At 75.0% G+C, this 111,598-nt stretch carries 115 protein-coding genes and 1 tRNA gene (2 of these 116 only partly in view); 46 read left to right on the top strand and 70 right to left on the bottom strand.

Going from position 1 to position 111,598, the window contains the following annotated elements:
• Positions 1 to 846: the 5' portion of an N-acetyl-1-D-myo-inositol-2-amino-2-deoxy-alpha-D-glucopyranoside deacetylase gene (mshB, locus tag PH191_RS07030; RefSeq protein WP_337994045.1), read on the bottom strand. Its footprint begins 18 nt before the window's first position; only the first 846 of its 864 coding nucleotides appear in the window; it begins with the start codon at positions 844 to 846; the stop codon falls past the left edge of the window.
• A gap of 61 nt (positions 847 to 907) precedes the next feature.
• Here mshB and PH191_RS07035 point away from each other — a divergent pair, with 61 nt between their 5' ends.
• Positions 908 to 1,465 carry a GNAT family N-acetyltransferase gene (locus PH191_RS07035; protein WP_274193905.1) on the top strand — a complete coding sequence of 186 codons (558 nt, stop codon included), beginning with the start codon at positions 908 to 910 and terminating at the stop codon, positions 1,463 to 1,465.
• 79 nt (positions 1,466 to 1,544) lie between these two features.
• Here PH191_RS07035 and PH191_RS07040 read toward each other — a convergent pair whose 3' ends face one another.
• From PH191_RS07040 to PH191_RS07065, 6 genes are all read right to left on the bottom strand, one after another.
• Positions 1,545 to 2,567: an ABC transporter ATP-binding protein gene (locus PH191_RS07040; protein WP_274193906.1), complete on the bottom strand. Its 1,023-nt coding sequence runs from the start codon at positions 2,565 to 2,567 to the stop codon at positions 1,545 to 1,547.
• Positions 2,564 to 3,595 carry an ABC transporter ATP-binding protein gene (locus PH191_RS07045; RefSeq protein WP_274193907.1) on the bottom strand — a complete coding sequence of 344 codons (1,032 nt, stop codon included), beginning with the start codon at positions 3,593 to 3,595 and terminating at the stop codon, positions 2,564 to 2,566. Before PH191_RS07045 ends, PH191_RS07040 begins: the two co-directional genes overlap by 4 nt.
• A 3-nt stretch (positions 3,596 to 3,598) precedes the next feature.
• Positions 3,599 to 4,525, bottom strand: a complete 927-nt coding sequence (locus PH191_RS07050) for an ABC transporter permease (protein ID WP_274193908.1) — start codon at positions 4,523 to 4,525, stop codon at positions 3,599 to 3,601.
• Entirely contained in the window at positions 4,518 to 5,444 is a 927-nt protein-coding gene (locus tag PH191_RS07055; RefSeq protein WP_274193909.1) for an ABC transporter permease, read from the bottom strand. The genes PH191_RS07050 and PH191_RS07055 overlap by 8 nt, the downstream gene beginning before the upstream one ends.
• A 90-nt stretch (positions 5,445 to 5,534) precedes the next feature.
• On the bottom strand, positions 5,535 to 7,133 hold the full coding sequence (locus PH191_RS07060) for a peptide ABC transporter substrate-binding protein (RefSeq protein WP_274193910.1): 1,599 nt from the start codon (positions 7,131 to 7,133) through the stop codon (positions 5,535 to 5,537).
• A gap of 153 nt (positions 7,134 to 7,286) precedes the next feature.
• Positions 7,287 to 9,425 (bottom strand): ABC transporter substrate-binding protein, encoded by a 2,139-nt coding sequence (locus PH191_RS07065; protein WP_274193911.1) that lies wholly within the window; start codon positions 9,423 to 9,425, stop codon positions 7,287 to 7,289.
• A gap of 163 nt (positions 9,426 to 9,588) precedes the next feature.
• Between PH191_RS07065 and PH191_RS07070 the strand changes: the two genes are divergently transcribed.
• The gene (locus tag PH191_RS07070; protein ID WP_274193912.1) at positions 9,589 to 9,906 is read left to right on the top strand and encodes a hypothetical protein; all 318 of its coding nucleotides are present in this window, start codon (positions 9,589 to 9,591) and stop codon (positions 9,904 to 9,906) included.
• On the opposite strand, the gene PH191_RS07075 is transcribed toward PH191_RS07070, so the two are convergent.
• Positions 9,903 to 10,289 (bottom strand): NUDIX domain-containing protein, encoded by a 387-nt coding sequence (locus PH191_RS07075; protein ID WP_274194683.1) that lies wholly within the window; start codon positions 10,287 to 10,289, stop codon positions 9,903 to 9,905. The two genes, PH191_RS07070 and PH191_RS07075, sit on opposite strands and share 4 nt — an antisense overlap.
• A gap of 47 nt (positions 10,290 to 10,336) precedes the next feature.
• On the opposite strand from PH191_RS07075, the gene PH191_RS07080 reads away from it, so the two are divergent.
• The 3 genes from PH191_RS07080 (at position 10,337) to PH191_RS07090 (ending at position 12,674) form a co-directional block, all read left to right on the top strand.
• A complete protein-coding gene (locus tag PH191_RS07080) occupies positions 10,337 to 10,639 on the top strand; it encodes a 4a-hydroxytetrahydrobiopterin dehydratase (RefSeq protein ID WP_274193913.1) in 303 nt (100 codons plus the stop codon).
• A 7-nt stretch (positions 10,640 to 10,646) separates the two neighbouring features.
• On the top strand, positions 10,647 to 11,852 hold the full coding sequence (locus PH191_RS07085) for an MFS transporter (RefSeq protein ID WP_274194684.1): 1,206 nt from the start codon (positions 10,647 to 10,649) through the stop codon (positions 11,850 to 11,852).
• Between the two features lie 207 nt (positions 11,853 to 12,059).
• Positions 12,060 to 12,674: a hypothetical protein gene (locus PH191_RS07090; RefSeq protein WP_274193914.1), complete on the top strand. Its 615-nt coding sequence runs from the start codon at positions 12,060 to 12,062 to the stop codon at positions 12,672 to 12,674.
• Positions 12,675 to 12,697: 23 nt separating this feature from the next.
• Here the strand turns inward: PH191_RS07090 and PH191_RS07095 are convergent, their stop codons facing one another.
• Together PH191_RS07095 and PH191_RS07100 are read right to left on the bottom strand one after the other, a co-directional pair.
• Positions 12,698 to 13,306, bottom strand: a complete 609-nt coding sequence (locus tag PH191_RS07095) for a hypothetical protein (RefSeq protein WP_274193915.1) — start codon at positions 13,304 to 13,306, stop codon at positions 12,698 to 12,700.
• Positions 13,307 to 13,434: 128 nt separating this feature from the next.
• Positions 13,435 to 14,142: a GPP34 family phosphoprotein gene (locus PH191_RS07100; RefSeq protein ID WP_274193916.1), complete on the bottom strand. Its 708-nt coding sequence runs from the start codon at positions 14,140 to 14,142 to the stop codon at positions 13,435 to 13,437.
• A gap of 195 nt (positions 14,143 to 14,337) precedes the next feature.
• Here PH191_RS07100 and PH191_RS07105 point away from each other — a divergent pair, with 195 nt between their 5' ends.
• Positions 14,338 to 15,474 carry a sigma-70 family RNA polymerase sigma factor gene (locus PH191_RS07105; RefSeq protein WP_274193917.1) on the top strand — a complete coding sequence of 379 codons (1,137 nt, stop codon included), beginning with the start codon at positions 14,338 to 14,340 and terminating at the stop codon, positions 15,472 to 15,474.
• Here the strand turns inward: PH191_RS07105 and PH191_RS07110 are convergent.
• Positions 15,461 to 15,598 (bottom strand): hypothetical protein, encoded by a 138-nt coding sequence (locus PH191_RS07110; protein WP_274193918.1) that lies wholly within the window; start codon positions 15,596 to 15,598, stop codon positions 15,461 to 15,463. The genes PH191_RS07105 and PH191_RS07110 overlap by 14 nt on opposite strands.
• Positions 15,599 to 15,642: 44 nt before the next feature.
• Here PH191_RS07110 and PH191_RS07115 point away from each other — a divergent pair, with 44 nt between their 5' ends.
• Entirely contained in the window at positions 15,643 to 16,314 is a 672-nt protein-coding gene (locus PH191_RS07115; protein WP_274193919.1) for a cytochrome P450 family protein, read from the top strand.
• A gap of 31 nt (positions 16,315 to 16,345) precedes the next feature.
• Here PH191_RS07115 and PH191_RS07120 read toward each other — a convergent pair whose 3' ends face one another.
• Entirely contained in the window at positions 16,346 to 17,236 is an 891-nt protein-coding gene (locus tag PH191_RS07120) for an SMP-30/gluconolactonase/LRE family protein (protein WP_274193920.1), read from the bottom strand.
• Positions 17,237 to 17,370: 134 nt separating this feature from the next.
• Between PH191_RS07120 and PH191_RS07125 the strand changes: the two genes are divergently transcribed.
• The 4 genes from PH191_RS07125 (at position 17,371) to PH191_RS07140 (ending at position 22,356) form a co-directional block, all read left to right on the top strand.
• Positions 17,371 to 18,087 carry a response regulator transcription factor gene (locus PH191_RS07125; protein WP_274193921.1) on the top strand — a complete coding sequence of 239 codons (717 nt, stop codon included), beginning with the start codon at positions 17,371 to 17,373 and terminating at the stop codon, positions 18,085 to 18,087.
• Complete coding sequence (locus tag PH191_RS07130) at positions 18,084 to 20,669, top strand: DUF4153 domain-containing protein (RefSeq protein ID WP_274193922.1); 2,586 nt, start codon at positions 18,084 to 18,086, stop codon at positions 20,667 to 20,669. Before PH191_RS07125 ends, PH191_RS07130 begins: the two co-directional genes overlap by 4 nt.
• Before the next feature lie 135 nt (positions 20,670 to 20,804).
• On the top strand, positions 20,805 to 21,248 hold the full coding sequence (locus PH191_RS07135) for a VOC family protein (protein ID WP_274193923.1): 444 nt from the start codon (positions 20,805 to 20,807) through the stop codon (positions 21,246 to 21,248).
• Positions 21,249 to 21,336: 88 nt separating this feature from the next.
• Positions 21,337 to 22,356 (top strand): LLM class flavin-dependent oxidoreductase, encoded by a 1,020-nt coding sequence (locus PH191_RS07140; protein ID WP_274193924.1) that lies wholly within the window; start codon positions 21,337 to 21,339, stop codon positions 22,354 to 22,356.
• 4 nt (positions 22,357 to 22,360) lie between these two features.
• On the opposite strand, the gene PH191_RS07145 is transcribed toward PH191_RS07140, so the two are convergent.
• Both PH191_RS07145 and PH191_RS07150 read right to left on the bottom strand, forming a co-directional pair.
• Positions 22,361 to 22,675 (bottom strand): muconolactone Delta-isomerase, encoded by a 315-nt coding sequence (locus PH191_RS07145; protein WP_274193925.1) that lies wholly within the window; start codon positions 22,673 to 22,675, stop codon positions 22,361 to 22,363.
• Positions 22,676 to 22,711: 36 nt separating this feature from the next.
• Positions 22,712 to 22,990: a hypothetical protein gene (locus PH191_RS07150; RefSeq protein WP_274193926.1), complete on the bottom strand. Its 279-nt coding sequence runs from the start codon at positions 22,988 to 22,990 to the stop codon at positions 22,712 to 22,714.
• 135 nt (positions 22,991 to 23,125) lie between these two features.
• Between PH191_RS07150 and PH191_RS07155 the strand changes: the two genes are divergently transcribed.
• Positions 23,126 to 23,587, top strand: coding sequence for a BLUF domain-containing protein (locus PH191_RS07155; protein ID WP_274193927.1), 462 nt, complete (start codon positions 23,126 to 23,128; stop codon positions 23,585 to 23,587).
• A gap of 62 nt (positions 23,588 to 23,649) precedes the next feature.
• On the opposite strand, the gene PH191_RS07160 is transcribed toward PH191_RS07155, so the two are convergent.
• A complete protein-coding gene (locus tag PH191_RS07160) occupies positions 23,650 to 24,411 on the bottom strand; it encodes a hypothetical protein (protein ID WP_274193928.1) in 762 nt (253 codons plus the stop codon).
• A gap of 73 nt (positions 24,412 to 24,484) precedes the next feature.
• On the opposite strand from PH191_RS07160, the gene PH191_RS07165 reads away from it, so the two are divergent.
• Entirely contained in the window at positions 24,485 to 24,970 is a 486-nt protein-coding gene (locus PH191_RS07165) for a MarR family winged helix-turn-helix transcriptional regulator (RefSeq protein ID WP_274193929.1), read from the top strand.
• Positions 24,971 to 25,049: 79 nt separating this feature from the next.
• Here PH191_RS07165 and PH191_RS07170 read toward each other — a convergent pair whose 3' ends face one another.
• On the bottom strand, positions 25,050 to 25,505 hold the full coding sequence (locus tag PH191_RS07170) for a DUF1772 domain-containing protein (RefSeq protein WP_274193930.1): 456 nt from the start codon (positions 25,503 to 25,505) through the stop codon (positions 25,050 to 25,052).
• An 88-nt stretch (positions 25,506 to 25,593) separates the two neighbouring features.
• Between PH191_RS07170 and PH191_RS07175 the strand changes: the two genes are divergently transcribed.
• Positions 25,594 to 26,163 carry a TetR/AcrR family transcriptional regulator gene (locus PH191_RS07175; RefSeq protein WP_274193931.1) on the top strand — a complete coding sequence of 190 codons (570 nt, stop codon included), beginning with the start codon at positions 25,594 to 25,596 and terminating at the stop codon, positions 26,161 to 26,163.
• A 66-nt stretch (positions 26,164 to 26,229) separates the two neighbouring features.
• On the opposite strand, the gene PH191_RS07180 is transcribed toward PH191_RS07175, so the two are convergent.
• Together PH191_RS07180 and ychF are read right to left on the bottom strand one after the other, a co-directional pair.
• Positions 26,230 to 27,069, bottom strand: coding sequence for an aldo/keto reductase (locus PH191_RS07180; RefSeq protein WP_274193932.1), 840 nt, complete (start codon positions 27,067 to 27,069; stop codon positions 26,230 to 26,232).
• A gap of 48 nt (positions 27,070 to 27,117) precedes the next feature.
• Positions 27,118 to 28,191, bottom strand: a complete 1,074-nt coding sequence (gene ychF, locus PH191_RS07185) for a redox-regulated ATPase YchF (protein ID WP_274193933.1) — start codon at positions 28,189 to 28,191, stop codon at positions 27,118 to 27,120.
• 91 nt (positions 28,192 to 28,282) lie between these two features.
• Here ychF and PH191_RS07190 point away from each other — a divergent pair, with 91 nt between their 5' ends.
• The 3 genes from PH191_RS07190 (at position 28,283) to PH191_RS07200 (ending at position 30,961) form a co-directional block, all read left to right on the top strand.
• Positions 28,283 to 28,810 carry a methylated-DNA--[protein]-cysteine S-methyltransferase gene (locus PH191_RS07190; protein WP_274193934.1) on the top strand — a complete coding sequence of 176 codons (528 nt, stop codon included), beginning with the start codon at positions 28,283 to 28,285 and terminating at the stop codon, positions 28,808 to 28,810.
• 29 nt (positions 28,811 to 28,839) lie between these two features.
• Positions 28,840 to 30,024: a DNA recombination protein RmuC gene (locus PH191_RS07195; protein WP_274193935.1), complete on the top strand. Its 1,185-nt coding sequence runs from the start codon at positions 28,840 to 28,842 to the stop codon at positions 30,022 to 30,024.
• A gap of 88 nt (positions 30,025 to 30,112) precedes the next feature.
• Positions 30,113 to 30,961 (top strand): DUF6542 domain-containing protein, encoded by an 849-nt coding sequence (locus PH191_RS07200; RefSeq protein ID WP_274193936.1) that lies wholly within the window; start codon positions 30,113 to 30,115, stop codon positions 30,959 to 30,961.
• Positions 30,962 to 31,124: 163 nt separating this feature from the next.
• On the opposite strand, the gene PH191_RS07205 is transcribed toward PH191_RS07200, so the two are convergent.
• From PH191_RS07205 to PH191_RS07220, 4 genes are all read right to left on the bottom strand, one after another.
• Positions 31,125 to 31,541 carry a hypothetical protein gene (locus PH191_RS07205; protein WP_274193937.1) on the bottom strand — a complete coding sequence of 139 codons (417 nt, stop codon included), beginning with the start codon at positions 31,539 to 31,541 and terminating at the stop codon, positions 31,125 to 31,127.
• Between the two features lie 100 nt (positions 31,542 to 31,641).
• Entirely contained in the window at positions 31,642 to 32,316 is a 675-nt protein-coding gene (locus PH191_RS07210; RefSeq protein ID WP_274193938.1) for a response regulator, read from the bottom strand.
• The gene (locus PH191_RS07215; RefSeq protein ID WP_274193939.1) at positions 32,313 to 33,383 is read right to left on the bottom strand and encodes a sensor histidine kinase; all 1,071 of its coding nucleotides are present in this window, start codon (positions 33,381 to 33,383) and stop codon (positions 32,313 to 32,315) included. The genes PH191_RS07210 and PH191_RS07215 overlap by 4 nt, the downstream gene beginning before the upstream one ends.
• Before the next feature lie 42 nt (positions 33,384 to 33,425).
• A complete protein-coding gene (locus tag PH191_RS07220) occupies positions 33,426 to 34,418 on the bottom strand; it encodes a 4-hydroxy-3-methylbut-2-enyl diphosphate reductase (RefSeq protein WP_274193940.1) in 993 nt (330 codons plus the stop codon).
• 108 nt (positions 34,419 to 34,526) lie between these two features.
• On the opposite strand from PH191_RS07220, the gene PH191_RS07225 reads away from it, so the two are divergent.
• The 8 genes from PH191_RS07225 (at position 34,527) to PH191_RS07260 (ending at position 42,544) form a co-directional block, all read left to right on the top strand.
• The gene (locus PH191_RS07225; RefSeq protein ID WP_274193941.1) at positions 34,527 to 35,090 is read left to right on the top strand and encodes a lipid droplet-associated protein; all 564 of its coding nucleotides are present in this window, start codon (positions 34,527 to 34,529) and stop codon (positions 35,088 to 35,090) included.
• A 7-nt stretch (positions 35,091 to 35,097) separates the two neighbouring features.
• Positions 35,098 to 36,330 carry an exodeoxyribonuclease VII large subunit gene (gene xseA, locus PH191_RS07230; protein ID WP_274193942.1) on the top strand — a complete coding sequence of 411 codons (1,233 nt, stop codon included), beginning with the start codon at positions 35,098 to 35,100 and terminating at the stop codon, positions 36,328 to 36,330.
• Between the two features lie 102 nt (positions 36,331 to 36,432).
• The gene (locus tag PH191_RS07235; protein ID WP_274193943.1) at positions 36,433 to 36,654 is read left to right on the top strand and encodes an exodeoxyribonuclease VII small subunit; all 222 of its coding nucleotides are present in this window, start codon (positions 36,433 to 36,435) and stop codon (positions 36,652 to 36,654) included.
• A 58-nt stretch (positions 36,655 to 36,712) separates the two neighbouring features.
• A complete protein-coding gene (locus tag PH191_RS07240; protein WP_274193944.1) occupies positions 36,713 to 37,729 on the top strand; it encodes a hypothetical protein in 1,017 nt (338 codons plus the stop codon).
• A gap of 100 nt (positions 37,730 to 37,829) precedes the next feature.
• A complete protein-coding gene (gene glpX / locus PH191_RS07245; protein ID WP_274193945.1) occupies positions 37,830 to 38,897 on the top strand; it encodes a class II fructose-bisphosphatase in 1,068 nt (355 codons plus the stop codon).
• Positions 38,898 to 39,013: 116 nt separating this feature from the next.
• Positions 39,014 to 39,547: a L,D-transpeptidase gene (locus PH191_RS07250; RefSeq protein ID WP_274193946.1), complete on the top strand. Its 534-nt coding sequence runs from the start codon at positions 39,014 to 39,016 to the stop codon at positions 39,545 to 39,547.
• Positions 39,548 to 39,569: 22 nt separating this feature from the next.
• The gene (locus PH191_RS07255; protein ID WP_274193947.1) at positions 39,570 to 40,994 is read left to right on the top strand and encodes a class II fumarate hydratase; all 1,425 of its coding nucleotides are present in this window, start codon (positions 39,570 to 39,572) and stop codon (positions 40,992 to 40,994) included.
• Positions 40,991 to 42,544 (top strand): ATP-dependent DNA ligase, encoded by a 1,554-nt coding sequence (locus tag PH191_RS07260; protein ID WP_274193948.1) that lies wholly within the window; start codon positions 40,991 to 40,993, stop codon positions 42,542 to 42,544. The genes PH191_RS07255 and PH191_RS07260 overlap by 4 nt, the downstream gene beginning before the upstream one ends.
• A 65-nt stretch (positions 42,545 to 42,609) precedes the next feature.
• Here PH191_RS07260 and PH191_RS07265 read toward each other — a convergent pair whose 3' ends face one another.
• Both PH191_RS07265 and PH191_RS07270 read right to left on the bottom strand, forming a co-directional pair.
• The gene (locus PH191_RS07265) at positions 42,610 to 42,933 is read right to left on the bottom strand and encodes a DUF3817 domain-containing protein (RefSeq protein ID WP_274193949.1); all 324 of its coding nucleotides are present in this window, start codon (positions 42,931 to 42,933) and stop codon (positions 42,610 to 42,612) included.
• Between the two features lie 23 nt (positions 42,934 to 42,956).
• Positions 42,957 to 44,051: a winged helix DNA-binding domain-containing protein gene (locus tag PH191_RS07270; protein WP_274193950.1), complete on the bottom strand. Its 1,095-nt coding sequence runs from the start codon at positions 44,049 to 44,051 to the stop codon at positions 42,957 to 42,959.
• A 46-nt stretch (positions 44,052 to 44,097) separates the two neighbouring features.
• Here PH191_RS07270 and PH191_RS07275 point away from each other — a divergent pair, with 46 nt between their 5' ends.
• Positions 44,098 to 45,540, top strand: coding sequence for a GuaB1 family IMP dehydrogenase-related protein (locus tag PH191_RS07275; RefSeq protein ID WP_274193951.1), 1,443 nt, complete (start codon positions 44,098 to 44,100; stop codon positions 45,538 to 45,540).
• Here PH191_RS07275 and PH191_RS07280 read toward each other — a convergent pair.
• A complete protein-coding gene (locus PH191_RS07280) occupies positions 45,527 to 46,537 on the bottom strand; it encodes a GlxA family transcriptional regulator (RefSeq protein ID WP_274193952.1) in 1,011 nt (336 codons plus the stop codon). The genes PH191_RS07275 and PH191_RS07280 overlap by 14 nt on opposite strands.
• A 99-nt stretch (positions 46,538 to 46,636) precedes the next feature.
• Between PH191_RS07280 and PH191_RS07285 the strand changes: the two genes are divergently transcribed.
• Positions 46,637 to 47,185, top strand: coding sequence for a hypothetical protein (locus tag PH191_RS07285; protein ID WP_274193953.1), 549 nt, complete (start codon positions 46,637 to 46,639; stop codon positions 47,183 to 47,185).
• 64 nt (positions 47,186 to 47,249) lie between these two features.
• Here the strand turns inward: PH191_RS07285 and PH191_RS07290 are convergent, their stop codons facing one another.
• A complete protein-coding gene (locus PH191_RS07290) occupies positions 47,250 to 48,644 on the bottom strand; it encodes a PhoH family protein (protein ID WP_274193954.1) in 1,395 nt (464 codons plus the stop codon).
• A 363-nt stretch (positions 48,645 to 49,007) separates the two neighbouring features.
• The gene (locus PH191_RS07295; protein WP_274193955.1) at positions 49,008 to 50,339 is read right to left on the bottom strand and encodes a DUF885 domain-containing protein; all 1,332 of its coding nucleotides are present in this window, start codon (positions 50,337 to 50,339) and stop codon (positions 49,008 to 49,010) included.
• A gap of 332 nt (positions 50,340 to 50,671) precedes the next feature.
• On the opposite strand from PH191_RS07295, the gene PH191_RS07300 reads away from it, so the two are divergent.
• Positions 50,672 to 51,175 carry a hypothetical protein gene (locus PH191_RS07300; RefSeq protein ID WP_274193956.1) on the top strand — a complete coding sequence of 168 codons (504 nt, stop codon included), beginning with the start codon at positions 50,672 to 50,674 and terminating at the stop codon, positions 51,173 to 51,175.
• Positions 51,176 to 51,298: 123 nt separating this feature from the next.
• Here the strand turns inward: PH191_RS07300 and PH191_RS07305 are convergent, their stop codons facing one another.
• On the bottom strand, positions 51,299 to 52,078 hold the full coding sequence (locus tag PH191_RS07305; RefSeq protein WP_274193957.1) for an isoprenyl transferase: 780 nt from the start codon (positions 52,076 to 52,078) through the stop codon (positions 51,299 to 51,301).
• Positions 52,079 to 52,199: 121 nt separating this feature from the next.
• On the opposite strand from PH191_RS07305, the gene trhA reads away from it, so the two are divergent.
• On the top strand, positions 52,200 to 52,886 hold the full coding sequence (gene trhA / locus PH191_RS07310; RefSeq protein WP_420791788.1) for a PAQR family membrane homeostasis protein TrhA: 687 nt from the start codon (positions 52,200 to 52,202) through the stop codon (positions 52,884 to 52,886).
• 15 nt (positions 52,887 to 52,901) lie between these two features.
• Here trhA and PH191_RS07315 read toward each other — a convergent pair whose 3' ends face one another.
• The 4 genes from PH191_RS07315 to mca all read right to left on the bottom strand — a co-directional run bounded on the left by PH191_RS07315 (position 52,902) and on the right by mca (position 57,040).
• Entirely contained in the window at positions 52,902 to 53,588 is a 687-nt protein-coding gene (locus tag PH191_RS07315; RefSeq protein WP_274194685.1) for a hypothetical protein, read from the bottom strand.
• A 175-nt stretch (positions 53,589 to 53,763) separates the two neighbouring features.
• On the bottom strand, positions 53,764 to 55,788 hold the full coding sequence (locus PH191_RS07320; protein WP_274193959.1) for a thioredoxin domain-containing protein: 2,025 nt from the start codon (positions 55,786 to 55,788) through the stop codon (positions 53,764 to 53,766).
• A 26-nt stretch (positions 55,789 to 55,814) separates the two neighbouring features.
• A complete protein-coding gene (locus PH191_RS07325; RefSeq protein ID WP_274193960.1) occupies positions 55,815 to 56,135 on the bottom strand; it encodes a hypothetical protein in 321 nt (106 codons plus the stop codon).
• A complete protein-coding gene (mca, locus tag PH191_RS07330; RefSeq protein WP_274193961.1) occupies positions 56,132 to 57,040 on the bottom strand; it encodes a mycothiol conjugate amidase Mca in 909 nt (302 codons plus the stop codon). Before mca ends, PH191_RS07325 begins: the two co-directional genes overlap by 4 nt.
• Positions 57,041 to 57,420: 380 nt before the next feature.
• Between mca and greA the strand changes: the two genes are divergently transcribed.
• Positions 57,421 to 57,915 carry a transcription elongation factor GreA gene (gene greA / locus PH191_RS07335; RefSeq protein WP_274193962.1) on the top strand — a complete coding sequence of 165 codons (495 nt, stop codon included), beginning with the start codon at positions 57,421 to 57,423 and terminating at the stop codon, positions 57,913 to 57,915.
• A 19-nt stretch (positions 57,916 to 57,934) separates the two neighbouring features.
• On the opposite strand, the gene PH191_RS07340 is transcribed toward greA, so the two are convergent.
• Complete coding sequence (locus PH191_RS07340) at positions 57,935 to 59,134, bottom strand: threonine ammonia-lyase (RefSeq protein ID WP_274193963.1); 1,200 nt, start codon at positions 59,132 to 59,134, stop codon at positions 57,935 to 57,937.
• 247 nt (positions 59,135 to 59,381) lie between these two features.
• Here PH191_RS07340 and PH191_RS07345 point away from each other — a divergent pair, with 247 nt between their 5' ends.
• Positions 59,382 to 59,744: a hypothetical protein gene (locus tag PH191_RS07345; RefSeq protein WP_274193964.1), complete on the top strand. Its 363-nt coding sequence runs from the start codon at positions 59,382 to 59,384 to the stop codon at positions 59,742 to 59,744.
• Between the two features lie 55 nt (positions 59,745 to 59,799).
• The gene (locus PH191_RS07350; RefSeq protein WP_274193965.1) at positions 59,800 to 60,243 is read left to right on the top strand and encodes a PPOX class F420-dependent oxidoreductase; all 444 of its coding nucleotides are present in this window, start codon (positions 59,800 to 59,802) and stop codon (positions 60,241 to 60,243) included.
• Positions 60,244 to 60,258: 15 nt separating this feature from the next.
• Here the strand turns inward: PH191_RS07350 and PH191_RS07355 are convergent, their stop codons facing one another.
• Both PH191_RS07355 and PH191_RS07360 read right to left on the bottom strand, forming a co-directional pair.
• Positions 60,259 to 61,404, bottom strand: coding sequence for a cystathionine gamma-synthase (locus PH191_RS07355; protein WP_420791765.1), 1,146 nt, complete (start codon positions 61,402 to 61,404; stop codon positions 60,259 to 60,261).
• A 25-nt stretch (positions 61,405 to 61,429) separates the two neighbouring features.
• Complete coding sequence (locus PH191_RS07360; protein WP_274193967.1) at positions 61,430 to 62,833, bottom strand: cystathionine beta-synthase; 1,404 nt, start codon at positions 62,831 to 62,833, stop codon at positions 61,430 to 61,432.
• A 121-nt stretch (positions 62,834 to 62,954) separates the two neighbouring features.
• Here PH191_RS07360 and PH191_RS07365 point away from each other — a divergent pair, with 121 nt between their 5' ends.
• Positions 62,955 to 64,199, top strand: coding sequence for an acetyl-CoA C-acetyltransferase (locus PH191_RS07365; RefSeq protein ID WP_274193968.1), 1,245 nt, complete (start codon positions 62,955 to 62,957; stop codon positions 64,197 to 64,199).
• A gap of 260 nt (positions 64,200 to 64,459) precedes the next feature.
• Entirely contained in the window at positions 64,460 to 65,422 is a 963-nt protein-coding gene (locus PH191_RS07370) for a hypothetical protein (RefSeq protein WP_274193969.1), read from the top strand.
• Positions 65,423 to 65,675: 253 nt separating this feature from the next.
• On the opposite strand, the gene PH191_RS07375 is transcribed toward PH191_RS07370, so the two are convergent.
• Entirely contained in the window at positions 65,676 to 66,491 is an 816-nt protein-coding gene (locus tag PH191_RS07375; protein WP_274193970.1) for a Bax inhibitor-1/YccA family protein, read from the bottom strand.
• A gap of 297 nt (positions 66,492 to 66,788) precedes the next feature.
• On the opposite strand from PH191_RS07375, the gene PH191_RS07380 reads away from it, so the two are divergent.
• Positions 66,789 to 67,031, top strand: coding sequence for an antitoxin (locus tag PH191_RS07380; RefSeq protein ID WP_274193971.1), 243 nt, complete (start codon positions 66,789 to 66,791; stop codon positions 67,029 to 67,031).
• A 108-nt stretch (positions 67,032 to 67,139) separates the two neighbouring features.
• Here PH191_RS07380 and PH191_RS07385 read toward each other — a convergent pair whose 3' ends face one another.
• The 9 genes from PH191_RS07385 to eno all read right to left on the bottom strand — a co-directional run bounded on the left by PH191_RS07385 (position 67,140) and on the right by eno (position 76,193).
• Positions 67,140 to 69,407, bottom strand: a complete 2,268-nt coding sequence (locus PH191_RS07385; protein ID WP_274193972.1) for a SpoIIE family protein phosphatase — start codon at positions 69,405 to 69,407, stop codon at positions 67,140 to 67,142.
• Positions 69,408 to 69,555: 148 nt separating this feature from the next.
• Positions 69,556 to 70,437, bottom strand: coding sequence for a PIG-L deacetylase family protein (locus tag PH191_RS07390; RefSeq protein WP_274193973.1), 882 nt, complete (start codon positions 70,435 to 70,437; stop codon positions 69,556 to 69,558).
• Positions 70,438 to 70,690: 253 nt separating this feature from the next.
• A tRNA-Leu gene (locus tag PH191_RS07395) sits at positions 70,691 to 70,767 on the bottom strand.
• Between the two features lie 23 nt (positions 70,768 to 70,790).
• Positions 70,791 to 71,576 carry a uracil-DNA glycosylase gene (locus PH191_RS07400; protein WP_274193974.1) on the bottom strand — a complete coding sequence of 262 codons (786 nt, stop codon included), beginning with the start codon at positions 71,574 to 71,576 and terminating at the stop codon, positions 70,791 to 70,793.
• The gene (locus tag PH191_RS07405; protein WP_274193975.1) at positions 71,560 to 72,216 is read right to left on the bottom strand and encodes a hypothetical protein; all 657 of its coding nucleotides are present in this window, start codon (positions 72,214 to 72,216) and stop codon (positions 71,560 to 71,562) included. Before PH191_RS07405 ends, PH191_RS07400 begins: the two co-directional genes overlap by 17 nt.
• Positions 72,213 to 73,187, bottom strand: coding sequence for a Ppx/GppA phosphatase family protein (locus PH191_RS07410; RefSeq protein ID WP_274193976.1), 975 nt, complete (start codon positions 73,185 to 73,187; stop codon positions 72,213 to 72,215). The genes PH191_RS07405 and PH191_RS07410 overlap by 4 nt, the downstream gene beginning before the upstream one ends.
• 467 nt (positions 73,188 to 73,654) lie before the next feature.
• Entirely contained in the window at positions 73,655 to 74,164 is a 510-nt protein-coding gene (locus PH191_RS07415; RefSeq protein ID WP_274193977.1) for a DUF501 domain-containing protein, read from the bottom strand.
• Positions 74,161 to 74,901, bottom strand: a complete 741-nt coding sequence (locus PH191_RS07420) for an FtsB family cell division protein (RefSeq protein WP_274193978.1) — start codon at positions 74,899 to 74,901, stop codon at positions 74,161 to 74,163. The genes PH191_RS07415 and PH191_RS07420 overlap by 4 nt, the downstream gene beginning before the upstream one ends.
• A gap of 5 nt (positions 74,902 to 74,906) precedes the next feature.
• Positions 74,907 to 76,193: a phosphopyruvate hydratase gene (eno, locus tag PH191_RS07425; protein ID WP_274193979.1), complete on the bottom strand. Its 1,287-nt coding sequence runs from the start codon at positions 76,191 to 76,193 to the stop codon at positions 74,907 to 74,909.
• Between the two features lie 165 nt (positions 76,194 to 76,358).
• Here eno and PH191_RS07430 point away from each other — a divergent pair, with 165 nt between their 5' ends.
• Positions 76,359 to 76,811 (top strand): tetratricopeptide repeat protein, encoded by a 453-nt coding sequence (locus tag PH191_RS07430; protein ID WP_274193980.1) that lies wholly within the window; start codon positions 76,359 to 76,361, stop codon positions 76,809 to 76,811.
• A gap of 7 nt (positions 76,812 to 76,818) precedes the next feature.
• Here the strand turns inward: PH191_RS07430 and PH191_RS07435 are convergent, their stop codons facing one another.
• The 7 genes from PH191_RS07435 to mfd form a co-directional block, all read right to left on the bottom strand.
• On the bottom strand, positions 76,819 to 77,742 hold the full coding sequence (locus PH191_RS07435) for a lytic transglycosylase domain-containing protein (protein WP_274193981.1): 924 nt from the start codon (positions 77,740 to 77,742) through the stop codon (positions 76,819 to 76,821).
• 50 nt (positions 77,743 to 77,792) lie between these two features.
• Positions 77,793 to 79,037 carry an iron uptake transporter deferrochelatase/peroxidase subunit gene (gene efeB, locus PH191_RS07440; protein WP_274193982.1) on the bottom strand — a complete coding sequence of 415 codons (1,245 nt, stop codon included), beginning with the start codon at positions 79,035 to 79,037 and terminating at the stop codon, positions 77,793 to 77,795.
• 87 nt (positions 79,038 to 79,124) lie between these two features.
• On the bottom strand, positions 79,125 to 80,264 hold the full coding sequence (efeO, locus tag PH191_RS07445; protein WP_274193983.1) for an iron uptake system protein EfeO: 1,140 nt from the start codon (positions 80,262 to 80,264) through the stop codon (positions 79,125 to 79,127).
• A 66-nt stretch (positions 80,265 to 80,330) separates the two neighbouring features.
• Positions 80,331 to 81,188, bottom strand: a complete 858-nt coding sequence (gene efeU / locus PH191_RS07450) for an iron uptake transporter permease EfeU (RefSeq protein ID WP_274193984.1) — start codon at positions 81,186 to 81,188, stop codon at positions 80,331 to 80,333.
• Positions 81,189 to 81,335: 147 nt separating this feature from the next.
• Positions 81,336 to 82,247 (bottom strand): nucleoside triphosphate pyrophosphohydrolase, encoded by a 912-nt coding sequence (locus PH191_RS07455; protein ID WP_274193985.1) that lies wholly within the window; start codon positions 82,245 to 82,247, stop codon positions 81,336 to 81,338.
• Positions 82,244 to 83,257: a SurA N-terminal domain-containing protein gene (locus PH191_RS07460; protein WP_274193986.1), complete on the bottom strand. Its 1,014-nt coding sequence runs from the start codon at positions 83,255 to 83,257 to the stop codon at positions 82,244 to 82,246. The genes PH191_RS07455 and PH191_RS07460 overlap by 4 nt, the downstream gene beginning before the upstream one ends.
• A gap of 308 nt (positions 83,258 to 83,565) precedes the next feature.
• A complete protein-coding gene (mfd, locus tag PH191_RS07465; protein WP_420791766.1) occupies positions 83,566 to 87,327 on the bottom strand; it encodes a transcription-repair coupling factor in 3,762 nt (1,253 codons plus the stop codon).
• Positions 87,328 to 87,746: 419 nt separating this feature from the next.
• Between mfd and PH191_RS07470 the strand changes: the two genes are divergently transcribed.
• On the top strand, positions 87,747 to 89,009 hold the full coding sequence (locus tag PH191_RS07470; protein ID WP_274193987.1) for a PQQ-dependent sugar dehydrogenase: 1,263 nt from the start codon (positions 87,747 to 87,749) through the stop codon (positions 89,007 to 89,009).
• Between the two features lie 170 nt (positions 89,010 to 89,179).
• Positions 89,180 to 90,265 (top strand): endonuclease/exonuclease/phosphatase family protein, encoded by a 1,086-nt coding sequence (locus PH191_RS07475; RefSeq protein ID WP_274193988.1) that lies wholly within the window; start codon positions 89,180 to 89,182, stop codon positions 90,263 to 90,265.
• A 16-nt stretch (positions 90,266 to 90,281) separates the two neighbouring features.
• Here the strand turns inward: PH191_RS07475 and PH191_RS07480 are convergent, their stop codons facing one another.
• Both PH191_RS07480 and PH191_RS07485 read right to left on the bottom strand, forming a co-directional pair.
• Positions 90,282 to 90,800 (bottom strand): hypothetical protein, encoded by a 519-nt coding sequence (locus PH191_RS07480; RefSeq protein WP_274193989.1) that lies wholly within the window; start codon positions 90,798 to 90,800, stop codon positions 90,282 to 90,284.
• Positions 90,801 to 91,134: 334 nt separating this feature from the next.
• Positions 91,135 to 92,118 (bottom strand): RDD family protein, encoded by a 984-nt coding sequence (locus PH191_RS07485; RefSeq protein ID WP_274193990.1) that lies wholly within the window; start codon positions 92,116 to 92,118, stop codon positions 91,135 to 91,137.
• A gap of 370 nt (positions 92,119 to 92,488) precedes the next feature.
• On the opposite strand from PH191_RS07485, the gene PH191_RS07490 reads away from it, so the two are divergent.
• Positions 92,489 to 93,010 carry a hypothetical protein gene (locus tag PH191_RS07490; protein WP_274193991.1) on the top strand — a complete coding sequence of 174 codons (522 nt, stop codon included), beginning with the start codon at positions 92,489 to 92,491 and terminating at the stop codon, positions 93,008 to 93,010.
• Between the two features lie 22 nt (positions 93,011 to 93,032).
• On the opposite strand, the gene PH191_RS07495 is transcribed toward PH191_RS07490, so the two are convergent.
• The 5 genes from PH191_RS07495 to atpF all read right to left on the bottom strand — a co-directional run bounded on the left by PH191_RS07495 (position 93,033) and on the right by atpF (position 97,301).
• Positions 93,033 to 94,370, bottom strand: a complete 1,338-nt coding sequence (locus tag PH191_RS07495) for an arsenate reductase/protein-tyrosine-phosphatase family protein (RefSeq protein WP_274193992.1) — start codon at positions 94,368 to 94,370, stop codon at positions 93,033 to 93,035.
• A 44-nt stretch (positions 94,371 to 94,414) separates the two neighbouring features.
• The gene (locus tag PH191_RS07500) at positions 94,415 to 95,332 is read right to left on the bottom strand and encodes a 2-dehydropantoate 2-reductase (protein ID WP_274193993.1); all 918 of its coding nucleotides are present in this window, start codon (positions 95,330 to 95,332) and stop codon (positions 94,415 to 94,417) included.
• A gap of 33 nt (positions 95,333 to 95,365) precedes the next feature.
• Positions 95,366 to 95,953 (bottom strand): RAD23 family protein, encoded by a 588-nt coding sequence (locus tag PH191_RS07505; RefSeq protein WP_274193994.1) that lies wholly within the window; start codon positions 95,951 to 95,953, stop codon positions 95,366 to 95,368.
• Between the two features lie 234 nt (positions 95,954 to 96,187).
• Positions 96,188 to 96,610: a hypothetical protein gene (locus PH191_RS07510; protein ID WP_274193995.1), complete on the bottom strand. Its 423-nt coding sequence runs from the start codon at positions 96,608 to 96,610 to the stop codon at positions 96,188 to 96,190.
• A gap of 187 nt (positions 96,611 to 96,797) precedes the next feature.
• Positions 96,798 to 97,301: a F0F1 ATP synthase subunit B gene (atpF, locus tag PH191_RS07515; RefSeq protein ID WP_274193996.1), complete on the bottom strand. Its 504-nt coding sequence runs from the start codon at positions 97,299 to 97,301 to the stop codon at positions 96,798 to 96,800.
• Positions 97,302 to 97,471: 170 nt separating this feature from the next.
• Here atpF and PH191_RS07520 point away from each other — a divergent pair, with 170 nt between their 5' ends.
• Positions 97,472 to 97,930 (top strand): universal stress protein, encoded by a 459-nt coding sequence (locus tag PH191_RS07520; RefSeq protein ID WP_274193997.1) that lies wholly within the window; start codon positions 97,472 to 97,474, stop codon positions 97,928 to 97,930.
• Here the strand turns inward: PH191_RS07520 and PH191_RS07525 are convergent.
• The 6 genes from PH191_RS07525 to PH191_RS07550 form a co-directional block, all read right to left on the bottom strand.
• Positions 97,927 to 98,820 carry a hypothetical protein gene (locus PH191_RS07525; RefSeq protein WP_274193998.1) on the bottom strand — a complete coding sequence of 298 codons (894 nt, stop codon included), beginning with the start codon at positions 98,818 to 98,820 and terminating at the stop codon, positions 97,927 to 97,929. The genes PH191_RS07520 and PH191_RS07525 overlap by 4 nt on opposite strands.
• 112 nt (positions 98,821 to 98,932) lie before the next feature.
• Complete coding sequence (locus PH191_RS07530) at positions 98,933 to 99,340, bottom strand: SRPBCC family protein (protein WP_274193999.1); 408 nt, start codon at positions 99,338 to 99,340, stop codon at positions 98,933 to 98,935.
• A gap of 60 nt (positions 99,341 to 99,400) precedes the next feature.
• Entirely contained in the window at positions 99,401 to 100,678 is a 1,278-nt protein-coding gene (locus tag PH191_RS07535; RefSeq protein WP_274194000.1) for a hypothetical protein, read from the bottom strand.
• A 54-nt stretch (positions 100,679 to 100,732) separates the two neighbouring features.
• On the bottom strand, positions 100,733 to 100,960 hold the full coding sequence (locus tag PH191_RS07540) for a hypothetical protein (protein WP_274194001.1): 228 nt from the start codon (positions 100,958 to 100,960) through the stop codon (positions 100,733 to 100,735).
• A 190-nt stretch (positions 100,961 to 101,150) separates the two neighbouring features.
• Positions 101,151 to 102,611: a mycofactocin dehydrogenase MftG gene (gene mftG / locus PH191_RS07545; RefSeq protein WP_274194002.1), complete on the bottom strand. Its 1,461-nt coding sequence runs from the start codon at positions 102,609 to 102,611 to the stop codon at positions 101,151 to 101,153.
• Positions 102,612 to 102,714: 103 nt separating this feature from the next.
• The gene (locus PH191_RS07550) at positions 102,715 to 103,785 is read right to left on the bottom strand and encodes an LCP family protein (protein ID WP_274194003.1); all 1,071 of its coding nucleotides are present in this window, start codon (positions 103,783 to 103,785) and stop codon (positions 102,715 to 102,717) included.
• A gap of 239 nt (positions 103,786 to 104,024) precedes the next feature.
• Between PH191_RS07550 and PH191_RS07555 the strand changes: the two genes are divergently transcribed.
• From PH191_RS07555 to PH191_RS07565, 3 genes are all read left to right on the top strand, one after another.
• Positions 104,025 to 104,234, top strand: coding sequence for a hypothetical protein (locus PH191_RS07555; protein ID WP_274194004.1), 210 nt, complete (start codon positions 104,025 to 104,027; stop codon positions 104,232 to 104,234).
• Between the two features lie 59 nt (positions 104,235 to 104,293).
• Positions 104,294 to 104,878 (top strand): DUF7002 family protein, encoded by a 585-nt coding sequence (locus tag PH191_RS07560; protein ID WP_420791789.1) that lies wholly within the window; start codon positions 104,294 to 104,296, stop codon positions 104,876 to 104,878.
• A gap of 212 nt (positions 104,879 to 105,090) precedes the next feature.
• Positions 105,091 to 105,441, top strand: coding sequence for a hypothetical protein (locus tag PH191_RS07565; RefSeq protein ID WP_274194006.1), 351 nt, complete (start codon positions 105,091 to 105,093; stop codon positions 105,439 to 105,441).
• Here the strand turns inward: PH191_RS07565 and PH191_RS07570 are convergent, their stop codons facing one another.
• Both PH191_RS07570 and PH191_RS07575 read right to left on the bottom strand, forming a co-directional pair.
• Positions 105,442 to 106,434, bottom strand: coding sequence for a potassium channel family protein (locus tag PH191_RS07570; protein ID WP_274194687.1), 993 nt, complete (start codon positions 106,432 to 106,434; stop codon positions 105,442 to 105,444).
• A gap of 147 nt (positions 106,435 to 106,581) precedes the next feature.
• Positions 106,582 to 108,180, bottom strand: coding sequence for an aldehyde dehydrogenase family protein (locus PH191_RS07575; RefSeq protein ID WP_274194007.1), 1,599 nt, complete (start codon positions 108,178 to 108,180; stop codon positions 106,582 to 106,584).
• A gap of 477 nt (positions 108,181 to 108,657) precedes the next feature.
• Here PH191_RS07575 and PH191_RS07580 point away from each other — a divergent pair, with 477 nt between their 5' ends.
• A complete protein-coding gene (locus PH191_RS07580; RefSeq protein ID WP_274194008.1) occupies positions 108,658 to 109,047 on the top strand; it encodes a hypothetical protein in 390 nt (129 codons plus the stop codon).
• 32 nt (positions 109,048 to 109,079) lie between these two features.
• Here the strand turns inward: PH191_RS07580 and PH191_RS07585 are convergent, their stop codons facing one another.
• Both PH191_RS07585 and PH191_RS07590 read right to left on the bottom strand, forming a co-directional pair.
• Positions 109,080 to 109,892: an N-acetylmuramoyl-L-alanine amidase gene (locus PH191_RS07585; protein WP_274194009.1), complete on the bottom strand. Its 813-nt coding sequence runs from the start codon at positions 109,890 to 109,892 to the stop codon at positions 109,080 to 109,082.
• Positions 109,889 to 110,023 carry a hypothetical protein gene (locus PH191_RS07590; RefSeq protein ID WP_274194010.1) on the bottom strand — a complete coding sequence of 45 codons (135 nt, stop codon included), beginning with the start codon at positions 110,021 to 110,023 and terminating at the stop codon, positions 109,889 to 109,891. The genes PH191_RS07585 and PH191_RS07590 overlap by 4 nt, the downstream gene beginning before the upstream one ends.
• Positions 110,024 to 110,187: 164 nt before the next feature.
• Here PH191_RS07590 and PH191_RS07595 point away from each other — a divergent pair, with 164 nt between their 5' ends.
• Entirely contained in the window at positions 110,188 to 110,451 is a 264-nt protein-coding gene (locus PH191_RS07595; protein WP_274194011.1) for a hypothetical protein, read from the top strand.
• Positions 110,452 to 110,505: 54 nt separating this feature from the next.
• On the opposite strand, the gene PH191_RS07600 is transcribed toward PH191_RS07595, so the two are convergent.
• Positions 110,506 to 110,967 carry a hypothetical protein gene (locus PH191_RS07600; RefSeq protein WP_274194012.1) on the bottom strand — a complete coding sequence of 154 codons (462 nt, stop codon included), beginning with the start codon at positions 110,965 to 110,967 and terminating at the stop codon, positions 110,506 to 110,508.
• A gap of 151 nt (positions 110,968 to 111,118) precedes the next feature.
• On the opposite strand from PH191_RS07600, the gene PH191_RS07605 reads away from it, so the two are divergent.
• A protein-coding gene (locus tag PH191_RS07605; protein ID WP_274194013.1) for a DUF4185 domain-containing protein crosses the window boundary here: on the top strand, positions 111,119 to 111,598 show its beginning. 546 nt of this gene lie beyond the right edge of the window; the window shows 480 of its 1,026 coding nt (coding positions 1-480); its start codon is at positions 111,119 to 111,121; its stop codon lies beyond the right edge, outside the window.

Consider the following 111,598-nt stretch of genomic DNA (forward strand, 5'->3'; position numbering starts at 1 on the left):
GGCGTCGAGGCCGCCCGCCGGACCCCGGAGGTGCACGAAGCACTCGGTGGGCAGCACGGGCTGGGCGAGGTCGTTGGACAGCGCGTAGGCCGGCGGCTCGCGGCCGTCGTCGTGGACCGCGATCTGGGTGGCGTGGGCGCGCAGGGCGGCGAGCTTGGCCACGCGCGCGCCGCCCAGCGCGATCCGCGAGGTGATCGTCGCGTCCGGCACCGTCGGCAGGTCCCCCACCGGCGGCACGGGCAGCGGCAGCCACGCCCGCCGGCGCAGGGCGGCGAGGCCGGCGTCGACCTCGTCGTGCGCCGCCGCGGTCGCCTCCACCGAGATCCGCGCGGCCTCCGGGTCGACCGCCGCGACCGCCGCCGTCGTCACCTCGTGGGCGCGGACGTGGTCGGGGTGGCCGTAGCCGCCGCCCTCGTCGTAGGTGATCACCACGGTGGGGTCGACCTCGCGCAGGACCGCGACCAGCGCCTCGACCTGCGCCCCGAACGCCCCGGGGGCGGCGAAGGCGCCGTCGCCGATCGTGGCCGGCGCGGCGGCGCGGATGCCCGCGCCGGCGAGCACCATGCCCGAGTCGTGCCACGGTCCGACCCCGGTCCCGTCGCCGCCGAGCCAGCGGTGGTCGGTGACGCCCAGCGCCGCGCAGGCCCGGGCGAGCTCGCCCTCGCGGTACTCGCCGAGCGCGTCGCCCGTGAGGTGGCGGAGTCCGGGCGGGATCACCTCACCGAGCTCGCCGCGGTTGCAGGTCACGAGGGTCACCTGCACCCCGGCGGCGGTCGCCAGCGCCATCAGCCCGCCGCAGGTGATCGTCTCGTCGTCCGGGTGGGCATGGACGAGCAGCAGGCTCACGCCCGGCACGCTAGGCCGTCCGGGCGTGCGCGTCCGCGCCGGGTGGGACGAGACTGGTGCCGTGACGGACCTGACCTGGTCGGTGTCGTGGGAGACCGAGCTGGACGACGCGGCGCACGGGGCGCTGGCCGCGCTCCTGGGACGCGCCTACGCCGCCCAGTCCGTCCGGTTCGACGACGGCCGGAGCTGGGCGGGCGCCCGCCCCGAGCTGCGGGTGGTCGTGCGCGCCGGTGAGACCCCCGTGGCCCACGCGGGGATCATCCGGCGGTTCCTGCGGGCCCTCCCCGACGGGCCCGACGTCCTCGTCGGCGACGTGGGCCTCGTCGCGGTGGACCCCGACCGGCACGGCAGCGGTCTCGGTCGCGCCCTGATGGCGCAGGTGGCGGCGACCCTCGTCGACCTCGACGTCCCCTTCGGCTTCGTGTCGTGCGGTCACGCCGTCGAGGGCTTCTACCGCGCCGCGGGCTGGACGCGGCTGCCCGACGTGAGCGTGCACCTCATCGACACCCACCACCGCACCCGCGTCGACCCCGGCCCGGCGATGATCCACGCCGCGGGCCGGCCGCTGTCGGCGTGGCCGGCCGCGCGGGTGTTCGCCCGCGACGGGCAGCTCGTCTGACCGGACGAGCGCGCGGGTGATCGACGGAGCGATACGGACACCGGGTGTCTGCGACGGCACTCCGCTGACATGAACCGGGCTACTCCGTCCGGACCAGGTGCGGGGGTTCGGCGAAGTGGCACGCCGCGGGGTGGTCGGTGGACGCCCGGACCTCGAGCGCCGGGGGCTCCTCGGCGCACACGGGCTGGGCCTTCGGGCAGCGCGTGCGGAACCGGCAGCCCGAGGGCGGGTCCGCCGGGCTGCGGCCAGAGGGAAGGGGAGCATCGCCCGTGAGCCGGATCGCCTCGCGGCGCCCGCGCAGCGAGGGGTCGGGCACCGGCACCGAGGACAGCAGCGCCTGCGTGTACGGGTGGCTCGCGCGCCGGTAGATCTCCTCGGCGCTCCCGGTCTCCACGATCGAGCCCAGGTACATCACCGCGACGCGGTCGCAGAGGTGGCGCACGACGCCGAGGTCGTGGGCGATGAACAGGTACGCCAGCCCGAACTCGCGCTGCAGGTCACCGAGCAGGTTGAGCACCTGGGCCTGGATCGACACGTCGAGCGCCGACACGGGCTCGTCGCACACGATCACCTTGGGCCGCAGGGCCAGCGCCCGCGCGATCCCGATGCGCTGGCGCTGCCCGCCCGAGAACTGGTGCGGGTAGCGCCGGATGTGCTCGGGGTTGAGCCCGACCACCTCGAGCAGCTCCTGCACCCGTCGCCGGCGGTCGCCCTTCGGCGCCACCTCGGGGTGGATGTCGAAGGGTTCGCCGAGGATGTCGCCGACGGTCTTGCGCGGGTTCAGCGACGTGTACGGGTCCTGCAGGACGATCTGCATGTCGCGCCGCCAGGCCGTCAGCGCCGCGCCCTTCTTGGCGAAGAGGTCCTCGCCCTCGAAGGTCGCGGTGCCTCCCGTCGGCGGGATCAGGCGCATCAGGACCTGGGCGAGCGTCGACTTCCCGCAGCCGGACTCGCCCACCACCCCGAGCGTCTCGCCGGGATGGAGGTCCAGCGAGACCCCGTCGACGGCTCGGACGTGCCCGATCGTCCGACGGAACAGCACGCCGCGAGTGATCGGGAAGTGCTTGACCAGGTCGCGCACCGACAGGATGGGCTCGCTCACCCCGACACCACCTCGTGCGTCGTCGGACGGTCGGTCCCCTCGGCGACGAAGCGCTCGGCGAAGTGGCACGCCGCCTGGTGCCCGTCACCCAGCTCCCGCAACGGGGGGACGTCGTCGACGCACACGTCCTGCGCGTACGCGCAGCGCGGGTGGAACGGGCATCCGTTCGGGATCGCCGCGAGGCTCGGCGGCAGGCCGGGGATCGGTCGCAGCGGGGCGCCGGCTGCGTGGCCCGGGTCGTCGACCCGCGGCACCGAGTCCATCAGCCCGCGCGTGTACGGGTGCCCGGGCCGGGCGTAGAGCGTCTCCGCGTCGGTGTGCTCGACGATCCGCCCGGCGTACATCACCGCGATCCGGTCGGCGACCTCCGCCACCACCCCGAGGTCGTGGGTGATGAGGACGAGCCCCATGCCCCGCTCGCGGCGCAGCTCGTCGAGCAGGTCCATGATCTGCGCCTGCACCGTGACGTCGAGCGCGGTGGTGGGCTCGTCGGCGATGAGCAGCTCGGGGTCCAGCGCCAGCGACATCGCGATCATCGCGCGCTGGCGCATCCCGCCGGAGAACTGGTGCGGGTACTCCTTCACGCGCTGCTTCGCGTTGGGGATGCGGACCTGGTCGAGCATCTCCACCGCCCGCGCCGTCGCGTCCTTGCGCGACATCCCCCGGCGGAAGCGGAACTGCTCGGCGATCTGGAAGCCCACGGTGTAGACCGGGTTCAGGGCCGACAGCGCGTCCTGGAAGATCATCGCCATCGACTCGCCGCGCAGCAGCCGCCGGCGTTCCGGGTCGGCGCCGAGCAGCTCCTCGCCGCGGAAGCGCACCGATCCGCCGATGATCCGGCCGGGCGGGGCGTCGAGGATGCCCATGACCGTCTGCGCGGTCACGCTCTTGCCCGACCCCGACTCGCCCAGCACGGCCAGGGTCTCGCCCTCGTCGACGTGGTAGCCCACGCCGTTGAGCACCGACGCCGTCTCCGGCCCGCGGCCGAACTCGACCCTCAGGTCCTCGACCTCCAGCAGAGCAGCCATGCCTCATCGTCCCCGGGGGTCGAGGGCGTCGCGCACGGCGTCGCCCATCATCACGAAGGCCAGGACCGTGACGACGAGGAAGCCGGCCGGGAAGAACAGCGCCCACGGGATGTCCTGCACCCGGTCCTTCGCCTCGGCGATCATCACGCCCCAGGAGACGACGGGGTCGCGCAGGCCGATGCCGAGGAACGACAGCGTCGCCTCGGCGCCGATGAAGACGCCGAACTGGATCGCGCCGTAGACGAGCACCGGCGCGAGGGTGTTGGGCAGGATGTGCCGCAGCACGATCCGGAACGGGCCCGCGCCGAGGGCCCGGGCCGCCTTGACGTAGTCCTGCTGGGCGGTCTCGATGGCGGCCGCCCGCATGATCCGCATGGCCACCGGCCAGGTCAGCACCACGATCGTCAGCACCACCTGGAACACCAGCTCCTGGGCGCCCACGATCTCCCCCGGCTCGTTGAGCGAGGTGAGGATGACGATGCCGCCGAGGACGAACGGCAGGCCGGCGAAGACCTCCCCGATCCGCGAGAGCAGCGAGTCCGCCCAGCCCTGCGAATAACCGGCGAGCAGCCCGGCCAGCGACCCGATGACCATCGTGCCGAGGGTGGCGAGGAAGCCGACGGCGAGCGAGGGCGCCGCCCCGTAGATGGTCCGCGCGTAGACGTCGCGGCCCTGCAGGTCGTAGCCGAAGATCGCGCCGTCGCCGGGCGGCTGCCGCGAGCGGGAGAGCTCGCCGACCGTCGGGTCCACCGAGGTGAACAGCGACGGCGCCAGCGCCATCAGCAGCAGCACGAGGATGAGCGCGGCCGCGATCCAGAACCGGGGCCGGCGCCGGAGGTCGGCCCACCCGTCGACCCAGAGCCCGCGGGTCTGCTCGACGGCCGGGCTCTCGTCCCTCGCCGTGTCCGGCGGCGTCGCGAGCTCACTCATAGCGGATCCTCGGGTCGAGCACGGCGTAGAGCAGGTCCACGACGAGGTTGGCGACGAGGTAGACGATCACGAGCAGGGCGACGACGCCGACCACCGTGGCGATGTCCTGCTGCTGCAGGCCCCGGTAGATCAGCCCGCCGATCCCGCGGATGTTGAACACGCCCTCGGTGACGATCGCGCCGCCCATGAGGGCGCCGATGTCGGTCCCGAGGAACGTGACGACGGGGATGAGCGAGTTGCGCAGCATGTGCACGCCGACGACGCGGCGCCGCGGCAGGCCCTTCGCCACGGCGGTGCGCACGAAGTCGGCGCGGGTGTTCTCGATGAGGCTGGTGCGCGTCAGCCGCGCGACGTAGGCCATCGACAGGCTCGCGAGCACGAAGCCCGGGACGATCAGCTCCGCGAACGAGGGGTTCGCCGGGACCGACGTGCGGATGATCCCGAGGTCCACACCGAGCACCTGGCGCAGCACCAGGCCGGTGACGAACACCGGCAGGGCGATGAGGAAGAGCGTCGAGACCAGGACGAGCGTGTCGGCGAACCCGCGTCCCCGCAGGCCGGCCACGACGCCGGCGATGATCCCGATGACCGCCTCGATCACGAGCGCGACGATCGCGAGCTTGATCGTGATCGGGTACGCGTCGGCGATCAGCGTCGAGACCTCGGTGCCGGAGAACGTCTGGCCGAAGTCGCCGGTGAGCACGGCGCCGAGGTACTTGAGGTACTGGACGATCAGCGGGTCGTCGAGGTTGTAGCGCTCGGTCAGCGCGGCCCGGAAGGCGGGCGAGCACTCGCGCTGCCCGCACTTGCCCGCGAACGGGTCCTCACGCAGGCCCCAGACGAGCCAGTAGACGAGGAACGTGGTCCCCAGGAAGACGGGGATCAGCTGCAGCAGCCGCCGCAGCGTGTAGCGGCCCACGGTGGGTCTCCTCCGGTCGGTCCGACCCGCCGCGCGGGACCCGGGTGGACCCGGATCCCGCGCGGGCGGTGGTGGTGGTCGGTGACGGGATCAGCCCTGGGGGTTGAGCCGGAACGACGTCGTGACGAGCCGGTCGAGCGGGTTGCGGTCGCCCGAGGCCAGCCGCGCCGAGTCCCCGTAGATGATCTGCCGGGTGAACAGCGGGATCGACGGCATGTCCGCGAGGATCAGCCGCTCGGCCTCCTGGTAGCCCGCCTCGGCGGCCTGCTCGGTGGGGGCCTGGTCGGCCCGGTCGAGCGCCGCGTCCACCGCCGGGTTGGAGTACTTGTAGTCGTTCGACGACGCGTCGGTGCGGTAGAGCTGCGTCAGGAACGTCTCCAGGTTCGGGTAGTCGCCGATCCACGCCGCCCGGAACAGCCCGGTGAACTGGAACGCGTTGGCCTGCTGGCGGACCTCGGAGAACGACGGCAGCGGCGTGTACTGGGCGTCGACCCCGAGGTTCTGGCGCAGCTGGTTCGTGACCGCCTGCATCCAGTCGGCGTGGCCGCCGTCCGCGTTCGCCGTGAGCGTCAGCGGCCCCGCGAAGCCGCCGGCCCGGGCGAGCAGCTCACGGGCCCGCTGCGGGTCGAACTGACAGTTCGCGCCGCACTGGTTGGGCAGGTAGCCCTGCGCGGCCGACGTCGCGAGCCCGTCGGCCGGCTTGTAGGTGCCGCCGAAGATCTGGTCGACGATGGCCTGGCGGTCGATCGCCATCGACATGGCCTGGCGCACCAGCGGGTTCTGGAACCGCGGGTCGTAGAGCGGGAAGCCCAGCGCCGTGGTCTGCAGGCCGTCCTTGGCGTGCGCACCCGCCCCGAGCTCCTGGCGCCAGCGGCCACCCGTGAGCGCCGCGGGCGGGATCGCCTTGACGTGGTCGAGGTTGCCGGACACGACGTCGTCGTAGGCGGTCTGGATGTCGGCGTACACGCGGAACTCCAGGCGCGGGACCTGGGGCTTGTCGGTACCGGCGTACTGGTCGTTGCGCACCAGGGTGAGGCTCTGGTTCGGCGTCCGGGACTCGAACCTGAACTCGCCGTTGCCCACCGGCGCGGCCTCGAAGCCCGCGCGGTCGGTGAAGAACTTCTGCGGCAGCGGGTAGTAGGCCGAGTAGCCCAGCGTCGTCGGGAAGATGACGAACGGCGCCTTGAGCGTGACCTCGAAGGTCTGCGGGTCGACCACCCGCAGCCCGCGCATGGTGGGCGCGGTCGGCTGCTCGGTCGAGACCTCGTCGTACCCGTCGATCTTCTCCATGAACGACTGGGCCTGGGCGGCGTTGGGGCCCGCGGCGACCCAGTTCCACGCGTCGACGTAGTTCTGCGCGGTCACCGGGGTGCCGTCGTGGAAGGTCCAGCCCGGCTTGAGGCGGATGGTCCACACCCGGTTGTCCGCCGACGTGATCGACTCCGCGGCCTCCATCGAGGGCGCGGCGGTGTCGACGTCGTACTTCACGAGGCCGGCGAACAGCGCGTCGAGGGCGTCGCCGCCGTTCTGCTCGGTGTTGTTGCCGGGGATCAGGGCGTTCTCAGGCTCACCCCAGTCGAGGGTGACGGTCTGGGCGGACTGGTCGTCCCCTCCCCCGCCGCACGCCGTCGCGACCAGGGCCACGGCGAGAGCAGCGGCCACGGCAGTGGCCAGGCGGCGCAACGGCAACGTCTACCTCCTCGAGTATCCCGACTCCGGTTCCCTGCCGTTCCTTGCGCGGCGCGACCGAGCAATCACCGCGCGTGACACGACTGCGGGGAACCTAGGGAATTCCGTTGAGAGCGGCAAGACAGGCACGTCACGTGGTCGTGAGGTGGCCGGTCAGTTGATGCCGTCGTCCCCGCGCTGGGTCGGCGGCGGCGGCGTCCAGCGGTCGGCCCCGGCGAAGGGGCTCTCCGGCAGCGGACCGATCACGACGTCGGTGCGCTCGGTCGGGCCCACGAGCACAGAGGCGGCCTGGAAGAGCGGGATCGCCGGCAGGGCCGTCCACAGCGTCGGCTCGGCGAGCGCGAGCGCGGTGTCCTCGGAGACGGCGCCGGCCGACGCGGCGTCGAGCAGCGACTGCAGCGCCGGGTCGCAGTAGCCGGTGGGCGTGAGCGCCTCCGAGGCCTGCGGCTCGGAGAGCTCCTCGATCGCGTCCGGATCGGCCTCCGCACTCTCCGTCGGTGCGGCCGGGGCGTCCGTGGACGTCGGCGCCGCGCCCGTCGCCGACGCCGGCGGGGCGACGCTCGTGGGCGCGGACGTGCTCGTCGGCGCGGCGGGCGTGCTCGGGGCGGCGGCGGTCGCGCCCGGGAGCCTCGGCGCGTCCTCGTTGGCGGCGAGGTCGACGGCCGGGTCGGTGACGGTGCGGCCTGAGGTCACCGGCGCCCGTCCGCCCGGGCAGCCGATCACCGACGCCAGGTCGGTGATGGGGTCCGTGCCCACCGGGAGCGCGACGACGGCGATGTCGGCGACCGCGAGGTCCGACGGCGAGTCGGGGGTCGGCGGGACGGTCGTGGTGGTGGAGCTGGTGGCGCCGGCCGTCGGGCCCTGGACGGGCGTCTGGGCGGGCGTCTGCCGGGGCGGGCCCGCGGTCGTCGGGGTCGGCGCGGGGGTCGGCACCACGGCCGTCGTCGTCGACGCCGGACCCCGGCCGGGCTGGAAGGGCGTCGAGCCGCCGTCGGCCACGACCACCGACGCGATGCCCGCGGCGCGCAGCTGGGTCCCGAGGGTCGAGACCAGACGGCCGAACGGCGCCACCTGGGGCGGCGCGGCGAGGCGCAGGACCAGCGGCTGCCCGGCCCGGCTCCACCGGCCGTCCTCGCCGCGGGTGTAGCCGGCCTCGGTCAGCAGGCGCGCCGACGCGCCGAGGTCCCGCTGCGCGGCGGGCGAGTCGGCGGGCAGCGTCGACCGGTAGCCGGCCTGCGAGGGCGCGCGGGCGAAGGCGTCGGCGGGCAGGTCCTCCGACGGCCCGCCGTCGGCGCCGACCTCGCGCAGCGCCGACCGGTCGATCGCCGACGCCACCGCCTGCCGGACCCGGAGGTCGGCGAGGGGGCCGTCGTCGCTGCGCAGGGCGAGCTGGACGACGGCGGGCTCGGGCAGGGCGCGCACCGTCAGCCCGGGGCCGGCCGTGGCGAGCGCGGCGAGGTCGTCGCCGGTGGCGCGGAACTGCGTGGCCTGGACGTCGCCGGAGCGCACCCGGTCGATGAGCGACGTCGCCTCGGCGGCCTGGAAGACGATCTCGTCGGGCACCGAGGGCGTGCCCCAGTAGCGGTCGTTGCGGGCGAGCGTGACCTGGCCGCGGACGCGGTCGACGACGCGCACCGTGAACGGCCCGGCGGACACCGGGATGCTGTCGGTCAGCCCGCCGCCCCACGAGCCGGGCGCGTCCTTGAGCAGGTGCGCCGGCAGCAGGTGGTCGAACAGGGTCTGCCAGGCCGGGAAGGGGCGGTCGAACACGACGTCGACGGCCTTGCCGCCCGCGCGCGACCGGACGTCGCTGATCGCCCGGTAGCCGGCCGCGCCGACCACGCCGGGCTGGCTGCGCATCTGCTGCCACAGGTAGACGAAGTCCTCGGCGGCCACCGGGGCGTTGTCCGACCAGGTCGCCGCCGCGGCGATCTCGTAGGACACGGTGTAGGGCTCGGTGTCGGTGACGCGCGCCGACGTCACCACCGTGGTGTCGAGACGCGGCTCGCCGTCGGGGCCGGGACGGAACGCCGAGGGCAGCACCAACGGGGCCAGCGCGCGGGCGATGGGCGTGTCGTCGGCGACGCGGTGCGGGTTGAAACCGATGCCGAGGTCGTCGACACCGATGCGCAGCTCCGTCGGGTCGGGCTCGAGCTGCGGGGTCGGCGCGGGGGCCGGGACGGGTACCTGGCCGACGACCGGCGGCGGCGCACCCGAACAGGCGGCCACCAGCAGGGCGAGAGCGAGCACGAGAGCGGGGAGGACTCCGACGGCACGTCGGGGACCGCTCACGCCTTCGTCCGGCCCTTCGTCCTCGGGGAGATCGCCTGGTCGTTCGCCGGTCAGCCTGACCTCGCGGGACCAGTCGTACCGGGATCGCCATCGTGACACGGTGGCCGTCGGCCCAGGTCGACGGGTCTGGCCCGGGGCCGGGACCAGAGGTTAGCCTTCCCTCATGGGCAAGGGCGCGAAGAAGGGCCGACACCGGGCGGAGTGCCCCACCTGCGGGTCCGCCCTGGCGGGCCGCGACGCCGCCACGGCGGACGAGGCCCCCGCAGCGAAGGAGAAGGGCCCGAAGGTCCCGCTCCACCTCGCCGCCTACGCCCACGCCGCCCCGCTCACCGGGGCGAAGAAGATCAAGAAGCAGTGCTGCCGGTCGTCGCCCCGCTGCAAGGGCTGCCCGGTACTGCTGATGCGCGCGGCGCGGCTCCAGGAGTCCGGCGTGACGGGCAAGGACCTCAAGAAGGCGCTGAAGAAGGCGCGCGCGGCCTAGCGCGCGCCCCCGTCGAGGAACGCCGCGAGCGCGGGCAGCACGGCCCGGTCGGCGTCCAGCCAGTCGAGGTCGTCGAGGTCGTCCGGCCCCACCCAGCGCAGGGCGTCGTGCTCGAGCGCCGTCGGCTCCCCGTCGGCGCGGCACGCCCGGATGCGCAGCACCCGGCCCTCGGAGAGCGTCACCTCGGGACCGACGCGGTCCCCCACCGCGACGTCGGCGAGGGCGAGCTCCTCGCGCAGCTCGCGGGCGAGCGCGGCCGCCTCGTCCTCGCCGGACTCCACGGCTCCCCCGGGCAGCTCCCACCGTCCGGCCGCGGAGGCGGGCCGGGTGCGACGGGCCGCCAGCACCCGGCCGTCGCGGACGAGGGCGGCTCCGACGACGATGCGCACGACGGTCAGTCTCCCCGCCCCGTCTCTGGGAGGATGCGCGCATGGCTGAACTCCTGAGTGAGGACGCGATCGCCCGGGCCCTGGAGGAACTGCCGGGCTGGCAGCGCGAGGACGACGCCACCATCGCGCGCTTCGCCAAGCTGCCGAGCTTCCCCGATGCCATCGCGGCCATCGACGCCGTCGCCGAGCTGGCCGAGTCGGCGAACCACCACCCGGACATGGACATCCGCTACAACAGCCTGAAGTTCAAGCTGTCGACGCACTCCGAGGGCGGCCTGACGGCCAAGGACACCGACCTCGCCGCGAAGATCTCCGCAGAGCTCTCCTCCCGCGGCGCGGAGTGATCCCCGCCTGAGCGCCGACACCCCGGCGGGCCTCCGGTCCGCCCCCTTCGTCGCGCTCCTCGCCGCGACCGTCCTCGCCTTCGGCGGCTACGCGCTGCTGCTCCCCGTGGTGCCGGTGCACGCGGCCGCGGGTGGCGCGACGCCCGGTGCCGCCGGCGCCACCACCGGCGTGTTCATGGCGGCCACCGTCGCCGCCCAGCTCACCGTCCCGGCCGTCCTGCGTCGTGTGGGCCCGCGCGCGGCGATGATCGCGGGGGTGCTCGCGATGGGCGCGCCTGCGGTCCTGCTCGCCGCCACCGCGTCGCTGACCGTGCTGTTCGCGGTGGCCGTGGTGCGTGGGCTCGGGTTCGGGCTCGTCACCGTCACCGGTGCCGCCCTCGTGGCCGACCTCGCCCCGCCCGCCCGGCGGGGACGGGCGATGGGCCTCTACGGGGTCGCCCTCGGCCTGCCCCAGCTCGTCCTGCTCAGCGGCGGTGTGTGGGCCTACGAGGTGCTCGGCGGGGCGGCGGTGCTGCTCGCAGGGGCGGCCCTGCCGCTCCTGGCCTCCCTCGCCTGCGGACGCCTGCCGACCCGCGTCGTCGCCTCCCCCGGCGACGTCGCGGGCGGGCGGACGTTCCCGGTCACGGCCGCGCTGGGCCCCTGGACGGCGATGGTGGTGTCCGCCGCTGCGGCCGGTGGCGTGATCACCCTGCTACCCCTGTGGACCCCCGGGACGGGGTCGGCGGCCGGCCTCGCCGGGGGCACGACCACCGCCGCGATCGCCCTCGCCGTCCTCACGACGGGCCAGCTCGCGGGCCGCGGGCTCGCCGGCGAGCTCGCCGACCGGCGCACCCGAGCGCCGGCGGTCGCCGTCGGGCTGGTCACCGGCGCGGGCCTCGTGACCGTCGCCGCCGGGGCCGGCGTGATCGCCCTGGGCGGGGAGGGTTCCGGTCTCGTGGTGCTCCTCGGCGCCGCACTCGTGGGCCTCGGGTTCGGCGCGGTCCAGAGCGACACCCTGCTCGCGCTCTTCGCCCGCGCCGGCCCGTCCCGCTCGGGTGCCGCCAGCACGTGGTGGAACACCGGCTACGACGCGGGCACCGGCCTCGGGGCCGCGGCGCTGGCCGCGGTGCTCGGTGCCGCGGGCGCGCCCACCGCGTTCGTCGTCGCCGCGGTCGCCTGCGTCCTCGTGCTCCCGGTCCCGCTCGCCGCGGTGCTCGGGCGTCGGTCGGGCTGACGGCCGGCCGACCGCTCATCAGCTTCTCGGGACGCTTCGATTTCCGAAGTATCAGCGGTGGGACGACACCAGGTCCACGTCGCCCGTCCGGACGCCGACGACGTCGCTCGGTCCACGGTCGGGGGCTGTGCGGGTGACGTGCTGGCGCGATCGGGGGAGAACCTGTCATCGGCTGTCACGAGGCGGGCACCGCCCGCGATGTCCGCCGTGTCCGGCACGGGTCGGGCGCGGGTGACGGAGGCCGACGTGGTGAAGAAGGTGCTGTTCGCGGCCCTGCTCGGTGCGGTCGTGATGATGGGGTCGGCGCAGGCCGGCTACCTCACCTCCGCCACCCTGCCGGACCGCGTGGCGCCGGGCGCCGCGCGCGCGCCGGAGCTGTCGGGCGCCGTCACGCCCGTGCCGCCGCCCGGTGCCGCTCCCGGGTCTCCGCTGCCCGTGGCGCCCGCAGGGCCCGCAGGGCCCGCCGGGCCCGCGGGTCCGATCGGGGCGGGCGGGCCCGGTGCGGTCGGTCCCGTCGGCGCGACGGGCGGCGGCGCCGGGGAGGCGGCGACGCCACCCCGGACGGGCCGCTCGGCGGCGGCCGACAGCAGCCCGGAGTCCGGTGCGTCCGCCCGATCCGGCTCCTCGGGCGGCTTCGGGTCGTCGGACGAGCGCGGAGCCCCGGCCGGCGGGTCCGGCTCGTCGAACGGCTCGCCCGGCGGGTCGTCCGGGGGCCCGTCGAACGGCTCGTCCGGCGGGCAGGGGAGGGACCCGGGCGGCGTCCGCGTCCAGGTGTGCCTCGAGCGCGTGCTCGGGAAGTGCGTCCGCGTCGGCCTCGGCTGACCCCCGGTCGAGGCGACTCGACCTCAGCCCGCGGCGACCTTCTCGGGCGCCCCGCCGGTCACGGCCGCGCGCTCGGCCTGGGCCACCGCGGCGATGGTGTCGTCGAGCAGCGCCACGAGCAGGCGGTCACGGGCGGCGGCGTCGAGATCGGCCACGCGGGCCGCGACGAGCAGGTGGGCGCAGGCGTGGTTGACCGGCCCCACGTGCAGCAACGTCGCCAGACGTCCGCCGTGCCCGCTCTCGCCCCGGCCCGGGCGTCCCGGCCCGGCCGCCGCGCGCCGCTCGAGGCGACGCTGCAGACGGGGGAAGAACCGGTTGGCGGGGTCGATCGCGAGGCCGGCGCGCGCGATCGTCGCGAGCACGATCGGGCGGACCTCGACGCCGGAGTCGCGCCCGAGACCGATGAGCGTCACGGCCCGGGTCGCGAGCTGCTGACGGGCGTCGGAGGAGACGGCGTCGTTGACCTGCCACGCGACGGCGGCGAGCGCCGGGTGCGTACAACGTGGCCGGTCGGTGAAGCGTTCACCGGCGAGGACGGAGACGTACTCCATCAGACAACTGCCGGCCTCCGCGTCGCGGTGAGCACCGGCATCGAGGACAGGCATGCCCTCCGGAGGGCGTGTGGACGTCATGGGAAGCTCCCTTCCCCGGCCCCGGGCCCTCGCGCCCGGTCGGATGCTCCACCGTAGACCGAATCCGGGCCCAGGACAGGGGGTCCGGACGAGGGAATCGAGATCGGGTCACCCGCGCGGGCGGTGACTCAGCGCTCGGAGCCGATGACCGTGGTCGCCGTGAGCGCCGCCAGCACCGCACCGACGGTGGGCGAGATCAGCCGGCGGATGTCCTGGGCGACGCCGAGCGTGACGTGCCGGCCGTCGGAGATCGCCCGGGCGCGACGGGCGGCGAGGGTCAGGTCGGCGGGGCTGAGCTCCCGGACGCGGCGTCCGTGGTGGAGCAGCACGATGAGCATCGCGACCGCCTCGTCGGGCTCCTCGCCCTCCAGCGCGGCGCGGACGGCGGCGCGGTCGTGGTGCAGCGCCTCGACCTCGTGGACCCGCAGCGCGGAGCCGAACACCGGCATCGCGAGGTAGCCGAACACCCGGCGCGGCTCGCGGGCGGCCAGCCCGCGCTCGACGAGACGGTCCATGGTGCGGCGGATCATCTGGGCGCCGCGGTTGCCGGTGACCGCGTGCTGCAGGTCGGTCTTGGCGCCCCCGTGGGCGAGGAGGCTCTCGGCGACCCAGCCGAGCAGCGGATCGGTGACCTCCACCGGTCCGCGCCGGTAGGCCGTGCCCGCGTCGAGCAGGGAGGCGTCGAGCAGCAGCTCGACCATCGCGGCCGCGACGAGCAGGCCCGCGGGCTCGGTGAGGGTGGACATCGGGCGTCCTTCGTCGTCGCCGAGGATCCACGCCACCCGCTCCGGCAGCGTCAGGTCCGCGGTCCGTGACGACCACCGCTCCGAACGCACGCAGACAGCGTAGGCACCTCTGTCCCCCACCCGAGCGAGGAGTCCTCGGGCGGTGGCACACGGCGTCGAACGGTGCGGCCGCTCGGGGCATCGGGTGTCGGCCGATCGCCCGGGCGCCGGTCGCCGACGGTGAGGGCGTGATCGCCGCGCAGGATGCGGACCCCGCGTGTCGGACCCCCGGGGCACACTGCTCGCATGACCGACCCGGGCACCGCGACGCCCGTCGCCCCGCTGACGCCCGACGACTCCCCGGCGCCCGACGACTCCCCGGCGCCCGACGACTCCCCGACGCCCGACGACTCCCCGACGCCCGAGGGCGCGGGGGACGACCTCGAGCGCGCCCGCCACGGCGACGACGACGCGTTCGCCCGGCTGGTCGCGCCGCTGCGCCGGGAGCTGCACGCGCACTGCTACCGGATGCTCGGCTCGACCCACGACGCCGACGACGTCCTGCAGGACGCGCTCCTGCGGGCCTGGCGGGCGATCGGGCGCTTCGAGGGCCGCCCGGATCGGCCGAACGCCCTGCGCTCGTGGCTCTACACGGTGGCCACCAACGCCGGGCTCGACGCCGTCGCCCGGCGCGGACGCCGCGCCCTGCCGATGGACCTCGGTCCGTCGAGCGAGGCCCCGGGCGACGATCCGCCGCGCACCGAGGTGGCGTGGCTCGGCCCCTACCCCGACCACCCCGACGCCACCGTCGAGGAGCGCGAGGCCGTCGAGCTCGCGTTCGTCGCGGCGCTGCAGCACCTCCCGGGCAACCAGCGGGCCGCGCTGCTGCTCATGGAGGTCCTCGGGTTCTCGGCCGCCGAGGTCGCCACGATGATGGTGACGACGACGGCGTCGGTGAACAGCGCGGTGCAGCGGGCGCGGGCGACGCTCGCCGCCAAGGTCACCGGCCCCAGCCAGCAGCGCACCCTGCGCGCGCTCCCGGACGCCGCGCTCGCGGCCACGGTCGCCCGCTACACGTCGGCGCTGGAGGCCGGCGACGCCGACGCCCTCGTCGGCCTGCTCACCGCCGACGTCACGTGGTCGATGCCCCCGAGCGCCGCCTGGTACCGCGGCCTCGACGCGGTGTCGGCGTTCCTGCACCAGGGGCCGCTGGGCGTCGCCTGGCGCCACGTCCCGGCGTCCGCCAACGGCCAGCTCGCCGTGGGCTGCTACCTGTGGGACGCCGACGAGTCGCTGTGGCGCGGCGGGGTGCTCGACGTGCTCACGCTCGCCGAGGACGGCCGGATCGCCGAGGTCACCGCGTTCATCGGGGCCGAGCACATCGCCGCCGCCGGCCTCCCCGCCACACTGCCCGGGGACACCCCGCCCACTACAGCTCCCTGATCATGTCCTCGGTGCGCTGCTCGGCGGCGGCGAGGAAGGTCGCCATCCGCCCCAGCACTGCGTCGTCGACACCCGCGAGCTCGGCGGCGAGGCGTGTGTTGAGGGGGTCGTAGACTAGAGGCACTGCAGCTCGGTGGTCCCGACGCCGATCCGGGCGGCGACCACGCCGTGCTGGACGACGCGGTGGAGGCCTGCCGGCGGATGTTCGGCGATGACGCCGACGTCGCCGCGGCGATGGGCGGGTTCGCGCGACTGGCCGCGACGGCGATGCAGCACGAGGGTCTCGCCCGCGAGCTCCGCGAGCGCCTGCCCGCCGACGTCACCGACGAGCAGGTGCATTACCTGCTGTCCACGCTGCTCTTCGTCGGCCAGCTGACCACCGGCCCGGCGCTGGGGTTCGTGCTGGCGCGGGTGCTCGCCGGCAGCGAGGAGCGGGACGTGGACACCACCGCCCTCGTCGACGACGTCCTGCGCCGCGACCCGCCCGCGCCGTTCACGCTCTGGCGGTTCACCGCGCAGGAGGTCGAGCTCGCGGGCGTCGTCCTCCCGCCGCGGACCCCGGTGCTCGTCGACCTCGCGGGGACGGCCGACGATCCCGACGCGGGCCCCGGTCCCGGCCTCGCGTTCGGGGCGGGCCCGCACCTGTGCGCGGCCGTCCACCTCGCCCGCGCCGAGCTCGCCGCGGCCGTCGACGTCCTCGTCACCGACTTCCCCGACGCCCGCCTGGCGGTACCCGCGGCCGACCTGCGCCGCATCGACCCGGGCGGCATCGCGGGCAGCCGGCTCGCCGCCCTCCCCGTGCATGGCCTGCGGCCCCGTGAGCGATCCGGGTCGTCCTGACGACCCGGATCGCTCACGTGCGCGCAGCGCCTCAGGGGACCCCGGCGTGCGGCACGTCGACGCGGGCCGCCAGCAGCTGGGCCTCGCGCACCGGGCGGCGCTCGTGCTCGGCGAACGAGGGCGCCGCGCAGGCGTAGAGCGTGCGCCCGTCCTCGCCGCCGAGCATGCAGGCGTAGACGCCGGTGCCCGTCGGGAGCTCCTCGAGGATCTCCCCGCCCTCGGCCACGCGCAGCAGCCGCCCGTGGAGGGCGTCGGCGACCCAGATCGCGCCGTCGGCGTCGGCGCAGATGCCGTCGGGGGCCACGGGCAGCGCCCCGACCGCCTCGCCGACGTCCGTGGTGGCCGGCGGCTCGGCGAAGCGCGCCCAGGACCGCCGGCGCGCGAGCCCGCCGTCGTCGGCGACGTCGAAGGCGGTCAGCCGCGCGCCGAACGTCTCGGCGACCACGAGCACGCCGTCGCGCAGCACCATGCCGTTGGGGAAGAGCAGGTCGTCGGCCACGGTGCTCGCGACGCCGTCGGGGTCGACGTAGGTCAGCGTCGTCGAGCTGATCGGCGCGCCTCCCATGAGGTCGAAGCCGAAGTTGCCGACGTAGGCGCCGCCCCGGGCGTCGACGACCATGTCGTTGAGGTGGTCCGCGACGAGGCCGGAGAGGTCGGCGTGCTCGACCAGCGAGCCGTCGTCCTCGCGCCGCAGGATCCGGTGGTCGCGCATGGACACGATGAGCGCGCGCCCGTCGGGCAGGAAGCCGAGGCCGGAGGGCTGCTCGGGCACCTGGGCCATGACCTCGTGGTGCCCGGCGTCGTCGATCGCCACGACCTTCTCGGTGTAGAAGTCGGAGACCCACAGCCGTCCCTCGTGCCATCGCGGGCACTCGAGGTAGGACCACCCGTCCGACACCACGTCGACGTTCCGTTCAGCCACGGCGCTCCTCCTCGAGCCTCGATCGTCCGCGCACGCTCTTTGCACCCGCCGGTGGTGTCAAGAGCACGACCTCCACACGATCTCCACGAAACGACCCCGAATCCCGACCGGCCCGGCTCCTACGCTCGCTGACCATGAGCGGCCCCACCCGGCGCATCCTCGTCGTCGAGGACGAGCCCGTGATCAACGGCGCGGTCACCGACCGGCTCGTCGCCGCCGGCTACGACGTCGTCCGCGCGTGGGACGGACCCGGTGCCGTCGCCGAGTTCACCGCCCGCGAGCCCGACCTCGTCGTCCTCGACGTCATGCTCCCCGGCCTCGACGGGCACGAGGTGTGCCGGCGGATCCAGGCCGTCCGCCCCGTGCCGGTGCTCATGCTGACGGCGGCCGACGACGAGGCCGACGTCCTCGTGGGGCTGGCCGTCGGCGCCGACGACTACCTCACCAAGCCGTTCCGGATGCGCGAGCTCGTCGCCCGGGTGGCCGCGCTGCTGCGGCGGGTCGAGCGCGCAGCCGAGCTGTCGACGCCGGAGCTGTCGACGCAGGATCCCGACGTCCGCGAGCTCGGCGACGTCCGCATCGATCCCGGGGCCCGCCGCGTCTGGGCCGACGGCGACGAGGTGCACCTGACGCCGACCGAGTTCGACCTCCTGCGCTGCCTCGCCGCCAGCCCGGGCGTGGTGCTCACCCGGGAGAAGCTCATGGGCGAGGTGTGGGGCTGGCCCGGCGCGTCGGGCACCCGCACGGTCGACAGCCACGTGAAGGCGCTGCGCGCCAAGATCGGGCCCGAGCGGGTGCGCACGGTCCACGGTGTCGGCTACGCGCTGGAGATCACCGGGGTCGGCCGGTGAGCGTCCGCGCGCTCGACCCGGTCCGCTCGGTCAAGGTCAAGCTCGGGGTCCTGGTCGGCGCCAGCGTCACGCTCGCCTCGGTGATCGCGACGATCGGCGCGGGCGCCGGCGTCCCGATCTGGCTGGGCATCCCCGTGACCATCGCCGTCGCGCTCGCCGTCACCCAGCTCCTCGCCGTCGGCATGACCTCGCCGCTGCGCGAGATGACCGCGGCCGCGCGCCGGATGGCCACCGGCGACCACGACGTGCGCGTCACGGCCACGTCGCGCGACGAGGTCGGCGAGCTGGCGCGGGCGTTCAACTCGATGGCCGAGGAGCTCGCCGGGGTCGACCGCCAGCGCCGCGAGCTGGTCGCCAACGTCAGCCACGAGCTCCGGACGCCGCTGGCCGCGCTGTGCGCCGTGCTGGAGAACCTCGCCGACGGCGTCGCCGCTCCCGACCCCGCCCGGCTGCGCGCCGCGGTGGACCAGGGCGAGCGGATGTCGGACCTGGTCACCGACCTGCTCGACCTCTCGCGCGTCGACGCCGGCCGGGCGCCGCTGCACCGCGAGCCGGTCGAGGTCCGCCCGCTGCTGGACGCCGCCGTCGCCGAGGCGCGGGTGGGCGGCCACGACGTCGCCCACGTGCTCGACGTCGACCCGCCCGATCTCGTCGTCGACGGCGACCCCGCGCGCCTGCGCCAGCTCGTCGCCAACCTCCTCGACAACGCCGCGCGCCACAGCCCGCCCGGCGGCACCGTGACCGTCCGGGCGCGGGCGGCGGACGACGACCGCTGGCACCTCGAGGTCGTCGACGAGGGCCCCGGCGTCGCGCCGGAGCACCGCGACCGCGCCTTCGAGCGCTTCGGGACGCTGCGGGACGTCGCGGTCGAGGGCTCGGCCAGCAGCGGCGGCACCGGCCTCGGGCTCGCCATCGCCCGGTGGGTGACCGACCTGCACGACGGGTCGATCGGCTTCGCCGACCCCGAGCCGGGCACGTCCGGCGCCCGCGTCCGCGCCGACCTCCCGACCACGCCGGCCCGACGCCGGCCCCCACCACCCACCCCCGTCCAGGAGGCGATCGCCGTGCCCGCACCCCCGGTCACCCCCGCACGACCCGAGAACCCGGCGCCTACCGAGGTCCCCTCGCTCACCGACGGGCTCTTCGGCGACTTCTGGCCCGACCGCGGGGTGCCCGGCAACGTCGCGGTCCTGCTCGGCGCGCTGGGCGTTGGCGTGCTCGCCGGCGTCGTGCTGCCCTTCCGGAACCTCGGGCTGGGCACGTTCCTCGTCCTGCTCGCGACCACCGGCGTCCTGCTCGTCGCGAGCCGGCACCGCCGCGACCGCTTCACCTCCGTCTGCGCGGGCCTGTGCGTCGCGCTGGCCTGCGTCGTCGTCGTCCGGGACGCCGTGTGGATCGTGGTGCTCTGCCTGCTGGCCGGCGCCGTGCTCGGCGCGGTCGGGCTGACCCGCGGACGGCGCGTGCCGGCGTTCCTCGTGGCCCTCGTCGCCTGGCCCCTCGCCGCGGTGCGCGGGCTGCCCTGGCTCGGGCGGACGGCGCGGGCCGTCACCGGGCTGGGCAACGGGGCGGCGCTGCTGCGCACCGCGGTCTGGTCGCTGCTGGGGATCACCGTGTTCGCCCTGCTCTTCGCCTCGGCGGACGCGCTGTTCGCGGAGTGGGTCGGCGCGGTGGTCCCCGACCTCGGCTCGGCGGATCTCACCGCGCGCGTGTTCGTCGCCCTGGGCGTCGGCGGCGTGGTGCTGTGCGGGGCCTACCTCGCCCTCAACCCGCCGCGGGCCGAGCGCGGCGAGCGGGGCGCCCGTCCCGTCGCGCACCGGTTCGAGTGGCTGGCGCCGGTGCTCGTCGTCGACGCCGTGTTCGCCGTGTTCCTCGTCGCCCAGGCCACGGCGTTCTTCGGCGGCCACGACTACCTGGAGCGCACGACGGGCCTGACCTACGCGCAGTACGTGCACCAGGGCTTCGGGCAGCTCACCGTCGCCACCGCGCTCACGCTCCTCGTGGTCTGGGCGGCGACGCGCAAGGCGCCGCGCGCGACGCCGTCCGACCGCACCTGGATCCGCGTCTCGCTCGGGCTGCTCTGCGCGTTCACGCTGGTCGTCGTCGCCTCGGCGCTCTACCGGCTGCACCTCTACGAGCAGGCCTACGGCCTGACCCGCCTGCGCCTGCTGGTCGCGGTGTTCGAGGGCTGGCTGGGCGTCCTGGTGCTCGCCGTGATCGCCGGCGCCGGTCCGCTGCGCGCGCGGTGGCTGCCCCGGTTCGGGCTCCTGTGCGGCGTCGTGCTGCTGCTCGGGCTCGCGGCGGTCAACCCCGACGCCTGGGTCGCGCGGCAGAACCTCGAGCGCTACGCCGTCACGCAGACCGTCGACTGGGAGTACCTCAGCGACCTCTCCGCCGACGCCCTCCCCGCCTACGCCGCGCTGCCCCGGCCGCTGGCCGAGTGTGTGCTGCGCCCGACCGGGGAGGAGCGCGACGACTGGCTCGCGTGGAACCTCGGCCGTTCGCGGCTCGACGCGTTCCTGGACGCGTCGGGGGGCGTGTGGCAGCACCGGACCGACTGTCCGGGCCAGACCCGGTCGGGGTGAGGGGTCGGAGCGCACCGGTCCTGTGACGGTGCGTCGCCCTCACCGCCCACTGGCTGCGACATCCGAGTGGTCGCGCTCGCCCAGCCCCGGCGGGACCCACGACACTGCGTGCCTGCCGAGCCTGCGAGGTGCGCCATGACCACCACCGATACCCGACCCGCCCTCAGCGGGTTCCACCACGTCGCCGTCACCGCGCGGGACGTCGAGGCGAGCGCGGACTGGTACCAGCGGGTGTTCGGCATGTCGCGGATCCCGCCGCAGTTCCCTCACCACGGCGCCGACGCCAAGGGCTACACGCTGGTACTCATCGAGCCGGAGACCAACCTGTGCGTCGGCATCGTGCACCACCCCGGCAACACCGGGGAGCCGGCCGACGAGACCCGCTGCGGGATCGACCACGTGGGCTTCGCGATGCCCACCCGCGCCGACCTCGACGCCTGGGCGGGCTGGCTCGACTCCCTCGGGATCGCGCACTCCGGCATCACCGACACCGAGGACCCGGTGCCGTACTCCGCGCTCGTCTTCCGGGACCCCGACAACGTCCAGCTCGAGCTCTTCCACATGGACATGCCCGGCTGACGCCTGGGTCCCGCTCACGATCGGCACACGGGACCGGCCCTGAGCCACGGCGCGGAATGCCCCTCGACCCCGCACCGTTGGTTGAAGTGTGAAGAACATCGGGTTCCTGTCCTTCGGGCACTGGTCGGCGTCCCCGCACTCGCGGGTGCGGTCGGGAGCCGACGCCCTGCTGCAGTCGATCGAGCTCGCGGTGGCCGCCGAGGAGGCGGGCGCCGACGGCGCGTACTACCGCGTGCACCACTTCGCCCAGCAGCTCGCCTCGCCCTTCCCGCTGCTCGCCGCGGCGGCCGCGAGGACGAGCCGGATCGAGCTGGGCACGGGCGTGATCGACATGCGCTACGAGAACCCGCTGTACATGGCCGAGGACGCCGGCTCCGCCGACCTGATCTCGGGTGGACGGCTGCAGCTCGGCATCAGCCGGGGATCGCCGGAGCAGGTGATCGACGGCTACCGCTACTTCGGCTACGCCCCGCCGGAGGGCACGAGCGACGGCGACATGGCGCGCGAGCACACCGCGACGTTCCTCAAGGTGCTCGACGGCGAGGGCTTCGCCCGTCCCAACCCGCGGCCCATGTTTCCGAACCCGCCCGGCCTCCTGCGGATCGAGCCGCACGCCCCCGGCCTGCGCGACCGCATCTGGTGGGGCGCCGGCAGCCGCGCCACCGCCGAGTGGACCGCCGAGCAGGGGATGAACCTCATGAGCTCGACGCTGCTCACCGAGGACACCGGCGTGCCGTTCCACCGGCTGCAGGCCGAGCAGATCCAGCGCTTCCGCGACGCGTGGACGGCGGCCGGGCACGAGCGCGAGCCGCGCGTCTCGGTCAGCCGCAGCATCTTCCCGATCGTCGACGACCTCGACCGTCAGCTGTTCTGGCGCGAGCACGACAGCACCGACCAGGTCGGGTGGATCGACGGCGGCAACGCGCGGTTCGGCAAGACGTACGCCAACGAGCCGGACAAGCTCATCGCCGAGCTCGCCGAGGACGAGGCGATCGCCGCCGCGGACACGCTGCTGCTCACCGTGCCCAACCAGCTCGGGGTCGACTACAACGCCCACGTCGTCGAGAGCGTGCTGACCCACCTGGCCCCGGAGCTCGGCTGGCGCTGACCGGTCAGCTCTGGAGCAGCTTGTTGACGCTGCCGGCGAAGTCCTCGTAGCGGCGCAGCGCCGACACGTCGATCGTCACGTGCTGGCCCATCTCGACCATGATCGGGAGGGTCAGCGAGATCTCGTCGAGGGTGTCGTGGCTGTCGACGTCGACGATCGCGATGACGCGCCGCTCGCCGGCGACCTTCCAGAGGTCGACGACGACGCCCGCCTGCTTCGCGCCGAGCGCGGCCTCCGCCTCCCGGGACCAGGTCGCGAAGAGGTCCTGCTGGCTCATCGTCGCGCCGTACTCGACGTGGAAATCGAGGTGGAAGAGCATCGGTGGCCTCCGGGGCTTCGGTCGGGTGACCGGAACCTAGCGCCCCTCGGAGCCGTACGGACCGATCTCGCCCGCCTGCACCCCGATCACGCGGCACGGGCGGTTCATGGCCTGCAGGGCGCGTTCGAGGACGCGGCCCACCTCGTCGACGGCCGCGCGCGCGTCCCCGGCCGTCGTGCTCCCGGTGACCTCGAGGACGCCGAACGGGACCGACGGGACACCGCCGACCTCGACGAGCCGCTCGAGGAGGTCGGCGAGTCCGTCCTCGTCGAGACGCGTCAGGTCGGTCATCAGGTGGACCCGGTACTTGGTCATGGGTGGAGTGTCCTCGGCCGGCGCGGCCGCTCGATCAGCGCTCACCGACACTCGCGCTTACCGTCAGGGTGACGCGCATCACGCTCGGTCCGTGGGGTCGACAGGAGTGCCGTCGCCGACGAGGGAGTCAACACCATGGCTGACGTCAGCAGCACGGGAAGTGGACCGGTGTTCCGCCTGGTCTACCGCAGCAGGCTGAGCATCCCGCCGGACGACGTCGAGGGCGAGGTCGCCCGCATCCTGGAGGCGGCCCGCACGAAGAACCCGCAGCACGGCATCACCGGCGCCCTCGTCGTGTGGGAGGACAACGTCGTCCAGACCCTCGAGGGCGAGGAGGGCGTCGTCCGCGGCCTGTACGAGACGATCAGCCGCGACCCCCGTCACGAGCAGATCGACCTCGTCGAGGAGACGTCCGGCGTCGAACGGGCGTTCACGCGCTGGTCGATGGCGCGGGTCTCCGACGGCGCCGACGCCGACATCCCGCTGTCGAAGCAGTGGGAGGGCGGTATCGACGTGAGCCGCCCCCGGCTGACCACGCCCGCGGAGGACGCGGTCGTCGACGCGATGCGTGACCGCGTCCGGGGCGCCACGGCCTGACCCCGCTCCGTCCCGTCGCCGACGCCATGATCTGGCGCGGCGGCGGGACGGCGCCGGACCCGTCACCGCCGCGCGGTGACCGATCGCGCGACGACGCTGCTGGTCGCCACGGCGAGGGCGCCGAGGCCGGCGGCAGTCGCCACCGGTGCCCTTCCGTCCCGTAGCGCCTTCATCGCGATTCCTGCCAGGCCCCAGCACGCGGCGACCGCGAACCCGGGGTTGCCGCGGACCACCACCGCTGTCGCGCTGCCGACCGTCGCTGCCGCCGCGACGAGTCTGACGGCCCCCCGGTCGGCGTCCTCGCCCTCCGGGCGTCCACGGCGCAGGTTGCGCGTGGTCTCGACGTTCGCGAAGCCGGCGACACACAGCCACCCGGCGAGCGGCCCGATGTAGCGCGACGCGGCGGCGCCCGCCGCGCCCTCGGGATCGCGCTCCGCAAGAGCCACCGACACGGTCGCGGCCGAGGCCGAACCGAGGATCAGAGCGACACTGACCTCGTCGAGACGCCGGAACTGCGAGTTGAGGCTCCACGCGACGTTCCCGGCCAGCGCGGCGTTCGCCCACCACCCGGCAGCACCCGAGACGGCCTCCCCTGCCCGCACACGGCGGAGGTCCGTCGCGGCGTAGGCGAGACTCCCGGCGAACAGGGGCGTCCAGATCACGAAGGCCCACCCGACCGGGGTGACCGGACCCTCGGTCGCCGTCGCCTGTTCGGTCTCCGTCGTCCCGCGGCCGGTCCAGCGCGCCATCTGCGTCGACATCGGCTGGGCGGTCGCCAGCGCGAGAGTCGTCGCGGCGCGGAGCAGCCCCGGTCGAGCCGTCACCCGCATCATCGTCGTGACCCCACCGCTCTGATATCAAGTGACTCCAATATCGAGCTACCGTAGGATGTGTGCCGTGCCCCGGCAAGCGACGAACCACGCACCGGGCACCTCTGGTCCACCGGCCGCTCAGCTCGCCTGGGCCGTGCACGACCTCGCCGTCGCGATCGCCGAAGCCGACGTCGCCATGGGCACGGCCCTCGGGGTCACCCCGGGGGACTACCTGGCGATCAAGCACGTCCTGCTGCGCCCGGACGAACTGGGGCCTGCCGAGTTGGGTCGTCTGCTCGGGATGTCGTCGGGCTCGGCGACCGCCCTGGTGGACCGCCTCGTGGACGCCGGCCACATGGTCCGCCGCCCTCACGACCATGACCGTCGGCGTCGGGTGCTCGCCATCTCCGAGGCGTCACGCCAGCGGGTGCTCGATGAGCTGGGGAGGCGTGCCACGGACATCGAGGAACTCGCCCGGCCCTACAGCGATGCCGAGCGAGAAGCGATCACGACGTTCCTGCGGACGCTGGCGTCACGGCACCGGGGACGACCGGGGCCATCAGCACCGTGATGCCGATCCGGAGCGGGAACTCGACCACGTCGCCGTCGTCCGTACCTCAGCCCCGGTGCCGGCTCGCCGAGCGGCGTCCTCAGAGCGTGGTCGTCGCGACCAGGACGAGCACGAAGGACGCCACGATGATCGCGACGCGGAGGTGGTGCAGCCGGTCCCAGCGGCGGTGCTGCTCCCGCCAGTCGTCGGGGTGGTTCTCCGCGGTCCACCCCCTCGAGCGGTTGTTGATCGGCACCAGCAGGACGACCGACAGGACGACGCTGACGACCAGCAACAGCGCGGCGACGAGGAGCGCCGTCGCCGCGGTCGGCGTGCCCCACACGAGCGCGGCGAGGACCGCGGTGAGCGCCAGGGACGCGACGTACCAGAACGGCATCGCACGCCCCAGTACGCGCCCACCGTCCGCTCGTGCGGCCAACGACGCGTCGGCCGGCAGACGCAACAGCATCGGGTTGACGACGACGGCGACCGCGAACTCGACGCCGACCATGAGGCCGACGACGGTCGCGGTGACGACCGCGAGCACGGATGTCATGGCGAGACCCCTCTCGATCTAGCAGTGCTAGATTTCCTAGCACTGCTAAGCTAGGCCGGGTCGGGACGGATCACAAGAGGGAGGGCCGATGGCGGATCCGACGGCGCGTCGGCGGCGGCACGAGGAACGCGCTCGTCACATCCTCGATGCCGCGCGGGACCGCGCCGACGCGCAGGGCTGGGCCGCCGTCACCACCCGACACCTCTCCGAGGCCATCGGCTACAGCCAGCCCGTGCTGTACAGCCACTTCCCCGGCGGCAAGGCGGAGATCATGCTGGCGGTCGCCCTCGACGGCTTCGTCGAGCTGACACGGCGGTGCCGCACGGCGCTCGGCGGTCGGCAGGGACGGCCCGCGATCGAAGCCGTGTCCGTCGCCTACCTCGACTTCGGCGGCGAGCACCCGGCGGTCTACGAGGCGATGTTCCACCTGCCGATCGACACGCCGTTCGCCCAGGACGACACCCGGCCCGAGCTCCGCGCCGCGTTCGACGTGCTGGCCGAGACGATCGGCGACGACGACGGCACCGCGACCGAGGTGTTCTGGAGCGCCCTGCACGGCATGAGCCTGCTGGAACGCGCCGGGCGCATGCGCCCGGAGCACCGCGGGCTCCGCGTGTCCGAGCTCGGCGTCCGCTTCGGATCGACCCCGGCCCGCTGAGCGCGTGGCCGGCCGACCGGATCAGACGTCGGAGCGGAACCCGACCCGGCAGGTGTCCCCGGCCACCTACAGGATCTCCAGCCGGCGCTTCCGGCCCGGCGGCGGGAACGCGGCGTCGAGCGCGGCCCGGTCGTCGTCGGTGAGTGCGACGTCGAGCCCGGCCCGGTTCTCGGCCATCCGCGCGGGGGTCGCGGTCTTCGGGATCGCGCAGACGCCGGGGTGATCGAGCACCCACGCGATGGCGATCTGGGCGGGCGTGGCGTCGTGCCGGTCGGCGACCTCGCGCAGTGCGGGCTCGTCGAGCAGTCGCCCCTGCTCGACGGGCGAGTAGGCCATCAGCGGGAGCCCGCGGCGCTCGGCCCACGGGAGCAGGTCCCACTCGGGTCCCCGCCGTACGAGGTTGTAGAGGATCTGGTCGGTGGCCACCTGGTCGCCGCTCGGGACCTCGTCGAGCTCGGCCAGGTCGTCGACGTCCAGGTTGCTCACGCCCCAGGCGCGAATCTTCCCGGCGTCGCGCAGCTCGACGAACGCCTCGACGGTCTCCGCGAGCGGGTACCGGCCGCGCCAGTGCAGTAGGTAGAGGTCGATCCGGTCGGTGCGCAGCCTGCGCAGGGCCCGATCGCAGGCCCCGACGGTGCCGTGGCGGGAGGCGTCCGAGGGCAGCACCTTGTCCACGAGGAACGCCTCGTCGCGCCGCGCGGCCAGCGCCTCGCCGACCAGCTCCTCGGCGCCGCCGTCGGCGTACATCTCAGCGGTGTCGATCATCGTCAGCCCGGCGTCGAGTGCGGCGCGCAGCGAGTCGATCTCGTCCCGGCGGCGGGCCGGCTGTTCGGCGTATCCCCAGGTCCCGACGCCGAGCACGGGCATCGCGGCGCCGTCGGGGAGGGCGATGGTGGGGACGGTCATGGGTGGGTGACCTCCGGCCCTGTGAGCACTTGTCTCGGGTCACGACACCTAGACGTTGAAGCGGAACTCCACCACGTCGCCGTCGTGCATGACGTAGTCCTTGCCCTCCATGCGCACCTTGCCCGCGGTCTTGGCGGCGGCCATCGAGCCGGCGGCGACGAGGTCGTCGTACGAGACGATCTCGGCCTTGATGAAGCCCTTCTGGAAGTCCGTGTGGATCACCCCGGCGGCCTCGGGGGCGGTGGCACCGATCCGGATCGTCCAGGCGCGCGACTCCTTGGGGCCGGCGGTGAGGTAGGTCTGCAGGCCGAGGGTGCGGAACCCGGCGCGGGCCAGCGCGTCGAGCCCCGGCTCGGGCTGGCCGATCGACTCCAGCAGCTCCTGCGCGGACTCGGCGTCGAGCTCGAGCAGCTCCTGCTCGACCTTCGCGTCGAGGAACACGGCCTCGGCCGGGGCGACGAGCTCGGCGAGCTCCTTGCGCTTCGCGTCGTCGACGAGCACCGGCTCGTCGGCGTTGAAGACGTAGAGGAACGGCTTCACCGTCATGAGGTTCAGCTCGCGCAGCCGCGGCGAGTCGAGGCCGGCGGAGAAGAGCGTGCGGCCCTCGTTCAGCACGGTCTGCGCGTGCTGGATCTCGTCGACGGCGGCCTTGGTCTCCTTCTTGACCCGCGCCTCCTTCTCGAGGCGCGGGAGGGCCTTGTCGATCGTCTGGAGGTCGGCGAGGACGAGCTCGGTCGCGATCGTCTCGATGTCCGCTGCCGGGTCGACGCGGCCGTCGACGTGCACGACGTCGTCGTCGGCGAAGACGCGCACGACCTGGCAGATCGCGTCGGCCTCGCGGATGTTGGCGAGGAACTTGTTGCCCAACCCCGCGCCCTCGCTGGCGCCCGCGACGATGCCGGCGATGTCGACGAACGAGACCGTCGCCGGGACCACCTTCTCCGAGGAGAACATCTGGGCCAGCGTGTCGAGCCGTGGGTCCCGCAACGGCACCACGCCCACGTTGGGCTCGATGGTGGCGAACGGGTAGTTCGCCGCCAACACGTCGTTGCGGGTCAGGGCGTTGAACATCGTCGACTTGCCGACGTTGGGCAGTCCGACGATGCCGAGGGTCAAGCTCACGAGAATCCAGTCTGCCAGCGAGGGATCCGGGCGGGCCCCGGCGGCGTCCAACCAGGGTGACAGCTGCTCCACGTGACCCTCGGAGGTCCCCGTGCCCGCCCTCGCCACCGTGCCCACCCCGCTCGGCCCGTTCACCGCCCTCGTCGACGACGAGGGCGCCGTCCTCGCGTCGGGCTGGACCGACGACGCCGGCGCGCTGCTCGCGCTCGTGCACGCCGAGCTGCGTCCCACCGATCCCGCGCGTCGCGAGGACCTCGGGGAGGTCACCGCGGCGGTGACGGCGTTCCACGACGGCGATCCCGGCCCGGCGGCGGCCGTGCCCGTGCGCCAGATCAGCGGGCCGGCGACCACCGCGATCTGGGAGCGGCTCCGCGCGGTGCCCGCCGGAGAGCCGACGACCTACGGCGAGCTCGCCGACGCCGCCGGCTATCCGAAGGGTCACCGGATCGCCGCGCGGGCGTGCGTGCACAACGCCGCCACGCTCTTCGTCCCGTGCCACCGCGTGCTGCGTCGGGGCGGCGCGCTCGGCGGGTACCGCTGGGGGCTGGAGCGGAAGGAGCGGCTGCTGGCCCTCGAGGCCTCCTGGCGCGTCGATGACGCGGCGTTGTCGGGGGTGTGATCCATCCTGCCGGTCATGACGGAGGAGCCATGACGACGGCCGGGGTGCTCGCGGGGTTGCTGCTGGGGCTCGTGATCGGCGCGGGCGTCGGCGCGTGGGTCGCGCTGCACCTGGCCGGGGCCCGGCGCGACGCGGCGGTGTCCGAGGCGGTGCGTCGTGCGGGGGCCGAGGTCGCCGCGGCGCGCGCCGAGCTCGACGCCGAGCGCCGCGGGGCGGGCGACCGCGAGCGCGCCCTGGGGCCGGCGGTGCGCGCCGCCTCGACCGAGGTGCTCGATCGCGTGCTGGAGCCCGTGTCCGCGGCCCTCGGTCGCATGGAGCGGGAGATGGCGGGTGCGGAGCGCGAGCGGGCGGCCGCCTTCGCGTCGCTGCGCGAGCAGGTCGGCGCGGTCGCGGAGGGCGCGCAAGGGGTGGCGGGCGAGACGCGCGCGCTGGTCGGCGCCCTGCGCGCCCCGAACGTGCGCGGACGGTGGGGTGAGCTGCAGCTCGAGCGGGTGGTCGACCTCGCCGGCATGGTCGAGCACTGCGACTTCACCCGCCAGGCCCATGCCCGCGGGGTCGACGACGACGGCGCCCAGCGTCCCGACCTCGTGGTGCACCTCGCGGGCGGCAAGCAGGTGGTCGTCGACGCGAAGGTCCCGTTCGCCGCGTACCTGGAGTCCACCGAGGCCCGCGACGACGCGGCCCGCCGCGAGCGGATCGCGGCGCACGCCAAGCAGCTGCGCGCCCACGTCGACGCGCTCGGCGCCAAGGCCTACTGGCGGCGCTTCGACCCGACGCCCGAGTTCGTGGTGATGTTCGTGCCGGGCGAGGTCTTCCTGTCCGCGGCGCTGGAGGCCGATCCGGCGCTGCTCGAGCACGCCTTCGGCGCCGACGTCGTCATCGCGACGCCCACCACGCTGATGGCGCTGCTGCGCACGGTCGCCTACGCGTGGCGCCAGGAGGCCCTCGCCCGCAACACCGCCGAGGTGCACGCGCTCGGACGCGAGCTGCACGGCCGCCTGGCCACCCTCTCCGGGCACCTCGCGCGGCTGGGACGGTCCCTCGACGGCAGCGTCCGGTCGTTCAACGAGACGGTCAGCTCGCTCGAGTCCCGCGTGCTCGTCAGCGCCCGGCGGTTCGCGGACCTGTCCGTGACCACCGCCGATCTGGAGAGCCCGGAGCAGATCGAGCGCCGCCCGCGGGCACCGGCCGAGTCGATCGCGGAGACGGGATGACGCGAGGATGAGTGGTCCACGTCACCGCACTCGCCGGTGTCCGTGCGGGTGCGACGGAACGTCACGGTCCGACCGCTAGCGTTGGGGTGTGACCAGCGCGCGGGAGGAGGCACTCGGCACCGGGCCCGTCGGTCCCGGCGAGCGCTCCGTCGTCCGGTCACTGCGCGGGCTCCGCTGGTGGGGGACGCTGCTGCTCGGCGGGCTCTTCACCGTCGCCGGCGTGGCGATCGACCTCGTGCTCTCCGGCGAGCTGGGCGTGGCGTTCACCGCCTGCTTCGCCGGCGGCTGCATCCTCGCGACCGCCTGGTCCCGGCGTGACTCGCTGTTCGTCCCGCTCGTCCAGCCGCCGCTGCTGCTGGCGGTGGGCGTGCCCGTGGTCGTCGTCGCCACGGGATCGCTCCCCCGCTCGGGCGGCACGGCCTCCACGCTCCTCGCCGTCGGTGGGCCGCTGGTCAACGCCTTCCCGACCCTCGCGATCACCACCGCCGTGTGCCTGGCGCTCGGTTTCATCCGCTCGCGCCTCGAGCCCTGGCAGCGGTCCTCCGACCGGCTCGACCCCGACGCCCCACGCGAGCCCCGGGACCGGCCGCCCCGGGACCGGGACCCACGCGATCGGGACCCCCGCGAGCGCGAGCTGCGGGAGCGGGAACGCCGCGAGCGGGAGATCCGCGAGCGTCAGCGGCGCGAGTCCCGGGACCGTGATCCCCGCGACCGGGACCGCGACCCCCGCGACCGCGACCCCCGGGATCGCGAGCCGCGCGAGCGCCGTCCCCGCCAGGTGCCGGTCGAGGCCCGTCCGGCGCGCGACGACCGCCGCCGTCCGTCCGCCGGCGACGCCCGGCGTCGCCCCGTGCGCCCGGACGACCCCGACGAGGAGTTCGGCCCCGGGGTCCGGCGCGTCCCGCGCCGCGTCGACGGGCCCGACGACCGCCGCTGAGGCGGGTCCGAGATCCGGATGAGTGGAGCGTGCGCTCCGCTCAGCGAGACATCCGCCCCGATTTCCCGGATCTTGCTGGCCGGCCCGTTCGCGTCCCGTGATCAACGGGGAGTTCGTGCGCGTAGAAGCAGCGAACAGGCCGTTCGTTGCACTCGGAGTGCCGTCAGCAGCCGGCGTACTCGTCGCGCCGCAGGAGCATCGCGCCGAGCATGGTCAGGAACATCAGGACGTGTCCGCCGATCATCAGGGTCTCGCCCGAGACGGCACCGAGGCCGTAGGGCACGAGCAGCAGCACGAACGGGGCGCACATCGCCGCCGACATCTCGACGATCAGGCGCGCGCAGTGACGTCGCACGGTCATCCACACGGCCATGCCGATGGTCATGTCGGCGGCCATCACGAGGGCGTGGGCGGCGGGCAGAGCGGCCCAGGCCGCCGGCGTCAGGGGCATGAGCAGCGCCATGCCGACGAACATCGCCACGACCATCTCGAGGTAGTGGCCGGCGAAGCGCAGCACGCGCCGGCGGGGGGCGCGGGTGGTCGCGACGGGGGCGGTGGGCTGGGCGGGCTGGGTGCTCATGGCGGGCGGGTCCTTCCACGGGGTGGGCCGGCGATGCCGACGAGCATCGCGAGCGCCGCCCGTGCGGACAGGTGCCGGAAGTCATGCCCGGGGTCACGACCTAGAGCAGGTCGAGGGCCCGGGCGCGCAGCGCGGCCTGGGTGCGGTCGCGGGCACCGAGCTTGCCCAGCACGTTCGTGACGTGGTTCTTCACCGTGCCCTCGGCGAGGTGCAGCCGGCCGGCGATCTCGCGGTTGCTGCGCCCGTCGGCGAGCAGGCGCAGGACGTCGACCTCCCGCTCCGAGAGCGGCACGACCAGCGGCTGGGCCCGGCGCGCCGACCCCGCCGGCTCGTCCGCGGGCAGGCGCGCAACACGGGCGACGACCTTCGCCGCGACCGACGGCTCCAGCACCGACCCGCCCGCGGCCGCGGTCAGCACCGCCTCGACGAGGCGCGCGGACGACACGTCCTTGAGCAGGTAGCCGACCGCGCCGGCCCGCAGCGCGGCGAAGACGTCCTCGTCGTCGTCGAAGGTGGTCAGCGCGATCACGCGCACGTCGGGCTGCTCGGCGCGCAGCCGGCGGGTCGCCGCGACGCCGTCGAGCACCGGCATCCGCAGGTCCATGAGCACCACCTCGGGGGCGAGCTCGGCGGCGCGGCGGACGGCCTCCTCGCCGTCGCCCGCCTCCCCCACCACGACCACGTCGTCGCGCACGCCCAGCAGCGTGGCCAGCGCCTCGCGGAACAGCGCCTGGTCGTCGACCAGCAGGAGCCGCACCGGCGCCCGCGCGGTCACGCCGGCACCTCCAGGACCAGCGCGCACCCGCCGGCCGGGGCGCGCCCCAGCTCGAGGCGCCCGCCGAGGTCCTCGGCCCGTTCGCGCAGGCCGAGCAGGCCGACACCCCCGCCCTCCCCGTGCTCGCCGACCCCGCGGCCGTCGTCACGGACCTCCACGCGCACGGCCGCCGCGGCGTAGTCGAGCACCACCTCGGCGCGGCTCGCGCCGGCGTGCTTGCGCACGTTGGTCAGCCCCTCCTGCGCCGCCCGGAACAGGGCCTCGCGGGCGGGGTCGGCGATCGCCCGCTCGTCCCCGACGACGCGCACCGACGTCGGGAGCCCGGCCGCGGAGCTCTCCGCGGCGAGGTCGTGGAGCGCGGTGCCCAGGGGCGGGACGACGCGGGGCTCGCGCAGGGCGCCGACGGAGCGCCGGACCTCGCCGAGCGCCTCCTGCGACTGGTGCTGGGCCTTGGCGAGCACCTCGTCCGGGTCACCGGAGTTCGCCAGCAACGCCCGCGCCGCCTGGAGCTGCATCTGGATGACCGTGAGCGAGTGCCCGAGCCCGTCGTGGATGTCGCGGGCCACCCGGTTGCGCTCCTGTGCGGCGGCGAGGTGCTCGACCTGCTCCTGCGCGGCCGCGAGCTCGCGGCGCATCTGCTGCTCGCGGCGCAGCAGCTCGGTGACCACGGCCGCGAACACCACGGCGACCAGCGTGCCGAGCCCCTCGCGCAGGCCGTCGACCAGCGGCATGCCGGCGTGCACCATCGGCACCATCGCGATCACGACGATCGTGGCCGGCAGCGGGAGCAGCAGGACGCACTGGCTGACGAGCACGATCAGGAAGAGCGTGCCGCCCACCCCGGGGGCGAGCGCGAACACCACCGACGCGAGCACCAGCCCGACGAGCACGTACGCCGCCGACCACCAGCGCCGCCCGCGGGCGAGCACCCACCGGAAGCCGACCGTGGCCAGCAGCGCGAACGCCGCGCCGAGCGGTAGGACGGCCACCGGGTCGCCGCCGCCGACCACCCCGAGCACCAGGGTGAGCAGCGCTCCCCCGGTGAGCAGGGTCAGGGCCAGGAGCACGGGGACACTGTGCGGTGCCCGCGCCCCGAGGACAACGGGCTGCTAGCGCACCGCCTGCGGCTTCATGTCGCGTTTGAGCTCACGGGGCAGCGAGAAGGTCAGCTTCTCGTTGGCCGTGGTGATCTCCTCGACGTCGGCCCAGCCGCGCTCGGCGAGCCAGTGCAGGACGTCGCCGACGAGGATCTCGGGCACCGAGGCCCCGCTGGTGACGCCGACGGTGGTGACACCCTCGAGCCAGGCCTCGTCGATCTCACCGCAGTGGTCGACGAGGTGGGAGTCCTTCGCCCCGGCCTGCAGCGCGACCTCGACGAGGCGCACCGAGTTCGAGGAGTTCCGGGAGCCGACGACGAGCACGAGGTCGCACTCCGGCGCCATCTGCTTCACCGCGACCTGGCGGTTCTGGGTGGCGTAGCAGATGTCGTCCGACGGCGGATCGGAGATCGCCGGGAACCGCTCGCGCAGCGCAGCGACCGTCTGCATCGTCTCGTCGACCGACAGCGTCGTCTGCGAGAGCCAGATGACCTTCTCGGGGTCGCGGACGGTGACGTCGGCCACCGCGGCCGGGCCGTCGACGAGCTGCACGTGGTCGGGCGCCTCGCCGGCGGTGCCCTCGACCTCCTCGTGGCCCTCGTGGCCGATGAGCAGGATGTCGTAGTCGTCGCGCGCGAAGCGCTTCGCCTCCTGGTGCACCTTCGTGACCAGGGGGCAGGTGGCGTCGACGGTGCGCAGCTCGCGGGCCGCGGCCTGGGCGTGCACCGCCGGGGACACCCCGTGGGCCGAGAACACGACGGTGGCGCCCTCGGGCACCTGGTCGGTCTCGTCGACGAACACCGCGCCGCGGTCGGCGAGGGTGTTGACCACGTGGCGGTTGTGCACGATCTCCTTGCGCACGTACACCGGGGCGCCGTAGGTCTCGAGCGCCTTCTCCACGGCCACGACGGCCCGGTCGACGCCGGCGCAGTAGCCGCGGGGCTTCGCGAGCAGCACGCGCAGCGCGCCGTCGCCGGTGTGCTCGCTCTGGTGCTCAGTGGACATACCTCCAGCCTACGGGCGACGCACGTCACCGTCCGTGCGCGAGCGCCGATGACCGACCCACCGTGGCCGTTCGCACATCATCGGCCCAGCCCTGGCACCCTGTCCGGTATGAGTTCGCTCCCGTTCCCGGTGCGGGTCGCCGCCGGCCTCGTCGTCGCCGCCGTGGAGGAGACCCGGGACCTCCCGCGCACCATCGCCGGTCTGCCGATCACCGCGGTCAGCCGCGTGCTGCAGCTGGGGATGCGCGCCCAGCAGGTGGTCACGGAGCTGGCCATCAAGGGCGACACCGCGCTCGACGGGATGCGCCCGGTGGAGGAGGCCCCGTCGTGGGCCCGCTTCGACGACGACCTGCCCGAGCCGCCGTCCCGCTTCGAGTCCTACGACGTCGACGACACCTCGATCGAGTTCACCGATCTGGCGGACGCCCCGCGTGTGAACGGTCACTCCCGGGCGCTCGAGGTCGTGGGCGGCACCGAGGTGGAGACCGCCACCACGCCCGACGCCCTCCCCGGGTACGAGTCGATGACCATCGCCCAGCTGCGCGGGAAGCTCCGCACGCTGAGCGTCGAGGAGGTCACCGAGCTGCTGGAGTGGGAGACCGCGCACGGCAACCGGCCGCCGTTCGTCACCATGCTCAGCAACCGGATCGCCACGCTCGACGCCCAGTCCTGACCCCGGCGTGACCACCCCGCCGGCGACCAGCGCGGAGGAGCCGTGGCCGGTCCGGACGGTCGCGCGCAAGATCGCCGCGTGGATCGAGCGGCTCGGCGCGGTGTGGGTGGAGGGCCAGCTCACGCAGGTCACCGCCCGGCCCGGGTCGGGCACGGCGTTCCTCGTGCTGCGTGACCCGGCCGCGGACGTCTCGATCAACCTGACGGCGCCGACGACCATGGTGCGCGGCACGGTCCCCCCGCTGGCCGAGGGCGCGCGCGTCGTCGTCCACGGCCGGCCGTCGTACTTCTTCGGGCGGGGGACGCTCTCGCTGCGCGTCGACGAGATCCGTCCCGTCGGCGTCGGCGAGCTGCTGGCGCGCATCGAACGGCTGCGGGCGCTCCTGGCGGCCGAGGGGCTCTTCGACCCGGCGCGCAAGCGACGTCCTCCGCGGCTCCCGCGCTGCGTGGGCCTGGTGACGTCGCGCGCGAGCGCCGCCGAGCACGACGTGCTCACCGTCGCGTCGGCGCGCTGGCCCGCCGTGCGCTTCCGCACCGTCAACACCCCGACGCAGGGTCCCCAGGCCGTGCCGGAGATCCTCGACGCCCTGACCGCCCTGGACCGCGACCCGGACGTCGACGTGATCGTGCTGGCCCGCGGCGGCGGCAGCGTCGAGGACCTGCTGCCGTTCTCCGACGAGGCCCTGTGCCGGGGCGTCGCGGCGTGCCGGACGCCCGTGGTCTCGGCGATCGGCCACGAGCCCGACACCCCGCTGGTCGACCACGTCGCCGACGTCCGCGCGGCCACCCCCACCGACGCCGCGAAGCGGATCGTCCCCGACCTCGCCGAGGAGACCGCGCACCTCGCGCAGCTGCGCCGCCGGATGCACCGCGCCCTGCACGCCTGGGTGGAACGGGAGGACGCGGCGCTCGCCGCGCTGCGCCGCCGTCCCGTCCTCGCCGACCCCATCGGGCCCATCGCCGCGCGGGAGGACGCCGTCGTGACGCTGCGCGGGCGGGCCCGCCAGGTGGTCGACGCCGGGATCACGGCCCGGTCGGCCGACCTGCGGCACCTCACGGCGTCCCTCACCGCCCTGGGCCCCGCCGCGACCCTGGCGCGGGGCTACGCGATCGTCCAGCACGGGCCGGCCGTCGACGCCCCGGTCCTGCGGTCGGCGGACACGCCCTCGGCGGGCGACACCCTGCGCGTGCGCCTCGCCGACGGCGCCCTGCACGCGGTCGTGCGCCCCGACCCCGGCTGACCTCCGGCGGAGCGAGTGCGTGGCCCTGTCGGCGTGCTCCCCCGACTTCGGACACTGGATGACAGCGACGCCACGCCGCTGACACGACGAGGAGGAACGCGCATGACCGAGACGGACGAGCCGGGGTACGAGCAGGCGCGGGACGAGCTCGCGCAGGTCGTGGCGCGCCTGGAGGCGGGCGGGCTGAGCCTGGAGGACTCGCTCGCTCTGTGGGAGCGGGGCGAGGCGCTGGCGCGGCTGTGCGAGCGCCACCTCGCCGGGGCCCGCGAGCGCGTCGAGACGGTGCTGTCGGAGGCGGCGGGCGAGGACGGGTCGAGCAGCTGAGCGACACCCGGGCGAAGAGGCACCGTCGGCGCCCCGTGATGGCGCAGACTCGACGTCCATGAGCAGCCCGTACTCGCCCGGAGGGGCCGACTTCGACCGGGCGGTCGCCGGGGCCCACGCCGACTACCACCGCGAGATCCAGCAGCACGACGAGCCCGACGGCCTCGTGGACGACGTGGTCACGTACCAGATGCTCGCGCCGCACCTCATGCGCTCGCTGCTGTTCCTCGTCGCCCCGACGGTGCTGCTGCTGATCAAGGTGATCATCGACTACCTCGCGTCGGTGTCGTCGCCCGACGACGTCACCGACGCCGTGTCGGCGCTGCTCGGGGTGGTCGTGGTCGTGCTCTACCTCGCCGGCGTCGCGTCGTTCTTCGCGCCGGCGAAGGAGCCGATCGCCGAGCACGCCCGTCTGCTGGAGAACCGCGGCGACGCCGCCGCGGGCGCCTACGAGCACGTGCGCCTCGCCGCGGTCGCGCGCCGCAGCCCCGCCGAGGTCCGCCCGTCCACGGTGGCGGGCGTGCCCGTGCTGCTGTTCGAGCAGTACAGCGAGCGGGCGATGCTGCTCGTCCAGCCCTACGGCCGCGACCTCTACGTCGGCTGGACGATGTGGCGCTCGCGGTCCACCGCGACCCTGCTGCTGCACTTCCTGCGCGACACCTTCGGCCGCTTCGCCCCGGCGCCGCGGTTCTCCGCCGAGCTGCGCGCCGCCGCGACCCGCGCCCTGCGCGAGAGCGTGCACTCGCTGTCCCGCGAGGGTGTGGCCGCCGCACTGCAGGCGGGTGGGCCGGAGTCGGAGACGCCGTACGAGCCGCCCCGTCACGAACCCCGTCACGAGCCGCCCCCCGAGACGTACACGCCGCAGGCCCGCCCCGAGCCCTCCCGACCGCACGAGGAGCGCTGGCCGGAGTCCGAGGACCCGCACCCCCTGGGCGTGCTCCCCACCGCCCCGCCCGCCGGACCCCACGTCGACACCCGGAGCGCCTGGACCGGCGAGGGCCACGACGGGGAGCGCGTCGGCGTCCCCCGCGAGCCCGACGAGGACTGGGGTCCGCCGCCGCGCGACCGGTGGTGAACCACGAACGGGCGACCGGAGCGGCGGACTCTGCGAGGATGGCGACCGGCGATGCGCCCGCCCGCCCCGCATCACGTCCGCCCCTGGAGGTGCACACCCGGTGAGCTCGCAGGAACACGATCACCTCCGGACCCACGAGCGTCCCGACCGCAACCTCGCGCTCGAGCTCGTCCGGGTCACCGAGGCCGCCGCCATGGCCGCCGGCCGCTACGTCGGCCGCGGCGACAAGAACGGCGGGGACGGCGCGGCCGTCGACGCGATGCGCAAGCTCATCGGATCGGTGTCGATGCGCGGCACCGTCGTCATCGGGGAGGGCGAGAAGGACGAGGCCCCGATGCTCTTCAACGGGGAGCAGGTGGGCAACGGCGACGGCCCCGAGTGCGACGTCGCGGTCGACCCGGTCGACGGCACCACGCTCATGGCCAAGGGCATGCCCAACGCCCTCGCGGTGCTCGCCGTGGCCGAGCGCGGGGCGATGTTCGACCCGTCCGCCGTGTTCTACATGGAGAAGCTCGCCGTCGGGCCCGAGTCCGCCGACGTCGTCGACATCGAGCGCCCCGTGGCGGAGAACCTGCGCGCCGTGGCCCGCGCGAAGAGCATCAACGTCTCCGACGTGACGGTCGTGGTGCTCGACCGGCCGCGGCACGAGCAGCTCGTCCAGGACATCCGCGACGCCGGGGCGCGGATCCGCTTCATCTCCGACGGCGACGTCGCCGGCGCGATCGCCGCGGCCCGCCCCGAGAGCGGCGTCGACATGCTCCTGGGCATCGGCGGCACCCCCGAGGGGATCATCACGGCCTGCGCGATCGCCTGCATCGGCGGCTCGCTGCAGGCCAAGCTGTGGCCGAAGGACCCCGGGGAGCGCGAGAAGGCCCTCGCGGCCGGCCACGACCTCGACCGCGTCCTGCACACCGGCGACCTCGTGCGCGGCGAGGACATCTTCTTCTGCGCCACCGGCGTCACCAACGGGGACCTGCTGCGCGGCGTGCACTACCGCGCAGGCGGGGCGTCCACCCAGTCGCTGGTCATGCGCTCGAAATCCGGCACCGTGCGGATGATCGACGCGTGGCACCGCCTCCACAAGCTGCGCGAGTACTCCGCGATCGATCTGGGCACGGACGATGCACCCGATGTGTCGATCTGGGGCCCCGAGGACTCGACCTTGTAGCTCGACACGGGGATGATCGTCGTCCGATCCGGGGAATCCGGGGAGGAGTCGAGCCGGTCCCGGAGGTCCCCGTGCCATTCCTCACCCGACCGCGCCGACGTTCGGCAGTCACCCCCGTGGCCCTGCTGGTCGCGCTGGTCGCCACGTTGTCGGCCCTCCTGGCCGGGACGGCCACCGCCGGCCCAGGATCTGTGAGCCCCGCACCGGCCAACCCGGTCCCCGCGCCGATCTCCCGGCCGGTGGCGGACGCCCCGGCCACCGGGCTGCCGACGGTCCCGGCGATCCCCGCCCTCACGCGCGGCACGCCCTGCAAGGCGTCGGCCGTCGCGTGCGTCGATCTCTCCTCGCAGCAGGCCTGGCTCACCGACGGCGAGGGCAACGTGACCTACGGCCCGGTGGGCGCGCTCGGCGGGACGCGGAAGGACCCGACGCCGACCGGCACGTTCTCGGTCGACTACAAGGACGCCGACCACGTCAGCAACCTCTACGACGCCGACATGCCGTACTCGGTGTTCTTCGCGCCGGCGATCGCGTTCCACACGGGCAGCCTCTCGGAGCGCTCGCACGGCTGCATCCACCTCGGGCGGACCGCCTCGAAGCGCTTCTTCGCGAACCTCTCGCCGGGCGACACCGTGCAGGTGGTCTCCTGACTCCGGTGAAAGACTGCACCCCATGACGGAGGAGCAGGAGTACCGGATCGAGCACGACACCATGGGCGAGGTCCGGGTGCCGGCCGCGGCGTTGTGGGCCGCGCAGACCCAGCGGGCCGTGGAGAACTTCCCGATCTCCGGACGCCCCATCGAGCCCGCGCAGATCCGGGCGCTCGGCCTGGTCAAGGGTGCGTGCGCGCGCGTCAACAAGGACCTCGGCGTGCTCGACGCCGACCTCGCCGACGCCGTGGCCGACGCCGCGGACGAGGTCGCGTCCGGGGCGCACGACGACCAGTTCCCGATCGACGTGTTCCAGACCGGCTCGGGCACCAGCTCGAACATGAACGCCAACGAGGTCATCGCGACGCTGGCCTCGCGCGCTCTGTCCGAGAAGGGGGGCGGCCACAAGGTGCACCCCAACGACCACGTCAACGCCTCGCAGAGCTCCAACGACGTCTTCCCGACGACGATCCACCTCGCGGCCGCCGAGGCAATCGTCCGCGACACGGTGCCCGCGCTGGACCACCTCGGCGCGGTGCTCAACCGCAGGGCGCAGGACTGGAAGCACGTCGTCAAGGCGGGCCGCACCCACCTCATGGACGCCGTGCCGATCACCCTCGGCCAGGAGGCCGGCGGCTGGGCGAGCCAGTGCAGCCACGGCACCGAGCGCCTGCGCGCGACGCTGCCCCGCCTCGCCGAGCTGCCGATCGGCGGCACCGCGGTGGGCACCGGCATCAACACCCCGGTGGGCTTCGGCGGCAAGGTCGTCGAGCAGCTCCGTCAGGCCACCGGCATCCCCGAGCTCTCCGAGGCCCGCGACCACATCGAGGCGCAGGGCGCCCGCGACGGGCTGGTGGAGGCGTCCGGCGCGCTGCGCACGGTCGCGGTGAGCATCTACAAGATCGCCAACGACGTGCGCTGGATGTCGTCGGGTCCGTCGACGGGCCTCGCCGAGATCCGCATCCCGGATCTCCAGCCCGGCTCGTCGATCATGCCCGGCAAGGTCAACCCGGTGATCTGCGAGGCGACGATGATGGTCGCCGCCCAGGTCATGGGCAACGACGCGACCATCGCCTTCTCCGGCTCGCAGGGCAACCTCGAGCTGAACGTCATGATGCCGGTGATGGCGCGCAACGTGCTCGAGTCGGCCCGCCTGCTGGCCAACGCCGCGCGCCTGCTGGCCGACCGCGTGCTCGAGGGCACGGAGGCCGACGAGGAGGCCTGCCGCCGCTACGCCGAGTCGTCGTCGGCGATCGTCACGCCGCTCAACCGCCTCCTCGGCTACGAGGAGGCCGCGAAGATCGCGAAGACGGCGATGAAGCAGCGCAAGACCATCCGCGAGGTCATCGACGAGGAGGGCTACGTCTCCGACGGCAAGCTCACCCAGGAGCAGCTCGACGAGGCCCTGGACGTCCTGGCGATGACCCGGGTGGACCAGGCGCCGTGACACTGCTGGGCGAGGTCGTCGCCGCCTCCGCGGAGGTGGCGGCGACCCGCTCGCGCAAGGCCAAGACCGCGACGCTCGCGACGCTGCTGGCGGGCCTGCAGCCCGACGAGGTCCGGCCCGCGACGGCCTGGCTCGCGGGCGAGATGCTGCAGGGCCGCACGGGCATCGGCTGGCGCACGCTGCAGTCGGTGTCGCCGACCCCGGCGTCCGAATCCACCCTCACCGTCGGCGACGTCGACGCCGCCCTCGACCGGCTGGCCGCGATGGCCGGCTCGGGCACCGGGGTCGGCGCGCGGCGCGCCGCCGAGCTGGGCGGGCTGCTCGACGCGGCGACGCCGGACGAGGGCCGCTTCCTCGTGCGCCTGCTCGGCGGGGAGCTCCGTCAGGGCGCGCTCGAAGGGATCATGATCGAGGCGGTGGCGGCCGCCGCGACCCTGGCGAGCGAAGCGACGGGCAGTCGGGTGGAGGTGCCCGCCGACGCCGTACGGCGCGCCTTCATGCTGTCGGGCCGCCTCCCGACCACGGCTCACGTGGCGCTGACCACCGACGACCCGGTCACCGAGCTCAGCGCCATCGGCCTCGAGGTCATGCGCCCGCTGCGGCCCATGCTCGCCTCGCCGGGCGACTCCCTGGAGGCGGCGCTGGCCGAGCTCGGCGCGCCCGACGGCGACCCGGGCGTCGTCGTCGAGCACAAGCTCGACGGCGCGCGGATCCAGGTGCACCGACGCGGCGACGAGGTGCGGGTGTGGTCGCGGACGTTGCGCGAGATCACCGACGGCGTCCCGGAGATCGTCGCGCTGACCCGGAAGCTGCCCGTCGAGACCGTCGTGCTCGACGGCGAGACCCTCGCCGTGGCCGAGGACGGCCGGCCGCGACCGTTCCAGGAGTCGATGAAGGGGCTCGGCTCGGGCGCCATGCAGCCCTGGTTCTTCGACTGCCTGCACCGCGACGGCGTCGACCTGGTCGACGAGCCGCTGTCGACGCGGCGGGAGGTGCTCGCGGAGGTCGTCGGCGACCGGCTGATCCCCGGCGTCGTCCGCCCGACCGTCGCGCAGGCGGAGCAGGCCGTCGCCGACGCCCTCGCCGCCGGGCAGGAGGGGTCGATGGTCAAGGCCCTCGACTCGACCTACTCGGCGGGCCGGCGCGGGCGGTCGTGGCAGAAGGTCAAGCCGTCGCACACCCTCGACCTCGTCGTCCTCGGCGTCGAGTGGGGCTCGGGGCGCCGTCGCGGGTGGCTCTCGAACATCCACCTCGGCGCCCGGGGTGCGGACGGCGAGTTCGTCATGATCGGCAAGACCTTCAAGGGCATGACCGACGACATCCTGCGCTGGCAGACCGAGACGTTCCCGCGGTACGAGACCCACCGCGACGACTGGACGCTCTACCTGCGGCCCGAGATCGTCGTGGAGATCGAGCTCGACGGGGTGCAGACGTCCACGCGCTACCCCGGCGGCGTGGCGCTGCGCTTCGCCCGCGTCGTCCGCTACCGCGACGACAAGACCGCCGCCGAGGCGGACACGCTCGAGACGGTGCGCGCGCTGAAGCTCTGACCTCCGGCAACGAACGAGCGGTTCGCTGCTTCTACGCGCGCGAACTCCCCGTTCGCGCCCGGAACTCAGCCGAGCTCGCCGCGCCGGACGGCCCGGCGCTCGAACCAGATCGTCGCCGCCGGCGGGATGCTCGCCGCGAGGGCGAGCAGGGTCGTCCCGATCGACCAGCGGAAGACCCGCGCGGTCACCAGGGCGACCACGACGTAGGCGACGAACAGTGCGCCGTGGATCGGCCCGAACACCCGCACCCCGACGTCGTCGAACACGACGAGGTACTTGAACGCCATCCCGATCAGCAGGCCGATCCACGAGCAGGCCTCGGCGATGGCGACGGCGCGGAACGTGCGCGCGAGGACCGTCGCGCGCGGGCTGGGGAGGACCGTGGACACGGCTCCACTCTGCCGGGAGCCGATCAGCGGGGCGACGCGGCGATCGTCACGCGGTGGCTCGCGCCGCCGGACAGGAAGGCGGCGAGCGCCCGGCCCTCCTCGCCGACCTCCTGCCGGTCGGCGCGCGAGATGCGGCGCAGCGGGGTGACGGTGACGACGCCGTCGGCGACCGTCCAGCTCGCCGCCACCCGACCGTCGACCAGCACGAACCGCGTCCCGGCCACCGAGAGCCCGCGGTGGGCGACGTCGATGAACCGCGAGCGGTCGTCGTAGCCGAGCACGAGGTTGTCGAACGCGGGCAGGAAGCGCGCGGGCGCAGGCACCTCGGGGCCGGGGCGCGGGGCGTCGGGCAGGTCGAGCAGCTCCCGGCCGCGCTCGTCGCGGAAGGCCACGAGCCGCTCCCGTACGCGCGCCACCGCCTGCGGCAGGCCGGCGAGCCCGGACCAGGCGCGGAGGTCGGCCGTCGCCGCGGGCCCGAAGGCGGCGAGGTAGCGCAGGACGAGGGCCTCGCCGACCGGGTCCTCCCCCTCCGGCGACGGCGGGTCGCACGCTCGCCCGAGCCACGTGGCGAGCGCGACGCTGCTGGCCGGCCCGGCCTGGCCCCACAGCCCGCGCGGCGGCACCTGCACGAGCGGGACGAGCACGCTCACCGCCTCGCCGAGCACGCGCGGCGGCACGTCCGGCCACCGCTCGGCGAGCACGCGACCAGCGGCGGGCAGCGTGCTCGGGTCGTGGGCGAGGAGCTCCCGCCCGGCCTCGGCCAGCGCCGCGAGGTCGACCCCGGCGAGCTCCGCGCGGTACACCCCAAGCACGCGCTGGAGCAGCATCGCGTCGTGGCGCGACCGCCAGGCCAGCGCGTCGTCGGCCGTCACGAGGTGGACGGTGCGGCGCATGAGGTGCATGCGCACGACCCGGCGTTCGACGAGCAGCGCCGAGAGCTCCGCCGGGTCGAACCCCGCGAGTCGCGACCACAGCCCGGTGAACGGCTCCTGCGGCTCCTGGGCCTGCAGCCCGCCGAGGTGCGCGACCGCGTCGAGCGCCGGGACGTCGGCACGGGCGAGCAGGAACTGCCGGGCGAGCGCCGCCCGGTTCAGCGCGCGGGCCCCGAGGACGGTCACGCACGTCAGCCTCTCAGCCACCCCCGACCGCGTAGCCTCGTGACACGTGCACTTCCTCGACGGCGAGCGCCCGCCCCACGACCTGACCTACGACGACGTCTTCCTCGTCCCGACGCGGTCCGACGTGGCCTCGCGCTTCGACGTCGACCTCTCGGTCGCCGACCCGTCGGGCGCCACGATCCCGGTCGTCGCCGCCAACATGACCTCGGTCAGCGGCCGCCGGATGGCCGAGACGCTGGCGCGCCGCGGCGGCCTCGCCGTCATCCCGCAGGACGTCGACCCGGCGGCGGTCGCCGACATCGTCGAGGGGGTGAAGTCCCGGCACACCGTGTGGGACACCCCCGTGGTGCTGCACCCCGGTGACGCGGTGGCCGACGCGCTCAACCTCGTCTCGAAGCGCGCGCACCGCACGGTGGCCGTGGTCGACGACGCGGGCCGCCCGGTCGGGGTGGTCGGCGAGTCGGCGTGCCACGGGGTCGACCGCTTCACCCGCCTCGCCGACGTCCTCTCCCCCGCGGTGTCCCTGCCGGTCGGCACCGCGCCGCGGGCGGTGTTCGACGCGCTGCAGGACCCGGCGTACGCGGGGGCGCCCGCCCTGGGGATCGACGACGACGGACGCCTCGCCGGCATCCTCACGCGCACCGGCGCGCTGCGCGCCGAGGTCTACCGGCCCGCGGTCGACGCCGACGGGCGGCTGCGGGTCGCCGCCGCGCTCGGGGTCAACGGTGACGTGGCGACCCGGGTCAAGGAGCTGGGCGCCGCCGGCGTCGACGTGCTCGTCGTGGACACGGCGCACGGCCACCAGGAGAAGATGCTCGCCGCGCTGGCCGCCGCCCGTGAGGCGGCGCCGGACGCCGTGATCGCCGCCGGCAACGTCGTCACCCCCGAGGGGACGCGCGACCTGATCGCGGCGGGCGCGGACATCGTCAAGGTCGGGGTCGGCCCGGGCGCCATGTGCACGACGCGGATGGCGACCGGGGTCGGCCGCCCGCAGTTCTCCGCGGTCGCCGTGTGCGCCGCCGCGGCGCGGGCCGCCGGCGGGCACGTCTGGGCCGACGGCGGGGTGCGCCACCCCCGCGACGTCGCCCTCGCGCTCGCGGCCGGCGCCTCGGCGGTGATGGTGGGTTCGTGGTTCGCGGGCACCTACGAGTCGCCCGGCGACCTGCTGCGCGACGAGCACGGCGCGGCGTACAAGGAGTCGTTCGGCATGGCGTCGAAGCGCGCCGTCACCGCCCGCACGCGCGGCGACTCGGCGTTCGACCGCGCCCGCAAGGGGCTGTTCGAGGAGGGCATCTCCTCCTCGCGCATGCAGCTCGACCCGCAGCGCCCGGGCGTGGAGGACCTGCTCGACAGCATCTGCGCCGGCGTGCGCTCGGCCTGCACCTACACCGGCGCCGCGTCGCTCGAGGAGTTCCACGAGCGCGCGACGCTCGGCGTGCAGTCCGCATCCGGGTTCGCGGAGGGACGCCCCCTGCCTAGCGGCTGGTGACTCCGCTGGTGACTCCGCTGGTGACTCCGCTGGTGACTCCGCTGGTGACGAACGCCCGCCGGTGCGCCGACGGCGTCGTCCCGTAGGCGCGCAGGAAGGCGGTGCGCAGCGTCTCGGTGGAACCGAAGCCGCAGCGCGCCGCCACCCGCGGCAGGGGCAGGTCGGTGGTGGCGACGAGGTGCGCGGCGGCCTCGGTGCGGGCGCGGCGCACGTGCTCGCCCGGTGACCGGCCGAGGTGGGCACGGAACAGACGGGTGAGGTGGCGCTCGCTCACGCCGGCCCGGTCGGCGAGGGCTGCGGCGCCGAGATCGTCGTCGAGGTGTCCGGCGACGTGGTCGACCACGGCGCGGACGACGTCGTCGGCCGGCCGCGGGGCGGACACGTGCACGCTCATCTGGGCCTGCGTGCCCGGCCGCTGCAGGTAGGTCACCAGCGAGCGCGCGACGCCGCGGGCCAGGGCGGCGCCGTGGTCCTCCTCGACGAACGACAGCGTCAGGTCCAGTGCGCTGGTGACGCCGGCCGACGTGGCGACGGGGCCGTCCCGCACGAAGATCGGGTCCGGGTCGACGGTCACCGCGGGGTGCGCGCGGGCCAGCCCTCCGGCGAAGAACCAGTGGGTCGTGGCGCGGCGCCCGTCGAGGAGCCCGGCGGCGGCCAGCACCGACGCCCCGGTGCACACCGACGCCACCCGTCGGGCGGCCCGGGCGAGTCGGCGGACGTGGGCCAGGACGACCTCGTCCGCCGCCGCACGCTCGTGCCCGTACCCGCCGGCCACGATGAGTGTGTCGACCTCGCCGCCCGTGCGCTCGAGCGCCTCGTGGGCGTCGAGACGCAGGCCCGGTCGGCACGTGACGGCCTGCCCGCCCGGCGTGAGCAGCCGGACCGCATAGGGCGGGTCGGCGCCGCGGTCGTTCGCGGTGGCCAGGGTGGTCGTGACGCACGCGATGTCGAGCAGCTCGGCGTCGTCGTACGCCACCACGGCCACGGCCCGCTCCATGTGCCGAGAGTAGGTCCGGACGGACCGTCTGCCCAGGATTCCGGACCTGCCGGCCAGATACCCACCGGGGGTATCCCTCCGAGGCGCACGATGACGCGCATGAGCACCCTGCACGGGCGGAGGGCCTCCGCCCTGACCCACCGCTGGCCGACCGCCGTCGGCCTCCTCGTCGCCCTCGCCGCCGTGCTGGGCGGGGCCGACCGCGACACCGTCGCGACCACCGTCGCCGTGGCGGCCTCCTGCTACGTCGCCGCCGCGGCGTTCTCGCTGCCCGCGATGGCGTGGCTCTGGATCCCGATCGCGTCGGTCCTCGCGGTCGGCGGCGCCCTCGTGGCCCTCGACCCCGTGGTCACGACCGGGATCGTCGTCGCCGTCCTGGTCGTCGTCGGCCTCCTGCGGGGCGCATCGCGGCCGGTGCTGACCCTCGAGAGCGCGGGCTTCGTCGGCTACGGCGTGTTCGTGGTTGCCGCGCTCCTGCTCGCGCCCGGCATCGGCCTCGTCGTCGCGGCGCTGACACTCGTCGCGCACGGGGTCTGGGACGTGTGGCACCTGCGCCGCCACCGCGACGTCGTCCCACCGTCGCTCGCCGAGTTCTGCGTCGCGCTCGACGTCCCGCTCGGCCTGGCCGTGCTCGTGCTCGCCGTGTGAGCTCCGCTCATGTGAGCAGTTCGGAGTGCTCGCGCACTCCGAACTGCTCACATGCCGAAGGCACCTAGCGCTCGCCCTCCAGCATCTCGGTGACCAGCGCGGCGATCGGCGAACGCTCGGAGCGGGTCAGCGTGACGTGGGCGAACAGCGGGTGGCCCTTGAGCTTCTCGATCACGGCGGCGATGCCGTCGTGGCGGCCCACCCGCAGGTTGTCGCGCTGGGCGACGTCGTGGGTGAGGACGACCCGCGAGTTGGTGCCCAGGCGCGAGAGCACCGTGAGCAGCACGTTGCGCTCCAGCGACTGGGCCTCGTCGACGATCACGAAGGCGTCGTGCAGCGAGCGGCCGCGGATGTGGGTCAGCGGCAGGACCTCGAGCATCCCGCGCTCGATGACCTCCTCGACCACGTTGGAGGACACCAGCGCGCCGAGGGTGTCGAACACCGCCTGCGCCCAGGGCGCCATCTTCTCGTTCTCGCCGCCCGGCAGGTAGCCGAGGTCCTGGCCGCCGACCGCGTAGACCGGGCGGAAGACGACGACCTTGCGGTGCTGCTGGCGCTCGAGGACCGCCTCGAGCCCGGCGCACAGGGCCAGCGCCGACTTGCCGGTGCCCGCCCGGCCGCCCATGGAGACGATGCCGATGTCGGGGTCGGTGAGCAGGTCGATCGCGATGCGCTGCTCCGCCGAGCGGCCGTGCAGGCCGAAGACGTCGCGGTCGCCGCGCACGACCCGGACCTGCTTGTCCGGGGTGACCCGCCCGAGGGCGGACGAGCCCCCGCCGAGCAACCGCAGCCCGGTGTGGCACGGCAGCTCGCGGGCCTCCTCGACGTCGGTGACGCCGTCGGCGAAGAGGGAGGACACCTCGTCCGGGGTCGCGGCGACCTCGGCGGTGCCCGTCCAGCCCGTCGTCGTGACGTCCTGGCCGTGGTACTCGTCGGCGGGCAGACCCACCGACGCCGCCTTGACCCGCAGCGGCATGTCCTTGGTGACGAGGGTGACGGGGTTCGGGTGGGCGGGTGATGACTCGGCCGCGAGGTTGAGCGCGCAGGCGAGGATCCGGGAGTCGTTCTCCGCCGTCCGGAACCCGGCCGGCAGCACCGACGGGTCGGAGTGGTTGAGCTCGACCCGCAGCGTCCCGCCCTCCGGTGTCATGGGGATCGGCTCGTCGAGACGGCCGTGACGGATGCGGAGGTCGTCGAGCAGACGCAGTGCCTCGCGCGCGAACCAGCCCAGCTCGGAGTGGTGGCGCTTGCCCTCGAGCTCGGAGATGACGACGAGCGGGAGGACGACCTCGTGCTCGGCGAACCGCGTGGGGGCCCACGGGTCCGAGAGGAGCACGGAGGTGTCGAGGACGTAACAGCGCGCGCCGTCGGCGGCCCCGGAGGGACCGGCGACGGGGGTGCTGGCGGTGGTGCTGGCGGTGCTCACGGAAGCGGGACGCTCGGCCGGTGCTGCGCTCACGACGACTCCCTCGAGCGGCCACGGCACCCGCGACCACTGTGTTCCTCGGCGGAACGGGTCGGCTAGTCCGGCGGCTCGACGGCGCGGTGGCGCGGCCCGGGGGCCGTCCTGCGCCATCGCGGGGCAGAACCGGGTGCCGGCCCTCCCCCGGGACCGGACCAGGGCGGTCGCGCCGCGCCGACCGCGAGCCCCGACGCCGTACTGGCGCTGGTGCCGCGAGCGGTGGACGTCCCCGTCCCGCTCCGATCTGCCACTACCGGCCTCCCCGGACGCCCCGCATCCGGTGCGGGTCCGTCGGCGCGGACGCTACCGCCGGTAGCCGGTCGCTGTCGCGCGCCGAGCGTGACGAGTTGGTGACGTGGCTCACCGATTTCCGGGCAGCACGCCTCGCCCGCCGACCGTTCGGCGCAGCCAGGGCGGCCAGGCGGCACGTCGCGGCCCGGGACGGGGCGCGGGAGTCGCGGGTCCGCCGCGCAGCTCCTCGGGCGTGGGCGGGTCGTCGAGGACGTGGGCGAGACGCGCTGTGACCGGATCGGAGCCCGACCCGGTGAGCCAGGGTCGCAGCAGCCGCGCGCCCTCGACGTAGGTCGTCGTGTGGGTGCGCCATCGCGGGTGCGCCAGGAACTCCAGCATCCGGCGCGCCCGGGCCTCGTCGACGAGCAGCCAGCGACGCAGGTGCGCGACGACCTCGGCGTCGGGCCGGCGCTCGGCGTGCAGCATCAGCGCGGCGTCCTGGCGCACCGGCGCCAGGCGGCCCATGACCTCCTCGACGGCCTCGCCGAGCGCGGCGCGCCCGAGGTCGGTCGGCACCCCGGCCGCCGCGAGCACTTCCGCGTTCCAGCGCCCCCAACCCGGTCCGACCACCGCCTCGAGCCCGAGCTCGGCGGCGCCCTCGGCCACGAGGCTCTGCGGGGTGCGCGCGAGGAACACCTCGCGCTCGGGCCGTCCCCCGCCCGCCGCCCGGGCGGCCGCGACGCGGCAGTGCTCGGTGTGGTGGCCCGGGTAGGCCTCGTGGGCCACGAGCAGCGGCAGGTGGGTCACCCGGTGCGCGATGCCGCCGTTGACCGTGATCGTCGAGCGCCGCGGGCCCACCCAGCGGCTGAACCCGCTCCACGGGGCCGTGTCGACGACCTCGAGCGTCACGTCCTCGCCCGGCGGCAGCCCCACGGTGACCGCGGTGCGCTCGCGCAGCGCCCGGACCGCGGCGCCGAGGGCGGTCGGCAGGTGCTCGGGGGCGAGGCGGTCGCCGTCGCGGAAGGCCGCCAGGCGCTCGGGGAGGGCGCCGGAACCCCCGAGCAGCACGTCGAGGTCCCGGTGGGCCTCCCGGTAGCGGTCGGGCTCACCGCGGGCGATGCGCACGCCGAAGCTCCGCTCCACCTCGTCGACGAAGCCGAACTCGCGGCCGCCGGCCCGCTCCGCGAGCACCCGGCAGGCGCGGAGCTGGGCGTCGAGGAAGGCGGACCGCGAGCCCCCGGTGGGCAGGGCCGCCCGCAGGCGGTCCGCCTCGCGGGCGAGGTCGTCGGGGCGGGGCGCCGGCTCGGCCGCGACCCGCGCCGCGTCCGCGGGGTCGCCGAGATGGGCATCGAGCACCCCGGGCACGACCCGGTCGAGGCGCAGCGCGAGGCGGACATAGGCCCGCGCGAGCCCGTCGAGACCCGCGCTCCCCGCCCCGTCGACGTCCGGGTCCGCGACCACCGGACGAGGCTACGCCGCGTGGCCGCCGCAGGCCTCGTCCGGCGGGAGCCGGGTCTTGATACGACAGGCGGGTGTCGAGGGCTGCGACGCACCGCCACTGAATGCCCTGCCGGCCGTGGAATGCGCGGCGGACGTGACCGGCAAATCACCCGGTCATCCCACTCAAGTCGCAGTCGGAATTGTCAATCACTCGATGGGGGTTCTCAGCTGGAAATGGCCTGCTCGCGGCGGCTAGCTTTTAGCCCATCAGCCGCACCGTCCGTGGGGCTGGAAGCCATTCGACGGGGACCCCGAATTCCCGCCGATGCCAACGAACGAAACTGGAGCACTGGATGCTGAAGAAGGCGGGAATCGTCGTCCTGGGCGCGACGGCGGGCATGCTCTCCCTCGCCCCGCTGGCCTCCGCCGGCGAGGCGCCCTCGCACGACCGGGGCCACGACCACGGCAGCCACGGCCACCACGACGACGGCGACCGCGGCCACCGCGGTGGCGGCGGGGACTGCGACAAGACCGCGATCTCCTCGGGCAACCGGCTCGTCAGCCTCGACAACCTGGCGTCGAACCTCGACGCCGACAACATCAACGTCCTCTCGCAGGACAACTCGCGTGACAGCGACTGCGACGGCGACCGCGGCGGCCGCGGTGGGCGCGACGGTCACGGCCACGGCGGCCACGGCCACGGCGGGCACGACGGCCACGACGGCGGCGGGGACCGCGACGGCGGCGGGGACCGCACCGCGATCTCCTCGGGCGACCGTCTGATCAGCGCCGACAACATCCTGGCCAACGCCAGCCTGGACAACATCAACGTCCTGAGCACGGACAACTCGCGCTAGTCCACACGTCCGCGGACGATCCGTGCCCATCGGGGGATGGCACGGGTCGACCACGGTCGGGGAACACGGGAACGGCCCCGGGAGCACTGCTCCCGGGGCCGTTGTCGTGCGCGCGCTCGCCGATCAGCCGCCCCAGCGACGATTCCGCCGGGAATAGTCGCGCAGGGCCCGCAGGAAATCGATGTGACGGAACTGCGGCCACAGGGCCTCGGTGAAATAGAATTCCGAGTACACGGACTGCCACATGAGGAACCCCGAGAGCCGCTGCTCGCCGGAGGTGCGGATCACGAGGTCGGGGTCCGGCTGGCCCGACGTGTAGAGGTGCTCGGCGATGTGGTCGACGTCGAGGACCTCGGCGAGCTCCTCGATCGACGTGCCGGCCTCGGCGTGGCGCAGCAGGAGCTTGCGCACGGCGTCGGCGATCTCCTGCCGCCCGCCGTAGCCGATCGCGACGTTGACCTCCATGCCGTCGCGGCCCGCCGTGCCGTCCGCGGCCGCCTCGATGCGCTCGGCCAACGGCCGGGGCAGGGCGTCGGGGTTGCCGACCACGCGCAGCCGCCACCGGCGGTCCGGGGCCGCGAGCCCCTCCACCGCCGAGGCGATGATCTCGAGCAGCTGGTCGAGCTCCGCGGTGGGCCGGTCGAGGTTGTCCGTGGAGAGCAGGAACAGGGTGACGACCTCGACGCCGGCCTCCTGGCTCCAGTCCAGGAGCTCGACGATCTTGGCCGCCCCGACGCGGTGGCCGTCGCTGGGATCGGCCAGCCCCGCCTCCCGGGCCCACCGGCGGTTGCCGTCGAGGATCACTCCGATGTGACGCGGCGGCGCGCTCGTCGCTCCACGACGGCGCAGCCGCCGCTCGTAGAGCGAGTAGGCGACCCGGCGCAGATCGTCCCGGAGTGTCACGGCGGCCCACGGTAGTCGGTGCGCCCGGCCGGGCGGAGGCCCGTGACGGAGCGGTGACGGCCCGGGGACGGCCCGGCGAACGCCGTCACATCGGCCCGGACGCCCGGGTTCCGCCCCTATCCTGGGGTCCGTGACCGTCACCGATCCCGATGCCGACCTGGTCCCGGTCAAGCCGCGGCTGCGCGGCTGGTTGCACCTGTGGTCGTTCGTGGTCGCGGTCGCGGCCGGGATCGTGCTGGTGTCCCTGGCCGGTGCCACCGTGTCGGCGGAGGCGGCGGTCGCCGTGGCCGTCTACTCGCTGACGGTGTGCGGCGTGTTCGGGGTCAGCGCGCTCTACCACCGCCGGACGTGGCACACGGCGCGTGCGCGGACGCTCATGAAACGCCTCGACCACGCCATGATCTTCGTCTTCATCGCGGGCACCTACACGCCGTTCGCCGTGCTCGCCCTGCCCGAGCGCACCGGCCTGATCGTGCTGGCCGTCGTGTGGGCGGGCGCGCTGGGCGGCGTCGTCCTCAAGATCGCGTGGCCGCACGCCCCGCGGTGGGTCGGGGTGCCGTTCTACCTGGCCCTCGGCTGGGTCGCGGTCTTCGTGATCCCCGACCTGCTCCACCGCGGAGGCGTGGCGGCGCTCGTCCTGCTCATCGTCGGCGGGGCGTTCTACAGCCTGGGCGCGGTCTTCTACGCCCTGCGCCGCCCCGTCGGCTGGCCGGACACCTTCGGCTTCCACGAGTTCTTCCACGCCGCGACGATCATCGCCGCGGCGTGCCACTACGTGGCGATCTGGCTGGTGCTCTACGCGGGCTAGCGCGCCGCGCCGGTCCTAGCCCTGCGGCGGGATCGGGTCTCCGCCGCCGCCGTCGGGGTCTGGGCGGTCGTCGACGCCGCCGGCTCCGGGCGTCGCAGTGTCGTCGTCGTCGAGCACCGGGCCGCGGGTCCGCAGCTCGTCGACCGCGCTCATCGCGCCGCGCAGGTCGTCCAGCCACGTGCTGGCGTGCTCGCCGACCAGGGCCACCGCCCAGGCCAGGGCGTCCGACCGCGAGCGGGCCACGCCCGCGTCGACCAGCGTGTCGAGCACCAGGCGCTCGGACTGGCGCAGGCGCGTCATCACCGGCACCGAGAGCGTGGTGAACAGCTCCTCGACCTCGCCGATCCGCGCGCCCCAGGCCACCTTGCGCCCGTAGCGGTGCTCGGCCTGCCGGGCGACCTCCATGCGCTCCTCGCGGGTCTCCTCGCGGAACCGCTCGATGCGCCCGTGCGACGCCGCGGCGCGCGCGGCCTCGTCGGCGTCCGCGTCCAGGTTCGGCGCCGCCAGCTCGCCGACGACGAGGATCTCCTCGCGATCGACCGTCACGGTCGGCGTGCCCGCGAACCATCCGTCCGGGAGCCGGCCCGCGAGCCAGCCCGCGAGGTCGTCCGTGCCGGGCAGGTCCGTCGGGACCCGCCCGCCGCCGCGCCGTCCCGGACCACCGCGCCCCGGCCGTCCCCGATGTCCTCCGCGTCCCACCATCATGACGCTCCTCCTCCACGTTCTTGCTGTGCTTACAGCATTACACAGCAACGATGGAGTGGGTGTGCGAAACGTGTTCGCCGGTGGCGAAGCGCGCTCGCGGCGTGATCAACGGGGACTTCGCGCGCGTAGAAGCAGCGAACAGCGCGTTCGCTGCGGAATCCCTCGGCGCGCGTCAGCGGGAGAGCGCGGCGGCGAGGTCGTCGGCCGCGGTGCGGGGGCGGTCGCAGACGAAGCCGCGGCAGACGTAGGCGGCGGGCCCGCCGTCGACCAGGGGACGGTCGGCGAGCAGGGGCACGCCCTCGGCGTCGGGCTCGCCCGCGACGACCACCGAGCCGCCGGGCGCGTGGCGCCGGGCGGTGTCGGCGAGCCGGGCACGCCCGGGGGCGTCCGCGGCCACCACGGCCACCTGGAGCGGCCCGTGGGCGGCGGCCTCGGCGACGCCCAGCCAGGAGCCGGCGAACCGCGAGTGCCGGGACAGCAGGGTGCCGACGGCGTCCACCGCGGCGTCGGCGAGCTCGCGGTAGCGCGCGGACGCCTCCGGCTCGACGAGCAGCGACGCGGTGAGCAGCGCCCCGGCCAGCAGCGAGGACCCGCACGGCGTGGCGCCGTCGGTGATCTCGCGGGGCCGGGTCACCAGGGCCTCGGCGTCGTCGGCGGTGTCCCAGAAGCGGCCGGTGTACGCCCCGTCCTCGCCGACCTCGGCGAAGTGCTCGAGCGTGGTCCCGAGCAGCGAGCGGGCCTCGGAGAGCCACCGCGCCTCGCCCGTCGCCTGGTGCAGCGCGAGCAGGGCTTCGACGAGGGCGGCGTGGTCCTCGAGCACCGCGGGGGCGTCGCCGACCTCGCCGTCCCGCGAGGTCCGGCGCAGCCGCCCGTCGACGACGTGGGTGCGCAGCAGGAGCGCGACGGCACGCCGGGCGGCGGCCAGCCACTCGCTGCGCCCGAGGGCCGCCGACGCCTCGACCAGCGCGGTGACGGCCAGCGCGTTCCACCCGGCCACGACCTTGTCGTCACGCTCGGGCTGCGGACGCACGGCGCGGGCGGCCAGCAGGGCCCGGCGGACCGCCTGCCACCGCCCCTGGTCGTCGGGATCGACGGGCATCCGCAGCGTGGATCGGCCGTGCTCGAAGGTGCCGCCGGCGGTGACCCCGAGCAGCGCCGCGGCCCACGCCCCGTCCTCGGCGCCCAGCACCTCGACGAGCTCGGCGGGGCTCCAGACGTAGGTCGAGCCCTCCTCGCCCGCGGCGTCCGCGTCGAGCGCGGAGGCGAAGCCGCCCTGGGCGGTGCGCAGGTCGCGCAGGAGGAAGGCGGCCGTCATGTCGGTGACGCGGGCGGCCGACGGGGACCCCGTCAGCCGGGCCAGGTGCGCGTAGACGCGCAGCAGCTGGGCGTTGTCGTAGAGCATCTTCTCGAAGTGCGGCACGGTCCACGTCGCGTCGACCGAGTAGCGGGCGAACCCGCCCGCGAGCTGGTCGAACAGCCCACCGCGGGCCATCGCCTCGGCGGTGATGTCGGTCATCGCGAGCGCGTCGGAGCTGCCCGTGCGCTCGTGGTGGCGCAGCAGGAACTCCAGCACCGCCGACGGCGGGAACTTGGGCGCGCCCCCGAACCCGCCGTACTGCTCGTCGAAGTCGCCGGTCAGGGCCACGACGGCCTCGGCGAGGGTGTCGGCGTCGACGCCGGCGGGCGGCAGCGAGCGCGACACCGACGCGAGGCGCTGGGTGATCGCGCGGGCGGCGTCGCGCACCCGCTCGCCCTCGGAGCCCCACGCCCGCACCACGGCCCCGAGCAGCTGGGTGAACGACGGCATGCCCCCGTGCGGGCTCGCCGGGTAGTAGGTGCCGCAGTGGAACGGGTCGCCGTCGGGGGTCAGGAAGCAGGTCATCGGCCAGCCGCCCTGGCCGGTCATGGCCTGGGTGGCCTCCATGTAGACCGCGTCGACGTCCGGGCGCTCCTCGCGGTCGACCTTGACCGCCACGAAGTGCGCGTTGACGTACGCCGCCACCTCGGGGTCGGAGAACGACTCGTGCGCCATGACGTGGCACCAGTGGCACGCGGCGTAGCCCACCGAGAGCAGGACGGGCACCTCACGACGACGCGCCTCGTCGAACGCCCCGGACGACCAGGGCTGCCAGTCGATGGGGTTGTCGGCGTGTTGCCGCAGGTAGGGGCTGGTGGAGCCGGCGAGCCGGTTGGCCATGACGGGATCCTCGCACCGCCCGGGGATCAGGACGAACCGGTCCCCGGCGGATCCGTGGTCCGGTCGGGGCGCGGGGCCGTCGGCGCCACCGGGTCGTCGGGGTCCGGCGGACCGTCATCGCCCTCGCGCGACTCCGGCGGCTCCGGGTCGAACGACGGCGGCACCTTGCGCAGCTGCTTGTTCATCGACCGGATGAGCAGCGCCGTCGCCAGCCCGAGCAGCAGGATGACGACCAGCGCGATCGGCGAGGTCTTGCCGAACTCCTCGCCGCGCTCGGACCCCGGCGGCGCGCCGGGCGGCGGTGCCGCCAGCGGCAGCACCGTCCACCACACGGCGAGGGGCGTCATGCGCCGACCCGCTCCCGGACGCCCGCGAACAGGTCGTCCCCGGGCTGCTCGTTGGTCTCCTCGGTGTCGACCAGGGAGCGCGCCAGCTCGTAGTCCTCGGTGGGCCACACACGCTGCTGCAGCTCCAGCGGCATCTGGAACCAGCGGCCGTTCGGGTCGATCTGCGTGGCGTGCGCCCGCAGCGCGTCGTCGCGGACGTGGAAGTACTCCGCGCACGTGACGCGCGTCGTCACACGCTGGCCCGGGTCGGGCCGCGAGTCGTCCCAGCGGTCGAGCCACTCCGCCCACGGCGACTCGAGCCCCGCCTCGAGCAGGGCCTCGTGGAAGGCCTGGATGCGGGCCTTGGAGAAGCCGTGCGAGTAGTAGACCTTCAGCGGCTGCCACGGCTCACCCGCGAGCGGGAAGCGCTCCGGGTCGCCCGCGGCCTCGAAGGCGGCCATCGAGACCTCGTGGCAGCGGATGTGGTCCGGGTGCGGGTAGCCGCCGTTCTCGTCGTAGGTGACGACGACGTGCGGCCGGAACTCGCGCATGACCCGCACGAGCGCCTCGGTGGGCACCTCGAGGGGCTCGAGCGCGAAGCAGCCCGGCGGCAGCGGCGGCTTCGGGTCGCCCTCGGGCAGCCCGGAGTCGATGAAGCCGAGCCAGCGGTGCGACACACCGAGGATCGCCGCGGCCTTCGCCATCTCGGCGCGCCGCGTGCCCGGCATGTCCGCGTTGACCTCGGGGATGTCCATCGCCGGGTTGAGGATGCTGCCGGCCTCGCCACCGGTGCAGGTGACGACCATGACCTCCACGCCCTCGGCGACGTAGCGGGCACAGGAGGCGGCGCCCTTGCTGGCCTCGTCGTCGGGGTGGGCGTGCACCGTCATCAGCCGCAGCGGCTGGTCGGTAGGGAGTGCGCTCATCGTCTGTCCGGAGCCGTCCTCGTGCGTCGTTCTGGTGACTACCGAGGTGCAACACCCCGGTCGCCCTCCATCATCCCGGGCACCCCCGACAGCCCCGCCCGCGGACCCCGCGCCACCCCCCTCTTGACACGGAAAGCGCAGGTGGGCAAGGCCCTTCACACGCACCCGATCCACAGCGCGGCATCCTCGAACAGGTTCCCCACGACGCCCGTCGTGTTACCGTGGGGCGACACGGCCCGCATGCCGCGGGCCGTGTTTTTCCGTCTGTGGCCCCCGGGCCGCGGCACCGTCCACCCTGGCGCGGTGCCGGCAAGGCCCGTGAGGAGAACAGGCCACCGACCCGCGTCGCGCGGGCCCGGACCTCCGAGGAGTTGATCACCGTGACCGAGACGCAGACGCAGGTGACCTGGCTGACCCAGGACGCCCACGACCGGCTGAAGGCCGAGCTCGACGACCTCGTCGCCCAGCGTCCCGTGATCGCGCAGAAGATCAACGCCGCGCGCGAGGAGGGCGACCTCAAGGAGAACGGCGGCTACCACGCCGCCCGCGAGGAGCAGGGCGTGATGGAGGCCCGCATCCGGCACCTCCAGGAGCTCCTGCACACCGCGAAGGTCGGCGAGACGCCCACCGAGAGCGGCACCGCCGTCCCGGGCACGGTGCTCACCGTCCGCTTCGAGGGCGACAACGAGACCGAGACGTTCCTGCTCGGCTCGCGCGAGGAGGGCGCCCACGGCGACCTCGAGGTCTACTCGCCCAACTCCCCGCTCGGCTCGGCGCTGCTCGGCGCCAAGGCCGGCGAGACCGTGAGCTACGACCTGCCCGACGGCGGGTCGATGGAGGTCACGCTGATCTCCGCGGAGCCCTACAGCTCCTGAGTCCCACGGTCCTGGGCGCTCACTCCGGCGCCACCTCGTACCCGGCGCCGGCCAGGTCGTCCAGGATCGCCGCCGCGTGCTCGTGGCCCCGCGCCTCCAGCGTGAGGGCCACGTCCACCGCGCCCAGCGACCTCCCGGACCCCATCAGGCGGCGGTGCTCGACGTCGACGACGTTGCCCCCGGCCGTCCCCACCCGCCGCAGCACGTCGGCGAGGTAGCCGGGGCGGTCGGGCAGGCGCACGCGCAGTGACGCGTAGCGCCCGGCGGCCACGAGGCCGCGGCGCACGAGGTCGACGAGCATCAGCGGGTCGGCGTTGCCGCCCGACACGACCGCCACCACCGGGGTCGCCCAGCGGTCCGGGTACTCCGCGATCGCGGCGACGGCCGCCGCCCCGGCGGGCTCGACGAGCAGCTTCTCCCGCTCGAGGCTGCGCAGGACCCCGCGGGCGAGGGCCTCCTCGTCGACGGTCACGATCTCGTCGACCAGGGCCGCGACGTGGGCGAACGTGACGTCGCCGGGCCGTGGGACCGCGATCCCGTCCGCGATCGTCGCGCCGGTGACCGTGACCGGCGCCCCGGCCGCCAGCGACGGCGGCCAGGCGGCCAGGCCCGCCGCCTGGGCCCCGACGACGTGCACCCCGCGGTCGGCCACGGCGGCGGCGATCCCGGAGATCAGCCCGCCGCCGCCGGTGCACACGAGGATGGTGGCGACGTCCGGCACCTGCTCGAGGATCTCGAGGCCGACCGTGCCCTGCCCGGCGACGATGTCGGGGTGGTCGAAGGGGTGGATCAGCACCGCGCCGGTGCGCTCCGCGAACGCGCCCGCGGCCTCGAGCGTCTCGGCGAAGGTGTCGACGAGCTGCACGTCGGCGCCGTAGCCCCGGGTCGCGGCGAGCTTCGGCAGCGGCGCACCCGCCGGCATGAACACCGTCGCCCGGGTCTCGAGCAGGCGGGCGGCCAGCGCCACGCCCTGCGCGTGGTTGCCCGCGCTCGCGGCGACGACCCCCGGCGCGCGACCCTCCGGCCCGAGGCGCTCGATGCGCCGGTAGGCACCGCGAATCTTGAAGCTGCCCGTGCGCTGGAGGTTCTCGCACTTGAGCGAGACGGGTCCGCCGGCGAACCCCGAGAGCACCCGCGAGGGCGCGACCGGCGTGGTGCGCACGATCCCGGCCAGCGCGACCCGGGCGGCCTCGACGTCCGCGCGCTCGACCAGCTCCACGCCGACCGATCCTGCCTCCTCGCCGCGACCGCCGTCCGGGTGGTCCGGCCGCCGGTAGGCGAGCGGCGGACGGGCGGTGGCGGGGCGGTGGCGGGACCCGGCCCGTCGGCGCCGATCGAACCGTCGACCGGTCGTCGCCGAACGCCCGACGCCGATCGCCCGATCGTGCGAGCGCCTCACGCCCGCCACGCACGTCGGTAGCCTCGTGGGGGCGGCGTGAGGAATCCGCTCCAGGGGGTGAGACGGCATGGCGATCGATCCGATCGGCCCGGCGCCGGGAACCTCACGGCCCCACCACACGTTCTCCGACGTGTCGGCCTCCGCCCCTACGGCTCCCCTCGCGACGGCTGCTGCGCCCGCCGCCACGGCGGACGCGGCGCCCGCGGACGGCACGCGCACGTCGCGGGTGGCCCGCGCGCTGCCCCTGCTGCTCGCCGCGCTGCTCGCGGTGGCGGCCTTCGGCACCGTCGGCAGCGCCGGGTGCGACGACCCGGGCACCTACGTCAGCACCCCGGACGGCATCGCCCTCGTCGGGGGCTGCGTGAAGCCCGGCGACATCGACCCGATGACCGACCCCTCGATGCACGACCCGGCCTCCCGCCGCGGGTAGGAGCCCCGGGGGAGGAACCGCTGACGATCCCGGCCGGTGGGGCCAGGATCGGGGCATGACCGCCCCGTCGTCAGACCTGCCGTTCGACCCGCGCGCCCTGCTCGCCGGGAGCCGTCTGGGCGTCCTCGCCACGATCAAGGCCGACGGCCGTCCCCAGCTCTCCCCCGTCATGCCGTTCTACGACCGCGAGGCGGGCACCCTCGCCGTGTCGATGACCGAGGGACGCGCCAAGACCGCGAACCTGCGCCGTGACCCCCGTGCTGCGCTGGAGGTCACGAGCGCCGACGGCCGGTCGTGGGCCACCGCCGAGGGCCCGGTGACGCTCGTCGGCCCGGGGACCGACCCGCACGGCCCGGAGGTCGAGACCCTCGTCGCGTACTACCGCGCGGCGGCCGGCGAGCACCCGGACTGGGACGACTACCGCGCGACCATGGTGGCCGACCGACGCGTGCTCATGACGATGGCCGTCGAGCGCGTGTACGGCGACGCCCTGGACTGAGCGACAGGACGGTGCCTACGACAGCGAGTCGAGCGCCTGGCGGACGTCGTCGACGAGGTCGTCGGCGTCCTCCAGCCCGACCGACAGGCGCACGAGGTCGGCGGGCACCTCGAGCAGCGAGCCCGCCGCCGAGGCGTGGGTCATCGCGCCGGGGTGCTCGACGAGCGACTCGACGCCGCCCAGGGACTCCGCCAGCGTGAACACCCGGGTCGCGGCGCAGAAGTCGCGCGCGGCCTGCTCGCCGCCGGCGATACGGGCCGAGATCATCCCGCCGAAGCGGCGCATCTGCTTCGCGGCCACCTCGTGCCCCGGGTGGTCGGCGCGGCCCGGGTAGAGCACCGAGACGACCGCCGGGTGGGCGGCGAGGACGTCGGCGACGCGCTCGGCGTTGTCGCTGTGGCGCTCCATGCGCACGGCGAGGGTCTTGAGGCCGCGCTGGGTGAGGAAGCAGTCGAACGGCCCGGGCACGGCGCCCATGCCGTTCTGCATGCGCCCGAGCGTCGCGTCGAGCTCGGTGTCGTCGGTGACGAGCGCGCCGCCGACGACGTCGGAGTGGCCGCCGAGGTACTTCGTCGTCGAGTGCACGACCGCGTGCGCACCGAGCGCGAGCGGGGTCTGCAGGTACGGCGAGGCGAAGGTGTTGTCGACGACCAGCATCAGGTCGTGCTCGCGGGCCAGGGCACCGAGCGCCGCGATATCGGCGATGCCGAGCAGCGGGTTGGTCGGCGTCTCACACCAGAGGATCTTGGTGTTCGGCCGGATCGCCGCGCGCACGGCCTCGACGTCGGCGGTGTCGACCGCGGTGTACTCGACGCCCCAGTCGCAGTAGACCGTCGAGATCAGCCGGTAGGTGCCGCCGTAGGCGTCCAGCGGCATCAGCACGTGGTCGCCGGGGCGCAGCACGCCGCGCAGCAGCGCGTCCTCGGCCGCCATGCCCGACGCGAACGCCCGGGCGTGCCGGCCGCCCTCGAGCGAGGCCAGCGTCGTCTCCAGCGCGGTGCGCGTGGGGTTGCCGGTGCGCGCGTACTCGTAGCCCGAGCGCAGGCCACCGACGCCGTCCTGGGCGAAGGTGGACGTCGCGAAGATGGGGACGACGACCGAGCCCGTGGTCGGGTCGGGCTCCTGGCCGTCGTGCAGGGCGCGGGTCGAGAAACCGTTCACCTCGTCCACCCTAGGCATCCCGGGTTCACGCCGGCCCACCCATGTCGTAACGGCTGCCCGTGGCGAGGAACGCCAGGATGTCGGCGCGGGTGACGATGCCGGCGGGCCGCCCGTCGACGAGCACCAGGGCCCCGTCGCCGCCGCGCAACGCCTCCACCGCCTTCGACAGCGGCTCGGTGCTGCCCAGGCTCGGCAGGGACTTCGAGAGGTGGTCCTCGACCGGGTCGGTGAGCGAGGCCCCGTCGTTGAACAGCTTGTCGAGCAGGTCGCGCACGGTCACCGCGCCGCGCACCTCGGCCGCCATCACCGGCGGCTCGGCCTTGACGATCGGCATCTGCGAGACCCCGAACTCCCGCATGATCGACACGGCGTCGGCGACGGTCTCGTTGGGGTGACCGTGCACGAGGTCGGGGATCGAGCCGTCCTTGCGCCGCAGCACGTCGCCGACCGTCCACTCGGTGGTGTCGGGGGTGAGGAACCCGTAGGAGGACATCCAGCCGTCGTTGAACACCGTCGAGAGGTAGCCGCGGCCGCCGTCGGGCAGGAGCACGACGATGACGTCGTCGGGGCCGGCCTCGGCGGCGACCTTCGCCGCCGCGCACACGGCCATCCCGCACGAGCCGCCGACCAGCAGCGCCTCCTCGCGGGCCAGCCGCCGCGTCATGTGGAAGGAGTCGGCGTCCGGCACCGCGACGATCTCGTCGGGGACCCCGCGGTCGTACGTCGTCGGCCAGAAGTCCTCGCCGACGCCCTCGACGAGGTAGGGCCGCCCGTCGCCGCCGGAGTACACCGAGCCGACGGGGTCGGCGCCGACGATGCGCACCCGCCCGTCGGAGACGTCCTTGAGGTAGTGGCCGGTGCCCGAGATCGTGCCCCCGGTGCCGACGCCGGCGACGAAGTGCGTGATGCGGCCGTCGGTCTGGTCCCAGATCTCCGGGCCGGTCGACTCGACGTGCGAGGCCGGGTTGGCGAGGTTGGCGTACTGGTTGGGCTTCCAGCCGCCGTCGGTGTCGCGGGCGAGCCGGTCGGACACCGAGTAGTACGACTCCGGGCTCTCGGGCTCGACGGCGGCCGGGCACACGACGACCTCGGCGCCGTAGGCGCGCAGCGCGTCCTGCTTCGCCACGCTCACCTTGTCGGGCACGACGAAGATGCAGTGGTAGCCCCGCTGCTGGGCGATGATCGCCAGGCCGATGCCGGTGTTGCCCGAGGTCGGCTCGACGATGGTGCCGCCGGGCTTCAGCTCGCCCGAGGCCTCGGCGGCGTCGATCATCTTCTCGGCGATGCGGTCCTTCACGCTGCCGCCGGGGTTGAAGTACTCGACCTTCGCGAGCACCAGGGGCGCGTCGGGCCCCGTCGGGACGACGTGGTTGAGACGCACCAGCGGCGTGTGGCCGATGAGGTCCGCGACGTGCTCCGCGTAGCGCATGACACCCATCCTCCGGCTTTGCCGCCCGGAGCGCCGCCCACCCCCTCGGACGTGCGAGGGATCACCCCGCCGGGAGGCGACGACGGGACCCGCCCTGGCGCGCGGCCGTAGGGTCGGCGCCATGGTCGCCCCAGGCCGCGAGGCCGTCATCGTGTCCGCCGTCCGCTCGCCGATCGGCCGCGCCCGCAAGGGCTCGCTGGCCGGGATGCGCCCCGACGACCTCACCGCGCAGGTGGTGCGCGCCGCGCTCGACGCCGTGCCCGCGCTCGACCCGACCGAGGTCGAGGACCTCCTGCTCGGCTGCGGACTGCCCGGTGGCGAGCAGGGCCACAACCTCGCCCGCATCGTCGCCGTCCAGCTCGGGATGGACACCCTGCCGGGCGCGACGATCACGCGGTACTGCTCGTCGTCGGTGCAGACCGCCCGGATGGCCGCGCACGCCATCCGCGCCGGCGAGGGCGACGTCTTCCTCGCCGCCGGGGTCGAGACCGTCTCGCGGTTCGACAAGGGCAGCTCCGACAACCTGCCCGGCACGCACAACCCGCTGTTCGCCGACGCCGAGGCGCGCACGGCCGAGGTGGCCGCCGCCGGGGCGACCGAGTGGCACGACCCGCGCGCCGACGGCCTGCTCCCCGACGCGTACATCGCGATGGGGCAGACCGCCGAGAACGTGGCGCTGGCCGAGGGCGTGACGCGCGAGGAGATGGACCGCTTCGCCGCGCGCTCGCAGCAGCGGGCGGGCGCCGGTCAGGAGAACGGCTTCTGGGCGCGCGAGATCAGTCCGGTGACGCTGCCCGACGGCTCGGTGATGGAGCACGACGACAGCCCCCGGCCGAGCACCACCTACGAGGCGCTCGCCGACCTCAAGCCGGTCTTCCGTCCGGACGGGCGCATCACCGCCGGCAACGCCTGCCCGCTCAACGACGGCGCCGCCGCGCTCGTGGTGATGTCCGCGGAGCGCGCCGAGTCCCTGGGCATCACCCCGCTCGCGCGCATCGTCTCCACCGCCGTCAGCGCGCTCTCGCCCGAGATCATGGGCCTCGGTCCGATCGAGGCGTCGGCGCGGGCGCTGGCCCGGGCCGGGCTCGGGATCGCCGACGTCGACCTCGTCGAGATCAACGAGGCCTTCGCCGCCCAGGTCCTCCCGTCGGCGCGTGGTCTGGGGATGTCCGACGACGACATCGAGGAGAAGCTCAACGTGCACGGCGGCTCGATCGCCGTCGGGCACCCCTTCGGCATGACCGGCGCGCGCATCGCCACGACGCTGATCAACGGCCTGCGCACCCGCGACGCGAGCCTCGGCCTCGAGACCATGTGCGTCGGCGGCGGGCAGGGCATGGCGATGGTGCTCGAGCGCCTGAGCTGAGCTCGCGGCGCGCCGCGGCGGGTGCGGCGCGGCGTGCGGTGGGCGTGCGGTGGGTGTCGGAGCGAGGGTCACCTCGACTGCGTCGGACGCAGCGAGGGCGTCCCTCGCTCGCCGTCCACGGGCCCACCGGTGACGCGAGCTCGTGGATCGAGGGTCACCTCGACTGCGTGGGAGGCAGTCAGGGTGACCCTCGCTCGCCGGCCGCCGACCGCCGTCACGGTCGATGGAACCTCCGAGACCCCGGCTCCGTCGAAACCCGTGTGAGCAGCCGTCGCACCATCGACTGGGTCGCCGTCCGCCAGGCCGCCCTGCACGACCAGATCCGGCATGCCGACCTCCTGGAGTTCGGCGTGCTCTCGAGCACGATCGCGCGCCGGGTCGAGGCCGGAGTCTGGGATCGGAGCGCCTACGGCGTCATCTCCCTGGCGGGGACGCCGCGAACGACCGAGCAGCACCTCGCCGGCGCGGTCCTGTACGCGGGACGGGGCGCCGTGCTCTCGGGTGCGGCGGCCGCGCGTCTGCACGGCCTCGAGCGCGTCCCGAAGGATCCGATGGGTACCGCGCTGGTGCTCGTGGAGCACGGTCGCCATCGGGTGTCTCGACCCCCGATCACGGTGGTGCGCACCCACCGACTCCCGCCGCCGACGGAGATCCACGGGCTCCCGGTCGCCCCCGTCACGCGGGCCGTCGTCGAGGCGGCGTGCCGCATGACGACGGTCGACGATCGACGCGCGCTCCTCGCCGAGGCGGTCCAGCGCAGGTTCACGACGGCGCGAGCCCTCCGTGCGGAACTGGAATCGGGCTGCGGCCGAGGAACGGCCCGGGTGCGACCCGTCCTCGCCGAGATCGAGGACGGCGTGCGCTCCGTGCCCGAGGCGCGGGCCCGATCGCTCGCAGCCTCGATCGCGGAACTGCCCCCGATGATGTGGAACCCGCGACTCGTCCTCGAGGACGGGACCTTCCTCGCCGAACCGGACGGGTGGCTCGACGACGTCGGACTCGCCTGGGAAATCCATTCGTTCCGCCACCACGCCGACCCGGACGCCTTCGGCGACACGATGCGACGCCAGGCCCGCATGACCGGCCAGGACGTGCACGTCGTGGCGCACACGCCGCGCCAGCTCCACGAGGAGCGGGCGCAGGTCCGCCGAGATCTCCTCGCTGCCTATGCCGCCGCCTCTCGACGTCCCCGCCCGGCGGTCCGGGCGCAGCGCGCCGCCTGATCCCCAGCTTGTCCACGCACCCAGGGCGTCCCTCGCTGCTCACAGCGCAGCCAAGGCGTCCCTCGCTCGGCACCGCCACCCGCGCCACCCACGCACCCAGGGCGTCCCTCGCTGCTCACAGCACAGCCAAGGCGTCCCTCGCTCCCCCCTCACCACGCCGGGCCGCTGCCGCCGGGCGCGCCAACCGGCCCCGGACGTACGACGGCCCCTCCCGGAGGGTTCCGGGAGGGGCCGTCGTCGTCGGTGCCGCGCGCTACTGCCGGAAGTAGCTGAGCAGCTGCAGGATCTCGATGTAGAGCCAGACCAGCGTGGTCATGAAGCCGAAGGCGAGGTACCACGCGAACCGCGCGGGGACGCCGGCCTTGACCGCCTGGTCGGCCTGGTCGAAGTCGAGCAGCAGCATGAACGCGCCGATGCCGATGCAGACCAGGCTGAAGATGATCGCCAGCGGACCGCCCGAGCGCAGGCCCAGGCCGCCGTCGACGAAGAAGCTGATCAGCAGGTTCGCGACCATGAGGATCAGGACGCCGATGGCGGCGCCGATGACCATCTTCGTCAGGCGGGGCGTCACCCGGATGGCGCCGGTCTTGTAGACGACCAGCATCCCGATGAAGACACCGAGCACACCGAGGATCGCCTGGAAGCCGATGCCGGCGTACTGGCTGCTGGCACTCTCGAGGAGCCCGGTCAGCGATCCGAGCGCCACGCCCTCCGCGATGGAGTAGCCCAGCACGAGCGCCTTGTTGGTGCTCTGCTTGAAGATGATGATCAGAGCGAGGACGAGTCCGACGACGAGTCCACCGATGATGCCGATGAACCCGAGGCCGACCACGGCGCTCGCGATACCGACGGCGATGGCGAGGACGGCGTTGAGCGCCGTCTTCTGAACGACGTCGTCGACGGTCAGCGGGCGGTCCTGAGCCCCCGCCGTCGGCATCGGGCTCCCGCCCGTACCTCCGCCGAACATGCCACCCGCGCCGGCCATGCCGGCCGGGGCGGCGCCGAACCGCGCATACCCACCCGGTGAGGTGGGCAGGTTGCGGAACGCCGGGTTGCTGCTGGTGCGCACCTCTCGTCCTCCTCCTACGCGAAGCCGGCTCCGACGGCGGGATGCCGCCGGCCGGTTCGACCGCGGACTCTCGTCCACCTGGTCCAACGATGGGATGCGGGCTTCGGTTCCCGCGTCGGTAAAAGGAACTTTACCGGATTCGGTCACCACGCCCCGTGTCCGCTTCCGCCCGAGATGGGGGGCGGCTCCCAGTCTAGGTCCCCGTTCGGAGGTATGAGCCCCCGCGGGAGGTGTCATGCTGCGAGGGCGGGGCACCCTCGGGCCGAAGCCCCGCAGTCGGCAGGAAGGGGTGTCGGGATGGATCTCGGCAAGATGGCGGACAAGGCCAAGGACTGGGCCGGGAAGAACCCGGACAAGGCCGACGGCTACGTCGACAAGGGTACCGACGCCGTCGGCCAGAAGTTCGGCCACGAGCAGCAGGTCGACCAGTTCGGCGACAAGGCCAAGGACTACCTGCACGGCGGCCAGGAGCAGCCGCCCCCGCCGGAGGGGCAGGGCCCGCCGCCGCCCCCGCCCGGCGAGGAGCCCCCGCGCCCCTGACGCGGACTCCCCCGACGCACACCGCGGCCCGGCCCGTCGTACGACGGCGCCGGGCCGTCGTGCGTCCGGGTGCTCGAGAGTTCGGTTGCTCGGGTGTTCGGCAGCCCGTCAGGCCGCGGCGGGCCCGTCCGCGGCGTCGATGCGGATGGCGAGCAGGACCGCGTCGTCGCGCAGCCCGTCGACCCCGAGCACGCCGAGCAGGCGGTCGCAGAGCTCCTCGACCGGGATGTCGGTCGGCTGGGCGCCGAGGGTGTCGGCGATCAGCTGGGTGCGCTCGTCCGGGTCGGTGCCGGGCGCCTCGATGAGCCCGTCGGTGTGCAGGAGGAACACGTCCCCCGCCCCGCAGGCCACCACCGTCTCCTCGCGCGGGACCTCCCGCGTCGCGCCGATCATCGGCGACAGGTTGCCGGTGAGCAGCTCGACCCGGCCGTCGGCCCGCCGCAGCAGCGGCGGCGGGTGCCCGGCGTTGGCGTAGCGCATCGTCCAGCCGCCGCCGTCCCCGCGCTCGAGCCGGGCGTAGACCGCCGTGGCCATCGCCGCCATGCCGAGGCCCTTGATGACGTCGTTGCAGCGGTCGACGACCTCGGCCGGGCCGAGGCCCTCCCACGCGTAGGAGCGCAGCACCCCGCGCAGCTCGCCCATCGCCGCCGCGGCCCGCAGGTCGTGGCCGACGACGTCGCCGACCGCGAGGCCGACCGCGCCGTCGGGCAGCGGGAGCATGTCGTACCAGTCGCCGCCGACCTGGGCCCCGTCCGTGGCCGCGAGGTAGCGCGAGGCCACCGTCATGCCCGTCATCGGCGGCACCGCGGGCAGCAGGCTGCGCTGCAGGGTCTCCGCCGCGGCGTGCTCGCGGGCGTAGAGCCGGGCGTTGTCGACCGCGAGGCCGGCGCGCGCCGCGAGGTCGGCGGCGAGGTAGAGGTCGCGCTGGGAGTAGCGCCGGCCGTAGGGCAGCTCCGTGCCGAGGGTCAGCGCACCGAGCACCTGCCCGCGGGCCCGCAGCGGGACGACGACGGCCGAGCGGGGCCGCAGCGCCTCGTACCGGCCGAGCAGTTCGGGCTGCTCGGCGATGCCCGCGGGGCGGACCGGGAGCTCGGGCAGCAACGAGGGCGTACCGCTGCCGAGCGCCTGCCCGACGGGGTCGCGCCCGTCCTCGGTGGGGCTGATCCACCGGCCGAGCCCGCGGACGTCGTCGACCTTCGACTCGTCGCGGTGGTTGACCGCAGCGCGGCGCACCGACGAGTTGCCGTCGGCCTCCTCGAGCAGGTCGACGCAGCAGAAGTCGGCCATCGCCGGGACGACGATGCGGGCGAGCGCCTCGGCGACACCGGTGGTGTCGAGGCTCGCCGACATCGCCGACGTCGACTCGGTGAGCAGGCGGAGCTGCTCACGGGTCTCCTCCGCGGCGGCGAGCGCGGCACGGCGCTCGTTCTCCACCATGACGCGCTCGGTGACGTCGGACTGGACGCCCACGAAGTTGACGACGCGGCCCTGGCCGTCGAGCACCGGGGTGATCGACACCTGGTTCCAGAACGCCGTGCCGTCGCGCCGGTAGTTGAGCAGCACCTCGGTGATCGGGCGCTCCTCGGCCAGCGCGGTGCGGATCCGCGAGATCGAGGCCGGGTCGGTGTTCGGGCCCTGCAGGAAGCGGCAGTTGCGCCCGAGGACCTCGTCGAGCTCGTAGCCCGTGAGCCGGGAGAACGCCGGGTTGACCCACACCAGCGGGTTCTGCTCGCGCGACGGGTCCGAGATCGTGAACGACAGCTCGGTCGCCACGACGGCGCGGTCGCGCACCATCTCGAGGTGGCGCTGCGCCCCCGCGCCCGAGAGCTGGAGGAAGACGACCAGCGCGAGCCGGCGCTCGTCGGCGTTCACCGCCTCCGAGAGCGGGAAGCCGGTGACCCACAGCAGCCGGCCCTCGGCCTCCTCGCGCTCCTCGTCGGTCGCCTCGGAGCCGCGGCGCGCCGCGTCGGAGACGGCCACCGGCTCGCCCGAGACGGGGATGCCCTGGGCGACCCGCGAGAGCGGCGACGCGGTGTCGCGCATGGGGCGGCCGGACAGGTCGGTCAGGCCGGCGGCCTCGCTCCAGGCGTCGACGTCGATCGGCAGCGCCGCGCGACCACCGGTGAGGCCCGCGGCGGAGTCGTTGGCGTAGGTGACGAGCCCCTCGCCCAGGTCGATGAGCGCGACGGCCGCCGGGGCGGTGTGCAGCACCTGAGGGAGGTCGGGCTCGCGGACCCCGCCCCCGTCGACTCCCCCGTCGACCACGGCGTCCCGCACCTGCTGGGCCTGGGCGGCGTAGTCCGACCCGATCTCGGTGGACGACCCGCGGTAGTCGGTCGCCACCTCACCGTGGTCGTCCTTCGTCCTGCCCGTCACCTGGCGCAGCCTATCGGCCACCACCGGACGTCGATCGGCGGATGACACCCATGAGGACGTCCGAGCCCGGACAGGTGCGTCCGGACAGGTGACGCCACGGGGGACACGGTGGGTGTCGGAGCACCCGAGAGGAGGAGGGGGGACCTGCTCACACCAGGAAGACCTCACGGGGACCGGGGGCCGAGCCGTCGGGCAGCTCGCGATCGCGTCCGGGACGGCCACCGAACGCCGCGCTGGCGGCCAGCTTACGGGCCTGGACCGTCTCCGACAGCGCGAGCTGGCGCGCCCGCCGCCACGGCACCTCGGCGGACTCCGGCCCGGCCCAGCTCCACGCCTGGTCCAGCCACCGCACGAGCCGCACGCGGTAGGCGGCGCACACGATCTCCGCGGCCCGCCCGGCCGCCTCGTGGTCGTCGTCGCCGTCGCCCGACCACGGGGCGAGGACGCACAGCCCGTGCGGGTCCTCGACGAAGCCGACGATCTCGCTGAGCGCCCCGACCACGTCGGCCTCGCAGCCCGACAGCCCGGCGTCGGGGAGCCCGAGTCGGTGCCGGCGGACCTCGGCGACGCCCAGCGCGCGGTACGCGTCGGCGAGCGCGATCTCCTCGGGGTCGCCGCCGTCGCCCGCGGGCTCCTCGCCGTCGCCGTCCTCCGGCACGATCCCCTCGAGGCGCGCCAGGACCATGTCCAGGGTGTCGGGGTCGCCGAGGTCGTCCGGGCGCACCACCAGGTCCCCGCCGAGATGCCCGCCGAGGTCGCCGGGGTCGGGGACCGCGATGCCCTCCGGCGGGGTGCACGTGCGACCGGGACCGTCCGTCAGCGCGAGCACGTCGACCGACGCGTGCCGCGCGGCGAGGCGGCGCAGCAGGCCGCCGGCGGCGCGGATCTCGTCACGCGGGTGCGGCGCGACGACGATGAGACGACGGCACGCCCGCAGCGTCAGCGGCCGCAGCCCCTCGAGCTCGCGCCACGGCGGACGCGCGCCCTGCGGCGCGGGGATCCGCCCCGACAGGTCCCCCGGGTCAGCCACGGCGCCTCACCTCCCTGCGGGGAAGTCTCGCCGATCTTCTCGCCCGTTCGGAGCAGCTTTCCGGGGGTGGGCGTCGAGCGGTTCGTCCCGGGCGCCCGAGCGGTCGATCACCGCGGGCCGCAGCACCGGGCCGACCGCTCTCCGCGCTGCCGCTGCGACGGGCGGGTGACGCGCGGTCGACCGGCCGGGGTGTCGGCGGTGACGGGCGGGCGACGAGCCGGGGAGACGGGTGACGATCCGGTCGGCGATCAGGTGGTGCCCTCGGTGGGGTTCGAACCCACACTGCGGCGATTTTAAGTCGCCTGCCTCTGCCGATTGGGCTACGAGGGCTTGGTGTCGCGGCAGGCCCGAGCCTAGCTCCGCGGGCGTTCCGGGGTGGTCGGTTCCAGGCCGGCGGCGCGGGCGGCGGTGGCCAGGACGTCCTCGAGCATCGCCGGGGTGAGCCGTCCGGTGAAGGTGTTCTGCTGGCTGACGTGGTAGCTCCCGAACACCTCGAGCGGGGCCGCCTCGCCGGGCTCGGCCGGCTCGAGCGTCACGTGCGCCCCGTGCCCGAAGGCCGGCCGGGGACGCGGCACCACCCAGCCCGGGTGCCCGCCCGCGGGATCCGGGGTGGCCAGCACGGGGAGCAGCGCCTGCCACCCGAACCCGCCGAGCACGACGACCGCGCGCACGGTGTCGCGCAGCAGGGCGAGCTCGCGGGCGAGCCACGGCCGGCAGCGGTCGCGCTCGTCCGGCGTGGGCTTGTTCTCGGGCGGGGCGCAGCGCACGGGCGCGGTGATCCGGACGCCGTCGAGCTCGAGGCCGTCGCCGATCGCGACCGACGTCGGCTGGGAGGCCAGACCGACGGCGTGCAGCGCGGCGTAGAGGACGTCGCCGCTGCGGTCGCCGGTGAACATGCGCCCGGTGCGGTTGCCGCCGTGGGCCGCGGGGGCGAGACCCACGATCAGCAGCCGCGCATCGACCGCGCCGAACCCGGGGACCGGGCGGCCCCAGTACGTCTCGTCGCGGAACGCGGCCCGCTTGGTCGCCGCGACCTCCTCCCGCCACGCCACGAGCCGCGGACAGGCCCGACATCCCGACACCGCCGCGTCGAGCGCGAGGAGGTCGGGCACGAGCGCGGGGTCAACGGTGCCAGGCACCCCACGCCTCCCGCGCCGAGAGCACGGCCACGACCGCCGACACGGCCGGCGCCGCCACCGAGGGCGCCACGACCGTGCCCGCCAGGAGATCGACGCCGGACGCCGCGAGCAGCACCGCGCACAGCGCGACGACCAGCACCGGGGGCGCGGCGGCCCGGACGCGGGGATCGCGGTCGGCGCCCTGCGCGCGGGAGGCCCGGGCGTCGGCGGCGACCAGCAGCGGCAGCGCGACCACGGCGACGAGGCCGAGCAGGCCGCCGACCAGCGTCTCCCCCGGCCGGGCGGGCGCGAGCGCGTCGGTGATCGCATCGACGGTGCTGTAGACGGCGAGGACCACGAACGACACCGTCATCGCGCGCACCGCCCGCTGCTCGCGGCGGGCCGGGTCGCCCGCGAACTGCCAGCGCACCGGCAGCGCGGCGGCCAGCGAGACCGCCAGGTGCGCGGCCAGCGCCGCCACGCTCGGCAGGGTGGGCCCGTTGCCGGCGAGCCACGCCGCCACCGCGAGCACGGTGGTGTGGACGACGGTGACGGCCACCAGCGCCCGCACCCGCCGGGCGAGCACGAGCGCCGCGAGCGGCAGGACGCCCGGCGCCCCGGTGCCGGGAGCGCCCGGCGGATCGGCCGGTCGGGCTGTCACCACCGGGCCGCCAGCGCCCGGGCGATCCCGTCGAGGATGTCGTGCTCGGAGACCACGAGCTCGGTGACGTCGGTGCGCTCGGCGAGCTCCTCGGCGAGCACCCGCATCACCAGCGACCCGCCGCCGATGACGTCGACCCGTCCCGGGTGCATCGGGCCCAGCGCCGCGCGCTCCTCGCGGGGCATGGCCTCCAGACGCCGCGCGGTCGCGATGACGTCGTCCAGCCCGAGGCGCGAGAGGTGGATGCGGTCGGCGTCGTAGGTCCGCAGGTCCATGCCCACCGCGGCGAGCGTCGTGGCGGTGCCGGCCACGGCCACCCAGGTCTGGACGTCGGCGACGGCCACCTCGGCGAACGCGGGCGCCAGCGTCGCGCGGGTGAACTCCTCGGCCTCGGTGATCTGCTCCGCGGTCGGGGGGTCGTCGTGCAGGAACTTCTCGGTCAGCCGCACGCAGCCCACGTCCGTCGAGCGGGCCGCCGTGACGTCCGCGCGCACCGCGTCCCACGTGCCGGTGACGATCTCGGTGGACCCGCCCCCGACGTCGGCGACGACGAACGGGCCCTCGTCCGGGTCGAGGTCGGCGACCGCGCCCGCGAACGAGAGACGGGCCTCCTCGTCGCCGGTGATGACGTCGGTGTCGACCCCGACGATCTCGCGGACCGCGCCGAAGAACTCCTCGCGGTTCTCGGCGTCCCGGGTGGCCGAGGTGGCGCAGACGCGCACGGTGTCGGGCCCGACGGCGACACCGTGGCGGCGCAGCATCTCGGAGTAGGCGGCGAGCGCCTCGCGGGTCCGCGTCAGCGACTCCGGCGCGAGCCGGCCGGTGGCGTCCACGCCCTGGCCGAGCCGGTTGACCCGCATCTCGCGGTGCACGTCCTTGAGCCAGGCCGAGCCGTCCTCGCGGACGGTCACGTCGGCGACCAGCAGCCGGATCGAGTTCGTTCCGCAGTCGACGGCCGCGACGCGTGGCATGGACGCCCCCCTGCACGTGGTGCTCCCCCGGGCCGCTCGCCCGGGCTCGGGTGTCGACGCTAGCGAGGACGAGGCCGTTCCGCCGGGGGGCGGGGTCCCCGAGATCTCGTGACGGACCGGCCTCCGGTCCGGTCGCCGGGCGCCCCGGCGGGAGGGGGCGCCCGGCGGCCGGGCTGCGGGTGGGCCCGCGGGGCCGCCGTGAGGCGACCCGGCGCGAGCCCGGTACCCGGTGTACGACGGGCCGTCCGCACCGTCGCACTGCACCGGTCGGGGGAACCAGTAGGACCATCCTGCTGTGCGGCGCGCGTGTCGATCAAACGGAGAGCGGGGTCGTGACCGGGCCGGGGTGCGGGTCCACCCGGCCGGGATCCCCACGCCACGGTGCGTGCCGGAGATCGGGACGGATCAGCCCCGGGTCCGTCGCCCGGTGGAGCGCCGCGGCGTCAGCCCGTCGGGGGCGTTCCGGATCAGCTCGCGTCGTCGGCGGGCGCGCCGACGCACGGCCCGGCGTGCCACCACGCGTCGAGGCGATCGAGGGCCTCGTCGCCGGACGGGTTCACCCCCGGCCCGCGGGCCAGGGTGTGGGCGACGTGGACGTGCAGGCACTTCACGCGCGTCGGCATGCCGCCGGCGCTGACGTCGGTGCCCAGCGGCTCGACCGCGTCGCGCTCGGCGAGGTAGTCCGCGTGGGCCTTCGCGTAGCGCGCGGCGAAGTCGGGGTCCGTCTCGAGGCGCTCGGTCTGCTCCCGCATCAGCCCGTCGGCCTCGAGCGTGCCGATCCGCGAGGTCAGGCGCGGGCAGGTCGCGTAGTAGAGCGTCGGGAACGGGGTGCCGTCCTCGAGGCGCGGCGCGGTCTCGACGACGTCGGGCAGGCCGCACGGGCAGCGGTGCGCCACCCGGCGCAGGCCCCGGGGGCGCCGGCCGATCTGCCCGGTCACGGCGTCGACGTCGTCCTGCGTGGGCGGGCCGTCGCTCACGGGGCCGTGCCGAGGGTCGTGCGGGCGACGCGGGCGTACCAGGGCAGGTCGGCCTCGGCAGGGGGCAGCTCGGCTCCCGATCCGGCGTCGCGTGGGTCGCGCGGGGCGTTCGCGTCGCCGGGCAGCTCGACGCGGTAGGGCACCTCGCCCGGACGGGCGTAGCCGAGACGCTCGCGGGCCAGCGCCTCGATGTGGGCCGGGTCGCGCAGCGCCGAGCGCTCGTCGGTCAGGGTGCCGACGTCGCGCGCCAGGCGCTCCTGCTCGGCCGCGACGGCGGCGATCTCGTGGCGCTGGGTGACGTAGTTGCGCAGCGGCACCGCCACGGTCAGGGCCAGCGCGCACACCACGACGGCGAGCACGGCGGCCCGGCGGGCGGTGGAGAGCCCCAGCGCGCCCCCGGTCGCGGCGGCGGCGCGGCGCGCCCGTGCGGCGGCGGCCGCGGGGCCGGAGGGGACACGCAGCGGGTGACGACGGCGCACCACGCGCTGCGGGTCGCGACGGGGCCCCTGACGGGCCCGCGTGCGCCCGCGGGACGACGCGGCCCCGGCGCCCCGGGCACCCGACGTGCCCCGGGTACCCGACGGCACGGCGCCCCGCCCGGTGCGGCGTCCCCGGCCCCGGCCACTGCCGGACCCGGCAGACCCGCCCGACCCGCCCGGACTCGCACCGCCCGACGACCCCGCGTTCCGGTCGGCGGAGCCGTCGGCGGCGCGGTCGTGGCGGTCGGGCGCGGCCACGCGGCTCAGGCGTCCGGGTCGAAGCGCGGGAAGGCCAGGTCGCCGGCGTAGCGCGCGGCGTCGCCGAGGGCCTCCTCGATGCGCAGCAGCTGGTTGTACTTGGCCACGCGCTCGGAGCGGGCCGTCGCGCCGGTCTTGATCTGGCCGCAGTTGGTGGCCACCGCGAGGTCGGCGATCGTGGTGTCCTCGGTCTCGCCGGAGCGGTGGCTCATCATGCAGCGGTAGCCGTACTGCTGGGCGAGCGCGACGGCGTCGAGGGTCTCCGAGAGCGTGCCGATCTGGTTGACCTTGACCAGCAGGGCGTTCGCGGCGCGGCGCTCGATGCCCTCCTCGAGGCGCTCGATGTTGGTGACGAACAGGTCGTCGCCGACGATCTGGACGCGGTCGCCGACGTCGCCGGTGAGCTTGGTCCAGCCGTCCCAGTCGTTCTCCGAGAGCGGGTCCTCGATCGAGACCAGCGGGTAGGCGTCGAGCAGCTCGCCGTAGTACGAGCTCATCTGCGCGGCGCTGCGGGTCTCGCCCTCGAAGCGGTACACGCCGTCGGAGAAGAACTCGCTGGCCGCGACGTCCAGGGCGAGCACGATGTCGCGGCCGGGCGTGTAGCCGGCCTCGCGGATCGCGGAGACGATGAGGTCGAGCGCCTCGCGGTTATGCGGCAGCGACGGCGCGAAGCCGCCCTCGTCGCCGAGCCCGGTCGAGAGACCCTTGCCCTTGAGCACCTTCTTCAGCGCCTGGTAGACCTCCGCGCCCCAGCGCAGGGCCTCGCGGAACGACTCGGCGCCGATCGGCGCGATCATGAACTCCTGGATGTCCACCCCGGAGTCGGCGTGGGCGCCGCCGTTGAGGATGTTCATCATCGGCACCGGCAGCACGTGGGCGTTCGGGCCGCCGACGTAGCGGAAGAGGTCGAGCTCGGCCGACTCGGCGGCGGCGCGGGCGACGGCCAGCGACACGCCCAGCAGCGCGTTGGCGCCGAGGCGCGACTTGTCCGGGGTGCCGTCGAGGTCGATGAGCTTCTGGTCGACGACGCGCTGCTCGGCGGCGTCGATGCCGACCAGGCCGGGCCCGATCTCGTCGAGCACCCCGGCGACGGCGCGCTCGACGCCCTTGCCCAGGTAGCGGGAGTCGTCGCCGTCGCGCAGCTCGACCGCCTCGTGCTCGCCGGTGGACGCCCCGGAGGGCACCGCGGCGCGGGTCAGCGTGCCGTCGTCGAGCGCCACCTCGACCTCGACCGTGGGTGTGCCCCGCGAGTCGAGGATCTCTCGTGCGCCGACCTGCTCGATGACCGCCACGGACCGTGCCTCCGAACGCTGGATCGCCTCGCCGCGCCCCGGGGCACGGCACGTCGCCCGCATCGTAGACGCCGTGCCCGGGCTCCCCGAGACGCCACGCTCGGGGACGTCCGAGAGCGGATCGGTCCCTCGCGCGGCGCCGGGACGCGGCCTACGGTGGCAGGGATGTCCGCCGCCCGCCCCGACCCCACCCAGCCCGATCCCGCCGACCTTTCCGGCACCCCGGGGCCCTCGGCGGTGGAGGCGTTCCGCCGCGCCGAGGATCTCCTCGAGCGACGCCGGCCCCTCGACGCCCTCAAAGCCCTGGCCCCGCTGCTCTCCGACGAGCCGGAGGCGGCCTCGGTCCACCTGCTCGCCGCCCGCGCCTACCTGGCCTCCGCGCAGTTCCGGCGCGCCGAGGAGGGCTTCCTGCGCGTGCTCGAGCTCGACCCGGCCGACCACTACGCGCGCTTCGCCCTCGGGCGCACGCTGCAGCGTCAGAGCCGGCTCGTCGAGGCGCGCACCCAGCTGCGCATGGCCGCGGCGATGGACCCTCGGCCCGAGTACCAGGAGGCCCTGGGCGAGGTCAGCGCCAACATCGCCGTCCGCTCCGACCGGGCGGGCGGCAGCAACCCCTAGCCGACCCCTAGGCCTGGCTGGCCGACGCGTACGAGTCGGCGGCGGCGTAGACGCGGCGGCCGTACTCGTCGGAGTTGTTGTACGACAGCACCGCGGCGCGCCAGCCGGGACCGGTGGCGAGGTCACGGCCACCCGCGCAGAGGTAGCGCCCCGCGGCGAGGGCGGCGTCGAAGATGTTGTTCGGGTCGGCCACGCCGTCGCCGTTGCCGTCGGAGCGCCACTTCGCCCACGTCGACGGGATGAACTGCAGCGGGCCGACGGCACGGTCGAGCGCGGTGTCGCCGTCGAGGACGCCGCCGTCGGTGTCGCCGATGGTCCGGTTGCCGCCGGTGCCGTCGAGGGGGACGCCGATGACGCGCGGGGTGACGTCGCCGTTCTCGGCGATCGAGGCGCCCCGGTAGCGACCGTGGTTGGACTCGATGCGCGCGAGGCCCGCGACCGTGACCCACGAGAGGTTGCAGTCCGGCTGCTCCTGCTTCACCGCGAGGTCGGCCTGGCCGTACGCCTGCAGGGCGCGGGCGGGGACGTCGACGCGGCTCGCGATGTCGGTCGCCCAGCCGGACACGGTGCGCGCACCGCCCGCGGGCGCCTGCGACGGCGCGCCGCCCGGCACGAGTGACGTCGGCGGCGCGAGCGCGTCGGGCTGCGCGACGGTGCCGAGCTGCACGGGGGCCGGCGCGACCTCGAGGGCCGGGATCTCCTCGGCGCCCGCGTCCTGGCGCCCGAACTGGTGGCGCTGGCTCACGACGACCACCGTCGCGACGACGGCCAGCAGCAGCACCACGACGAGCCCGAGACGGCCGACGAGCGCGAGCCTGCGCCGCGGCGGCGGCGGGGTCCCGCCCTCATCCACACCACTGCGCACCGTCGACCGGCGGGGCCCCGGGGCACGATCGCGGGACCCCGGCGAGGGGTCGGTGGGTGCGCTCATCGCCGTGGAGATTACGGGGCGGTAGGTGACGGGTTCCCCCGACCCGGTCGTCACCCCTCGAGCAGCGACTGCCCCCAGTAGGCGCCCTCGCGCAGCCCCGGCGGGACCGCGAACACCGCCGACCCGGTGTGCCGGATGTACTCCATCATCTTGTCGTTGCGGGCCAGCTGGCTCTGCATCGGCACGAACTGGCGCCGGGGGTCCTGCATGAACGCGAGGAAGAACAGGCCCGCGTTCAGGTGGCCCAGCCCGTCGCTGCCGTCGACGAAGTTGTAGCCGCGGCGCAGCATGCGGGCGCCGCCGTTGTTCTGCGCCGAGGCGAGGCGGATGTGCGCGTCCTCGAGGATCGGGGAGCCGGGGCCCAGGTTCGGGATGTCGAACTCGCGGGCCTGGCCGATGGGGGCGCCCTCGCCCTTGGTGCGGCCGGTGAGCGACTCCTGCTCGGTCAGCGAGGTGCGGTCCCAGGTCTCGACGTACATCCGGATGCGGCGCGCCACGAGGTACGTGCCGCCCGTCAGCCACGCGGGGCCCTGCGCGGGCGGCACCCAGACCTGCTCGTCGAGCGCGGCGGTGTCCTCGGCCTTGAGGTTGTTGGTGCCGTCCTTGAAGCCGAAGAGGTTGCGGTGGGTCTGCTGGGTGGTGGACGTCGACGACGTCCGACCGAAGCCCAGCTGCGACCAGCGCACCGACGTCGTGCCGAAGCCGGTGCGCACGAGGTTGCGCACCGCGTGCACCGCGACCTGCGGGTCGTTGGCGCACGCCTGCAGGCACAGGTCGCCGCCCGAGAGCGCCGGGTCGAGGGTGTCGAGCTGGAACGGCGGCAGGTCGGCGAGCTCCGGCGGGCGCGGGATGCCGAGCTTGTCCAGCAGGCTCCCGCCGATCCCGAAGGTGATCGTCAGCGCGGACGCCGGCAGGCCGAGCGCCTCGCCGGTGTCGCTCGGCGGGGCGTCCGGGTTCCGGTTCACCGCGCCGCCGGGGGCCGCCTCGGCGCCGGCGGTCATGCGCTCCGCGGCCGTCGTCCAGCGCCGCAGCAGGCTGATGACCGCCGCGCGGTCGACGGTGGTCAGGTCGAGCGCGACGAAGTGCAACCGGTCCTGCGCGGGCGTGATGATCCCCGCCTGGTGCACGCCGCGGAACGGCACGACGCCGCCGGAGGGGTCGGGCGGCGGGTCGGTGTCCGCGGCGGAGTAGCCCGCCACGGCGCCGACCCCGGCCAGGGCCGCCCCGGCGCCGGTCCATCCCAGGAGCCGGCGCCGGGACATGCCCGGCCGGGGTTCGTCGGTGTTGCTCGTCATCCGGTACGGCCCGTCATGCCGCCATGGTCAGCTCGCGGCGGTCGTGCCGCCACGTCACGGACCTCACTGCGGACGTCACTGCGGACGTCACTGGCCGGACACGACCGCGGCGACCTGGCTGACGGGCTCGCCGAGCGCGTCGACCGCCTGGGTCATGCGCTGCTTGTCCTGCTCGGTGAGCTGGGTGTAGAGCACGTAGCCGTCGCCGGCGCGGTACTGCTCGAGGAGCCGGTCGACGTCGGCGAAGCGGGCGTCGAGCACCGGGCCCAGCGCCGGGTCGCGCTGGTCGAGCGCCGGGCGCAGCGCGGCGACCGCGGCCTGCGAGCCGTCCACGTTGGCGCGGAAGTCCCACAGGTCGGTGTGCGAGTAGCGGTCCTCCTCGCCGGTGATCTTGCCGGTGGCGACCTCGTCGAGGAGCTCCTTGGCGCCGTTCGCCAGCTGGACGGGGGTCAGCTGGACGGTCGCGGCGCGGGTCTGCAGCTCGCGCATGTCGGCCATGAGCGTGTCGCCGATCGCCGCCGAGTCCGGCTGCAGCCCCGTGACCCACAGGTCCTTCTCGAGGCGGTGGTACCCGGTGAACGCGACGCCCGGGTCGCGCTCGTCGTCCTCCCGACCGTCGACGCGCGGGTCGATGTCGCCGAACGACTCCGCCACCGGCTCGATGCGCTCCCAGTAGGTGCGCGAGACCGGGAAGAGCGCCTGGGCCGCGGGCACGTCGCCCCGCTTGACCGCGTCGACGAACTCCTGGGTCTTCGCGATCCCCGCCTCGATCTGCGAGTTGGTGTAGCGCTGGTAGCCGGCGACCGCGGCGGCGAGCACGGCGTCCTGGCTGGTCGAACCCGGCACGCTGCCGGTGACGTTGAACGGCGCGCGGATGCCGTCGCCGACCATCCCCGGCTTGCAGGCGGTCGTGTACTGGCCGCCCTGGGGCACCTCGACGAGCAGCTGGCGGGAGAGGCCGGGGCCGATGTTCTCGACCTCGCCGACGATCCGGTCGCCCGTGCCGTAGACGTAGAACTCCGTGACCTTCGTGCCGGTGTTCTGGATCGAGAACGCGACGTTGCCGGCGGGCGCCTCGCTCGCGGAGACGTCGCAGGTGGTGTCCGACGCCCGGACCTGGATCGGCCCTCCCTCGCCACCACCCTGGGGCGCGGTGCTCGTGCACGCGGACAGCGCGATCATCGCCAGTGCCGCACCGGTGACGGCGGCGAGGGGCCTGCGGGACATCGTTCTCCTCGGTGAGAGCGCGCGTCAGGGCGCGCGGGGTCGTGCGGTCGGGGGTCGTACCGGGGGTCAGGCGGGCGAGTCGGCCGATTTCTCCGCCGGGGCCTCCGGCGCGGAGCCGGGGACGGGCTTGCGGGCGGGGCGCAGGAACAGCGTCAGCACGATCGCGACGTAGAGCACCCACACCACGGCCTCGGCCACGGTGGTCTGCGGCGAGAAGTTGAAGATGCCCTTGAGCAGCACGCCGTACCAGGAGTCGGCCGGGATCGCGGCGCTCACGTCGAAGGCGAGGGTGTTGAGGCCGGGGATGATCCCGGCCTCCTGCAGGTCGTGGACGCCGTAGGCGAGGATGCCCGCCGCGACGAAGATCAGCAGGACGCCGGTGACCGTGAAGAACTTGCCCAGGTTCAGCGTGATGGCGCCGCGATAGATCAGGTAGGCGAGCGCGATCGCGATCGCGATGCCGATGAGGAACCCGATCAGCGGCCCGGTGGTCTCCCCCGCCGCCTGGGCCGCGGCGAAGAAGAACACCGCGGTCTCGAGGCCCTCGCGCCCCACGGCGAGCGCGGCCATGAGGACGACGGCGAGCGAGCCCATGGCGATCGCCTTCTCCAGGCCGCCCTGCAGCTCGGCCGCGATCGTCCGCCCGACGCGGCGCATCCAGAAGATCATCCAGGTGACGAAGCCGACGGCGACGATCGACAGCGTGCCGCCGAGCGTCTCCTGGGCCTCGAACGTCAGCGCCTGCTGCGACAGCGTCAGGCCGAGCGTGACGGCGACGCTGATCAGCACCGCGATCCCGACCCCGAGCCACACCTTCGGCAGCTCCCGGCGGCGATCCGTGCGCACCAGGAACGCCACGAGGATGCTGACCACGAGAGACGCCTCCAGGCCCTCGCGCAGCCCGATCAGGGCGTTCCCCAGCATGGCGTCCTCTCAGCTCACCCTTACCTACGGTGAGGTGAGGCTAGCCTCGCTGAGCGACGCGAGGGAAGACGTCCGAAACAGCGATCACACCACGTGACCGTATTGTCCGAATTCCGACGCCGAGCTGACGGAGCGCCGACGCAGGGCTCAGGCCGGCCAGTGCCGGGCCCAGGCCTCCGCGTCGAGGGCGGCGGGGTCCTCCCCCGCCGCGCGCGCCGCGTCCTCGGCGGCCCGCACCCGGCGGGCCAGCTCGTCCGCGGCGGCACGCAGCACCCCCTCGGGGTCCGCGGGACCGGCGGCGGTGCCGGCGGCGATGTCCGCGTAGAGCGGATCGTCCGACGCCGCGGCCAGCAGGTCGTCGGGTACACCCGCCCGGCGGGCCCGCGAGAGGTACTTCGCGACGAGCGCGGCCGCGGGCTGGGCCCGCGCGACGCCCTCCAGCGCGGAGGCCCGGCGCTTCTCGACCGCCTTGAGCTCCTCCCAGCGCACCTGCTGCTCCGCCGCCCCCGTGATCACCTCGCCGTCGCCGAAGACGTGCGGGTGCCGCCCGACGAGTTTGGCGACGAGCTCCTGCGCCACCTCGTCGATCCCGAACGGGGCGCTCGGTTCCTCCTGGGCGATCCGCGCGTGGAAGAGGACCTGGAGCAGGACGTCGCCCAGTTCCTCCCGCACGGCCTCGCGGTCGTCGTCGGCGACGGCGTCGTAGAGCTCGTAGGTCTCCTCGACGAGGTAGCGCAGGAGCGACTCCGGCGTCTGCGCCGCGTCCCAGGGGCAGCCGCCGGGCGAGCGCAGGCGGTCCATGACGCGCACGGCCTCGAGGAGCTCGGCGCCGGGCTGGTCCCCGATCCCCGGCACGAGCTCGACCACCGCGCCCTCGGCCCGGGGGCTGTCCGCCCCGACCGCGCCGAGGTCGCGGGCGAACGCCTCCGCGACCTCGGCGGGCAGGTCGGGGTGCAGGCGCACCTGGTCGGCCGCGGCGACCGTGCGCACCGCGGAGGCGGGCAGGACCGCGCCGAGCCGTGGGTCGACGGCGACGGTCGTGGTGGTGCCGGTACTCACGGGGCCGGGCTGCGCACCGGGGTGATGACGCCCGCGGCCGCCGGGTCCTCGACCACGTCGAGCTGCGTCGGGTCCCAGGTGCCGTAGCGGGGGCTCACCGTCACCCCTTCCTCGAGCGCCAGCGGCTGGAGCATGCGCAGGCCGAACCCGAACATCGTGTCCTCGTCGACCGCGGCCGCCGGGGTGACGCCCGCTCCGGGCGGCGGGGCGTCGAGGGTGCGCTCGCGCACGTGGATGACCGTCCACGGGCCCTGCGCCGGGTCCTGCTGCTGGCCGGTCTGCGAGCTCGACGAGCCGCTCGGCGCGATCGCGACCGTGCCCGCCGGCAGCCCGAAGAGCACCGACGACGCCGAGGACCGGAGCTCGGCGCCCTGGTTCTGGCCCGGACGCAGCGCGAGCCCGCTCGCCCCCGCCCCGCCGGGTGCGCCGGCGAAGAGACGGTCGGCGCGCGTCGGGTCGGCGGCGACCTGCGCGGCCAGCGCCTCCGCCGACGCCCGGTCCGGCGTGGCGGCGTAGTCGATGGTGACCGCCAGGCGGTCGAAGACCCGGCGGCCGATCTCGGCGGCGGCGACCTGGTCGCCGACGAGCTCGCGGATCGTCGCGGGGTCGAAGCCGCTGCCCTGCGCCGCGGCCTCCGCCCCGCCGACCCGGGCGAGCTCGGCGTCCACCCGCTGCGGCGGCACGACGATCCCGTCGCGACGCGACTGCTCGGCGATCAGCTCGTGCAGCACCCGGACCGTCACCAGCCGGCGCGACTCCTGGGCCAGCAGCTGCGGCGGGATCGGCGCGCCGGGCGCGATGCCCTGCTGCGCCCCCTGCTGGTCGACCGCGATCCGCAGGTCCGGCACCGCGGTGCGCAGCCGGCCCTGGATGTCGTCGATCGTGATCACCTGGTCACCGACGATGGCCGCGGCCTGCACCTGGGACGGCCCCGTCCCGCACCCGGCCAGCACGACGAGACCGAGGAGGACCGACGTGACGATCGGCAGCAGGCGACGCACGGTGGTCACCTTCTCACCCGCCCGGACGCGTCCCCCCGGCCGCCCCGTCCTTCCCGGGAGCCGGGCGCCCCCGGCGCGAGCTCGCCGGTTCGATGTCTCGAGCCCGTCACCAGTGCTGGCTCGGCGGTGGCGACCCACGGTCCGCCGCAGGATGGTCCCGGCGCCCGTCGAGGGGCACGTTGCGCATGATCGACCGGTCCGCACGCCTGCCGTACGTGCCCCTCGCACCAGCACCGGCGGCACGGCCGAGAGATCGAACCGGCGAGGTCCCACCGAGCGTCCCCCCGGCCGCCCCGCGCGCACCGGCACGGGGGCACTCAGGTCGCCGCGGGAACCGCGGCCGCCGCCGGCGCGGGGAAGAGCTGGGTGAACAGCTGCTCGCACCAGGCCAGCAGCGCCAGGTCGCGCAAGGGCGCGGCGCCCATCTTCACCGGGCCCCGCCCGTCCTGGCCCTCCACGGGCCGGGGCAGCGAGAGGGTGCGCGACGCCGCCTTGTACTGGGCCCGCGGGTAGAGGCGCTTCAGGCGCATCTGCGCGGAGTCGGGCAGGTCGACCGGCGCGAGCCGGATCTGGTTGCCCTGGCCCGCGACCTCGGTGATCCCGTGGCGCCGGCAGACCTGACGGAACGCGGCGACGGCCAGCAGGTTGGTCACCGGCACCGGGGGCTCGCCGTAGCGGTCGACGAGCTCCTCGCGCACCGCGTCGAGGGCCGCGCCGTCGCCCGCCTCGGCGATCTTGCGGTAGACGTCGAGGCGCAGGCGCTCGGTGTCGACGTAGTCGTGCGGCACGTGGGCGTCGATCGGGAGGTCGACGCGCACCTCGGCCAGCGGCTCGTCGCCGTCGCCGGCGGCATCGGTGTGCGCCTTGAACGCGTCGACGGCCTCGCCGACCAGGCGCACGTAGAGGTCGAACCCGACGCCCGCGATGTGCCCGGACTGCTCGGCGCCGAGGATGTTGCCCGCCCCGCGGATCTCGAGGTCCTTCATCGCGACCGCGGTGCCCGCGCCCAGCTCGGAGTGCTGGGCGATGGTGGCGAGGCGGTCGTGCGCGGTCTCGGTGAGCGGCTGGTCGGCGGGGTAGAGGAAGTAGGCGTACCCCCGCTCGCGCCCGCGACCGACACGACCGCGGAGCTGGTGGAGCTGCGAGAGCCCGAGGGTGTCCGCGCGCTCGACGACCAGGGTGTTGGCGTTGGAGATGTCCAGGCCGTTCTCGACGATCGTCGTGCAGACCAGGACGTCGTGCTCGCGCTCCCAGAACTCGTTGACGGTGCGCTCGAGGCGCTCCTCCGGCATCTGGCCGTGCGCGGTGACGATGCGCGCCTCGGGGACGAGCTGGCGCAGCTTGGCCGCGGCGTCGTCGATCGACTGCACGCGGTTGTGGATGTAGAAGACCTGCCCGTCGCGCAGCAGCTCGCGCCGGATCGCGGCGGCGATCTGCTTGGGCTCCTGGGCGCCGACGTAGGTCAGCGTCGGGTGCCGCTCCTCGGGCGGGGTGAGGATCGTCGACATCTCGCGGATGCCGGCGAGGCTCATCTCCAGGGTGCGCGGGATGGGCGTCGCCGACATCGACAGCATGTCGACGTGGGCGCGCAGCCCGGTGATGTGCTCCTTGTGCTCGACGCCGAAGCGCTGCTCCTCGTCGATGATCACCAGCCCGAGATCCTTCCAGGACACCCCGGTCTGCAGGAGCCGGTGGGTGCCGACGACGACGTCGACGCTGCCGTCGGCGAGGCCCCGGAGGATCCCGTCGACCTCCTTGGCCGGTGTGAACCGCGAGAGCCCCTTCACCGTGATCGGGAAGTTGCGCATCCGGTCGGTGAACGTCTGCAGGTGCTGCTGGGCGAGCAGCGTCGTCGGCACGAGCACCGCGACCTGCTTGCCGTCCTGCACCGCCTTGAACGCCGCGCGCACACCGATCTCGGTCTTGCCGTAGCCGACGTCGCCGGAGATGACGCGGTCCATCGGGACCGCCTTCTCCATGTCGGCCTTGACCTCGTCGATCGCCGAGGCCTGGTCGGGCGTCTCGGTGAACGGGAACGCGTCCTCCATCTCCCGCTGCCACGGGGTGTCGACCGCGAACGCGTGCCCGGGCGCGGACTGGCGCGCCGCATAGAGCTGGACCAGCGACGCGGCGATGTCGCGGACCGCCTTGCGGGCCTTCGACTTCGTCTTCGACCAGTCGGAGCCGCCGAGCTTGTTCAGCGTCGGCAGCTCGCCGCCGACGTAGCGGCTGACCTGGTCGAGCTGGTCGGTGGGGACGAACAGCCGGTCCGACGCCTGCCCGCGCTTCGAGCTCGCGTACTCCAGCACCAGGTACTCGCGCGTGGTGCGCGCCGGGCCGGTGCCGGTGGTGCGCTGGGTCATCTCGACGAACTTGCCGATGCCGTGCTGGGCGTGGACGACGTAGTCGCCCGTCTGGAGCGTGAGGGGGTCGACGGCGTTGCGCCGCTTCACCGGCGCCCGCTTCACGACGCCGTCGCCGCTCGAGCGGCTGCCCGTCAGGTCGGACTCGGTGACGATCACCAGCGACGTCCCGCCGGCCGTGACGCCGTCGGCCAGCGACCCGCGCGCGATCGTGACCACGCCGGGCTGCGGCGCACCGAGCAGGCCCTCGTCCGCGAGGACCACCGGCACCTCGTGCTCGCGCAGCTGCTCGGCCGCGCGCTGCGCCGTGCCGGCGGCGGGCACGACGACGACGCCGATCCCGCCGGCCGCGGCGAGCCCCCGCAGGTCGGCGGCGGCGCGGGCGATGTCGCCGCGGTAGGCCTCGACGGCGGTGAACCCGGGCCGCAGCACGCGCGCGCCCTCACGGGTGTGGGAGTCGTCCTCGACGTCGGGGTCGGTCGCGAGGCTCGACAGCGTCCACCACGGCCGCCCCGCCTTGGCGGCGACGGCGCGCACGTCGCCGAGGTCGCGGTAGGCCGAGGCACCGAGGTCGATGGGGGCGCGGCCGTCGGCGCCGTCCGCGGCCGCGAGCCACGACGCCTCGAGGAACTCCTGGCCGGTGCGCACGAGGTCGGCGGCGCGGGTGATCACGCGCTCGGGGTGGCAGACCAGCACGTGGCCGCCGCTGGGCAGCAGCTCGGGCAGCAGGGCGAGCTCGGGCGTCTCGCCCTCCCCCGAGAGCAGCGCGGGGATCAGCGACTCCATGCCCTCGGACGGGATGCCCTCCGCCACGCGGCTGAGCAGCTCGGCGAGGGCCTTGTCCTTGGTGTGCTCGGCGGCGAGCTCGGCGGCGCGGGCGCGCACGGCGTCGGTGAGCAGCAGCTCGCGGCACGGCGGGGCGACGACCTCGGCCGGGCGCGCGTCGGGCCCCTCACCCGGCAGCGAGCGCTGGTCGGCCACGGAGAAGCAGCGCAGCTCGGAGACCTCGTCGCCCCAGAACTCCACGCGCACCGGCGCCGCGGCCGTGGGCGGGAAGAGGTCGACGATGCCGCCGCGCACCGCGAACTCGCCGCGCTTCTCCACCATCTCGACGCGCGCGTAGGCGAGGTCGACGAGGCGGGCGGTGAGCGCCTCGAGCTCGTACTCGGTGCCCTCGGCCAGGCGCACCGGCTCGAGGTCGCCGAGCCCGGGCACGACGGGCTGGATGAGGCTGCGGGTGGCCGTCACGACGACGCGCAGCGGGACGTCCGGGGTGTCCGGCGCCTCCGGGTGGGCCAGGCGCCGCATCACGGCGACGCGGCGGCCGACGGTGTCGGCGCGCGGGGAGAGCCGCTCGTGGGGCAGCGTCTCCCAGCTCGGCAGGAGGGCGACCTCGTCGGGGGAGAGCAGCTCGCCCACCGCGGTGGTCAGCTCCTCGGCCTCGCGCTCGGTGGCGGTGACCACGAGGACCGGGGCACCGGCCCCGCCGACCGCAGCGCCCTCGCCCGGCGCGGCGGCGAGCGCCGCGGCGAGGAAGGGCCGCAGCCCCGTCGGGCCCTCGACGGCGACGTCCCGTCCGGCGGCCGCGACGACGTCCTGCAGCCCGGGGTCGGCGAGCGCCGCGGGCAGCAGGGCGGCGAGGGGCGCAGCGGGTCCGTCGAGAGGACCCGGGGAGGTGACGGCAGGCGAGACGGCAGGAGACGCGGCGGGCGACAAGCTTCAGGGACCCTTCGACGGACCGTCGGGCGCGAGCGCAGGAGCGGGCGCGCCGGGGAGGACTCCAGGGTACGTGCGAGCCCCGACGGCCGGGCAGGATGGCCTGTGACGGACACCGCGGGCGGCGGGGGCGGGTCTCCGGCCGGTTCGGGTCGGAGTCGCCGGCTCCCCGCGGCCGACGACTCCTCGACGGACCCGACCTCCGTGCGTGCCCCCCGGATCGCACGGGCGGTACGGCGCCGCGCAAAAAGTACCGTGCGGTCCGTTCGTCTTCAGGCATGCCGTCGTTCGACGGGACGACGAGCAGCGCCACCCGTTCGCCGACCCCGTGCCGCCGACCGGCCCAGATTCACCACCGACGGGCTCACCCGATCGGGCCCCGACGGGGATCGGACGCGTCACGCGGCATCATCGTGCGCGTGACCTCCAGCCGATCACGCCCGGCGCGGGCCCTGCTCACCCTCACGGCGCTGCTGGCCCTGGGCCTCGCCGCGTGCAGCGAGGGTCCGGACCGGACGAGCGCCGCACCGGCGTCCGGCGGCGGTGCCGGAGCCGCCGCGCCGCCGTCGACACCGGCCGGGCCGACAGGCACGGCGCTGCGTGTCGAGACCGTGGCCGGCGACTTCGCGAACCCCTGGGACCTCGCCTTCGTCGGCGGCGACCGGATGCTGGTGACCCAGCGGGACGGGTCGCTCTCGCTCGTCACGGGCCTCGGCCCCGGGGCCCGCGTCACGCCCGTCGCCGCCGACCTCTCCTCGGTCTACGCGCGCGGGGAGGGCGGCCTGATGGGGATCGCCGCGGCGCCGGACGTCGCCACCTCCGGGTCGTTCGTGACCTGCCAGACCCACCAGGACGGCGGCCGTCCGGTCGACGTGCGCGTCGTGTCCTGGCGCCTCTCGCCCGACGGGACGCGGGCCGACCGCGTGCAGGACCCGCTGGTCGGCGGCCTGCCGGTGAACCCGTCGGGACGCCACTCGGGCTGCCGGCCCACCTTCGCCCCCGACGGCATGCTGCTCGTCGGCACCGGCGACACCGCGCGCGCCACGATCCCGCAGGACCGCGGGTCGCTCGGCGGCAAGGTGCTGCGCATCGACCCCGCCACCGGCGGCCCCGCGCCGGGCAACCCGTTCGCCGCCTCCGGCAGCGCCGCGGAGCGCCTCGTCTCCGGCTACGGGCACCGCAACGTGCAGGCCGTCGCCATCCAGCCCGGCACCGGGCGTGGCTGGAGCGCCGAGCACGGCCCCGACATCGACGACGAGGTGAACGTCGTCATCCCCGGCTCGAACTACGGCTGGGACCCGGCCCAGGGCGGCGAGAGCCCCGGCGGCTACGACGAGTCGGTGCCGATGACCGACCTCGACCGCTACCCGGACGCCGTCCCCGCCGCGTGGAGCTCGGGCGACCCCACCGAGGCGATCAGCGGCGCGGCGTTCCTCGACGGGCCCGCCTGGGGGGACATGGCGGGCATGCTCGCCGTGTCCGCGCAGAAGGGCGAGAAGCTCTACTTCATGCGCCCGGGCACCGGTGCCGACGAGAACCGCATCGTCGAGGTCACCGTGCCGCCGGAGCTCGACGGCGAGTTCGGGCGCCTGCGCGGGGCACGTCTCGGGCCGGACGGCGCGCTGTACCTGACCAGCGACAACGGCTCCGACGACGTCATCCTGCGCGTGACCCGCGCGTGACCGGTCGGAACGACCCCGGGCGGCCCGCGCCCGGGGGCCGACCGGCCGGTCCGGGGTACGGCGGAGGCTGGGCACCGCCGCCCGGTCCCGGCCGGCCGCCGGGTCCGCACCGTCCCCACGGCCCGCCCCCCGGCCGGGGTCCGGGCCCGACGCCGCCGCCGACGCGGCAGATGTCCGCGCCCGCCGCACCTCCCGCGCCGCCCCGACCCCCGGCCACGCCCCGGGAGCCGGCACCCGACCGGGCCCGCGTCCGTGCCCGACGCACGCCGCGTCTCCCCCGCGCCGGGGCCGGCGCGATCGCCGCGGCCGTCGTGCTGGGGGTGCCCGCGGCCGTCGTGACCTTCTCCGACCTGCTCGGGATCGACGATCGCACCCCGTTCGTCCAGACGATCGCCTTCCGGCCGCAGCTCGCCGCCGGGCTCACCGTGTTCGCCCTGCTCGTGGGGCTCATGGCCCGGCGAGCGTGGCCGGTGGCCGCCGCCCTCGGCCTGATCGGCGTGCTGGGGCTCGCGATGGTCCTGCCGCGCGCGATCGGTTCGTCGGAAACCGGCGCCACCGGCGGCCCGGAGCTGACCGTCCTCACCGCCAGCGCCTACCTCAGCCGCGCCGACCCGGACGCGCTCGCCGCGCTCATCACCTCGCGGACCCCCGACGTCGTCGTCCTGCCCGAAGCCCGCGGCGTCCTGCGCGACCGCCTCCAGCAGGCCCTCGTCGACACCTCCGGCGGCGAGGAGGGCACCAGCGGCTACCGCGTCTTCGCCGCCGACGCCCGCCGCGACGACAGCCCGATGACCGTGTTCGTGCGCCGCGAGCTCGGCCGTCCGACGGCGACGCCGAACCGCGACACCGAGTTCCCCTCGCTCATCCTCGACTTCGACGACGTCGACGGGCAGGCGGTGCGCGTCGTCGCGACCCACCCCCAGTCGCCGAAGCCCGGCGACACCAACGCCTGGAAGCGCGACGTCGAGGCGCTGTCCCGGTGGTGCACCGGCGACCGGCCGACGGTCGTCGCCGGGGACCTCAACGCCACGCTCGACCACGCCGAGCTCCGTGACGCCATCGAGGGCTGCACCGACGCGGCGAGCGACGTCGGCGAGGGCCTGACGGGCACGTGGCCCTCGGCGGCCCCGCGGCTCCTCGGGGTCCAGATCGACCACGTGCTGACGTCCGGCGGGCCGGCGGCGCGCGAGGTCGAGATCGTGGACGTCGAGGGCAGCGACCACCGCGGCGTGCTCGCGCGTGTCGGTCTCGGCTGAGGTCTCCCGCCGACCACTAGTTCCGGCGGGCGCCGCCCTCCGGCACGCGCCCGGGACGGACACCGCCGGCGAGCGGGCGGCGCACGACCGGGTCCACCCGCCGCTGCGCGGGCATGCCCGCGACGTGCTCGTCCTCGAGCCCGCGCCGCCAGGCCTCGTCGAGCGCGGTGCGGGCGCCCTCGCGGACGACGTCGAGCATGTCGCGCATCGACGCTCCGAGAGCCGACGGCACCAGCGGCGAGCCGGCCAGCTTCGCCAGCGGCTCCAGCCGCGCGACCGCGTCGCGCAGCATCGACGAGGCGGCCACCGGGCCGTCCGGGGGCTGGGCGACGATGCGGTCGCCGAGCGACGCCTGCCACTGCCGCACCCGCTCGGCGAAGGCCGTGGAGAGCCGCTCCAGCAGGCGCGCCTCGACGTAGGAGCCGAAGCCGCCGCGCACCGGACCGAGACCCTCGGTCGACGGGTCCTCGCCGCGGCGGAACGCCTCGAGCCAGCTGACCCAGGCGGCGTATCCACCGCGTGCCGGGGCGCTCATCGTCGCCACCCACCGGGTCGGGAATGTGTCGAGCTCACGTCGGACTGCCTCCGTCACGTACGGTCACGCCGACCCGGGCCGGCGCGGCGTCGGACGCACTGTTTTGCGTCCGACTGTGGCCCGGAAGTCGCTCTGCGGACCGAGTCCGTTTCGCCTGGCGGCACGAATGGTCCAGGTTCGCCCGGCCGGAGCAGTGGCGGCCCCGGCAGCAGCCGTGACGGCTCCGTCCCGTGCCCGATCGGGCGGAACGCTCCCCCGTGTCGCTACTGGACGCATGCCCGGCCCGGGTGTATCAGGCCGGTCGTCCGTGGTCGATCTGTGCCGGACCCGTGCCTCAGGCCCGGACGACCAGCGTCTTCGCCACCATGTCGCCGACGCGCTGGTGGCGGGCCGAGGTCGACATGACGATCAGGCCGAGGATCCCCGCGAACAGCCCGTCCACGATGAGCAGCAGCCACCGGATCACGCACTGCCCGAGTGCCGGCACGCCGCCGTCCTCCTCGCGGACGATGCGCAGGTTCAGCCATCCCATCGCCGGGGTCTGGCCCTGGTGGGTGGACGGCCAGTACGCGTGCACGACGAACGCGGACGCCAGGCCGACGACGAAGACGAAGACGTAGCCGATGCCGATGATCGTGAGCGCCGCGTCCGGGTCGGCCGACGCCCCGGCGATCCCGGCCACGATGAACAGCAGGACGAACGTCGGCACGGCGGAGAGCAGCCCGTCGAGGATGTACTGCCCGACACGGGAGCCGATGACGTCGGTGGGGTCGGCGCCGGGCACCCCGCCGTACCCCGGCTGCTGCCCGTAGCCGGGCTGGCCGTAGCCGGGCTGCTGCCCGTAGCCGGGCTGGCCGTACTGGGGCTGGCCGTAGCCGGGCTGCTGGCCGTAGCCGGGCTGCTGGCCGTAGCCGGCGTCGGGCTGCGCGAACGGCTGGCCGTACTGCTGCTGGCCGTAGCCCGACTGCTGGCCGTACTGCTGCTGCCCGTACTGCTGCTGGCCGTAGCCCGGCTGCTGGCCGTAGCCCGGCTGCTGGCCGTACTGCTGCTGGTCGTACTGCGGCTGGCCCCCGTAGCCGGGCTGAGCGCCGTAGCCGGGCTGGCCGCCGTACCCCGGCTGCTGCCCGTACTGCGGCTGGCCGTAGCCGGGCTGACCCTGCTGACCACCCTGCTGGCCACCCGGCTGACCACCCTGCTGCCCCGGGTCCTGCGATCCCGGAGCGGCCGCCGAGGGGTCAGCGAAGCCGGACTGCTGGCTGTATCCCCCCGGAGTCGCCCCGAAACCTGACTGCTGCTGGTACTCGTCGGGGTTGCTCACGCTCTGTTCTCCCGAAGTCGTCGTGACGGGCGATCCGTACCCCGATGGCTGCTGACCGTGATGTCCGGGCGACCTTCAATCCGTGTTCGGACGGTCTTCCGGGTCCCGCTCACCGCTCGCCCACCGGGCCACTGCGCCCATGGGGCGGCAGCATGCCAGCGAGTGGTCACCCAGGGCAGCGCTGGTGGGGCCGTCAGGGCGGTGTGTCACCCGCACAGACCGAAGGGTGCGCTCACGGTACGCGCCCGAGCCCGCATCACCCCATTGCCCGCCACGCCTCGCCCGGCCGGAGCATGACACCCGAGGGGGCTCGCGCGTTGGGTGTAGGTCAGGTCACGACAACGCAACATCCCGGGAGGAGGTCACGACGATGACCATCCCACCCCGACCGCCCGTATCGGCCCGGTCGAGCGCGCTCGCCGACGTGCCCGCCCCGCGGCAGGCGCCCGTGGGGCACTCCGCGGACGCGCGCGGACCCGTCGAGGGCACCGTGCTCGCCGGCCTCGCGTGGATCGTCCGCGAGGTCACCCACGTCCCCGGCGTGCTGCGGCTGCGCCACGGCCGCCTGAGCTTCGAGTCGACGCGCGGCGTGCTCTTCGACGCCACGGCCTCCGACCTGGGCCTCGAGCTCGGCCGCTCGCCCCGCGTCGGCATGCACGTCACCGTCGGCTCCGAGCGCCTCCGCGTGTGCGTCGTGCGGCCCCCGGGCTGCGTCGACCCGTGCCGCGACCTCGTCGAGCGTGCCGTCGACCCGTCCGACGACGACGCGGCGGTGACGTCCGGCGGCCATGACTCCTGGACCTCCTGGCGTCCCCTGCTCGCCCCGCCGCCCCCGGCCGTGACGCGGCCGCGGGCCCGGGTGCGCCGCGCGTTCACCTTCGCCCCGTCCTGAGCGGGGGAGTTCGGCGCCGGCCCTACCGTCCGGCGCGGGTGCTCGAGTGTGCCGGCGCCGGGGCGTCGTCAGCGCTCTCGGTGCCCTCGCCGACCTGCCCGCCGACGTCCTCGACGTCCTCGTCGTCGTCGGCCCAGCCGTGCCGTCGCCGTCGACCGGCCGGTGCGCCGTCGCCGTCGCCGTCCCGGGGTGACCACTCCTGGGTCGACGGACCCTGGGGCAACGCGCCCTCGGCCGACCGATCCTGCGCCGACCGATCCTGCGCCGACCGATCCTGCGCCGACAGTTCCTGCGCCGACGGGACCTGAGATGACGAGCCCTGGGGCGACCGACCCTCCGACGGTCGGCCGTCCCGGTGGTGACCGCCGCCCGCGGTGCCGTTCCCGGGCGGCCCGGCCGGGACCGGATCGGGCGGGAGCGGGTCGACCGGCCCGGGGGGACGCGGTACCCGCGCGCCCGGCGGCAGCAGCGACGGCATGCCGGGGGGCTGACCGGGAGGCCGGCCCACCGGAGCGCCGTTCGGCGGAGGCCCCCCGGGTGGCGCGCCACCAGGGCCCTGGCCTGTCGGGACGGGACCGGCCGGGACGGGACCGGCCGGCATCCCCGGCGGAGGACCGAACGGACCGCCGGGCAGCGGCGGCGGACCGGGCCGGCGGGGCGCCATGCCGGGGTGCGGGCCCGGGTGCTGTCCGGGGTGCTGACCGGGCGGCGGCCCGGGACGGCGGCGGACCGGCCACGGGACGCCGGCGCCGATGGCGTCGACCAGCGGTCGCACCGCCTCGTGCAGGAGGCGCGCCGACTCGGCGTGCTCGGCCGCCGCGCCCTGGATCGGGTCCGGGATCGCGTCGTCCTCGGAGTCGACCGGCGCGCCCTGGCCGCGCTCCGCGAGCGCCGCGGCGACGAGGGCGTGGGCGCGCTCGCGGGGGTCGACGGGCAGGGCGGCGCGGTCGGCCGGGTCGATGCGGCCGAGCAGGCGGGCGAACTCGCGCACGGTGAACGTGCTGCGCAGCGCGCGCGGCTCCAGCTCGAGCACGGCCGAGCGGTGCGAGCGGCTGACGGTGAGGACGAGGTCGGCGAGCTCGACGTCCCGGGCCGGCAGCTGGCGGGCGCGGAAGGCGGCGACGTCGGGGTGCGTGGCCAGGGGCCCGAGCTGGGCGCGGGAGAGCGGGTGCATCTCGGAGCCGACGACGGCCCCGGTGCCACCGCTGGCGACGTCGAACCACGACGCCCATCGCGGGCCGAGCCGCATCTCGAGCAGCGCGCGGGTGTGGAAGCGCGCGAACGGCGACCGGCAGATGTTCCCGGTGCAGACGAACAGGAGCCGGAAACGCCGCGGTGCCCCGTCACCCCGACCGTCCATAGTCCGATCGTCGCAGTCCGTGGCCGTCCGCGCGAGCCGTCAGATCACGTGACGTCCCTGTCGCGCGTGTCGTGTGTCGCCTCGTTTCCGGTGCGCACGCCCCTGAGGAGGGCCAGGACGGCGGCGTTGAGGGGCGTCGGCACCCCCGTCCTGAGGCCGGTCGCGACCACCGCCCCGGTGAGGTACTCGTGCTCGAGCGGGCGTCCCGCGAGGCGGTCGTAGAGCATCGAGGTGCCCAGTCCCGGCGGCATCCCGTCGTAGTGGGTGACGAGGGCGTCGATGTCGGCGTCGGTGAGCGCGGCGCCGACCGAGCGGCCGACCGCCATCACCTCGCGGGCGAGCCCGACCACGAGGTCCCGGGTGGCCGGCTCGGCCAGCACCTCGTTGCGCCGGCCCGTGAGCGCCGTGACCGGGTTGGCGACGGCGTTGCTCAGGAGCTTGCGCCACGCGACGGTCGTGAAGTCGTCCGTGGGCGCGATCTCGAGGTCGGAGCCCTCGTAGAGCGCCGCGAGACCGTCGGCCGCCTCGCCGGCGGGCACGGTCAGCCGCCCGTAGTCGTGGTGCACCACCCGCCCGGGGGCGACGGTCTCCGCGCCGAGCACGACGGACGCCGGGAGCACGGTGGCGCCGGGGTGGACGAGGCCGTCGACGCGACGGGCCTGGTCGATGCCGTTCTGCGCCACCACGACGACGGTGCCCGGACCCGTGAGCGCCGCGAGCCATCCCGCGGCCGACGCGGTGTCCTGCGCCTTGGTGGCGAGCAGCACCCAGTCGGTGGGCCCGACCGCGGCGGGGTCGACGACGACGGTCGCCGGCACCGTGCGCTCGACGCCGTCGCGGGCGACCGTGAGGACGTCGAACGGGGTGCGCACGCAGACCGTCACGTCGTGGCCCCGCTCGGCCGTCAGCGCCGCCAGCGCACCGCCGATGCCCCCTGCTCCGACCACCGCGACCCGCGCCACGGGCCGATCATGCCCGGCGCGACCGACGCCCCGTCAGCGACGGCGGGTGAACGACTCCAGGTCCAGCACCATCTTCGCGACGCGCAGCGAGGTGACGACACCGTCGACCTCCACCGCGGGGCCGCCCCGGTCCTCGCGGTCGAGGCGCTCGAGCAGCGCCTCCGCCGCGGTGACGTGCGCATCGGCGAGCTCGGAGGCCCCGGCGAGCGCCTCGTCGTCGACCCGCAGCTCGGCGGACCAGCCCTCGTCGGGGATCCCGGCCGCGGCGAGCTCGACGGCGCGCACCAGCGTGCGTCGTTCCGGGGCCCGGGTGTCGTCCTCGAGGGTCGCCAGCTCGGTGAGCAGCTTCTCCACCGCCTTGACCAGGTCAGCCGACGGCGCGCCGGCGCCGCGCCCGAAGACCGGCGGCGGGACGACGCCCTCGGGGCTGCGGGGCGCCGGGATCGACGGGCGCTCGGGCTCGAGGCGCGCGCGGGCCTCGCGCAGGCGGGCGGTCAGGCGTCCCCCGGAGGAGTCGACGGGCACGGCCGTCGGTCCCGCGAGGGGCCCGGCGGCGGGCCGGGCCTCGGGGGCCGGGCCGTCGTCGGCGGGGGACGCGGGGGTCGCGGCGTCGGTCGACAACTGCGCTCCTTCAGGGGCGTGGACATGTCACCGCCGGGCGCCCGTGGGCGTCGATCGGTGACACAGGGGTCACCCGGTGGATCGTCCCCGCCAGGGTGACTCGTTGCGGACCGGCGACGGAACAGCCCGTTCGGGGGATCTCCTTCACCCTATAGGCCCCCGACCAGCACGAACGGACGCCGATAGGGGCCATCGACTAGTCCGTCCGGACGCCGATGACTCAGCGCGAGTGGATCATCCCCATCGGCGTGCGGGGCCGCGCGGCCCCGACGGGACGCCGCGGTCGGTGCGCGCCATGAGCGCGCGGCGGGTCTCCAGCGCGGCACCCGCGCTCCCGCGGCGGTTGACGAACAGGACGCCGGCGACGGCCAGGCCGTTGAGCGAGCCGAGGCCGAGCATCGCGACCTCGAGCACCTGCTCGTCGTCGAACATCCCGCCCGGGTCCGGGGCGTCGAGCTGCCCGCCGTAGGGCGCCGGCACGGCGGGGACGGGGTCGGCGGCGGACGCGGGCGCCGTACCCAGCAGGAGACCCCCGGCGAGGAAGGCCGGCGCGAGGACGCCCAGGGTCAGGAGCAGTGCGGCGCCCCGGAGACCGCCGAGCCGAGTGCCGGGACACGCCCCCTCGGCACGACCGTCACGACCTGCTCGCTCGCCCATGTGCCGCCCCGTCCGCCCGGTGTGCCCTCGGGCGGACATCGGGGCGGTACGGCCGGGTCGTTACCGACACGACGCCACTACGTGTGCGACACGCCACAATCGTGACCGGGCCGTGACCCAGAACGTGCGACGCGTCCTGTTCGTCCGGTTTTCCCAGCTCAGCGAGCCGCGAGCGCCGGACGCGCGCTCAGACCCGCTCGCCGAGGTAGTCGTCGACGGTCTGGCGGTGCTCGTCGTCGCCGACCTCGCGGCCGAGCAGGCTGCCCGCGAGGCGACGCGAGAGGCGCGCGACGTCGGGCTGGAGGTCCGAGCTCACCGACGAGCGCTGGGTGGCCAGCTCCTCGCGGCCCTGCGCGACCAGGCGGGCGGCCTCGTCACGGGCGGTCGCGAGCACCTCGTCGTTGCGCCGCTGGGCCTCCTCGCGCGCGGCGTCGCGGATGCGGGTGGCCTCCTCGCGGGCCTCGCCGATGCGGGTGCGGTACTCGGACTGCACGCGGCGGGCCTCGGCGCGGGCCTGCTCGGCGCGCTCGAAGCCACCCTCGATGCGGTCGTGCCGCTCGGCGTAGACCTTCTCGAGGCGGGGCAGCAGCACCTTGCTCATGACGACGTACAGCGCGCCGAACGCGATCAGCCCGATCACGATCTCGTGCCAGATCGGGGTGAGCACGAAGTAGCCGCTCGCCATGGTCATCGTCGGCTGCACCGCCTGTCGGTCGTCGTCGGGCGTCGTCGGAGGTCACGGCACCACGCGCCGACGGGGTCCGTCGGTCGGGCGCTCCCGCACAGTCTGTCCGATCTCTTCCGGGGAGGCGACCCCGGGTCGCACGGCGCATACGCTCGGGAGCGTCCTAGGGTGCCGCCGTGGGTGACTACAAGCTGGTGGCGGTGGGCACGGACGGCTCCTCCTCGGCCACGTCCGCGGTCACGCGGGCCGCGCAGATCGCCGCGGACGCGGGCGCCAAGCTCCTCATCGTCTGCGCGTACGAGAGGTCGGGGCGCAGCAACGACCGCGACCGGGCCGAGGCCGAGCGCGCGCTCGGCGACGAGGCCTACAAGATCATCGGGGCGAACCCCGCCGAGGAGAAGCTGCGCGACGCCCGCGACGTGGCCCGGCGCGCCGGCGCCGAGGAGGTCAACACGGTCGCCGTCGAGGGCGAGCCGGTGCAGGCCATCTGCGACAAGGTCGCGCTGCACCACGCCGACCTCGTCGTCGTGGGCAACAAGGGCCTGGCGAGCTTCGCGGGGCGCCTGCTCGGGTCGGTGCCCGCGGAGGTCTCCCGCCGGTCCCCCACCGACGTGCTGATCGTGCACACGACCTAGCGCGTCGGCGAGGCGTCCTCGAGGACCGGGGCGGCGGTGACCTGCTCGGACGGCGACGAGCGTCGCGGCACCGGGGTGGCGGCCGTCGGCGGGGTGGCCCACGTGCCGGGCACCGTGCAGTACGGCGCGGCGCCGTGGCGCCCGAGCAGCTCGGACAGCGGGGCGTCGGCCAGCACGTCGGCCAGCGCGTGCTCGAAGCAGCGCCGGGTGCCCCGGTCGCGGGGGCGGGCCAGCGCCTCGGCGAGGCGCCGGGTGAGCCGCTCGGAGTCGGCGAGGAAGCCGGTCAGCGAGAGGCGCCCGCGACCGAGCTCGCGGCGGCAGCGCCCTGCGACCGTGTCGCCCTCGCCGACCACGCACACCTCGACGTCGACGTCGCCCGGCTCGAGCACCGCACCGGCCGGCCCGGCGCTGTCGGGCGCCGACATGGCCGCCCGGAAGACGGCGTTGGTGACGCCGTCGGACGGGTCGCGCACGAGCGCGGCCAGCAGGTTCCAGCCCCCGCGGCTCTCGAGGACGTCGCGCAGCCCGCGCACGTCGACGGTCAGGCGCCGGACGCGGACGTCCCCGTCCCGGGCGAGCAGCTGCTCGACGGAGTCGGGACGCGTGCCCTGCGGCCCCTCGTCGGGGACGACGAGGTGCAGCCGCGGGACGGCCGGGCTGCCCGGGACCTGGGGGTCGATGCCGCAGACCGCGACCTCGGGCGCCGGGGCCCGGACCGCCTCACGGGTCGGGGTGTCCAGGTACTCCATCCCCGCCATGACCTCCGGCCCGGGAACCTGCCGGCGCGTGGTGCCCGCCGCGAGTCCGGAGGTGGTGGTGGAGGCCGGCGAGGTGGTGGTCCTGCGCGTGGGGGTCGTGGTGGCTCGACGACGGACGAACGGGATGCGCACGGGCGTTCCGCTCCCTTGAGGTCGGGAGCCTCCAAGGATGCCAGAGGAGGGTGACGGTCGCCACGTCGCACGATTCAGCCGTGCACGTCACCCGAGTCGCCTCATGGGCGGTCTAACGGGCCGGCTCGGTGCCGGATCCGTCGAGGATGCGCTTGAGTTCGGCGAGCGTCTGCTCGAGGCCGGCGCGGATGCCCGGGCCGTCGGCGCGTTCGGTGTGCAGCGTGACCGTCACCCGCGACTCGACGTCGCCGATCCCGGTCACGAACAGCTCGCCGTGGTAGCCGCTGACGTGCTCGGCACCCCAGCGCAGGCTCCGCGCGTCGGCGTCGGCGTGCATCCACGCCGTGCCCTCGTAGCGCTCGCCCTCGACGTTCGCCACCACGGCGACCTCCTCGGGTCCCGTGCTCGAGGCCTTCTCGAGGCCGCTGAAGTACTCGGGGAGGTGCGAGACGTCGGCGAGGTAGTCGAAGACCTCCTCGGGAGGACGGCGGACGTCGGCGCTGTGCTCGTAGTCACCCATGGCCGGGGCTACCCCGCCCTGCCACCTCTCAGCCCTGCCACCTCTCAGCCCTGGGCCCTCTCAGCGCACCGCCGGCGTGATCGTCGCGCCGCCGCCGAACCCGGCCACCCCGGACGCCTCCGCGCCGAGGCCGAGATAGGCGTTGACCAGCACCGGGGCGGCACCGGGGCGGGTGTCGCGGTCGGCGCCGGTGCGCGCGTCCAGCACGACCGGGCCGTTCACCGTCGTGCCGTAGACCGCGCCGTGCCAGGCCGTCGTGAGGCGCGGGGCGACGCGGTTGGCGCCGGCGTCGGGCAGCTCCCACAGCGGGGCGGCGGTGGTGGCGTCGACGGCGAACACGCGGGTGTCGCCGCCGCAGACGGTGGTGGCCGCCTCGTCCCACACGCAGCGCGGCGGTGTGTACGAGCTCCCGACGTCCACCGTGCGCACCTCGGCGCCCCGCGCGTCGACGAAGCGCAACGACGCCGAGGGCGCGGCGAGCGTCGTCGCCGCGGTGCGCCCGGAGACGACCGCGAGCCCCGGGCCGGCGGGGGTGATCTCCGGGGCGCGCAGGACCTCGCCCCCGAGGCCGCCGGCGACGTCCGGGCGGCGCAGGCCGGTCACGGCGTCGAGGGCGACCACGGTCGACGCGGCGTAGGCGCGGCTCGCGCCCGGCGCGGTCGCCACGCCGAGTGCGGTGCCGCCGGCGGGACCGTCGGCGAGCACGGCGTCGACGGCGACCCCGTCGGCGGTCCAGAGCACGCGCTGCGTCGTCAGGTCCACGCCGAGCGCGGTCCGCTGGCTGTCGGTGCTCGCGGTCAGGACGGCGACGCCGGCGACGACCCCGGCGACGGTCATCGCGACGGCCGGCGGGCGCTCCGTCCACGGCAGGACGGTCGCCGCGTTCCACCGCAGCGCGCCCGTGCCCGCGTCGAACGCGAGGAGGTCCACCGAGAGGCCGGGCGGCGTGGTGCCGGAGCCGGGCACCACGCTGGCGCCGCCGACGAGCACGGCCCCGTCCGCGGTGGCGACGGGCCGGCCCGCGACGAAGCGGTCGGGCGGCGCGGCCGGCCCCGGGATCGCCGCGCCGGTGGAGTCGGCGTGCACGAGGCGCCCGCCGTCGGTCGCCCAGATCGTGGTGCCGACCAGCGCCGCCGGCAGGTCGTCGGCGTCGCGGCCGAACACCCGCGAGCCCGAGCCGCCGAACAGCGTCCCGGTGGGTGCGGCGAACCCGAGGGGCGGATCGAAGGCCGGCGGCGGGGCGCTGCCCCCGGCGTCCGGATCCGCGCATCCGGCGAGCAGCAGGGCGGCCGCGAGGGACCCGGCCGCCGTCGCGAGAAGGCGGCGCCGGAGGGACACGGCGGCAGCGTGTCATGCGCCGGCGGTGCCGGCCCCGGCACACCCCGCGGCGGGCTACTCGCTCGGGACCGCGTCCTCCGAGGAGCGACGCGGGGCGACCACGGGCAGCGGGCCGGTCGCCTGGGCGAGGCGGCGCTGGGCGCGGGAGATGCGGGCGGCGAGCTCGGCGGCCGCGGCCTGCTCGACCTTCTGCGCCTTGCGCTCGGAGCGCGAGAGACGCGGTGCGGGAGCAGCGTCCGGACCTGCGGCGGGGGCGTCGACACGGCGGCGCAGGAACGACATCGGGTTCTCCTCGATCACCTCGGAGGGAGGTCTCGCAGGAAGTGTCGTCGCGGCCACGCAGGACGTGACACTGTTCCACTCCATCGTGTCGCTGCTGTGACCGTGTCCGGTGGAAGATCGGGATGCACCGCCCTGACCGGCACGAATCGGTCATCCCGCTCCGTGGTCGAGGCCCCCGGGACACCGTTCGTCAGGCACTCGATCCCGCGATGAGGTCGGCCGCGCGCTCGCCGAGCAGCAGGGCCGTGGCGGCCGGTCCGCGGCGCGGCACGGTGGGCAGCACCGAGGTGTCGACCACCCGCAGGCCCGCCAGCCCGTGCACCCGCAGCTCGGGGTCGACGACGGCGCCGGGGTCGTCGGCGAGGCCGAGCCGGGCGCTGCCGCACAGGTGCGCCGACGTCCCGAGGTGCGCGCGGACCCAGGCGTCGAGCCCCCGGTCGTCGAGACCGCGCTCCGCGCCGAGCGTGAACCCGGCGGCCGCGAGCAGGTCGCCCCCGCGGCGCACCGCGCAGCGCATCCGGGCGCGGTCGCGCTCCGAGGCGAGGTAGTGGTGCTCGAGGCGCGGCGGCGCCGTGGGGTCGGGCCCGAACGTCATCGACCCGCGGCTCTCCGGGGCCTGGAGCGCGCACATGAGGTGGCTCGCGCCGCCCGGGGCGAAGGGGCGGGCGAACAGCAGGATCTCGAGGTCGCCGGCCGGGTCGTCGCCCCCGTCGAGGTGGACCGCGGCCTGGGCGGTGGGCGCCTCGGGGTGCAGGCCGCCGGTGTCGGTGAAGGCCAGGTAGACGTTCGGGTGGTCGCTGTAGCCCTGCCCGACGCCCGGGCTCTCGTGACGCACCGGCAGGCCGGCGGCGCGCAGGGCGTCGGGCGGGCCGATGCCCGAGACCGCCAGCAGCTGCGGGGTGAGCACCGAGCCGGCCGAGAGCACCACCTCGCCGGCCTCGATGCGCTCGCCGTCCACGGCCTCGACGCCGACGGCCCGGTCGCCCTCGAGCAGCACCCGGGCGACGGTGACGTCGCCGCGCACGGTGAGGTTGGGCCGCGCGAGGTGCGGGATCACGTAGGCCATCGCCGCGTTGACCCGCACGCCGCGACGGACGTTGCCCGGCACCAGGCCCGCGCCAGGCGGCTGGTCGCCGTTCTTGTCCGGCTCGGAGGGCACGCCGATCCGGGCGGCCGCCGCGAGGAAGCGCTCGGTGACGGGCGCGCGCATCTCCCCCGCCGGCCGCACGACCGGCACCGGCCCGGCGTCGCCGTGCAGGGGCCCGCGCACGTCGTGGTCGTGCTCGCCGCGGATGTAGTACGGCAGCGTCTTCTCGTACGACCAGCCCGGCCACGAGTCGAGGTCGGCCCGCGTCGCGCGGACGTGGTTGGCCCCGTTGACCGCGCTCGACCCGCCCAGGAGCCGCCCCCGACCGACCCGCGTGGACCGCTCCGGCGTCAGGTCCACGCCGACGTCCCAGGTGTGCGGGCCGTCGGGGTCGGCGGCGGCGAGCGAGGCGACGTCGCGGACCTCGGCCGGGAACGCGGCGGGGTCGGTGATCGCCGCCCCCGACTCGAGCAGCAGCACCCGGCGGGCGGGGTCCTCGCTCAGGCGCCCGGCCAGCGCGCAGCCGGCCGAGCCGCCGCCGACGATCACCACGTCCCAGCTCACGCGCCCACCCCCGCGCCCGCGACGCGCCTGATCCCGGTGATCAACGCGGACTTCGTGCGCATAGAAGCAGCGAGATACCCGTTCGCTGCGTCAGGGGTGCACGTCAGCGCGGGGTGTCGGAGAGCTGCTCCTGCGGGCGGGCGGCGGCCCACTGCGGCACGGCGTCGGTGTTGACCGCGAACCACAGGTCGCGGCCGGCGCCCTCGTCGAGGTAGACGACCGACTGCCCGCCCTCGTCGCCGGTGCCGGTGACGGGCACGGTGAGGAACGAGATCGACGAGTTGCGCAGGTCGCGCATGCCGAACGCGAGCTGGGCGAGGCCGGTGTTGGACAGCGAGTCGTCCACGCCGACGTGGCGGGTGACCGTGTCGACGGCCGCGTACGCGGTCGGCGGGCTGGAGAGCGTCCCGGACGAGAGGGTCTTCTGCACGAACGCGCGCAGGGCGGCCTGCTGGCGACGGACGCGGTCGAGGTCGCCGCCGGGCAGGCTCTTGCGCTCGCGGACGTAGACGAGGGCCTGCTCGCCGTTGAGGTGCTGGGGCCCGGCGGGGACGACGACGCCGTCGCGCTCGGTCTCCTGGCCGACGTTGACGTCGATGCCGCCGACGGCGTCGGTCATCTGCGCGAAGCCCGCGAAGTCGATGACGGCGAAGTGGTCGATGTGGACGCGCGAGAGCTGCTCGACGGTCTCGATGAGCAACGGCGGCCCGCCGAAGGCGTACGCCGCGTTGATCTTGTTCTTGCCGCGCCCCGGGACGTCGACCCAGGAGTCACGGGGGATCGAGATGATGCTCGCGCTCTGGCCGTCCTCCGCGATCGTGGCCACCATGATCACGTCGCTGCGCGTGGAGCCGAAGACCGCGTCGGGCGCGGCGTCGGTGCCGGTGGTCGCCTCGGGCGAGCGGGTGTCCGTGCCCATCAGCAGGAACGTCTGCCCGGCGGCGTCCGCGGGTCGCGACGACGGGTCGATCGGCGCGAACACCGAGGGATAGCGGCCGACCTGCGAGCCGAGGTGCTGGGTGACCAGCACGACGCCCGCCGCGGCCAGGAGCACCAGCACGAGCAGGGCGATGAGGCCGTAGAGCAGCGCGCGCAGCCCCCGCCGCTTCCGGGCGGGCTCCTCGTCCTGGTCCGGACCCGGGCCCCCGGGACCCATCACGCTGCCGATGCTCATTCCCCGACCATCCCTGCTCCCGGGTCACCACCTCCGTCGGTGACGACCTCACTCCCGTTCTCCTCGGACGACGAGCGGCTGCCGTTACGCGACACGTGGTGTCCGCCGTCACCCTGCGGCCCAGCGTGACAGCCCGCTCACGGGCGGTTCCGGGCGGCTCGTCGCGGCGCACCTGCCGCCGCCCGCGCGCATGCCGGGGCTCGCCCCGCCGGACGGACCGGCGCCCTACCCTCGGACGGGTGACGCCCGATCGAGACACCGGCGACGCCGTCCTGGAGCGGGAGGCCGCCCGCGTGGCCCTGGGCCCCGTGCCCGCCCCGCGACCCGAGCTCCTCGAGCGGGTGCTCGAGGGCCTGCGCGACCTGCCCGCAGCCGCGCACCGCACGCGCGACGACACATCCGGCGAGGGCGGGGACCCCGGGCTGCCGCTGCCGCGCCGCCGCTCCTGAGCTCCCCGGGCACGACCACCGGGCTCACGCGCGCCGAGCTCGCGGCGCGGCATCCCCGGCTGTTCCACATGACCGAACCCGGCGCGTGGCCGTCGATCCGCGCCGAGGGCCTGGCGAGCGCCGCCGCGCTGGTCGAGCGCTTCGGGGCCGCGCCGGAGCTGGTCGCCGGACGCCGCCCGGCCGCCGTCACGCTGCACGCGCCGGGGCGCGACCCCGTGGTCCTGCGCGACAACGGCGTGCTGCACGACGGCCAGCTCGCGCGCTGCCTCGAGGGCATGAACGTCGCGGACTTCTACCGGATGCTCAACGCGCGGGTGTACCTGTGGCCGACGCGCCGACGCGTCGCCGGGCTCCTGGCGGCGCGCGCCTACCGCCACCGCGCCCACCTCGTGATCGAGCTGGACACCGCCGCCCTGCTGGACCGGCACGCCGCGGCGGTGCGCCTGTCCCCCATCAACATGGGGGCGACGCTGATCAACCCGCCCCGCCGCGGCCCCGACACCGCCCGCCCGCTCGCGGCGTGGCCCCGCGGGCGGACCGTCGCCGAGGTCACCGTCGAGCACGCCGTCCCCGACGCCGCCGACCTCGTGCTCGCCGCGGCCGTCCACCACCCCGGCGGGTACGTCGAGACGATCGACCTCTGACCGCACGGCGAGCCGTGCCCGGATCACCGGAGACCGCCCCCGGCACCCGGAGACCACGGGTACGTCGTCCACCCGCGGGAGACCTGGGACGCCGACGACGCTCTCCTGATCTCCGTGCGGGTGGCCGTTTCGCCCAGGGTGAACGCCGACGGGCCGACAGCGGGCGCACGACGACCTACCGTGGGCGGACAGCACCGAGGAAGGAGCGCGCGATGACCGTTCCCGACCCCGGCCACCCCGACGCCCGGCCCGGAGGCCGGCGACCGAGCAGCGGCATGGACCCCATGCCGACGTCGGTGCCCCCGCCCCCGTTGGGCGACCGGCCGGACACCGACACGCCCCGTCGGCCCACGCCGGGCGACCCGGCCCCGGACGGGCGCCTCGAGCTCGTCGCGGTCGGCCGCGACGACCGTCGCCGGCACGTCGTCGACGTCGAGTCCGGCGAGCTCGGCGACCCGACGGGACTGCGGGCGCGGTGCGGCGCCGCCGTCGAGCAGGTCGTGCCGGGCCTGCGGGCGGAGCAGGCGGACTGCCCCGGGTGCCTGCTCCCGGTGCACCGCTAGTCAGTCGTCGGGCCCCGCCCGCCGCACGCACAGCAGGCGGTCGCCGCGCTCCAGCGCGTCGACCTCCGGGGCGTCGATGGCGTGCACGGTGCCGTCGCGCACGACGCCCAGCACGATGTCGCGCAGGTGGCGTGGCGAGCCGCCGATCTCGTTCTCGGTGACCGCCCGCTCGCCCAGGCTCAGGCCCGCCTCGGGCGAGATGAGGTCCTCGACCACCGACACGACGGCCGGCGTCGTGGTGGCCATCCCGAGCAGGCGGCCCGCGGTCTCGGCGGACACGACCACCGAGTCGGCGCCGGACTGGCGCAGCAGGTGCACGTTCTCGGCCTCGCGCACGGCCGCCGTGATCGTGATCTTCGGCGCCATCTCGCGGGCGGTCAGGGTGACCATCACGGCCGTGTCGTCGCGGTTGGTGGCGACGACCAGGGCCGTGGCGTGCGGCAGCCCCGCCGTGCGCAGCACCGACGACTGGGTCGCGTCCCCGCGCACCGTCACCAGCCCCAGCGCGGACGCCGCGTCGAGCCGTCCGCGGTCGGTGTCGACGACGACGATGTGGTCGACGTCGTGCCCGTCCCCGCGCAGCGTGGTGACGGCGGCCTGGCCCTTCGTCCCGTAGCCCACGACCACGACGTGGTTGCGCACGCGGGACCTCCAGCGGTTGATGCGGAACGCCTGACGGGACCGCTCGGTGAGCAGCTCGACCGTGGTGCCGACCAGGACGATGAGGAACAGCAGCCGCAGGGGCGTGATGACGAGGATCGTCCACAGCCGCGCGGACTCGGTCACCGGCACCACGTCGCCGTAGCCGGTGGTCGAGAGCGAGACCGTCGCATAGTAGAAGGCGTCGATCAGGCCGATGCCGTCGTCGTTGTTGTTGTCGACGTAGCCGTCGCGCTGGAAGTAGACGATCAGCGCGGCGGCCGTCAGCGCACCGAGGGCGAGGAACAGGCGCCGCAGCAGCGCGACGATCGGCCCGACCCCGGTCTCGGGCATCTGCACCGACGCGCCGCCCTCGATGCGCGCCGGTGAGGCGTCCCGCGACACGCGGCCTCGCAGGACCATCTCCCGGCCCCTCCCGCGGCTCGTCGGTCACGACGGCGGGCCGCCTGGGGCGCCTGCCACGGCGAGGTTACCGGGGCGCTAGGTGGGCGGGGTGCGCTGGTAGCCCGGGAAGTTGCCGTAGATGTTCTCCCCGGGCGGGCCCTCGGTGACGGCGTGGACGAGGTACTCGCCGCCCACGAACGCGCCCTTCCACGACTCGCCGCGCCCGCCGAACGCCTCGTCCTTGTCGCCGCGCGAGCGCAGCTTGTTGATCCCGACCTTGAACGCCTGGACCTGCTCGGCGAGCCGCTCCGCCTTCTGGCTGTCGTCGCTCGCGATGCTCGCCACGAGCGCGCCGTTGGACGCGTTCATCTGCGCGAGCAGCTCGGCCTCGGTGTCGACGACGATGATCGAGTCGACGGGCCCGAACGGCTCCTCGTGCATCAGCCGTGACGCGCCCGGAGGGGCGAGCATCGAGACCGGGGCGTGGTACGCGGAGGTGTCCTGGCCGGGCAGGAAGCGCCCGCCCGCCTTGTCGCCACGGAAGAGCGGCACGGCCCCGTGGCGCAGGGCCTCCTCGACGCTCTCGTCGAGCTCGGCGGCCTTGGCCGCGGAGATCAGCGGGCCGAAGTCGAGGGCGGGCAGGTCGTCGACCCCGTCGCCGCCCTCCTCGACCGCGAGCGGGTGCCCGAAGCGGACGCCCTCGAGCACCGGCAGGTACGTCCCGAGGAACTGGTCGACGAGCTTGCGCTGCACGACGAAGCGCGGGTAGGCGGTGCACCGCTGCTTGGCGTACTCGAAGCCCTTCTTGAGGATCCCCGAGAACGTCTCCCAGTCGGAGAACTCCCAGACGCCCCAGGTGTTGAGGCCCTCCTGCTCGAGCATGTGCCGCTTGCCGGTGTCGGCGAGCTGCGCCGCGACCCGGCCGCCGTTGGACCGCCCGCCGACGAACGCCAGCGCCCCGATCTCGGGCGAGCGGATCAGCGCGTCCGAGAGCTCCGAGCCGTCGCCGGCCAGCAGCGTCACGGGCAGCCCCTCGCGGGCCATGAGCGCGTGCGCGACGGTCAGCGTCATCCAGCCGCCCTGGGTGGGCGTCTTCGCGACGACGCCGTTGCCCGCCAGCAGCTGCACCAGCTCGGCGTGCACCTGCACGCTCATCGGGTAGTTCCAGCTGGCGATGTTCGAGACCGGTCCCTCGAGCGGCGCGCGCTTCGCCGGCGCCCCCTCGACGTCGCGGGCGAGCATCCCCTCGATCTCGTCGACGTACCAGCGCACGCCCGAGATGCACCGGTCGACGTCGGCGCACGCCATCGCCCACGGCTTGCCGATCTCCCAGGACAGCAGCAGCGCGAGGTCGTCGCGGGCACCCTCCATCGCGTCGAGCGACGCCGACACCCGGCGCCGGCGCTCGTCGAGGTCGACGTCGCCCCAGGAGCGGTGCGTCGCGGCCGCGCGCTGCACCGCGTCCGAGGCGGTCGCCGCGTCGACCTTGAGCATCGTGCCGAGCGACGAGCCGTCGACGGGGCTCGTCTGCTCGCTCGGCGTCCCGACCGCCTTCCACTCGCCGTCGATGAGGTTCGCCGGCCCGTCGTCGGCGAAGGCCTCGCCGACGAGATCGCGCACCCGTCCGGTCACGGCCGACCAGCTGACGCTGTCGGGGACGTGGAGCCGGGCGGTGCCGTCGGCTGCGTCGCTCATGATCATGGTCTCCCGGTCGCTCGGGGTCGGGACCCGACGACCATAGGCACCCCGGGCGCCCCACGGGAACCGTCCGACGGACGTGTCGTGCCCTACCCGTGGTCGGACGATCACCCCAAGTGATCCGCAGCCCGGGAGCGGGTCGCGGTGACGAAGTCCGCCCGCCCGTTGAGCCGCTTCCCGAGTAGATATTACTTCGCCTAACAATCTATCGGAGATCGCTTGTATGCAACGGCGCGTGACGGGACAGACACCGAATGTCACGCTGTGCGTCGGCGCGGGAGACGTATCGCCGAGCGGTCCCCCCGCACGGGTGAATAGTTGAAAGCTTGAATCAGGAGTTGGGCACTCTCCCGTCACCACTCGTGACAGCGGCTCCACGCCGGCGCCTCCCGTCCCCCGACGGTGGCGCCGGACGCCGGGGCAGACCGGGACGGCATGAACCCCCTCGTGCCGGAACGCGGAGGAGAGAGACCGATGGAGAACGAGGCCCGGTGTCCCGCACGCCTGGACCCCGCCGAGCCGACCGTCGAACCGACCGTCGAGCACCCCGCCGAACCCACTGCCGAGCCGACCGCCGTCCCGACCGGCGGCCGTCCCGACGCCGACCCCGCGAAGGCCGCCCCGATCGGCCGAGTACCGCAGGTGGACTGGCTGACCGCACAGGCGGAGCTCGACGAGTGCGACGGCTACATCGTGCTCGCGGTCGATCCGCAGACCGGCGAGGTCGACGCGCACGGCCCGTACCCCGGGTTCGATGCCCTGGAGGTCGCGGAGTCGCTGCGCAGGACCCTCGACCACGAGGAGCTCGACGACGTCGTCGTCCGCGTCGTGCGCTGGCACCAGGAGTCGACGGGCGCGGCCTGACGCCCGGGACTGCTCTTCCGGGGCCTGGACCCTCAGCGGCCCAGCGTCTGCAGGATGCCCGCGGCGATGCCGTCGGCGTAGCGCTGGCGGCCCGCGGGATCGGTGAGCACGGCGGCCTCGCCGGGGTTGCGCATGTTCCCGCACTCGACGAGCGCGGCGGGCACGCGCGCGAGGTTGAGCCCCGCGAGGTCGGGGCGCGGGTCGAGCCCGCTCTCGCCCCGGTAGGTCGACGGCGCGAACCCCTGACCCTCGAGGCCCGCGACCAGCGCGCGGGCGAGGTCGAGCGACGGCCCGCGCTGCGAGGGGGCGAGCGCGGGGTCCGCGACGGCGATGTGGAACCCGCGGTCCTCCGTGGCGGGCGCGGAGTCGGCGTGGATCGAGACCGTCAGCGCGGCCCGGGCGTCGTTCGCGGCCGCGGCCCGCTGGTCGACGCAGGGGCCGACGCCGGCGTCGTCGGAGCGGGTGGAGCGCACGACCACCCCGCGCCCGGTCAGCACGCGCGTGGCCCGCTGGGCGACGTCGAAGGCGAAGGCGTGCTCGGCGTAGCCGCCCGACGTCCCGCTGCCTGAGGTCGCGGTGCCGGTGGTGTTGCAGGGCTTCGTGCCGCCGCGCCCGTCGGGCACCTCCCGCGCGATCTCGTCCGCGGCCCCGGCGTTGCCGCCGTTGTGGCCCGGGTCGAGGACGACGACGGGCGCGTCCGGGGCCGCCCGGGCCTGCGCGTCCGGCGCCGGGGAGGGCGCCTGCGCCGGCACCCGACTCGGGGCTGCGGTCGTGGGCGGGGTGGGGGTCGTGCCGCACGCGGCGAGCAGGGCCAGCAGGAGGACCAGGACCGCGCGGCCGGTCATCGCAGGGTCAGCTCGGCGAGGTGGTCGCCGGTGACGACGTCGAAGGGTCCCGCCAGGGCGTCGCGCAGGCCGGAGAACCGGGCCCAGAGCCAGCCGGCGCAGTCGGCGATGCGGACCGGACGGTCACTCACGCGGGCTCCCGGAGGGGTGATCGAGACGGTCGGGCGGCCCGGAGTCTCCCCTCCCGATCCGGCGCTCGCTGAGTGACGCAGGTCACTTCACGATGAGAGCAACCTGAGCGCCAGCCACTCGTACGGCTCAGTGAACGTACGGACCGTCGCTCTACGGTGAGCACGTGCCGGTCACCGACCGGACAGAACGGGCCCGGGCGAAGCGGGCCCTCCTGGGGGGGAACCACATGAAGACGATCGCGCTCGCCCTCGGCGGGCTCACCGCCGCCTGGCTGGCCGCGCCGACGGTCGTGATGACCGCGCGCGGCACCCTCGACCAGCGGGCCTGTGCCGGCTGGCGCGCCCTCGCGCCGGTGCCCGCGCCGCGGTCCCTGGCGCCGATCCCGGCCCCGCGCCGCGGCGACCTGGACGACCGCGTCTCGGCCTGACCTGCGGGTCCGGCCCTGCTCGTTCGGCCCTGCTCGTCCGGCCGGCGACGTTCCTCAGGCCGCGACGACGGGCCGCGGCAGCGGCTCGAACAGCGAGCCCCCGAAGATCCCGCGGCCGGTGCCGACGCTGGCGAGCAGCGCGTCCTGGCAGCGCCGGGCGAGCCGGGCCACGGCCGCGCCGTCGTCCACCCCGCGGGCCCGGGCGATCTCGTCGAGCACGTGCTGCGGCCAGCCCGTGGGGTCCGCCCGGCCGGCCTCGCAGGCCGCCACGACCTCGGCCCACCGCGCCGCGTCGACGTCGCCGCGGCCGCGGTCGAGGAACATCGTGCCGAGGTGCTCGCTCACCGCGAGGACGTTGTGCGGCGTCGTCGGGAAGCCGGCGCGCAGGAGGATCGCCTCCGCGAGGTCGGGCGAGAGCCGCGGCCCGGGCGTGACGCCGGGCCGGTGGCGCAGCGCCGCCACGACGGTGAACGCGAAGACGACGAGCAGCGCAACGGTGCCGACCACGGTGTCCACGACGAGGCCCTCTCTCGACCCGCTCCGGGCGGCGGGATGCCTCGGGAGTCGTCCGTCGAGACCTGATCGTTACGGCCCGATACGACCGTTCCGTCGCCGTCCGTTCGGACGTCCCGTGCCCCTCCGCGGGAGGAGTCGGTATACAGCGGGGATGCGCACCCTCGAGGTCACGAAGCTGCGGGACCTGACCGGCCCGGGGCACACCGACGAGTACGGGATCGGCGGGACCGACCTCGGTGCGGCCGCCACCGCCCCCGACGGCCGGATCGTCGCCGTCTTCGGCGACACCTTCGAGAGCAAGGAGGCCGGCGGCCCGGGCTGGCGCTCGCCGGTGATCCTCTTCGGCGACCCGGGCTCGGTCCGCTCCGGGCTGAGGTGGACGGGTGCGGCCGGACCGTCGCGCGGCTACGCGGACCAGGTCGTCAGCTACCGGCACAACGCCCGCATCGGCGGCCGCTTCGGCGGGCTGATCGGCGGCACCAGGATCACGACCCAGCTCCCCACGGACCTGATCACCGTCGGGGACACGATGTACCTGCACGTCATGGCCTGCGAGGGCCTCGGCAACGTGCACTGGACCGAGATCCACCGCTCCCGCGACGACGGCGTGAGCTGGGAGTCGACGGGCCTG

This window comes from Actinomycetospora callitridis (assembly GCF_028737265.1).
Classification (GTDB): Bacteria; Actinomycetota; Actinomycetes; order Mycobacteriales; family Pseudonocardiaceae; genus Actinomycetospora; species Actinomycetospora callitridis.

Excerpts from the sequence above, each read along its gene's own strand:
- PH191_RS07300 (WP_274193956.1), top strand. The coding sequence starts at position 50,672 with ATGCTGAAGAAGGCGGGAATCGTCGTCCTGGGCGCGACGGCGGGCATG.
- PH191_RS07125 (WP_274193921.1), top strand. The coding sequence starts at position 17,371 with ATGAGCGGCCCCACCCGGCGCATCCTCGTCGTCGAGGACGAGCCCGTG.
- PH191_RS07195 (WP_274193935.1), top strand. The coding sequence starts at position 28,840 with ATGACGACGGCCGGGGTGCTCGCGGGGTTGCTGCTGGGGCTCGTGATC.
- PH191_RS07235 (WP_274193943.1), top strand. The coding sequence starts at position 36,433 with ATGACCGAGACGGACGAGCCGGGGTACGAGCAGGCGCGGGACGAGCTC.
- PH191_RS07325 (WP_274193960.1), bottom strand. The coding sequence starts at position 56,135 with ATGACGCCCCTCGCCGTGTGGTGGACGGTGCTGCCGCTGGCGGCACCG.
- PH191_RS07435 (WP_274193981.1), bottom strand. The coding sequence starts at position 77,742 with ATGAGCGCACCCACCGACCCCTCGCCGGGGTCCCGCGATCGTGCCCCG.
- PH191_RS07540 (WP_274194001.1), bottom strand. The coding sequence starts at position 100,960 with ATGTCGTTCCTGCGCCGCCGTGTCGACGCCCCCGCCGCAGGTCCGGAC.
- PH191_RS07280 (WP_274193952.1), bottom strand. The coding sequence starts at position 46,537 with ATGGAGCGGGCCGTGGCCGTGGTGGCGTACGACGACGCCGAGCTGCTC.
- PH191_RS07070 (WP_274193912.1), top strand. The coding sequence starts at position 9,589 with ATGGGCAAGGGCGCGAAGAAGGGCCGACACCGGGCGGAGTGCCCCACC.
- PH191_RS07490 (WP_274193991.1), top strand. The coding sequence starts at position 92,489 with ATGACCATCCCACCCCGACCGCCCGTATCGGCCCGGTCGAGCGCGCTC.
- PH191_RS07530 (WP_274193999.1), bottom strand. The coding sequence starts at position 99,340 with ATGGGTGACTACGAGCACAGCGCCGACGTCCGCCGTCCTCCCGAGGAG.
- PH191_RS07050 (WP_274193908.1), bottom strand. The coding sequence starts at position 4,525 with ATGAGTGAGCTCGCGACGCCGCCGGACACGGCGAGGGACGAGAGCCCG.
- PH191_RS07170 (WP_274193930.1), bottom strand. The coding sequence starts at position 25,505 with ATGACATCCGTGCTCGCGGTCGTCACCGCGACCGTCGTCGGCCTCATG.
- PH191_RS07225 (WP_274193941.1), top strand. The coding sequence starts at position 34,527 with ATGAGTTCGCTCCCGTTCCCGGTGCGGGTCGCCGCCGGCCTCGTCGTC.
- PH191_RS07315 (WP_274194685.1), bottom strand. The coding sequence starts at position 53,588 with ATGGTGGGACGCGGAGGACATCGGGGACGGCCGGGGCGCGGTGGTCCG.
- PH191_RS07580 (WP_274194008.1), top strand. The coding sequence starts at position 108,658 with ATGGAGAACGAGGCCCGGTGTCCCGCACGCCTGGACCCCGCCGAGCCG.
- PH191_RS07095 (WP_274193915.1), bottom strand. The coding sequence starts at position 13,306 with ATGACGTCCACACGCCCTCCGGAGGGCATGCCTGTCCTCGATGCCGGT.
- PH191_RS07510 (WP_274193995.1), bottom strand. The coding sequence starts at position 96,610 with ATGGGCGAGCGAGCAGGTCGTGACGGTCGTGCCGAGGGGGCGTGTCCC.
- PH191_RS07480 (WP_274193989.1), bottom strand. The coding sequence starts at position 90,800 with ATGAGCGCCCCGGCACGCGGTGGATACGCCGCCTGGGTCAGCTGGCTC.
- PH191_RS07205 (WP_274193937.1), bottom strand. The coding sequence starts at position 31,541 with ATGAGCACCCAGCCCGCCCAGCCCACCGCCCCCGTCGCGACCACCCGC.
- PH191_RS07150 (WP_274193926.1), bottom strand. The coding sequence starts at position 22,990 with ATGACCAAGTACCGGGTCCACCTGATGACCGACCTGACGCGTCTCGAC.
- PH191_RS07045 (WP_274193907.1), bottom strand. The coding sequence starts at position 3,595 with ATGGCTGCTCTGCTGGAGGTCGAGGACCTGAGGGTCGAGTTCGGCCGC.
- mca (WP_274193961.1), bottom strand. The coding sequence starts at position 57,040 with ATGAGCGCACTCCCTACCGACCAGCCGCTGCGGCTGATGACGGTGCAC.
- PH191_RS07365 (WP_274193968.1), top strand. The coding sequence starts at position 62,955 with ATGGTCGCCCCAGGCCGCGAGGCCGTCATCGTGTCCGCCGTCCGCTCG.
- PH191_RS07495 (WP_274193992.1), bottom strand. The coding sequence starts at position 94,370 with ATGGACGGTCGGGGTGACGGGGCACCGCGGCGTTTCCGGCTCCTGTTC.
- PH191_RS07360 (WP_274193967.1), bottom strand. The coding sequence starts at position 62,833 with ATGCGCTACGCGGAGCACGTCGCGGACCTCATCGGCCACACGCCGCTG.
- PH191_RS07575 (WP_274194007.1), bottom strand. The coding sequence starts at position 108,180 with ATGAGCGACGCAGCCGACGGCACCGCCCGGCTCCACGTCCCCGACAGC.
- PH191_RS07320 (WP_274193959.1), bottom strand. The coding sequence starts at position 55,788 with ATGGCCAACCGGCTCGCCGGCTCCACCAGCCCCTACCTGCGGCAACAC.
- PH191_RS07080 (WP_274193913.1), top strand. The coding sequence starts at position 10,337 with ATGGCTGAACTCCTGAGTGAGGACGCGATCGCCCGGGCCCTGGAGGAA.
- PH191_RS07565 (WP_274194006.1), top strand. The coding sequence starts at position 105,091 with ATGACCGTTCCCGACCCCGGCCACCCCGACGCCCGGCCCGGAGGCCGG.
- PH191_RS07410 (WP_274193976.1), bottom strand. The coding sequence starts at position 73,187 with ATGCCACGCGTCGCGGCCGTCGACTGCGGAACGAACTCGATCCGGCTG.
- atpF (WP_274193996.1), bottom strand. The coding sequence starts at position 97,301 with ATGACCATGGCGAGCGGCTACTTCGTGCTCACCCCGATCTGGCACGAG.
- efeO (WP_274193983.1), bottom strand. The coding sequence starts at position 80,264 with ATGTCCCGCAGGCCCCTCGCCGCCGTCACCGGTGCGGCACTGGCGATG.
- efeU (WP_274193984.1), bottom strand. The coding sequence starts at position 81,188 with ATGCTGGGGAACGCCCTGATCGGGCTGCGCGAGGGCCTGGAGGCGTCT.
- PH191_RS07345 (WP_274193964.1), top strand. The coding sequence starts at position 59,382 with ATGGCGATCGATCCGATCGGCCCGGCGCCGGGAACCTCACGGCCCCAC.
- PH191_RS07180 (WP_274193932.1), bottom strand. The coding sequence starts at position 27,069 with ATGACCGTCCCCACCATCGCCCTCCCCGACGGCGCCGCGATGCCCGTG.
- PH191_RS07105 (WP_274193917.1), top strand. The coding sequence starts at position 14,338 with ATGACCGACCCGGGCACCGCGACGCCCGTCGCCCCGCTGACGCCCGAC.
- PH191_RS07550 (WP_274194003.1), bottom strand. The coding sequence starts at position 103,785 with ATGAGCATCGGCAGCGTGATGGGTCCCGGGGGCCCGGGTCCGGACCAG.
- PH191_RS07430 (WP_274193980.1), top strand. The coding sequence starts at position 76,359 with ATGTCCGCCGCCCGCCCCGACCCCACCCAGCCCGATCCCGCCGACCTT.
- PH191_RS07255 (WP_274193947.1), top strand. The coding sequence starts at position 39,570 with ATGACGGAGGAGCAGGAGTACCGGATCGAGCACGACACCATGGGCGAG.
- PH191_RS07135 (WP_274193923.1), top strand. The coding sequence starts at position 20,805 with ATGACCACCACCGATACCCGACCCGCCCTCAGCGGGTTCCACCACGTC.
- PH191_RS07570 (WP_274194687.1), bottom strand. The coding sequence starts at position 106,434 with ATGCCCGAGACCGGGGTCGGGCCGATCGTCGCGCTGCTGCGGCGCCTG.
- PH191_RS07175 (WP_274193931.1), top strand. The coding sequence starts at position 25,594 with ATGGCGGATCCGACGGCGCGTCGGCGGCGGCACGAGGAACGCGCTCGT.
- PH191_RS07285 (WP_274193953.1), top strand. The coding sequence starts at position 46,637 with ATGAGCACCCTGCACGGGCGGAGGGCCTCCGCCCTGACCCACCGCTGG.
- PH191_RS07220 (WP_274193940.1), bottom strand. The coding sequence starts at position 34,418 with ATGTCCACTGAGCACCAGAGCGAGCACACCGGCGACGGCGCGCTGCGC.
- PH191_RS07155 (WP_274193927.1), top strand. The coding sequence starts at position 23,126 with ATGGCTGACGTCAGCAGCACGGGAAGTGGACCGGTGTTCCGCCTGGTC.
- PH191_RS07585 (WP_274194009.1), bottom strand. The coding sequence starts at position 109,892 with ATGACCGGCCGCGCGGTCCTGGTCCTCCTGCTGGCCCTGCTCGCCGCG.
- PH191_RS07380 (WP_274193971.1), top strand. The coding sequence starts at position 66,789 with ATGGATCTCGGCAAGATGGCGGACAAGGCCAAGGACTGGGCCGGGAAG.
- PH191_RS07475 (WP_274193988.1), top strand. The coding sequence starts at position 89,180 with ATGTCCGCGCCCGCCGCACCTCCCGCGCCGCCCCGACCCCCGGCCACG.
- PH191_RS07240 (WP_274193944.1), top strand. The coding sequence starts at position 36,713 with ATGAGCAGCCCGTACTCGCCCGGAGGGGCCGACTTCGACCGGGCGGTC.
- efeB (WP_274193982.1), bottom strand. The coding sequence starts at position 79,037 with ATGACGAGCAACACCGACGAACCCCGGCCGGGCATGTCCCGGCGCCGG.
- PH191_RS07145 (WP_274193925.1), bottom strand. The coding sequence starts at position 22,675 with ATGCTCTTCCACCTCGATTTCCACGTCGAGTACGGCGCGACGATGAGC.
- PH191_RS07350 (WP_274193965.1), top strand. The coding sequence starts at position 59,800 with ATGACCGCCCCGTCGTCAGACCTGCCGTTCGACCCGCGCGCCCTGCTC.